Source organism: Campylobacter lanienae NCTC 13004 (genome assembly GCF_002139935.1).
Classification (GTDB): Bacteria; Campylobacterota; Campylobacteria; order Campylobacterales; family Campylobacteraceae; genus Campylobacter; species Campylobacter lanienae.
This window is the reverse complement of the sequence record NZ_CP015578.1, coordinates 692056-807398: the sequence shown is the minus strand read 5'-3', so window position 1 is coordinate 807398 and position 115343 is coordinate 692056. Positions and strand designations below refer to the sequence as shown.

Below are 115343 nucleotides of genomic sequence, written 5' to 3'. Positions count from 1 at the left end.
AATTTATCCGGTGGTATGCTTTTAGCTACACAAAAAGGGCTAGATATAGTAAAACCATGAACGATAAAGCAAAACGAGTCAAATATCTGCGTGGGCTTGAGAAATTTGCTATATTAGCTATAAAAAGCTTAAAAAGAGATGATTATGATCCTATTAAATTCAGATCTCTTATAGATAAAAATGCTCAAATTTTATCCAAAATTGAGCCTGTTTATCTAGACCAACCATACTCAAAATCGCTTTGCGAATTCGTCAATTTAGTAATTAATAGTGATGATAAAACAACGCTTTTAAAAGCTGCAAATTCACTTGAGAAGCTTAAAAATTCCAAAACTTATAAAAAAGACAAACACAAAGGCCAAATTTATGAATAGAGTTATCATCTTTGATATGGATGGGACGCTCATTGATAGCGCAAAAGCTATTTGTAACACCATAAATTATATGCGAGAAGGGCTAAATATGCCTAAGCTACTTGATGAAGATATCATAGAAGTTATCAATAATCCAGATAAAAACTTTATGATTGAATTTTATGGTGTTGAGAAGATTAGCAAAAATCTAGCTAAAATCTTTGAAGAAGAGTATCAAAAAAACTATTTTATTCATGCTACAATCTATCAAGATGCTTTGAATTTAATAGAGTATTTAGAGCAAATAGGCTATAAAATCGCCGTTGCTTCTAATGCTCCAAATTCTAGCCTAGAGCTAATACTATCAAATCTTAAAATATTAGACAAATTTGAGATAGTTGTGGGTGCTAGTGATACAATGCCGCCTAAACCAGCCCCAGATATGCTAAATTTTATAAAAGACAAACTCAAAAAAGAGGCTATATTTGTAGGTGATAGCTATAAAGATTTTTTAGCAGCACAAAATGCCAATATACCATATATTAATGTCAATTGGGGGAGAAAAACTCAAATTCCAAATAGCATAAATTGCCAAAACGCCCAAGAGGTGATAGAAAATATAAATTCAATGTGTAAATTTGATACATTTATAATTTAATTTGATTTAATTTCATATTTTTAAACTTTTTGAATAAAATTAATGCTATAATCAAAGAATTTGAAAATCAAAGTTAATTAAAGGTAAAAATATGAAAAAGCTAAATGGCTCGCAAATGATAAGCGAAGCGCTAAAACACGAAGGTGTTAGCGTTGTTTTTGGTTATCCTGGTGGCGCAGCATTAAATATCTATGATGAGACATATAAACAAGAGTATTTCACACATATTTTAACTCGCCACGAACAAGCAGCCCTACATGCAGCCGATGGTTACGCAAGAGTTAGTGGCGAAGTTGGCGTGGCATTTGTAACTAGTGGCCCAGGATTTACAAACGCTATAACCGGTCTAGCTACGGCGTATGCTGATTCCATCCCATTAGTTTTAATTAGCGGTCAAGTTGGCCTACCATTAATCGGCACAGACGCATTTCAAGAGATTGACGCCGTAGGTATATCAAGGCCTTGTGTGAAGCATAATTTTTTAGTCAAAAGCATCGAAGAGTTGCCACTTATCTTAAAACAAGCTTTCTATATCGCAAGAAGTGGCCGCCCAGGCCCAGTCCATGTAGATATACCTAAGGATGTAACGGCTGCTATTGGCGATTTTGAGTATCCTAGCGAGATAAAGATGAAAACATATAAGCCAACCACAAAAGGCCATCCAAATCAGATTAAAAAGGCCTGTGAAGCCATCATGGCATCCAAAAAACCAATAGCCTATATAGGCGGTGGCGCTGTAAGTAGCGGGGCTAGTGATGAGATTAGAGAATTTATCCAAAAGACTCAAATTCCAGCAGTAGAGACTCTAATGGCGCTTGGAGTTTTAACCCCTGTTAATCCTTTAAATTTAGCTATGGTTGGTATGCATGGTAGTTATGCTGCAAATATGGCATTAAGCGAGGCTGATCTGATCATCTGTCTTGGGGCTAGATTTGATGATAGAGTTACAGGCAAACTAAGCGAATTTGCCAAAAATGCCAAAATCATACATATAGATATAGACCCAAGTAGCATTGGTAAAATTGTTAAAGTAGATTATCCTATTGTTGGCGATTTGAAAAATGTAATGATAGAATTAAATGAGAAGATAAATTTAAATGGCGATGAATTTAGCGCTTGGAGAGATCAGATTGAAATTTACAAAAAGCTTCACCCGCTTAATTATAAAGATAGTGATGAAGTCTTAAAGCCTCAATGGGTAATAGAAAAAATGGGAGAAATTTTGCCAAAAGAGAGCATAATCACCACAGATGTCGGCCAACACCAAATGTGGGTTGCGCAATTTTTCCCATTTAATCGCCCTAGACAGCTACTTACAAGTGGTGGTTTAGGTACTATGGGGTATGGACTTCCAGCTGCGATGGGGGCTGCTTGGGCTAGTGATGCGCCTGTTATTGCTGTTAGCGGTGATGGTGGATTTTTGATGAATATCCAAGAGCTAATGACCTTAGTAGCGAATAAAAAACGAGTGATAAATATCATCTTAAATAATAATTTCTTAGGTATGGTGCGTCAGTGGCAAACATTTTTTTACGATGAGAGATACTCTAATACCGATCTTAGCATTCAGCCTGATTTTGTCAAAATTTGCGAAGGCTTTGGCGGTAAGGGATTTGTAGCTACTACAAAGAGCGAATTTGAATCTGCTTTAAATGCCGCTTTAGAGTGTGAGTGCGTGAGTGTGATTGAGGTTAAAATAGATAGATTTGAAAATGTCTTGCCTATGGTGCCAGCCGGTGCGGCTATTTATAATATGATATTGGAGTGAGAATGAGAAGGGTTATTTCTGCAATTGTATTAAATGAACACGGGGTTTTAAGCCGTATAGTTGGGCTATTTTCAGGGCGTGGGTACAATATAGACTCTTTGACTGTAGCTCCTGTGCCAGAGAGTGAATTTTCTAGGGTTACGATCACCACAAGTGGCGATGCTAGAGTATTTGAGCAGATCGTTAAGCAACTTCACAAACTCATACCAACTTATAAAGTTATAGATGATAGTGGCGAATATGTAGAAAAAGAGATGGCGCTTATCAAAATTTCGCTAAATGAGGATTTTAGCGGACTTGATGCGATATTAAAATCATATAACGCTATAGTAGCTAACGCAAATGAACAATACATAATAATAATGGGTTGTGATAACTCTGCTAGAATTGATTGTTTTATTAAAGTTATGAAAAAATATAACCCAATACAAATAGTCCGAAGTGGCTCAGTAATGATGGAAGTATGATGAAATTAAGTCAAATTTACTCTATTTTAGGATTAGAATTTAGCGGTGATGATATCGAGATTGTCTCTCTTAGCTCCTTGGCGTTAGCTCAAAGGGCTCAAATGAGCTATTGTGATTCACCTAAAAATACAAAATATCTAGCTGATTGTAAGGCTGGTGCCGTGCTAGTGAGTAAAGATATGGTTGATATGGTAAAGAGTAGGGCGGTTGTGGTAGAAAATCCCCATCTTGCCTTTGCTATCTTATCAAAATACTTCTCAAAGCCATTGATTAGAGAATTTAAACCATCAAATATAGATGAGAGCGTAACTATAATGCCAAATGCCTATATAGGAAGTGGCGTAACTATAGGCAAAAATAGCCTAATAATGCCCGGAGCATATATAGGTGATAATGTAACAATCGGCAGTGATTGTATAATCCACCCAAATGTTACAATCTACGCTGATAGCGTAATAGGCAATGAGTGTATAATTAACGCAAATTCAGTCATCGGTAGCGATGGTTTTGGCTACGCACATACCAAAACTGGCGAACACATTAAGATATATCACAATGGATGGGTGATCTTAGAAGATTGCGTAGAAATTGGCGCTTGTACCACGATAGATAGAGGAGTTTTTGAGCCGACAATTGTGCGTAAATACTCAAAAATTGATAACCTAGTCCAAATAGGCCACAATTGTGAAATCGGCTATGGCAGTATCTTGGTCTCTCAAGTTGGTTTAGCAGGTAGCACAAAGCTTGGTCGCAATGTAATAATGGGCGGTCAAAGCGGAACCGCAGGGCATCTAAGCATAGGTGATTTTGCTAAGATTGCTGGGCGTGGTGCTGTATCAAAGAGCATTGAAGGCTCTAAAGAGTATGGCGGATATCCACTTATGGAGCTTAAAGAGTGGTTTAAAACTCAAGCTAGATTTTTGCGTGAATTTGGTAATAAAAATAGTAAGAAGGATCAATAGATGGAAAATAAAGATATGTTTATCAATCGTGAGCTATCTTGGCTTAGATTTAATTCTAGAGTTTTAGCACAATGTAACAAAGATCTTCCGCTATTAGAAAAGCTGAAATTTATAGCGATATATTGTACAAATTTAGATGAATTTTATATGATTAGGATAGCTGGGCTTAAGCAGTTATTTGCTGCTGGTATAGTAGTGAGTGGTAGTGATGAGATGACGCCTTTGGATCAGTTAAGAGAGATTAGAAAATATCTAAAAGATGAACAAGAGATCTTAGAAGCATACTACAAAGATACAGTAAGCAAGCTTGCTGAACAAGGGCTACATATCCAAAATTATGAAGAGTTAAATGATGAAGTTAAGGCTAGGGCAGATGAGTATTTCTTCTCAAATATCTTACCTGTGATAGTCCCTATCGCTGTAGATCCTACTCATCCATTTCCGCATCTTAATAATCTTAGTTTTGCTCTGGCTGTGAAGCTTTGTGATGATGCGCATCCTGAGATTGTTAAATTTGGGATGATTAGGATTAGTAGGGTATTGCCTAGATTTTACTATGCTGGTGATGGGATTTATGTGCCTATTGAGAGTATAGTCCATAGGCACGCTGAAGAGATATTTCCGGGTTATAGATTGCTTAGTAGCTGTGCGTTTAGGGTTACTAGAAATGCTGATATGGTTATAGAAGAAGAAGAGGCTGATGATTTTATGCTTATTTTAGAACAGGGCTTGAAGCTCCGCCGTAAGGGTGCCTTTGTAAGATTACAGATAGCCTCTGGTTGTGATCCTGAAATTTTGGATTTTCTAAATTTACATATGAAAATTTTCTATAAAGATATATATGAGTATAGTATTCCTTTGACTCTTGGGTCGCTTTGGCAAATTATATCTGATAAGGAATTTTCACATCTTTTATTACCACCATATACGCCTAAAACTCTACCGCCATTTGGTCAGAATGTCTCTATGTTTGATGCTATTGATAAAGAAGATGTGTTGTTGTTTCACCCATATGAGAGCTTTGATCCGGTGACTCAATTTATCAAAGAAGCAGCCAAAGATCCAAAAGTTATATCTATTAGAATGACCCTTTATAGAGTTGAGAAAAACTCAGCTATAATTCAAGCATTAATAGATGCAGCAAATGAAGGCAAGCAAGTTACTGTAATGGTGGAGTTAAAAGCTAGATTTGATGAAGAAAATAACCTTCATTGGGCAAAAGCACTTGAAAATGCCGGCGCTCATGTGATTTATGGAATCACTGGGTTTAAAGTCCATGCTAAGGTTAGCCAAGTTATACGCCAAGTTGGGGATAAACTGAATTTCTATATCCATCTAGGCACTGGTAATTACAATGGAAGTAGCGCAAAAATTTACACAGATATTAGCTATTTTACTTCAAGAGATGATCTAGCTAAGGATACAACTACATTTTTCCATATTCTATCTGGATTTAGCAAAAATCGTAGATTAAATGAGCTATCTATGTCACCGATGCAGATTAAAGAGCGTGTAATAGCAATGATTAAAAACGAAGCCAAAATGGGTAGCGAGGGTAGAATCATAGCTAAGATGAATGCTCTAGTAGATAGCGATGTTATCAAGGCTTTATATGAAGCTAGCAATGCTGGAGTACAGATAAATTTAATAATCAGAGGTATATGCTGCCTTCGCCCAGGCGTGCTAGGAATGAGCGAAAATATCAAGGTTAGATCGATAATCGGTAAATATCTTGAACACGCTAGAATATTCTATTTTAAACACGCTAATCCTAAATTTTATATAAGTAGCGCTGATTGGATGCCTAGAAATTTAGAAAGAAGATTGGAGCTTATGACGCCTATTACAGACTCTGTATCTCAAGGCAAATTGGGCGAAATTTTACGCTTACAACTTCAAGATAATGAGTTGGCATTTGAGTTAGGTAGCGATGGAGAGTATAGTGCTGTGGTAAAATCTCCAAACGAAAAATCAATAAACAATCATGAATTTTTTGAAGGCTATCTAAATAAAATCTTTAAAACAATGAAAAAATCAAGCGATCAAGATAAGGTTCAAATCTTAGCTTCAAAACTCTTTAAAGAGAGCTAATAGTCCTTGCTTAAAGCAAGGCTATTTCAGCTAGTATTTATGAGATTTTTGCTAAAATTCCCGCCAAATTTTAAATTTTTTAAGGATATAAAGGCTATGAGCTGTCCCATGTGTGCTTGCTTATAATACTATTTCTAAAGCTTTATATAAAGATAAATTTATATTTTTGGTTAGTTTGCAGCTCTCATTTATAAATGCTATATCATATTTGGTCTTTATGGTTGCTTTCCCTACACATTGTAACTGTATATTTAGGCGTAAAACTCGTATAGCGCTACTGAAATTAAAAAAATTTTATTTTAGTGATTTTAGTCAATTTTATAGATTTCATGGATTGCGGCCTCCGCTTGTTTTTTTCGAAATGCGTGATTTTATTAATGGTAGAATTTAAATTTAATTTTTTAAAATAATTATATTAAGGATAATAATATGTCAAAAAGTTTTGTAACAGGATTTCCTAGAATCGGAGAACAAAGAGAGTTAAAATTCGCCCTTGAGAATTTCTGGGCTGGTAAAAGTAGCTTTGGTGAAGTCCAAAAGGTAGCTAGCGAGCTTAAAAAACGCCACTGGGGGTATCAGCTAGAGGCTAAAGTTGATTTAATCAGTGTTAATGACTTCTCATATTATGATTTAATGCTTGATAATATCATAACTTTTGGCGCTATTCCGCCACGCTTTAATGGATTAAATGGCTATGATCTATACTTCTCAATGGCTAGAGGAAATGCTAATAGCGTAGCTATGGAGATGACAAAATGGTTTAATACAAACTACCATTATATCGTCCCTGAGCTTAGCCGTGATACCAAATTTAAATTAGATAGTAGTAAGATTGTCGCAGAATACAAAGAGGCCAAAGAAGCTGGCGTAGATAACGCTAAGATAAATTTAATCGGCCCTATTACATTTTTAGCACTTAGTAAAACAACAGATGGGAGTAACGCATTTGATCATCTTGAGAGCTTGAAAGCTGAGTATATCAAACTAATTAATGAGCTTTCAAAACTTGATAATGAAGTTATAATCCAAATTGATGAGCCGATATTTGTAACTGATAAAGCTAGTGAGTTAGCTAGCAAAATAGTCCCAATTTATGACGCTTTAGCCGCTGCTGCAAATAATGTTAAAATCATATTTATGACCTATTTTGAGCATGCTAATGAAGCGGTTGAAGAGGTAGTTAAAAGCAAAATTTGGGCTATTGGTTTGGATTTTGTCCATGCCTCTTCACAAGATAAAGCTCTTAAAATACTATCTAAGAGTGATAAAGTGCTTTTTGCTGGCTTGATAGATGGTAGAAATGTATGGGTTAGCAACCTTGATGCTAAGGCTCAAATCGTAAATAACATAAAAGAATTTATCCCAGATGATCGCCTATATATTGGCACTTCGTGTTCGCTTTTACATGTTCCATATACTTTAAAGTATGAAGAGAATTTAGCTATAAAAGAGTGGCTAGCCTTTGGTGTTGAGAAGCTTACCGAGCTTAGACTTCTAAAAAAATTGGTAAATGGTGGTGATTTTTGTGAGATTGGTAGCTCGTTGATTGAGGCTAATCGCTCAGCAGTTGCTTCAAGAAAAACTTCAGAATTAATCAATGATATAAATGTCCAAAATAGGGTAAAATCATTAAATAAATTTGATAGAGATACAGCCTATGAAGAGCGTATTAAAATCCAAAAAGCCGCCTTTAATCTACCTGAACTTCCTACTACTACAATAGGTAGCTTCCCACAAACTCCAGAGCTTAGACAAGTCCGTAACGCATATAAAAAATCTCTAATCACAAAAGAGTCATATGAGAGTGAGATTAAAAAATATATTGATGACTGTATCAAATTCCAAGAAGAGTGCGGATTGGATGTATTAGTCCATGGTGAGCCTGAGAGAAATGATATGGTTGAGTATTTTGGCGAACAGCTAAAAGGCTACGCATTCAGTGCTAATGGTTGGGTTCAAAGCTATGGTAGTAGATGTGTTAAGCCACCACTTCTTTTTGGTGATGTGAGTCGCCCAGCACCTATGACTGTGGATTGGATCAAATACGCTCAAAGCAAAACTTCAAAGATTATGAAAGGTATGCTAACAGGCCCTGTAACTATCCTAAATTGGAGCTTTGTTAGAGATGATAAGCCAAGAAGCGAGATAGCTAAAGAGCTTGCGCTTTGTATCTATGATGAGATTGACGATTTACAAAAAGCTGGTATTAAGATCATTCAAGTTGATGAAGCAGCATTTAAAGAGGGATATCCACTTCGCAAAGAGAATATCGCAGCATATGAAAAATTCGCCGTTGATTGCTTTAAATTAAGCGTTAGCGTAGCAAAAGCATCTACACAGATTCACACACATATGTGCTATTCTGAATTTAACGATATTATCAAAACCATTGAAGCAATGGACGCTGATGTAATCAGCATAGAGACTGCTAGAAGTGGAAATGAGCTATTAAAAATATTTAAATCAGTTGGCTATAAGCAAGAAGTTGGTCCAGGCGTATATGATATTCATAGTCCTAGAATTCCTACGGTCGAAGAGATAGCAACTCAGATAAATGCGCTTTTAGAAGTTCTACCTAAGTCTCAACTATGGATAAATCCAGATTGCGGATTAAAAACACGCAAATGGCAAGAGGTAAAGCCAAGCCTAGAAAATATGGTAAAAGCGGTTAAAATAGTCCGTATGAGTTAATTTATTTACAGAGCTAACTTCGGTTAGCTCTACTAAGTAAATTTGGAGATATATGCTAAAAGATAAGATAAAACAAGGTAGATCGGGAATTATTTTATATGGTCTTACTCCGCCCAAAATTAGTCTAAGCGAAGATAAAGCTAAAGAGATAGCCTTAAAGCAACTTCAAAGGCTTGAAGGGATAAAGATAGATGGCTTAGTAATCTATGATTTACAAGATGAGAGTAGTCGTAACTCAGATAATAGGACATTTGAATTTGTCCGAACGATAAATCCTGAAATTTATGCTAAGGATTATTTACAAAATCGCTATGAATCTGTGATATATAAGGCTGTTGGCAACTATGATAAGAGCGAATTTAGAGATTTTTTGCTATCTCATAGTAATGCTATAAGCGTATTTGTAGGGGCTAGCTCAGCTAGTGATACTCCTAGACTTGCTCTAAATGAAGCCTATAAGATGAAAAAAGAGATCGCAAATACACTAACGCTTGGTGGCATCTGCATTCCAGAGCGCCATATGAAAAAAAATAATGAAGATCTACGAGTGGCCTCTAAGAGAGTGAAGGGGTGTGAGTTTTTCATCACTCAAGCGGTTTATGATATTGAGACTGCTAAGAAATTTTTAGATGATTTTGCTGTTTTAGGGATTAAGAATACTCCGATAATTTTTACATTTACACCATGTGGTAATGAAAAGACTTTTGAATTTATGCAGTGGCTAGGAATATCTATAAGCGAATTATCTAAGCGTAGAATCTTTGATAGTAATGATCCATTAGAAAACTCTGTGAAATTAAGCCTTGATATGTTTGAGTTTTTATACAAATATGGCCAGACAAAGGGCGTTAGCGTAGGGGCAAATGTAGAGAGCATATCCACTAGAAAAGTAGAGATAGAAGCGTCCATCAAACTTTTAAAAGGGATTATCTCAATTGTAGAAAATGACTCATTAGAAAATACCAAAAGCAAAATTCAAAGCGCTTCTAGATTTGATGAGTAGTGCTTAAAAATCTATTTTAAAATTCAAATTTAAATTTTAGCTATTATTAGATTAAATTATCTTATATATTTAAATTCATTATATAATTAAATCAAATATAATTGATCGCTTCTATACACATTTTTTATAATATAACAATATAATATTTATAAAAAATAAAAATAATAAACAGAAATATAGAATAAATTTATATATCCTTAATACTATTAATATAAATTTAAATTAATATTTTAATAAGATAAAATTATTGATTAATCCTTATAATTGAGATAGAATTAGAGTCAAATTTAATAAGGAGAGAAGATGAAAAATCACGATATTTTAAAGAGATATGCTAAATTTATCGCTTTTAGAAATATATTTTGTATTGTGATGAGTTGCGGAATTTTAGCTATATTTTTCGCTTTTATACTAGCTATTGGCTTTTATCCCGATATTTTAGGATACAAAATAGGGCCTAGCTCTATTACTCTTGGGATAATTTGCGGGATTTTTATCATTGCGATTGCGATATTATCCACTGGTATTTATACGCTTTTTGCAAATAAATATTTTGACAAAGAGCAGTCTGAGATCATCGAGATATTAGAAAGAAATAACAAATTAGATGAGGCTCAAAAATATGGTATAAAGGGGTTAGAATGAGAATATTTATAGCTTTGTTATCGTTTTTTGCCCTCTTAAATGGGGCGAGTTTGGATTTTGGTGGGGCTAAAAGTGAGTTAAATATTTTAGCGATTGTGATGTTTGCTATCTTTGTCTTAGCTACGCTTGGTATCACATATTACTCCAATAAACTCTCAAACTCCGCATCTGGATTTTACACCGCTGGTGGCAATATCACCGGGTTTCAAAATGGTATGGCTACGGCTGGGGATTATATGAGTGCGGCTAGCTTTTTGGGGATTGTGGGGCTTGTTTTTCATAGTGGTTTTGATGGGCTTGTATATTCGATAGGATTCCTTGTCGGTTGGCCTATTATGCTATTTTTGATTGCTGAGAAATTTAGAAATCTTGGTAAATTCACATTTTCAGATATTATCGCCTATAGATTAGAAGATAAACCAATAAGGATAATCTCAGCCGTTAGCGGTCTTAGTGTTATATTATTCTATCTTATAGCGCAGATGGTTGGTGCTGGGAGCTTGATACAAGTTCTTTTTGGGTTGCCTTATGAAGCAGCGGTGATTATCGTTGGAGTTATGATGATACTATATGTAACCTTTGGTGGAATGCATGCTACTACTTGGGTTCAGATTATTAAGGCTGGACTGCTTCTTGGTGGGGCTACATTTATGGCGATTATGATACTTTATCACTCTGGGTTTAATCTAAGTGTATATTTTGATTTAGCTATTTCTAATCATCCTAATGGCGAAGATATCATGAAGCCTGGTGGCTTGCTCGCTGATCCTATATCTGCTATATCTTTGGGGCTTGCTTTGATGTTTGGTACTGCTGGATTGCCTCATATTTTAATGAGATTTTTTACAGTAAAAGATGCCAAAGAGGCTAGAAAATCTGTATTTTACGCTACAGGATTTATAGGGTATTTTTATATTTTAACATTTATTATAGGCTTTGGAGCGATAGCATTTTTGCTAGGAAATCCTGAATTTATAGGTAGTGATGGCAAATTTAATGGCATAGCAAATATGGAGGCCATAGAGCTATCTAAAGTCTTAGGTGGGGATATATTTTATGGATTTATATCTGCTGTAAGCTTTGCTACTATTTTAGCTGTGGTGGCTGGACTTGCTATATCTGGAGCTGGAGCTATAAGCCATGATCTATATGTAAATGTGTGTAAAAATGGAAAATGCGACGCAGATACAGAGATGAAAGTTACAAAAAGAGCCACAATAGCCTTGGGATTGCTAGCAATTTTGCTTGGTATAATTTTTGAAGGGCAAAATGTCGCTTTCATGGTTGGACTCGCATTTAGCATAGCAGCTAGTGTGAATTTTCCTATAATTTTGCTTTGTATATACTGGCGTGGTCTTAGCACAAGGGGTGTATTTTATGGCGGATTGATTGGGCTATTTGGCGTGCTTGGATTGGTGATATTAAGCCCTAGTATATGGGTCGATATCTTGGGATTTGAGAGTGCTATTTTCCCTTATAGTTATCCTGCGATATTTAGTATGCCTATCACATTTATAGCGATCTATATCATATCTAAATTTGACAACTCCAAAAGAGCCAAAATAGATAGATCTGGTTTTGATGCGCAAGATTTCAGAGCTCAAACTGGCATTGGAGCTAGTCAAGCTATATCACATTAATAGAGTAGGGGAGTGCGTCAATCCCCTATTTATCGCATTTCTGATGATAATCTTTTGATCTATTCTTTAAATTCATATCAAATATATACTAAAATTTATCAAATTTAAGTTGTGCTAAGATAGAAATTTAGCTTTAAAATTTAGCCTAATCAAAGTTAAATTTAGGCTCTATAAATAAATAGATAGATTATGGTTTTAAATTCGTATTTACAAATAAAAATCAAAGGTATTGAATCAAATATTTTAATATCTTAATACATAAATTGTCAAATAATTATCATCATATTTATATATTTTATATTGAAAACTATTTGCCAAGATAGAGTATTTTGTAAATTAAAGATAGATAAATTTAGTTAAATTTAAGTTACCAAAGATTGAGATTGGTTAAAAACATAGATAAAGTATGATAAATTAATATGAATTTAGCCACAATATTGATTAATAATTTTAGTTTTGAAATATATATCTTTATATTGATAAATATCTATTAAAATTGATTGATTTTGTATAAATATCATAGATATCAAGCTAGATATAGATCTAGGCAAATTTGATTAAAAAAGGTAAAATTCAAACTATTTTATATATTTAGTATTGAAAACTATAATTTTCAAACTAAAATAAATTTGACTATTTTCACCTATTTTATTTTATTTTATATATCGATTTTACCATATTTTAATTGACTTTACCTTATGTGTGATAATAATTTATCCATAAAATTTATAGCAAAATATTTAACTTTTCAATATGTATAATTATGCGTATTATTATACTTAAAATTATATGATATAATTTGATTGAAATTAACTAAACTTTGGATGATTGAATTTAAATTTTACTTAAATATAAATAAATATATAAATAATTGAGCTAAGGCTCGGCAATAAAAGCTTAACAATAATAGATTGAAAATATTGATAATTTAAAAAGTATTTGGTGAATTTGCTTTTGAAAGTTAGCTATCTATCTTTGTCAAGATTACCCCACACTCAATGTGATTGGTATGAACAAATTGATCAAAAATCGCAAATTTACTTACCCTATGAGTTTTGGATAAAATCTCTAAGTTATCTCTAAGTGTCAATGGATTACATGAGATGTAGATTATATTTTTTATTTTACTCATAAACTCAAGCACTCCTATCTCGCACCCAGCACGAGGCGGATCGACCAAAATATGAGTAAAATCAAAACCATCTAAATCCACGCCCCTTAGCCTATTAAATTCCCTCTTTTTAGCCATAGCATCCATTAATTCACCAGCGCTAAGGCGGACAAATTTGATATTATCAACGCTATTTAGCTTACAATTTTTAAGCGCCATATCAATGGAGCTTTTGGAGATTTCAGTGGCTAGAATTCGGTTAAATTTCAAGCTAATTGGTATTGTGAAGTTACCATGACCACAATACAACTCTATCAAATCACCGCCATCATCAATCCCATTTATAGCCCATGAAATCATCTTTTCATTTATATTTTTATTTGGTTGGATGAAGGCCGTATCGCTCATAGTGTAGTAAAAATCACGCCCATTAATACGCAATATTTCATCTATATTCACCCTACCAAATTCCAACTTAACTCCCCTACTTCTAGCAATTAGGCCGATTTTTAAATTTGATTGTAGTTTTGATAGATTAGCACTAATTTGATTTACATCTTTATGGTATAAAAGTGTCGCCACAAGGCTCTTGGCTGAGCTGATAAACTCTATGCCAAAGAGCCTATTAACTAAAGCTTCATCATCTTTTATAGCATTTAGCAATCTTGGCATTAAATTTGAAATTTTCAAATCCACAATTTGACAACCATCAATCTCTATTTTTTTAGAGTTTCTCCCACGCATAGAGTAGCTAATATCGCCATTTTCGTGCCAAATTCCAAACTCCGCCCTACTCCTAAATCCAACCTCACTAGACTCAAAAAACTCAATCTCACCGCTATAAAACCTAGCAAAAAGCTCTTTAATCTTAGCTATTTTTAGCTCTTTTTGTTCATTATAACTAAGCTCTAAAACACAGCTACCACAGCTATTTAAATATTTACAATCCACACCCTACTCTTTTTCAAAGAAAAATCCAGCCCAACTCTGCGTTGTCGGCATAACTTCAAGGCTATTTATATTGACATGTTTTGGTAAATTTATACAATCAAGCACGATTTGAGCGATATCATCTGCCTTTAAATACTCAGTTCCATCATATACCGCATCGCTCTTTTGCTCATCGCCTTTATATCTTACTAGGCTAAATTCGGTCTTAGCAATACCAGGTGCGATCTCTGTAACTCGTATATTATCGCCTTTTAAGTCATTTCTAAGATTAAAGCTAAACTGCTTTACAAAGGCCTTAGTAGCACCATAGACATTTCCGCCAGGATATGGCCACTGACCAGCCACGGAGCCAAGATTAAAGATATATCCGCTTTTTCGCTTTGTCATAATCGGTAAAATAGCTTTAGTAGCGTATAAAAGCCCTTTGATATTAGTATCAATCATAGTCTCAAAATCATCCAAGCTCGCCTCATTAACTCTCTCAAGCCCAAGGGCAAGCCCTGCGTTATTGATTAAAATTTCAATATCTCTATACTCATTTGGTAGCTCATCAACTGCTTTAAATAGAGCGTTTTTGTCCCTAATATCACAAGCGATTATGTGAGAATTCAAAAGTTCATTAGCTAAATTCTCCAATCTATCTTTGCGACGACCAAGCAAAATTAATTTATATCCATCTTTAGATAAAGCCCTAGCCATCGCCTCCCCAAAACCAGATGTAGCACCTGTGATAAATGCTGTATTTTTCATATATAATCCTTTAAAGTTTATCGTGTTGTGGTATAAAAAGCTGATAATTATCATCTAATATATAATGTAAGCGATTTATATCCTTTGAAAAAATAGCCCCAAATTTACTATCTAAAATTTTATTATTAAAGCTTAAAAATTGTAAGATATCATCTGTATTTCGTAGTTTTAGAAGTGGGTTTATAGAGTCATTTATGATATTTACCTTTTTATTAAATATCTTAGATAAGCTCTCAAAATGCTCGATCAACTCCTTGCTAGAATTATCAAATTTAGAATCAAAATGATAAAAATCAATACTAAAATCAAGCTGCTTACAACAATCCATTATAACACTAGAGTTACTCTCAGCGTCCGTTTTACTGCCTAAAATTACACCTTTTTTTAACATTTTAAATCCATTTTTACCTATCTTTAAAACAGGCACTTTAAGCTCTTCTAAATTCCTTTTATAGAGATTAAATATTTTATTATTAGTAATTACCAATCCAATATCTAGCTCATTCATTTTGGATTTTTTGATTGAAATTTTAGTGCTAAAATAGTCGATATCAACTAATATTTTATTGGATCTAAGCCCCTTTATACGGCTAAAATTTTGGCATAGAGTAGGATTAATCAACTTTATAAATAGCTTTTTGCTATTGATTTTTTGATGAAGTTCTAAGGTATCATTAATCAGCAAATCTATCTCATCACCGCTCATAAGCTTCATATCTAGCTCTAAATATATATTATTTCCAAATGGATTTGGGAATTGGCCTGGCTCTTTTTTGATAGCACGAAATACATTTTCTAAAATTCTAGGCTCACCTACGATAAGCAAGGTATCATTAGGCATTATCAAGGCATCGGCCGTAGCGATCGTGTAACTACCATTTCTATATATCATAGCTATTTTCCATCGCTTTTTACGGATATTTCCTACATGTCTATATGCGTAGCTACTACCATGTGGGACTTGAACCTCCATAATCTCGCCTACTCCCATACCGATATTATCGGCAATTACAGGCACATCAGGTATAAAATCCATAAATCTAGAGCTTAGAATCTTTCTAGCATCAATTATAGATATTAGATTATCGCCCTTAAAATGCCTTCTCATACCCCATAAATCCAGCACATCCATCTCTAAATTTGGATAAATTTGACGCAGATTTTCACAAACGCATATTATGTCAAATTCATTTTGCATTATCACCATAGCTTGTTCAAATTCGGTTTTTAAATGTAGTTTAAGCTTGCCAAGGCTAGTTGGGTCAAAGTTATAAAATACAAAATTCTCAAAATTCACATCCCAGCTAGGGATCGTCTCTTCATTATAGGTGATTACTGTGTAGTTGTGTAAGGCGTTATTTTTGCTATTAAATAATCTTTCTAAGAAATTTTTAGCCAAAATCCCATCAGCAATAATCAAGATATTTTTCATCAATTCTCCATAAAAATATGGCCTTATATTATCATAATTGAAATTTAAAATAGATAAAATGTGGATTTTAAATATCTGTACCTAACTCATTATTATAAAGCTAAACAAAGTCAAATAAAATTAAAAATACGATAATAACTTAAAAGTATGAAATATTAAACTCTTAAACAGAGATATTATTGTTTTTGCCATTATCGTATAAAATATATTAATAATAAATAGTTGAGATATTATGATTTTTTGTAGTTAGTAAAATTCTTATAAATGTGTTATAATGTTTTTATAATTTTTTATTATTGAAAGAATAATTGTATGGCAACTCCCTATATATTAACAAAATCGGAAATGACAGAAGAAGATATTAAACTTCAATATATTACTCCAGCATTGTTGACAAAATGGGATATTAAAAAAATAACCATGGAGACAGCTCCTGTAAATAATTTCACGGATGGGAAGGTTCTCATTAAAGGAAATGTTCCAAGTCGTGATAAAGGGAAAAGATGTGACTATGTTCTTTGGTATAATAAAGGGACTCCACTTGCGATTGTAGAAGCTAAAGATAATAATCATTCAACATCATTTGGTATGCAACAAGCCATTTCCTATGGAATTATGATGAATGTTCCTTTTGTCTATACATCAAACGGAGATAGCTTTTTTGAACACGATTTTACAACTGGGCTTGAAAAAGAATTTCCCCTTTCGGAGTTTCCCACTGCAGATGAACTTTATGCCCGGTGGAAAGGTGTTGATGCAACAAAAATTCTAGAAGTTGAAAACCGAGAACGATATGCGATGGATGGAGAATCAAAAGTATATGATGTTCCACTTTGCTTTGAAGAAAATCTTTTGAATACACCTTTCTATTCTGGTTCAAATTGTTATCCCCCTAGATACTATCAGCGAAATGCGGTAAATAGAACCCTTGCGGCAATTTCACAACAACAAACCCGAATTCTGATTGTAATGGCAACTGGAACAGGAAAAACCTATACGGCTTTTCAGATTGTATGGAGACTCCTTGAGTCTGGAGTAAAGAAGAAAGTGCTCTATCTTGCTGATAGAAATAATCTCGTAGATCAGACTATTAACGGTGACTTTAAGCCTTTAGAAAAAGTAATCCACAAAATCAATTTCCAAAAAGAAGATAAATCAAAAATTTCAGCATATCAGGTCTATTTTGCCCTTTATCAACAGTTGGATTCCGCAAGGCATCAGGGAGAGGAAGTTGAAGAAACAGAAGTTGAAATAGAAGCAGAAATTGCCAAATATAAAGAGTTCTTCAAACCAGATTTCTTTGATCTTATTATTGTTGATGAGTGTCATCGTGGGTCTGCAAAGGCTGATTCTCGCTGGCGAAAGATTCTTGATTATTTTAGCAGTGCTACACAGATTGGTATGACAGCTACACCAAAGGAAACAAAATATGTTTCTAATATCGATTATTTTGGAGAACCTGTTTACAGCTACAGTCTTAAACAAGGAATTGAAGATGGATTTCTTGCTCCATTCAAGGTAATACATGTTCGGACTAGTATTGATGAGGGCTGGAGACCAAAACTAGGTCAAAAGGATATTAACGGAATTGAAATCGAAGACCAAGAATATAATCTTTCAGATTATGACTATAATATTGTCATCCAAGATAGAATTGATGAAGTTGCCCAGGAAATTACAAAATTCTTAAAAGAAACAGACCGTATGTCCAAGACAATTGTATTTTGTCCCACAGAAGATGCCGCAGAACGTATGCGAGTTGCACTGAACAATTTGAATACTGATATGATTCTGAAAGATAATCAAGGCAATGTAAAAGAGCAGTATGTTGTCCGTATCACTGGAAGTGATAAATATGGAAAAGAAAAGCTGGATTATTTCATTTCAGTTTCGCAGCCCTATCCCGTTATTGCAACTACATCAAAGCTTCTTTCTACTGGAAGCGACTGCAAGATGGTAAAACTCATTGTTTTAGATGAGCTAATCAATTCAATGACAGAGTTTAAGCAGATAATTGGCCGTGGAACTCGTCTGAGATATGATGAGGGAAAAACTCATTTTACAATAATGGATTTTCGCCGTGTAAGCCGTTTGTTTGCCGACCCAGAATGGGATGGAGAGATTGAACAAGATGACGATTATAATCCAAATCCACAGCCAGAAGGCGAATATGAGGGTGATTTTGAAAATGGCAGTGATGATAATGGGAGCCAAAATGGTAGGAAAGAAATTCAGTTTGTTGGAAAAGGCAGCGTTACTGTACAGGTTCTACAAAGACTAGTTTCTATCTACGATACAAATGGCAAACTTCTGAAGCAAGAAAGCATCGAAGATTACACAAAAGAAAGTATTCTTGGAACATATCAAACCCTTGAAAATTTTATCCAGACCTGGAATGAAGAGCAGAAGAAAGAAGTCATACGCAATATGCTTAAAGAGCGTGGTATAGATTTAGAACTCATTAAAAAAGATCAAAATATGATGGATGTGGATGACTTTGATTTTATCTGCCATATCGCATTTGACCAAAAGCCCTTGACTCGTCGTGAGCGTGCAGAAAAAGTAAAGAAACGAGATCTTTTTGGTAAATATGGAGAAGCTGCAAAAGAGGTGATCAATGCGCTGCTGGATAAATATGCCCAACTTGGCATTTACGACATTGAGTCAACCGAAATTCTCAAGCAGAGTCCATTTACAAAGTTTGGGAAACCTTCTCGGATTGCAGCCTTGTTTGGGGGAAATGATAAGTATAGAACAGCTCTTCGTGAATTGGAAAATGAATTATATAAAATAGCGTAAGGTGTGTCACACGGATTGGATTTTGCTAACACAAAATCTGAAAAAAGAAAATCAAAAATCCGTGTGACAAAATAAAAGGGATAAATAAATGAGCAACTTAAGTGGTTTTGTAAAAAGAGTCCGTGATGTAATGCGGAACGATGCCGGTATAAATGGTGATGCCCAGAGAATTGAACAGATAACCTGGATGCTTTTCTTAAAAGTTTATGACGCAAAAGAAGAAGACTGGGAATTTGATGATGAACAATTTGAATCTATAATTCCCCCAAAATTACGCTGGAGAAATTGGGCTCATGTAGAAAATCAAAATGATGGACTTACCGGAGACCAGCTTTTGAATTTTGTAAACAATGAACTTTTCCCAACATTAAGAAAACTTGAAATAAATTCAGATACCCCAATTCGCCAAAGTATTGTGCGCACAACTTTTGAAGATGCAAACAATTATATGAAAGATGGAGTGCTTCTCCGTCAGATTATCAATATTATTGATGAGCTTGATTTTGGAAGCTATGAAGAAACCCATGCCTTTGGCGAAATATATGAAACTATTTTGAAAGAACTTCAAAGTGCAGGTTCTGCGGGTGAGTTTTACACTCCGCGTGCCGTAACAGAGTTTATGGCAAAAATGATTAAACCACAAATTGGCGAAACAATGGCTGATTTTGCCTGTGGAACAGGAGGATTTCTTTCAAGTTGGATAAAAGAACTTGAAGCAATCAAAGACGCAAAAGGATCAATCAGCAATGAAGATTCTGAAAAACTTTACAATTCAATTTACGCAATCGAAAAAAAACAATTCCCTTATATGCTCTGTGTAACAAATATGTTGCTTCACGGAATTGACAATCCAAAAGTATTTCACGATAACTCACTTACAAAAAAACTTTTGGACTACACAAAAAAAGATGCATTTGATGTAATTCTTATGAATCCACCTTATGGCGGAAGCGAAAAAGAAGACATCAAGCAAAACTTTCCAGCTGATTTAAAATCAAGCGAAACAGCAGATCTTTTTATAGCTGTTATTTTGTATCGTCTAAAGAAAAACGGTCGTGCCGCTGTAATTATTCCTGATGGATTTTTGTTCGGCAATGATAACGCAAAGGTAAATCTCAAGAAAAAGCTACTGACAGAATATAATCTACATACCGTGGTGCGGTTGCCACAAAGTGTCTTTTCTCCTTATACAAGCATTACAACAAATATTCTCTTTTTCAATAATGAAGAACCAACCGGTAAAACATGGTTTTATCGTGTAGATATACCAGATGAAATTAAACACTTTTCTAAAACTAAACCGATGAAATTTTCTGATTTTGATGATTGTGTTGCATGGTGGAATAATCGTAAAGAAATAGCCGATGAAGAAGGAAATCCAAAGGCAAAATGCTTTACTTCTTACGAGCTTATAGAAGGTGGCTATAACCTTGACCTTTGCGGTTATCCTCACGAAGAAGAGGAAATCTTAAGCATAAAAGAGACAATCATAAATTATAAAAAGCATAGTGAAGCTGCAGAAGAAAAAATCAATGTAACACTAGCAAAAATTACTGAAATTCTTGGAATTGAATTATAGGAGAAAAATTGGCAAAGACTTATACTATTCCTAAATTACCACTTGGAATTGACCTTGAAACAAAAGAAATACTCAAACAAGTTAATCTTGCAAACAAAGCGTTGGCAGAATTAAAAGGAGTTGCTCATACAATTCCAAATGAAGGTGTTTTGATTAATTCTCTTGTTATACAAGAAGCAAAGGAAAGTTCCGAAGTAGAAAATATAGTAACAACCCATGATGAGATTTTTCAAGCAGATCTTTCTGTAAGTAATTATGCAGTTAGCAGTGCAGCAAAAGAGGTTATGAATTATAGAGAAGCTATGCTTGAAGGCTTTTCAAGAGTAAAAGAAAATATGCTTCTTACAAATAACATTATTAAAAATATTCAAGAAAAGCTTGAAAAAAATAAAGCTGGGTTTAGAACAAGTGCTGTAACATTACAAAATTCTAAGCAAGAAATTGTTTATGCTCCTCCAAAAACAGGAGATGAAGTTGAACATTATATGTCAAATCTTGAACACTTTATTAACAATTCTGAATTATCTGATTTAGATCCATTGATTAAACTAGCAATAATACATCACCAATTTGAAAGTATACATCCTTTTTATGATGGTAACGGAAGAACTGGGCGTATTATTTCTGTTTTATATTTAGTACAAAATAGACTTTTGGATTTACCAATTTTATATTTGAGTCGTTATATCACTCGTAATAAAGCCGATTATTACAAATTGATTCAAGCTGTCCGTGATAATGATGGAAATATAAAGGATTGGCAGAATTGGGTTATGTTTATTCTTAAAGGAATAGAAGTTACATCTAAAGAAACAATTATTTTAATAAATGGTATTGCGCAATTAATGGCACAATATAAAGCAATCTTAAAACCCGTATTTGGAAAAACATATAAACATGAACTTTTGAATAATTTATTTTTCCATCCGTATACAAAGATTGAATTTATTGAACGGGATATGAATGTTCAACGCAAAACGGCAGCAAAATATCTTGATATGATTGTAGATTTAAAACTTTTGACAAAAATGAAAAAAGGATCATCTAATTATTATATTAATAATGCTTTATTTGAATTATTTCTAAATCAAGGAAAAGTTGTATCAGAAGTTGAAACTATTGAATCTGTAAAATCGTAATATGTACCCAATTTAACGATTTTGGGTACATGCTCATTCGTATATGTACCCAAAATATTGTTTTTGGGTACATATTGATGACATTATGTACCCAATTTGATGAATTTGACAACATAAAAAAGGAAACTAAATTGGCAAAGATAAAAAAAGATACAAATTTAAGAAAAGCAATTCTCCAAGCGGCCATAACAGGCCAGTTGATTAGTAATGTAGAAGGGGAAACTAAAACCGGCAAAGAGCTTTTAGACAAAATTATAGAAGAACGCAACGCAAAACTTCTAGCCCAATGGGAAGAAGCAAAAAAGAAAAACCCAAAAGCCAAAAAGCCCGCTCCAATTGTCCCAAGTGAAATTACAAAAGATGAAATCCCGTTTGAGATTCCGGAGAACTGGTGCTGGTGTAGATTGGGGGAACTTGGTCTTTATAGGAAAGGTCCTTTCGGAAGTAGTTTAACAAAATCTATGTTTGTTCCAAGAAGTGAATTTTCAGTAAAAGTTTATGAACAAAAAAATGCAATACAAAAAGACTTTACACTTGGCGATTATTACATTCCAAAAGAAAAATTTGATTCAATGCAGAGTTTTATTGTTGAACCTGAAGATATAATTATAAGTTGTGCAGGAACAATTGGGGAAGTTTATAAATTACCCCAAAATGCTCCAATTGGAATTATCAACCAAGCATTAATGAGAGTAAAACTATATAATGATGAATTATCTGCTTTTTGGATGTTATATTTTGATTATGTTCTTAAAAAAGAAGCATCAAAACAAAGTTCTGGAACAGCTATAAAGAACATTCCTCCTTTTGAAATTTTAAAAGCATATCCGTTTCCACTCCCACCACTTGCCGTGCAAAATGCAATTGTTGTAAAACTTGAAGAAGTGCTGCCTTTGGTTGATGCTTACGAAAATGCGGTTCTCCAAAAAGAGGAATTAAAAACCGCTCTTCCAGACAAAGTAAAAAAAGCCATTTTACAAGAGGCAATACAAGGCAAACTCACAAAATCTTGGCGAAAAACTGCCACAATAGAAGAAAGTGGCAAACAGCTTTTAGACAAAATTATAGAAGAACGCAACGCAAAACTTCTAGCCCAATGGGAAGAAACAAAAAAGAAAAACCCAAAAGCCAAAAAGCCCGCTCCAATTGCCGCAAGTGAGATTACAGAAGATGAAATCCCCTTTGAAATTCCTAAAAGCTGGTGTTGGTGTAGATTGGGGGAGATTTGTAAATTAACTGATGGCGAAAAAATTCAAGATATAAAATTACCTTTACTTGACGCAAAATATCTTCGTGGGAAAAAAGAAGCCGAGTACCTATCTTCAGGAAAATTAGCAAAACCTAACGATTTATTAATTCTTGTTGATGGAGAAAATTCAGGAGAAGTATTCATTAATAAAGAAGAAGGTATAATGGGTAGTACTTTTAAAAAATTAAATATTGTTAATGAATTGTATTTACCTTATGTATTGCAATTTATAGCACTGAATAAGGATTTATTGCGAAATTCTAAAAAAGGAGCAGCTATTCCGCATTTGAACAAGGATATTTTCTTTGGATTACTCCTTCCACTCCCTCCGCTTGCTGAACAAGAAAAGATTGTAGAAATAATTGAACAGATGTTGCCTTTGTGTGAAAAGTTGGAAATAAAGGAGAATACAAATGATAAATAAAAATACTCGTGGTTCTGAATGGCATAAATGGGATTTACATATTCATACACCTTTTACAGGTAAAAATGATCAGTTTGAAGGTGCGAATAAGGAAGAAAAATGGGAAAAATATTTAAACAAAATTGAAAAAAATACTGATACAGTTGTTTTAGGAATTACTGATTACTTCTCTATTGAGAATTATTTATATATGGTTGAACAGCAAAAGAATGGAAGAATACCCAATGTTTACTTAATTCCTAATGTTGAATTAAGAATTTTGCCTGTTACTAGAACTGAAACACCTATAAATATACATGTTTTATTCGATCCAAATTTAAGCACAGATATAATCCGACGAGATTTTTTTAATCAACTTGAATTTGAATTTTCAGGTTCGAAATATCAGTGTAATAGAGATTCATTAATCCAATTAGGAAAAGCAATAAATACTAATTCTGTCTCAGATGAAGAAGCTTACAAAACTGGACTTAATCAATTTAATATTACATTTTCTGATTTAAGAAGTGTCTTAAAAGCAAAATCTTTAGAAGGACATTATATAGTTGGCGTTGCAAATAGTAGTGATGATGGTAATAGTGGTATACAAGATAGTTCATTAAGTGCTACAAGAAAAGAAATTTATCGTTTATCAGATTTTATTTTTTCGGCAAATACTAAAGATATAAAATTCTTTTTAGGGAATGGAGTTTTATCTAAAGATGATTTAATAAAGGATTATGGTTCTATAAAACCATGTATACGAGGTTGTGATGCACATGAACTAAATAAAATGTTTTGTTTTGAAGATAAACGCTATACTTGGATTAAAGCATTACCTACATTTAATGGATTAAAGCAAATCTTATATGAACCAGAAGATAGAGTTTATATAAGTGAAGAAAAACCAGAAGACAAATCCGATTATCAAATTATTGATTCTATAATTTTTAATAATTCAGAAATGAATCATCAAGAAATTATGTTTAATCAGAACTTGAATACTATAATAGGTGGTAGATCTTCAGGTAAATCGATTTTACTTGGTTGTTTAGCTTCAACTATTGATCCCAAAATTGAACCAAAAGATAACGAAGAATTCAAGAAATATAATAAACATATTAAAGAATTAAATGAAGGTGTATCAATTAAATGGCGTGATAATACGGATGAATATAGAAAGATTATTTATTATTCACAATCAGCAATAAGTGAAAAAGTACGTGAAGACGAATATGGTATTTCTGGTATAAGTGAGCTTGTTGAAGAAATTGTAAAAAAAGAACCTGATAAATTTGAATTATTAAAGAACTATGATAATTTTGTAACTGTAAACAAATCTGAAATTAATACTAAAATAAACGAATTTTGTCAGTATAAAAGTCAGATAGAAGAAATTAACAGTCAAATTGATAGTATTGGAAATAAAACAGGAATTGAGGCAGAAATTCTAAAAATTCAGAAAGAAATAGAAATAATAAAGAAAAGTTTATCAGTGTATTTAACACCAGAAGAAGATGAAATTTATTGTGAATATAAAGATCAACTTGAAAAACATAGTGTAAATAAAGAAATCTTTATTTCCGATAGTACTCAATTGAAACTATTAAAAGACTTTCCTCTATTTGCTCCTATAGATTCTGCACTTTCAAAATTTTCAAATGATTCATATAAAAAAATTCAAGAGTTTTATTTGAAATTACAAAATGATGCAAATAAACAATGGGATCAATTTATTACTAGTGAAATACAGGAACGTGAAAATTGCATAGAAGCTGAAAATGCATCAATAAAATATATTACTGATACTGAAATTTTTGTACGAGGAGAAAGACTTCAGGAAGATAACACAATAATAAAAAGCAAAACTCTGAAATTACAAGAAGAAAATATAAAAAAGAATAATATTGTTAAATTAGAAGAAGAAAGAAAAAAATTAATAACCGCTAAAGATGAATGTTCTAAAGATATTTGGAGTAAATTTCTAAAATTCAAACAAAAATCTGATGAATTATCTAAAAAACTTTTAACGGAACGAGACGAAGTTAAGATTCAAGCTATATCTACATACATATTTAAAGATTTCTTTGATAAAGCATTGAGTTTACTTAATAGAAGGAATCCTGAGATAAAAAAATACGATAACTATGATGATTTTAATACTTCTGATTTAGAAAAAGCTATGAAAGACTTCTTTGATGGAATTATTTCTGATAAATATGCTTTAGTAAAAACAAATTTCCAGCAAGCATTAATTGATTTATTCTCAAATAATTATTACAAAATATCATATGATGTAAATTATGATGGTGATAAATTTAGTAAAATGTCAGAAGGAAAAAAAGCATTTATTGCTTTACGACTTCTTTTAGATTTTGATGATAGTCTTTGTCCAATTATTATAGATCAACCTGAAGATGATTTAGATAATCGTGCTATTTATGATCAGTTAGTAACATATTTGCGTAAACAAAAAAAGCATAGACAAATTATTCTTGCAACACATAACCCAAATGTAGTTGTTGGAGCTGACGCAGAACTTGTAATTGTTGCAAATCAAAATGGTGATAGTTCTCCAAATCAGGCTGGTGTCAAATTTGAATACTATGCAAATGCTATAGAAGATTCCTTTGTAGATGAATCATGTACTACCACTTTATTATCAAAAGGAATAAGGGAACATATTTGTGAAATTTTAGAAGGTGGAAATATAGCCTTTGAAATCCGTGAAAAAAAATATGGATATAAGTAATAAAAATGTAGGAATATAACATAAAATGGAATTTCATCTTATTGAAACAAGAATAAATTATTCTCTTTTAAAAAAATCAAAACTTACTTTTAGAAGAGGTTCAAGAGAAAAATCTATTTTCCATTACACTTCTATTTATGGACTACAAGGTATTCTGAGTAAAAAGAGCCTTCATTTTACAAACATTAATTACATGAATGATAAAGACGAAATTATTGCAGGGTTGGAAAGTTTTAGTAAAGATAGTGATGTGTTTGAAAAACAACAATCGGAATTACGTTCTATTTTATCAGATAGCCAAGAAAATGTGTTCGTATGTTGTTTTTCGCTTGATAATGATTCTCTACCAATGTGGAATTACTATACAAAAGAAATCAATAATCAAGGATTTAACATATAATTTTATAATAAAAATATCACAGACAATTTTTGTGCTACATTAAAAAAGATTATTTTAAACAAGAACAGGAGTTGCTTGTTGCAATAACTATTCAAAAGTATTTATTACCCAAACCAAAAAAAGCCATATATAAATTTCAAATAAGTAATGAAGCCTTAATTCTTTATTTAGAATTAAAATTTTTAGAAGAAGAAAAAAATATAACTATTTCTCAACTGTACAAAGTAATTTAATATAATTAAGTATAAAAGATTTTTTTGAATATTATAATTTTAGCCAAAACTTATAAAAGTTTTTTACCATAGCTATAAAGACAGCTTGGAATTTAAAATTGCTTAAATCAAAATTTACGAAAGCTTGTTGAAGCAATGAACTGTAAAAATTTTACATATTCTAAATTTATTATATTAATAAAGCAATTTGATATTATATATATTAATACCTTGTGTTTTGCTTTTTAAATCAATTTAATTATTCTAAATTCTAAGCAAGATTTTGATAAAATTACGTCGATTTAATAAGGATTTATATGGAATTTAAGATAGATAAAATAAGCCAAAACGCAAGAGCTTGCACCATCAAAATGGCTCACGGCATAATCCAAACTCCAGTGTTTATGCCAGTTGGCACACTTGGAGCGATTAAGAGTCTTGATGCGGTAGATATGAGCGAAATTTTAGACGCTAAGATAATTTTAGCCAATACATATCATCTCTATTTACGCCCTACTAGCAAGGTTGTTAAGGGATTTGGCGGACTTCATGGATTTAGTGGATTTGATAGAAATTTTCTAACTGATAGCGGTGGATTTCAAGCTTTTTCTCTCTCTCATCGCTCTAAGGCTGATGAAAATGGGATTAAATTTAAAAGTCATATAGATGGTAGTTTGCACTATTTTACACCAAAAAGTGTGCTAGATACGCAGTATGATTTAGGCAGTGATATTATGATGATTTTAGATGATTTAGTGGCTCTTCCAGCGACAAAAGAACGCATAGAACTAAGCCTAAAACGCACGATAAAATGGGCTAAAGAGGCTGAAATGTATCACAAAGCTCAAAAAGCAAATGGAGTTGGCGCTCATCAAAATCTCTTTGGTATCATACAAGGCGGGACTGATTATAAAGCTAGAAAAGAGTGCGCTACGGCGCTATGTGATATGGATTTTGATGGATTAGCCATAGGTGGATTAAGTGTGGGTGAGTCAAATGAGCAGATGTATGATACAGTTCAAGGCGTTATGCCATATATCGACCCTAATCGCCCTAGGTATCTAATGGGCGTTGGTACCCCAGAGGATCTAGTAGAAAATGTAAGTCGTGGGGTGGATATGTTTGATTGCGTGATGCCTACAAGAAATGCTAGAAATGGGACTTTATTTACTAGTTTTGGTAAGCTCAATATCAAAGCGGCTGCTTTTATAAATGACCATGAGCCAATCGATAATGAGTGCCAGTGCTATACTTGTAAAAGATACTCTAGGGGCTATCTAAATCATCTATATAAGGCTAGAGAGCTTACATTTTTTAGACTAGCAAGTTTGCATAATCTACACTACTATCTAAATTTAATGAAGCAAATAAGAGAGGCGATAATGGCTGATAAATTTGCTGAGTTTAGGGCTAAATTTTACGCCAAAAGAGCTTAGGCTCTTAGGCAAATTTCTACTTCTTTTTAGGTCTAAATACCTTTATTTTGCTCTCATCGCACTCAATATATGAAGCGCCAATTAGATCCAAGCAGTATGGAATCGCTGGAAAAATAGGCTCCAAACACTCTTTTATAGCTTTTGGTTGGCCGGGTAAATTTACTATTAAACTCTTATCTCTTATACCGGCACTTTGGCGTGATAAAATCGCTGTTGGGACATATTTTAAACTCACACTACGCATCAATTCACCAAATCCTGGGAGCATCTTTTGGCATACTTTTTCAGTCGCTTCAGGCGTAACATCTCTTAAAGCTGGCCCCGTCCCACCGGTAGTAAAGATAATATCGCACCCTATTTCACACATCTGAATTAAATTAGCAGTGATTAGATCATACTCATCTGGTATCACTCTATAAGTAAAATTTATCTCTCCTATTATCCACTCTTTTAATATATTTTGTATAGCTATGCCACTCTCATCAGCATACACTCCAGCACTCGCTCTATCACTTAGGGTTAATACGCCTATTTTAATCACCATTTATCCTTTGTATTATCATCATCACATCGGCTTTACTAGCTGATTCATTATCTATCAAAAATTGAGCCAAAAGCTCTATCTCGCTTCGCATTTTAGCCACCAAATCATCAACTTCAATATAAATTTGATCTAAAAGTTTGCCAAGCTCATCATCACTTGGTATAATCTTTTCACCCATGAAATACTCATCTAGCATCTCTTTAGCGATATTTTTAGCGATTTTTAAATCATCTTTGGAGTTTGTATATAGCTCACCTTTTATTAAATTTAGTGCCGAAATACCAGCTAAATGAACTCTTATCAATCCCAAAAGATCGCTTTTAGAGCTTAAATATGAATCACTTAAACCAAATTTATCACTAAGTAGCGAAATTTGATTATAATTAATCCCATAAAATTCAGCCATAAGAGCTTTTGCTGATTGATAGATAGCTTGAATTTGTTTTTCGCTTTTAGTTAAGCTATGGAGATGCTTTTTGCCATCTATTACCCTATTTTCTACAGCTTTAAAATCTTCATTGCTTATAATATCCCTACTATTTCTTAGAGCATTTATAGCCGCTTCATTAACCAAAGTCGCAAGCGCCGCACCGCTAAACCCTGTTGTATTTCTAGCTATGAGATCTATATCGATATTATGCTTTTTGTCATTTAAATATATTTTAAGTATATCTTTTCTATCTGATATATCAGGCAGACCTACAAATACTCTTCTATCAAATCTACCACTTCTTAATAACGCTTCATCCATCATCTCAATCTTATTTGTAGCAGCAATCACCACCACGCCACTACTACTTAAAAATCCATCCATCTCTGTAAGCAATTGATTTAGCGTCGCCTCTCTCTCATCGCTTCTATTGCCACCCCTTGCCTTGCCTACAGCATCAATCTCATCTATAAATATTATGCTTGGAGCGTAGGTTTTAGCCATGCTAAATAATTCACGCACACGCTTTGCCCCCATCCCAGCATAAATTTGGACAAAATTAGCACCACTTTGGTAAAAAAACGGCACATTAGCCTCACCAGCTACAGCCTTAGCTATCAAGGTCTTACCAACGCCAGGTGGCCCTATCATCAAAAGCCCTTTTGGCATTTTGATGCCTAAATTTGTATATTTGGTTGGATTTTTTAAAAAATCAACTATCTCAATCAACTCACTCTTAACATCCTTTATGCCAGCAACATCATTAAATGAGATATTTGATACCACAGGCGTGATTTGATTTGCGATATCTTGGGCTAATTGAGTGTTTGTATTTTTAGATTCTAGTTTGGCTATTTTTGGTATAAACTTAAACACCGCAAATACCATCACGCCAAATATAATTAAAATCAAAATAACCCACAAAAATGAGCTATTACCACTCATCTCTACAACTACTTTTTGGCCTAATTCATTTAGGTTTATCATCTCTTTTGGGATGATAAAGCTCTTATTTTCTGTTTTTATTATCACTTCATTGCTATCAATTATAGCGCTTTTTATAGCACCAGCTTGAAGATAATTATCATACTCTAATAGCGTGATTTGGCTAGGCATTGAGCGAAATATCGCAATTACAAATAGCAATATTAAAATCACGCTAGCAATGACTATGGCTGATTTTTTATTGATTTTAGATAGTTTAATTTGATTAAATTTGAGCATAGTTAAAATCCTGTGTAATCTCATAATTTTTGATATTTATCCACTCTTTTGATATATTTTTATCACTTTTGATTTTTATCTTATTATAGTATTGATCCCAGCCCTCATATAGATTCTCATCACAGCTTTTTTCTACTAGCACCTCTAAAGGCTTATCGCAATTTTCTAGCCTAAATTTAAGATTATTTTTAGCTACTATATTTTGGAGGGTTTTTAATCTCTCTTTAGCGGTTTTAGGATCTACATCTATAGCCATTGTGGCTGATTTTGTCCCGCTTCTTGGACTAAATATAAAAGCGTGGATATGAGTAAGTGGGAATTTGATGAAATTTTCTAAGGCTTCATCCCATATTTTTGGCGTTTCACCAGGATGTCCAACGATAAAATCAGTCCCAAGCGCAAAGCCCATTGAGCTAAGCTCGCAAAATAGATCCAGATCTCTAAGCGCCCTATTTCGCCTATTCATTATAGTTAGCATATCTTGGCTAGTATGTTGAAGCGCAATATGCAAATGCCGCTCTAACCACGGCTCACGCAATATCTCTTTAAAGCTCTCATCAATCTGACTAGGCTCAATGCTACCAAGGCGAATTCGCTTAATTCCATTGATTTTACCAAGATTTGATAATAACTTGCCAAGAGTAGTAGAGCTACCTTTGCCATAGCTACCGATATTTGTCCCAGTTAAGACAATTTCGCTATATCCATTATTTGCTAAAATTCTAGCCTCATTTAATATCACGCTCTCATCGATACTTCTGCTAAGACCACGCACACTTGGGATAATACAATAACTACAAGAGAAATCACAGCCCTCTTGAATTTTGATAAAGGCTTTAGTGTGATTTTCATAGTTGCTTACTATATTTTTGTCAATGAAATTTAGATCACCAAGCTCATAAAATGGCTCATTTTTACTTAACATCTCATCAATTTTATCTTTATTACTCGCCCCCAAAACACCAAAAATAGCTGAATTTTTATATAACTCCAAACCCTTGCTAACTGCCCCACAACCTGTCAAAACAACCTTTTTACCACTATTTCGCATACTATTTATATAGTTTCTTACTCCGCTATCAGCGCCATTGGTAACTGTACATGAATTAACCACAATTATATCAGCTAAGCTCTCATCATTTATAATCTCATAATTTTTAATATAGCTTTTTAAAAGCTCGGTATCATAGATATTTGTGCGACATCCAAATGTTTTAAAATATACTCTCAATCTAAATTTTCCTTATTAAATTCTAATTGTCTATTTTCGATTTTACCAAAGTGCCTTCCCATAAATAGAGTTTGAGTAGGATATGCGATTTTGATATCATTTTCAGCATTTAAAGCCTCTATTATCTCGGCGCTAATCGTGCTTCTAAGAGCTAGTGTGCCATATGAGTTATTCATATACCAAACACTAATATTAATCCCATAAGGCTCAAAAAAGCTAAATATTCTAGGCTCTACATTTGTATTTTTGATATTGTATTGATCTCTAAGCTTATTCATCTGTTGTTTGGCTATATCTGTGTAGCCTTTTGAATACTTTCTTGCTATATTTTTGATTATATGCATCGCTTTTTTGTGATTGCTATCATAACTTAGCATTATATCAATCCCATCCCATACGGTTTTCATACCGCTGTGAGTGTAGTTGGCAATGAGTTCTGTAAATATATAGTTATTTGGTATAAATATAATCCTACCACTTCTGCGATTTATCTTATAAGTTGTAAGGGTGATATCTTCATATATCGTCATCCTAAGCAAACTAATATCTATAATATCTCCCACATAATCGCTATTTTGGTATCTTACACGAATTCTATCGCCCACATGAAATGTCCCACCAAAGATAATCACACTCCACCCAAGCAAACTCATAAACATATCTTTCATAGCAATAGCCAAACCAGCCGAAGCAAAACCTAAAATAGTAACTATATAGCTGACATTTTCTATATAGGCAAAGAGTAAAATAAATATTATGATAGTAAAGTTTATCACATTTATAAATTTATTTATGGTGTAAAATCTTTGATTATCACTTAGATATTTTTTCGCTGTAAATTTAAGCAAAAATCCGATCAAAATCACAATAAGAATTGTTAAAAATATAGTTAAAGTCTCTTTGATCTGTGAAGTTAGGCTATCAGTAGCACGGCTAATTGTCTCATCTAATCTAGTTTGATATACTCCAAATGTAGTAGTGGCAATCTCTTTGGCGATATTAAATTCACTTAAAGTTCTATTAATCTCAACTAAATTTGCGTAATTTGGCGTTGTTTTGTTAAGATCATAGATCTCTTGAAGTAAATTTTGCTTTTTACTAAGGATATCTATCGCCACCTCAAGTTGCGCTAAACGGCTATAATACTCAGCTTTTTGACCTTTTAAACGCTTAATATATGAAAATCCACCGATTATAGCAATCGGATTTGTGATCTTATACTCCTCTTCTACATCTGGCACGGCTAGCATATTTTGAAACGGGGATCTCTCATACTCTTTTAATAGCTCTATTTGCTCTTTTAAACTAGCTACTCTACTACTAGTTTCTTCATAATTTTGAGTAGATTTATCCATATTTTTTAGCTGATTTTGAGCCTGTTCTAACTCCAAAAGAAGATTTTGATATGTGTTGTAATTGGCATATTTTATCAGCCAGATATTGCCTTTTAGAGTTGCGTCTAATCTATTTATATTCTCATTTAGTATCGAAATTTGACTCTCCTCAGCCATTAAAGAGAGAGCTAAAAATAGCAAAATTTTTATAATTTTACTCATTTAAATAGCCCTAAAACTTCTAATACTCGCTCTTTAGAAATATCACTTTTTATAAGATTTTTGCCAATTCCATTAGGTAGGATGAATTTAATCACGCTATTTTCACTCTTCTTATCTAGACTAAATGCATTATAAAATGCGTTTTCATCTTTGATTTTATACTTTGTTGGTAGATCAAATTTGATTAATAAATTCTCTATCCTATCAAATTCCTTAACACTCAAAAGCCCTAAATTTACCGCTAATCTATTTGCCATATTTATCCCTATAGCCACCGCTTCGCCGTGTAAAAGCCCCTTGTAATTTAGCTCATTTTCTATCACATGAGCAAAGGTATGTCCATAATTTAACACCGCTCTAAGCCCCTTTTCACGCTCATCTTGGCTAACTACCATAGCTTTTAACTCAACGCATCGTTTGATAATTTTGGTTAAATCATCTTGATTATTTATATCACAACTCTCAAAAAATTCAAAAAACTCCCTATCAAACATAATAGCCATCTTAATCGCCTCAGCGATCCCAGCGGCAAACTCACGCTTAGGCAAACTCTTTAAAAATCTACTCTCGCAATATACCGCCTTAGGTTGATAAAAACTACCGATTAAATTTTTACCAAATTTATTATTTACCCCAGTTTTGCCACCCACACTAGCATCAACTTGAGCCAAAAGAGTAGTAGGGATAGCAATAAAGTCAATCCCACGCTCATAAATACTAGCCGTAAATCCGCCCATATCGCTAATCACCCCACCGCCAAGAGCAATTATAGTGCTAGAGCGATCCAGGCGACTTACAAAAAGCTGTTCTAAAATATCTTCGATTGTAGCTAAATTTTTATACTCTTCTCCATCTGCTATGGTGATTACATACTTCTCATCAGCTTCAATTATTGATAAGATATCATTTAGGTATAATCCACCGACTTTGGAATTTGTGATGATTGCGACTTTGCCTTTGAATTTAAGCTTAGAAAGCTCATCTATATATACTTTGTAGCTATTTTTGTCTAAATTTATATCAATTTGCATATTTTATCCTTTTTTTGATTTTATCCAACTCACCTTTAATTACTCTTTAATTATCCTTGAATTGCGTATAATTTTTTGCGTTCGCTTGAGCTAGCTATATTTAGCATTTTGCGATATTTGGTTATTGTTCTTCTAACTAGCTTGATATTAAATTCATCTTCAATCTTAGCCAAAATCGCCTCATCACTAAGTGGCTTAGCCCTATTTTCATTTTTAATTAAATTTAATAAAAATTCCTTAATAGCAGCATTTGAAACCTCTTGAGAAGCTGCAGCTGCAAAGAAGTTTTTAAGCGGGACGATTCCACGCTTTGAGCTTAGATATTTATTTTGGATAGCACGGCTAATTGTAGATGGATTTCTACCTAAATCCTCAGCAATATCTTTTAATTTCATCGGCTTTATATCGCCACCAAAAAAGTAGTCGTATTGATACTCTATTATCATTAAACCAATTTTATGAAGTGTGGATTTACGCATCTCTAAAGCATCAATTAGATCTTTCGCTTCTTTGATTTTGCTAGATACAAACTCGCTCTTTTCATCCACCCCTTCTGTATCTATATGGATATGCGGATAAAACTCATCATTAATCGCCACTTCTATACCATTATCACTATCATAAACAAAAATATCAGGGACAACCAACATCTCATTATCCATATACTCGATAGCTGGAGGGTTTTTGAATTTTTTGATTATATTCATAGCGATATCGTAGTTTTTGCGTTTTGTGAATTTACTAATATTTTCAAAATTTTCAATAATCTCAACACAAAGTTTATATATCTCATCATCATCACAAAGATCATTAAGCTGAAATATAAAGCTCTCTTTATAATCCACAGCTCCGACACCCACAGGCTCTAAATAGGCAAATCTAGCTCGGATTCTCTCCACTTCATCTTTAGCGAAATTCGCAAATTTCTCATCATCCCACTCAAAATACCCCTCATCGCTAATAGACTCAATGATTAAATTTGCTATCTCTTTTGATCTTTTAGATGGAAATAATCTATCATCAATTTGCTTATATAACTTCTCATAAAGACTCTCTTTATAGACAATGCTTGATTCTATAGTATCGCTTATGCTGGTTTTGTATAGGTCGTTATAGAAATTTAATGATCTGCTTTTTGGGTTTGGCTCGATTTGAGCAAATGGGTTTTTTTCTAAAAATGGCTCCAATGTCTCTTTAAGCTCATCACTAGAAGCCTGTAAAATCGGCAACCAACTTCGTAAAGTTTGATTTAATTTAGCTTTAGTAGTGAGTTTTTGAGATAGTTTCATTAGTCTAACAATCTAAACTCTTCACCAAGATAGTGAGTTCTAACAAGTTTATTATTTGCTACTTCATTTGCATTTCCACTAGCTAGCAAGACACCGCCCTTAATCACATAGGCTCTATCGCAAATAGCTAGAGTCTCACGCACATTGTGATCTGTGATTAGAATTCCGATATTTAACTTTTTAAGATCATTTATAATGCTTTGTATATCAGCCACAGCGATTGGATCAACCCCAGCAAAAGGCTCATCAAGTAGTAAAAATTTTGGCATTATCATCAAACTCCTAGCGATCTCACATCTGCGTCTTTCGCCACCGCTTAGACTAAGCCCCTTTCTAGATCTAATAGGCTCGATATTTAACAAATTTAGCATCTCTTCTACTTTTTGCTCGATAGTTTTGCTATCTTTATAGATGATTTGTGCGGCTAAAATAAGATTTTCTTCTACTGATAGATCTTTAAAAATGCTACTCTCTTGAGGCAGGTAGCCGATCCCTTGCCTAGCTCTTTTGTGTAGTGGATTAGCCGTGATATTCTCGCCATCAAGCAAAATTTCGCCACTACTAGGCGAAATAAGCCCACAAATCATATAAAAAGTCGTAGTCTTACCAGCTCCATTTGGGCCTAAAAGCCCAACCACTTCACCGCTTTTAATCTCAAGCGAAATTCCTTTTATAATATCAGTTTTTTTAATGCTTTTTTTTAAATTTCTAACCTCTAAGCTATGCATAACTCACCTCATAAATTCTCTTATCACCGCAAATTTCAATATCCACAATACATATATCAAGGCCATTTTTCTTAGCAAATTCAATCAACTCATCATCTGCCCACTCAACTATATGAAGCCCATCTTCATAAAAATTCTCATATAAACCATTTTGTTTAATCGCCTTAAATCCGCCTTGATAGATATCATAATGATAAATTCCATCATACTCTTGCATAATGCTAAAAGTCGGCGATGTAGCTTGAGTCTTGATAATTGCTTGACTAAGCGTAGTCTTACCACTAGCTAAATTCCCTCTAAGTGCGATAATACCGCTATTTGGTAACTCTATTATCAACTTATCAAGCTCATTTAACCCTAGCTCAAATCTCTTTGACATAGCTACTTTGCTCACTTTTTGGGATTGATTTAGTCATTGGGATAGCTAAAACTTCATAGCTCACTTCTTTAACTATAAATTTAATAGTAATCTTATCGCCTATTTTTACCTCTTTGCTAGGCTTGGCCACAACTCCATTTATGCTTACTACGCCACTTTTACACATATCTTCGCTAATAGCACGCCGTTTTGTGATATTGACTATATTTAAAAATTTATCCACTCTCATAGGAGTTATTTTAGCTAAATTTGGCTGAATTTTGATTTTAATTTGTAGATTTTATAATAGAAATGAGATAATCCCTCTTTACTTAAAGAGGGAAAAAAGATTATTTTTTCTTACAAGATTTGCAGTTAGCAACCGCATCTTTGAAATTTTTACCAACTTTAAATTTAACAACTTTTTTAGCTGGAACTTTAACCTCTTTACCAGTACTTGGGACTTTAGCTGTTCTAGCTGCTCTTTCAGTTACGCTAAAAGTACCAAAACCAACGAAAGTAACGCTATCACCTTTTGTTAGAACTTCGCTAATTGTCTCAAGGACACCATCAAGTGCAGCTTCTGCATCTTTTTTTGTTAAACCAGCTTTATTAGCTACAAGGCTTACAAATTCTGCTTTTGTCATAATCGATCCTTATTTGGAAAATTGTAATCTAATTCTACACTATTTTAATACCAAATTCAAGAGTTTTGGCCTATTTTACGCAAAAAACAGGCTATTTTATACCAAATTTATATCTTTTTTAACCAAAATTATAAATTTTAAGCTAAATAACCATAAATTCGCCATCATCTAGTAATCTTGTAAAATCCTATCAATTATCACTTTTGAGCCATTTTTATTTAGCAAATTTATCAATTTTTGTGAGATATCTTCTAAATTTAGATTATAAATTATATTAAGCAAATTTTTGTTATCTATCTCATTTTCTTTTAATACCATAGCCGCATTTTGATCGTTTAAAAACTTCGCATTGTAGAATTGATGGTTATTAGCAGCGTATGGAAATGGTATAAAAAGCGTAGGCAAACTAGCCGCACAAAGCTCCCAAATAGTGCTAGCCCCAGCCCTACTAATACAAAAATCCGCCCTACTCATAAATAGATCAATATCTTTGCTAAAAGCGAAAACTTCGGCTTTTATATTTAGCTCTTTATATTTTTCTACGATGGTTTCATAATCTTTTTGACCGCATTGATGGATGATTTTAATACCATTTTTATCTAAATCTTTAGCCAAATTCAAAGCTAAATTATTGATAAAATTCGCCCCTTGTGAACCACCAAGAAATAGTATTGTATTTAAATTTTTGCGAATTCTGCTTATTTTAAAAAATTTTTCATCAACAGGATAGTCAAATTTCGGCTCAAAATATGAGCTAAAAAACTCCCTAGCAAATGGTTTTAAAATCAAATTCAACCTACCAATTACAGCATTTTGCTCATGGATATATAGCTTTTTACCCCAAATAATAGCACCAAATGCCGCTGGAGCCGCACTATATCCACCTACACTAATAACTGAACTAACTTTATGAAATTTAAAAATTTTCTTACATTTAAAAGCTAAATTTAATATATTAATTAAAGATTTTAACCTACCAAAACCTCGTTTATTTACCACACCGCTGCTATTTAAGAAATATGTAGCTTCAAATATATCGCTATTTTCAAACCACATTTTATCTTGTCCGCTACTTGAGCCTATAAATATCGCTTTGATACCACGAGAATTTAACTCATTAGCAAACGCTTTGGCAATAGCCAAATGCCCGCCCGTGCCACCGCCAGTTATCGCTATCATGATAGATCTGCTTTTTTGCTAATCATAAGCACCATCCCAACTCCTACACAAAGTGCCAAAATAGAACTCCCTCCATAACTCAAAAATGGAACCGCAATCCCCTTAATCGGCGTAATTGATGTTATACCGTATGAGTTGATTAAAAACGCCATCGTGATAATAGTCCCAATGCCTAAGCTAAATAGATGATAGACTCTATTTTTGTTTCTTGATGAAATTTTAAGTATTCTATAAATCACAAAAATCATTATCAAAGTAATGAGAAAAATCCCTATAAATCCAAGCTCTTCAGCGATACCAGCCAATACAAAATCCGTATGAACTTCACTTAAAAATCCAAGCTTAAAAGTCCCATTACCAAGCCCCACACCAAAAAACCCGCCATGATAAATTGCATTTAGCGAGTGGCCTATTTGATATGGCTCTTCTGCTCCGCTAACTCTTAAAATATCAGCCATACTAGCAGGTAAAAATGACAATACAAAATCTTGATTTGTTACCCACCAAGACTGAAATCTCCTAATCCTATGCTCTTGGGTTATAATAGCGAAAAATACCAAAATCACCCCAGCCAGACCAAACAAACCAAAAAATCTTTTACTAGTCCCAGCAAATGTCGCCAAAACTATCAAAGTTAGTGCCAAAACCACCACTTGACCTAGATCTTTTTGTAAAATTGCGATCAAAAAAACAGCAATAGCAAAAATAATAAAATATGGAAAAAGAAGTAAAAATTCATCTTTTAAGCGTTTTTTATTGTGATCTAGCTTTCTTGAAAAACTCCACGCCAAGAAAAAGACAAAGCCAATCTTAAAAAACTCCACAGGCGATAAAGATATAGGCCCAACTCTTATCCATCTCTTAGCCCCACCAGTAACAGGCACAAGCGAAGATGGCAAAAACTGCATAATAACCATAGCCAAAAAAGAGCCAAAAAATAGAGTAAATCCTATCACTTCAAAAGCACTAAGCGAGCCTATCCATCTCTTATCAGGGTCGATCTGCGAGAGCTGATACATAATGAAAATTCCAACCACCCCAACAACAAACTGCCTAATAAAAAAGTGATAACTAGAATAATCGTAATAAAGCACGGTAAAAGCTGGTAATGAGAGTGAAAATACCATACCAATAGCAATCAAAATAGTACAACTATAAAATAGCTTAGCATCAACTCCATACATTAATCTTCACCCTTAATCATTTAACTCTTCAGCTACTTTGGCGGCTAATTTGAGCTTATCACTATCAAAATGTGTGTAAATTCTAGATGTATCTAGACTAGCGTGACCTAGCGCTTCTTGGACTAAGACTAGGTCTTTTTGCTTTTTATATAGCATTGTAGCAAATGTGTGTCTAAGCATGTGAGCGCCATTTTTGCCTTTTCTAATACCAGCTTGAAACAAAATTTGCTCCACTATTCTACTCACATAAGCTTGGGTTAATTTCCCACCATTGCGATTGACAAATATATATCCATCTTGATTTATATAGTTGATAGCTATAGAGTCCAAAAGCGTATCTATGAGATGCTTTTTGACCATCACAACTCTATATTTATTGCCCTTGCCTCGTATCCTAATGATATATAAATCACCCTCTTGGCTAATATCTTTTCGTTTTAAATTTATAGCTTCGCTCACACGAATTCCAGTAAAAATAATAATCTTTATAATTAGCCTATTTCTATGCGTATTGCTCTTAAATTCAGCCGTATCAATAGCCGCTATAAATCTCTTTACTTCATCCTCACCCATAAATTCAGGTAGCTTAGCGCCACGCCTTCCGCTGATTCCACCCCAATTTTTAAGCTCAATATCAAATATATGAGATTTGCCATTTTCTTCATTTTGCTTGCTTAAATAGCTAAAAAAATTTATAGCCGCTATCCTATAATTTTTCTTACTCGCATCGCTTAATGAGCCAGTGGCACTAGCCAAAACCTCGCTTAATAGATCTTCATCAATCTGCGTTAAACTCTCAAGATCATAATAGCTTAGAGTTTCATAGATCTTTTTAAGCGGATTAAAATATGTATTTATACCGGTTAAACCGGCATTTCTAGCGACCTTAGCTAGGCCATCTAACTCATCAATATCTTTTACACCTTTTGTCAAAGCGAAATTCACACTAGCTAGGGCTTTTGGATCTTTTAGCTCCTTATTTGAGAGTGAATTTAGCTTATATTTCACAAATCTACCAAGCCAAAATAGCATAGAGCTTTTGAAATTATCTTTACAATCTAACTTATACTTCATAGCTTGGTTAAATTCTATTAATCAATTTTTCTACCATTTTTACCAGCGATGATAAAACGAAGAGCATTTAGTTTGATAAATCCATTTGCATCTTTTTGGTCATATACACTATCTTCTTCAAAGGTACAATAAGCCTCGTTAAATAGATTATCGCTCTTGCTATCTCTACCGATTATTATAACATTGCCTTTATATAATTCTACTCTTACTACGCCATTTACATGCTTTTGACTCTCATCGATAGCGGCTTGAAGCATCTTTCTTTCCGGAGAAAACCAATATCCATTGTAGATTAATTTAGCATATCTTGGCATTAATTCATCTTTTAAATGAGCTGCTTCTCTATCTAAGGTTATACTCTCAATTGCCCTATGAGCTTTTAGCATTATAGTCCCACCTGGGGTTTCATAGCAACCACGGCTTTTCATCCCTACATAGCGATTTTCGACTATATCAAGTCTGCCGATACCATGCTTAGCACCAAGTCTATTTAGCTCTTGAAGCATTTGGCTAGGATTTAACTCTTTGCCATTTAGTGCTACTGGATCGCCATTTTTATATGTGATTTCTATGATTTCGCTCTCATTTGGAGCATCTTTTGGGCTTGTAGTCCAACGCCACATATCATCTTCAGGTGCGTTATTTGGATCTTCTAAAATCAACCCTTCATAAGATATATGAAGCAAATTCGCATCCATTGAGTATGGAGATTTACCCTTTTTCTTGCTAATATCTATTCCATGTTTTGAAGCGTAGGCTAAGAGCTTTTCACGACTATCTAGATCCCACTCTCTCCAAGGGGCAATAACTTTGATATTTGGATTTAAAGCATAAGCACCAATCTCAAATCTAACTTGATCATTTCCCTTACCCGTAGCGCCATGGCTGATACAATCAGCCCCGGTTTGTGCTGCTATCTCTACAAGTCTTTTAGCTATTAATGGTCTAGCAATCGATGTGCCTAAAAGATACTCACCTTCATATATAGCATTTGCCCTAAACATAGGAAATACAAAGTCACGCACAAATTCTTCTTTAAGATCTTCAATAAATATATTTTCAGGTTTTATACCAAGGCTAATTGCTTTGGCTCTTGCTGGTTCTACCTCTTCGCCTTGACCGATATCAGCTGTAAATGTAACAACCTCGCATTTATACTCATCTTGTAGCCACTTTAAAATTATACTAGTATCAAGTCCGCCACTATAGGCCAAAACTACCTTTTTGACATCTTTTGCTTTCATCTTTGCTCCCTTAAATAAAATGGGGTATTGTAGCCAAAATATGCTTAAAATTTGATATTTTATATGATTTGGTTATTTTGAATTTAAGTTATTATGAAGCTTGGTTAAATTTGGAGCTAGAGTTGCTCCAAATTTATAAAATTATTTGAGTATTGTATTCTCTTTACGGATTAATGAGCCATCTATATCACGCAAAAATTTACCATTTTCATCACATTTAAATATATCTTTATTGGTAAATGAATCTACAATTTCCCAAAACTCATCATCGCTAAATCCGCTATACTCAAGATATTTTTTAATAGCCTTTTTAGGTGGTTTGCCATCATATTTATTTACTAATCTTACGCCCTCTTCTCTATCTATATAACCTAATCTAATATCGAGACACGCATTATCAGTAGCTCTACCAAAGCCATATTTACAATATTTTAAATAGTCATGTAGATGATTAGAATAGCAATCCAAATTCTCAAAATTTTCATATGTAGTCTCTACTGGGCGATCAGAACAGCTAAAGCCATGCTCTTTGGCAATTCTTAAATTCTCTTTATAATTCCATTTTACATAATATCCTAAGAATACACCAGTTACATTTACCCTTTTTAACTCTTCGTCACTTGGGTAAGTGTAAAAATATAGATCTTTTTGCGTAAGGCCATCTACGCCTATCATATCTTCTATACTACTTCCTAAAAGCCCGCCAAATCTATCTAGCCAAGCCTTATCTAAGATATTATTATCCTTTGATGAAGCTGGGCCACCATACTCTAATTGCGGACTTTCGCCCCAAATTATTAATGGAATTCCAAAACTCACAGCAATGCGTGGCACACAAGAGAATATCCCAAGATGGTTTTGCCACTCATTATCTCCAGTTTTTTTAAAAGCTGCTTTGGCAAGTTTTTTATAGACATTTGGATCTCTTTTTATATGGATGATATCTACACCTATGCTATTTAAATTATTTAAATTTTTGCGACCTACTTTTGTTGGAATAGTCGGCTCAAAGCATACACAAAGTGGTTTAAGACCTAAATTTAGCATTGTTAAAACTTGAAAAGTAGAATCCTTGCCACCACTTACTCCAATCACACAATCATAAATTGGGTGCTTTTTATACTTTTTGACAATCTCTAATAATTCAGTCTTTCTACTTTGCCAATCAATATTACTATTTTTTGTCTCTTGAGATCTACAAGCATCGCAAATTCCATCTTCATCGAAATTTAAATTTGGCTTGGTATCTGGCATGACACATTTTTTACAGAATTTCATCAAAACTCCTAAATTTAAAATTTTTCCAAATTATACCCTAATTGAAAAAAAAAAAAAAAAAAAAAAATAAAAAATTAAAATTTATAATCATACATATAGATATATTTAAAATAAATATAAATATAGTATATAATTTTAATATCCTTTTTTACCGATAAAAATTAAATAAATTTAATAAAATATAGATATATTATTGATTTACTTGACATTATTAAATTTTTTTGCTACAATTTGCTTATTAACTTGAGTAAAAAGGAGATAAAATGCAAAAGGAAACTTTAGCAACGCATTATGGTTATGATACAAAGGTTGGCACAGGTGCTATGTCAGTGCCTATCTATCAAAGCACAGCTTATGATTTTGGTACAGCTGAGACTGCGGCAAATAGATTTGCTCTAAAAGAGCTTGGGCCTATATATTCTCGTCTTACAAACCCAACTCTTGATATATTTGAAGCTCGCATTGCAGCCCTTGAAGGTGGCAAAGCGGCTATTAGCACTTCAAGTGGTCAAGCGGCGATATTCTTTGCAATTGCGAATTTAGCTGAAGCTGGCGACAATATAATAGTAGCTAAGAAAATTTATGGTGGTGCCACTACACTTCTAACTCACACTATTAAAAGATTTGGTATAAAAGCTAAAATTTTTGATTCTGATAGTGCTGATGATTTAGAAGGCTTGATAGATGATAAAACCAAGGCTATATTCTTTGAAACTCTATCAAATCCGCAAATAGCCATCGCAAATGTAGAAAAAATCGTTGAAATAGCCAACAAATATGGTGTAGTGACAGTAGCTGATAATACAGTTGCGACTCCAATTTTATTTAACCCAATCAAAAAAGGCGTAGATGTCGTAGTTCATAGTGCTAGCAAATATATCAGCGGACAAGGCATTAGCGTAGCTGGTGCTATAGTTTCTAGTGAAAAACTAAATCAAAAATTACTCAAAAACAAAAGATATGATCACTTCAATGTAGCAGAAGATAGCTATCATGGCCTAGTATATGCTGATTTGGTGGGGGCTTTTGATATCTATACTTTAAGAATTCGCCTAAGTCTATTAAGAGATATTGGCGCTACACTTTCAGCATTTAACGCTTGGCAATTAATACAAGGCTTAGAAACTCTAAGCATCAGAGTCAAAGAGCACTCTAAAAACGCGCTAAAAGTAGCTGAGTTCTTAGAGTCTCATCCAAAAGTCAAATATGTAAATTACCCAGGCTTAAAAAGCTCAAATTTAAACGCCTATGTCAAAGCTAATTTCACAGATGGCCTAGCTAGTGGGCTTTTGAGCTTTGAAGTAGCTGATTATGAAACAGCTAAAAAAGTACTAGATAGCGTCAAAATATTTAGCGTAGTAGTAAATATCGGTGATAGCAAATCTATAATCACTCACCCAGCTAGCACAACTCATCAGCAAATTCCAGTCGATGAATTAGCAGCTACTGGCATTAGCCAAGGCTTAATACGCTTAAGCATAGGTCTAGAAAACGCTGATGATTTAATAAGCGATCTTCAAGAAGCATTAAAATGAGCCTACTTACAACCAAAGGCGTGTATGGCTTGATGGCTATTCTTGAGATATCAAAAGGAGATAGAAGCAATCCTATCTCCTTAAAAGATATCTCATTAGCTATAAATGTTTCAAAAAACTATTTAGAACAACTTCTAAATAGTCTTCGCAAAGATGGTATAGTAGGTAGTATTAAAGGAATTAAGGGTGGGTATTATCTTAGCAAACCTATAGATGAGATCACCCTTTATGATCTATTTAGCAGCTTAGAAAATGAATTTAATCTAATAAATATAGAGTTAGAAAATACTCTATATAACCTATTTTTCAAAGAGTATAATGATAAGTTAAAAGAGCTTTTTATGCAACCTTTAAGCAGTATTAAAATAGATCAAGCTCAAGCTGGTAAATATCTGAACTATATAATTTAAGGAATAAAGATGAAAATTGCAAATAGCGTAAGCGAATTAATCGGCAACACTCCGCTTATCAAAATAAATAAATTCGGCGTTGAAGCTAATATTTTAGCTAAATGCGAATTTCTAAATCCTAGCCACTCGGTTAAAGATAGAATCGCTTTAAATATGATTGAGAGTGCCATCGCAACCAATAAAATTGATAAAAACACTACAATCATAGAACCAACAAGTGGCAACACAGGTGTAGGCCTAGCTATGATAGCAGCTGAGCGTGGGCTTAAAATTATTTTAACAATGCCAAGCTCAATGAGTATTGAGCGCCAAAAATTACTTAAAGCATTTGGTGCTGAATTGGTATTGACAGATCCAAAATATGGTATGCAAGGCGCTGTAGATGAAGCATTAAGGCTATCAAAAGAGATACCAAATAGCTTTATCCCAAGTCAATTTGATAACCCTGCAAACCCTGAAATGCATAAAAAGACAACCGCACTTGAAATTTGGAATGATACAGATGGTAAAGTCGATATATTAGTCGCTGGATTTGGTACTGGCGGGACGGTAAGCGGTGTTGGTGAGATACTAAAATCTAAAAATCCAAATATCAAAGTAATCGCAGTTGAACCAGCTAAATCACCACTTCTAAGCAAAGGCGAAGCCGGCCCACATATGATCCAAGGTATAGGTGCTAACTTCATACCAAAAAATTTAAATAGAGATGTTGTAGATGAGTTTTTAACTGTCTCAAATGAAGATGCGATCGCAACTGCTAAAGCATTAGCTCAAAAAGAAGGATTATTAGTCGGAATATCAAGTGGAGCAAATATATACGCTGCTAGCCAAGTAGCAAAGGCAAATCCAGGCAAAACAATCGTAACAATCTTATGCGATACTGGCGAGAGATATCTATCAACTGTGCTTTATGATTAAAAATTTTTGGAGTGATTTCACTCCAAAACTCACTATACAAATGTTAAAATCTTTTTAAGCATATTATCTTCTATGCTTTTTGTATTAACTTCATTGCTATTTTCTTGTAGCTCTTTTTTGTATCTATTTAGAGTCTCTTCTATACTTGCTAAGGCTGCGGCCTTATCTTCTGGTGACATATTTTGTGTATCAAGAGATTTTAAAAGCTCAGCTCTTTTGCGCTCTATCTCTTCTTGAATTTTCTCATTATTCATCATTGTCACAGTAGCCATAATGCCATATTGCATGATATTGTCTTTGAAGTTTTGAGTGATATCTACACTATCTTTGGTATCAGTAGAGATCATCTCATTTAAAATATCACTAAAATCATCATTTGATTTAGAAATAGTAGCCTTATAATCACTATTATAAATACTTAGATTATTTGTAACTTGCATATCTTAATCCTTAAAATTTAGATACACAAAGCAAATTTTATTCCGATTTTTGGCTTTTTTTGCCTTTAAATTTAGATATAAGCTCAAGTAATTTTAGGCTAATAATCTTTAAAAATCCCCATTTTTTACTCTTGCTTAGTAGGTATTTGGCGATATCGGCTCTATTAAACATTACAGCAAAACTATATGGAGTAAGCCCCATTCCATTATTAGCGTCTATATCGGCGCCATTTTCGACTAAAAGTTTTGTAATTTCTAGATTGCCTTTAAAGCACACACCAGCAAGTGGAGTTTGACCTCTATCGTTTCTCTCATCTACTCTAGCGCCCTTTTGGATTAGCATTTTTGTAGTTTCAAATGAGCCATTATAAGCTGCTAACATAAGTAAGCTATCGCCCTTATGATTTTTTAAATTTGGATTAAGCCCTGCGTTTATCATCTTTTCAAGCTCATTACACTCATTATGCCTAGCAAAATCAAAGGCATATCCGCAAAGCTCTTCATAGCGTTTTTCTTCTTCTGGGGTTATCATTTTCTATCCTTATTGTAAATTTAAATTCCATTTTTATGATACTTAAATTTACAATATCTCCCCCCCCCAAAAAATATGGGGGATGGTTTATCATTTAGCCAAAGCTGCTTTAACGCCTTTTGCGTATTCTGGGTCTATCTGTTCGAAGTGAGAAATCGCTCTTTGGATTATCTCATCTTTGACCCCTTCCATACTCGCTGCGATATTAGAGTATAATCTATCTTTTTCATCAGCCGGAAGTATCTTGTATAAGGCTCTTGCATCTGTGTAGTAATCAGCATAATACTCTCTATGGCTAAATCTTTGCGCTATATCACCAATAGCTAGATCTGGCTCAGCAAATTTAGCACTCTCTACTGGCCCACCAAAGCTATTTGGCTCATAATAAGCGTGTGGCTCTTGTTTGTAGCTGCCATTATTCATAGCACCACCAACATAGTAGTTATTGACTTCTACGATTGGTTTATTGACTGCTAATTGTTGATAATGCACACCTATTCTATATCTTTGAGCATCTGGATAGCTAAAAATTCTAGCTTGTAGCATTCTATCTGGACTATATCCGATACCTGGGACTATATTGCTTGGGCTAAATGCTGCTTGCTCTACTTCGTTAAAGTAATTTTCAGGATTTTTATTTAAGGTCATCACGCCAACTGGTATTAGCGGATAATCAGCGTGTGGCCAAATTTTGGTTAGGTCAAATGGGTTGAATTTAGCATTATTTGCTTGTTCTTCGCTCATAATTTGAATTTTAAAATCCCATTTAGGAAAATCGCCTTTATCAATCGCTTCATATAGATCTCTTTGGTGGCTCTCACGGCATTTACCGATAAGCTCAGTAGCTTCTTTGTTTGTTAGATTTTTGATACCTTGGCGAGTTTTGAAGTGAAATTTAACCCAAAATCTCTCACCTTTATCATTTATAAGACTATAAGTATGAGAGCCAAATCCATGCATATGGCGGTAGCTAGCTGGAATTCCACGATCACTCATAAGGATCATTACTTGATGCATTGTCTCAGGATTTAAACTCCAAAAATCCCACGCTGCGTTATTTGATCTTAGATGAGTTTTTGGATCTCTTTTTTGTGAGTGGATAAAATCTGGAAATTTCATACCATCTTTTATAAAAAATGTCGGTGTGTTGTTTCCTACTAGATCCCAGTTGCCCTCTTTTGTATAAAATTTGATAGCAAATCCACGCACATCTCTTTCAGCATCAGCAGCACCGGCCTCACCTGCAACGGTTGAAAATCTTATAAATAGCTTAGTTTTATTGCCTTTTTGTAAGACATTTGCCTTTGTATATTTACTGATATCTTCTGTTATCTCTAATTCGCCATAAGCACCACTACCTTTGGCATGGACGGTTCTTTCTGGGATTCTCTCTCTATTTTGAAAAGCAAGTTTTTCAATCAATTGATAATCTTGAAGTAAAACAGGCCCCCTAGCACCAGCTGTTATGCTAAATTGATTTGAGCTAATCGGATTTCCACTAGCTGTATTTAACTCTTTTGACATATTATCTCCTTAAATAAAAAATTTATCTGCGAATGAAATTCTATTTAAATTTAAATAATATTTTTTAAATAAGAAAAATTATTATTTAAATTTATACCACAAAGCTGGGTATAAATTTAATTTTCATTACTTTACTAAAGCTATTTTTAGCACATCCAAGATAGTATCAACTGGTATAATCTCCATATTTTCTACCACTTGCTCTGGGATATCTTTTAGATCTCTATCATAGTTTTTGCGTGGTATTATCGCCTTTTTAACCCCGGCTTTATAGGCTGCGATTAGCTTCTCTTTTAATCCACCTATTGGCAAAACCTTTCCGCTTAGAGTTATCTCACCAGTCATCGCTACATCGCTATATATCGGCGTATCGCTTAATATAGAGGCAATTACTGTTGTCATAGTGATACCCGCACTTGGGCCATCTTTTGGTGTGGCGCCTTCTGGCACATGGATATGTAAATCATAGCTATCATATACGGCTTTTTCTTTGCCTTCATCATCTTTTTGGATCAAATTTGATGGAATTTTAATCTCGCCTCTATCAATCAAGCTCTTAACCAAGCTAAAAGCAATTGTCGCTGACTCCTTCATCACATCACCTAATTGACCGGTGATTTGCATCACGCCTTTGCCTTTAATCTTTATAGCTTCTATCTTTAAGACATCGCCACCTACGGCAGTCCAAGCTAGACCATTTGCTATGCCAATCTCATTTTTATTGCTTACAATCTCTATTTCAAAGACCTTTTTATCTAGGTAATTTTCTAGATTTTTTGTTGTTATTGAGATTTTTTCTCTGTCGTTATTTAAAATCTCTAAAGCAGATTTTCGCATTATATCAGCTATTTTATGCCTTAAATTTCTTACACCACTCTCTCTAGTATAGTCGCTAATTAGCAAATTTAAAGCATCTTTTTTAATGGATATTTCGCTATTTTTAAGCCCATGTTTTTTAAGCTCACTTGGCCATAGGTATCGCTTTGCGATCTCGAATTTCTCTTGAGGTGTGTAGCTATTTAACCAAATAAATTCCATCCTATCACGAAGTGGTGCTGGTATCATACTAGCGTCATTTGCCGTAGCGATAAATATTATTTTACTTAAATCTATATGAAAATTTAGATAGTAATCACGAAATTTGCTATTTTGCTCTGGATCTAAAATCTCTAATAATACAGCAGTCGGATCGCCTTTATAAGATCTAGCAACCTTATCAATCTCATCTAAAACCACAACCGGATTCATACTCTTAGCCTCGATCAATCCTTGGACAATCCGCCCTGGCATAGCTCCTATGTATGTACGACGATGCCCCCTTAGCTCATTCACATCTTCTAATCCACCAAGTGCTATACGCACAAGCTCACGCTTTAAGGCATTAGAGATTGAGTTTGCTAAGCTAGTTTTGCCAATTCCTGGAGGCCCTACAAAACACAAAATCGCACCGCTATTATCCTCAACACCTCGATGGTGTAAAAGCTCTTTAAGCCCAAAATACTCTACTATTCTGCTCTTTGGCTTTTCTAATCCAAAGTGATCTTTATCAAGCTCTTTTTGGACATCTTTGACTGTTAAATTTTTCGTACTAAAACTACCAAATGGCAAATCAAGCGCCCAATCTAAATAGCTACTAGTCATACTAGACTCTGCGCTATCTGTGTGCATTTTGCTAAGTTTAGATATATTTTTATCTATCTCTTTATAGGCATCTTCGCTCATAAATTTTCGTTTGCTTTGAAGTCTATCTCTATACTGCGTGATCTGTGCTTCTTTATCTAAATCCACGCCTAATTCACGCTGGATCTCCTTTAATTGCTCTTTTAAAAAATACTCTTTATTGGCTCTATCAATTTTAGAGCTTACTTTGGTTTTTATCTCTTTTTGAAGTTTGTTTGTCTCTATCTGTCTATTTAAATACTCTATAATATCTAAAATCTTTTTTTCTAAATTTGTCTCTATAAAAAACTTATACGCAACATCTTTTTTGAGATGCAAAGCACTACAAACAAGATCGCACACTCTATTTGCTTCATTACTATCATCAATAGTTCGAAGTAGATCTGGCGGGAAAAAGTGGTTTAATAGGCTCAAATTTTTAACGCTCTCTTTTAATACACTTAGACTAGCCTTAATTCTATCTGGATCATACTCATCTAAATTTAGACTCTCTACCTCAGCAAACAATGGATCAGCTTCTATCGGCGTTATCAATCTTCCTCTATCTAAGCCTTGAAATAGTATCTTAACTCTTCCATCTGGCATAGCCACTCTTCTCATCACATTACCTATAACTCCATACTCATATATAGAGTTAAAATCTCTCTCGCCCTCTCTTGATGGTTTGGAGCAGACTATCATTACTGGGGTTGAATTTTTTATAGCTAGATCAAGTGCTTTGATATTTTGCTCATCGCTTAAAAATATCGGCGTTATCATAAATGGGTATAAAAACAGCTCATCTTCAACTATAATAGGTAAATTTACTAAACTCATACTCTCTCCTACTCAAATGGAGTCATATACCAAGGCAATTTCGCCTTAGTAGAGTTAATATCATTTAATGGCGAATTATCTATCTTATCTTGATATATCGCAGCTGAATCTGTTCTATCAAGCTTATTATAAAGCTCATAAATATCACTATCTAGATAATACTCGGCTAATTTAAATTTAACTAACATAGTCTCTATAAGCGGTCTATATTGCGTATTTGGATAATTTTTTAAAAATTCATCTATCTGTAAAATACTATCTTTAACCAATTTTTGATTGCGATTTGGTTTAGAAAATGAGTCGAAATTGGCTTTAATTTTAAGATATTGGATATACTCTATACTCTCTTTTGTGCCATATTTTTTGATATATTCATCTAAATAAAAATTCGCCATTTTATACTCCTCTTCATCTACATGAGCATTAGCCAAGATTATCAAAACTTGTTCTAAATATGGACTAGCCACATGCTCACTAGCAAATGATATATAGTGAGAATTCGCTGTTTCTAAATCAGCATCTTTAATATCATTTAAAATTTGTTGATACCATTGATCTGGTGTGAGATTATATAGTTCATCATCTTTTTTAGCACCACAACCTACTAATATACTCAAAGATAGAATAAAAATAGCAGATTTAAGATTTATCCTCATAATTTTTCCCTTGATATAAAATTTAGTGATTATAGCAATATTTTGGTAAATTTATATATTTATAGCCAAAATTTATATATTTTTACCCTAAACTCTATGAATTTGGAATAAAAAATGCTACAATAACGGCAAAGCTAAATTTTAAGGAGAGTAAAGTGAAATATTCTGTGAAAAATCCTATTCCTGGTTTTGAAAATATCAAAGAAGTTGAGATAACTAAAATTGATGATTTTTTTGTTAAAATGCAAGATGTAGATAGTAAAACATCTTTTACTATGATTAATCCATATGCGCTTCGCCCTGATTATGAGTTTGATATCCCAACTCCATACAAAAATCTACTTCAAATAGATGATAACTCTAAATTAGAGCTTTATGCGATTGTCGCTATCAGCAGTCCTATCGAAGAATCTACTGTGAATTTCTTAGCACCAGTACTTTGCAACACAACTGCTGCTACGCTAGCGCAAATTGTCTTAGACAATCGCTACTATCCAAATTTCGGTCAAGCAGAAAAAATCAGCGCTTATGTCCAAAAACAATAAATCCTTGTAGTGGCTCACACGAGCCACGATATCTATGCGTTACGCCTTTTCATCTATTGAGCTAATCTTATCGATAATTATCATATCAATCGCCCTCTCATCCATACCATCGATAATTCAAATTTCATATAGGAGCATAAATAATATATTGCTATCTGAAGCGATAACCGCAAGCTATACAAAGATATCAAATATCATCTCTCATCCATGGAATAACGCTATAAATCCAGCCTTAGCACAGCCAATATATCATAGTGATGAGTTGCCCTTAAATTCACTTACACAAAGGCATATATCACAAATTAAGCCAAATAGTATAAATAGTGATAAAAGTAGCATAAACGGCTTTAGCGGTGATAGCGGAGAATTGATAGCAAACGCAATGAATTTACTAAATTTAAATTACGAAATTGATCTTAAATTTATAGATGGTTTTGAGCTAAATGATATCATAGCCACTAGACCAAGCGACTCTATACAAATCACCATAACCACAAAAGCCAATAATCAGCCAATCATTCTAAAATCATATAGCTACAATATCGGCGAACCACTAATTGAAAGCCTTGTAATCCCACCGCCACAACCATGAAAAGAGCATTTAGCCTAATCGAGATGATAATCGCTATCATAGTTGGAGCGATTATAATAAGCGTAATAATACAGATTTATAGCGCCCTACATAATAACTATCTCAAAACTTCATCCATAGCAAGATTAGAATCGATCTCTATAAACACAATGCTAATTATAGAAAACTACCTTCACCAAAGCATCAAAGAGTCAATATCTATAAGGGATAATAACCAAATTCTACCACTCCAATCTAGCCTAAACCAAAATGAGTTTATATGGCTTAATCAAAGTATAGAGAGTCGCCAAAATAGCAATAGCAAATTTAATTGGAGTGGCTTTGTAGATATAAATAGCATAAATATCAGCCAAGATACCATCACCCTACTCTCGCCACTTAGTAATTATAACGCCAAATCAAAAGATGCTATTTTAAATAATCTTAAATTTAGCAATGAAGATATGAGAGTTATATTTAAAGGAGATGATAGTATATACCAAAATTTATATCAAATTTCAAATTCCAATGGCGAAAATTTGGTTATCAAAAGAGAGAATAAACCAATTTTCATAAGCGAAATTTACTATCTAAGCCACAATCTAATATCGCTAAAATTAGAAAATAACACCCTAAGATTAAATGAATTTAGCCCAAATAATCTAAATTCGCCCATCAGAAGCAATATCTTAGCTCAAAATGTCAGCTCATTTAATATCAGACAAAATGGATCAAATATCATATTTAGACTATGTATATTTGATGATATAAGCACATTTTGTAAAAGTAGTAGCCTATGAAAAGTGGATTTAGCCTAATATTTGCTATAATTTTTATAATCGCTATCTCTAGCATAGCATTAAGCACCATCACACTAAGCTCCACTTCTATCTCAATGACAAATCAACTCTACCTTCACTCACAAGCAAAGCTAATAGCCATTTCAGCTACTCAAAATGCCATTGCGCAAATCCAGCGAAATGACTTTGATAAAAGCTGTCCAAGCCAATTTACGCTATACTATCCAAATATAGATAATTATATTTTAAAATCTATAGTTAAAATTCAATATATCGGCGGTAAAATGCCTAAATCATGCGATTCTAAAATTTGGATAACAAGCGATCCAAACACCAAAAATATAAAATCAGCTATATTTAACACAATAGTCCAAAGCAACCCAATCCTAAGCCTAACCCCAATCAAAATAAGCAAAATCACCACCCAAAAGCCTTAAATAAGAATATTTATGTTACAATAAAAGCCAATTTTTTAAAGGAGAATGCGATGAATACAAGTATCGTAGGCAGACAATTTGAGCTAACTGAATCTATCAAAAACTATTGCGATAGCGCTTTTGAAGCACTTAGCAAATATGGCTTAGATATCATATCTATTAAAGCTATAATTTCAGCAGATGAAAGGCATGGCAAAAAGGGTTTTGATGTGGAATTTGCTATAAATTTAGCCAAAAAAGACACAATAGTAATCCGCCAAAAAGACAAAGATCTATACGCTGCGATTGATCTAGCGCTTGATAGAGCTAGCAAAGTTCTTCGCAGACATCATGATAAGCTAGTCACACACAAAAATAGCGATGATATAAAAGATAGCATAAATACAATAGATAAAGAGATCATAGAAGGAGCTGATGAGATCGTCCCTACTGAGCTTGAGCTATATAAACCTATGGAAGTTGAAGAGGCTCTAAATAAGCTTAAAGATAGCGGAGCGCAATTTTATGTATTTAACGATATGGATGCTAAAATGCGTGTGATATATAAAAGAAATGATGGAAAATTTGGATTATATTAATCCTTATAAATATTCTTAAAGGGGGTTATACCCCCCCCAATTTATTCTAAATTTAAATATAAAGGTAAATTTATGAAGTATTGCAAAAATTGTTTGCAGCCAGATACTCGTCCGGGGGTAGTTTTTATAGATGGAATTTGTGGTGCTTGCAGATGGGACAAAGAGTCTAAAATAATTGATTGGAAGCAAAGAGAAAATGAGTTAAAGGATATAGCTCAAAATGCCAAATCCAAAGCCAAGGGCGCTTATGATTGCGTAGTTGGTGTAAGTGGTGGCAAGGACTCTACATTTCAAGCTTTTTATGCTAGGGATGTGCTTGGACTTCGTGTTTTGTTAGTTAATCACGAACCAATGGAGATAACGCCTATTGGTAGGGCTAATTTTGAAAATTTAAAAAATCATGGATTTGAGACAATATCTATAAATCCAAATCGCCATATAGCCAAAAAATTGATGAAAAAGGCCTTTTGGGAGTATCTAAATCCCACAAAACCGATTGAATACACCCTATACGCATCAGCTTATATAATTGCTGATATGTTTAATATCCCTATGATTTTACAAGGCGAAAATGCCGCCTTAACCTTAGGAGCCAATAAAGGCCTTCAAGATAATAGCGGAAATGCCTTAAATATCGTCCAATCCAACACCTTAAAAGATGACCCACTATCTATATATATGGATGAAGAGATAGAGTTAAAAGATCTATTTTTATACAAAGTTCCAGTAAAAGAGCTAATGCAAAAAGATATAACCGCAGTGTGGCTAAACTACTACACAGACAAATGGAGCACCGGCCACAACGCTAAATTCTCAATGGCAAGAGGCCTTAGAATATATCCAAAAGATATAAATCCATATGATCTAGGCACATATAGAAGATGCTCTCAACTTGATGCTTATACAACTATTGTAAATCAATATTTCAAATATGTTAAATTTGGCTTTGGTCAATGCGCTGACCATGTAGGATATGATCTAAGAAAAGGCAATATCACTAAAGATGAAGCTAAATTTTTACTTCGTGAATTAGATGGGAAATATGGTGATTTTTATATGGATAAGATGAGCTCATATCTAGACCTTAGCAAAGATGAGATTTTAGCTCACGCTAATAAATTTAGGGGCGATATGTTTGAGCTTGATGAAAATGGAGATTATACGCTAAAAGACCCTATCTGGGAGATAGAGCCTATAAAGGGCTTATAACTGCTAAGTAAATTATAAAAAAATCTATAAAATTATATAAATATTTTATAGATTTTACTTGACTTATTTTTTAAAATTTGCTAAAATAGTCCTATGAATAAATTATTATCAATCGGTCAAGCTAGTAAAGCTCTTGGTGTTACTATCCAAACTCTTAGAAATTGGGATAAAAAAGGCTTATTAAAACCTGATGATATGACTAAGGGTGGAGAGCGTAGGTATAAGCTAGAAACATTAAAAGCTATAAATAAAAACCTAGTTTTTAATAAAGATAGCTTAAAAACTATTGCTTATGCTCGTGTTTCTAGCCACGACCAAAAAGATGATTTAATAAGGCAAGTTCAAGTCTTAGAGCTATATTGTTCTAAACAAGGCTTTAATTATGAAGTTATACAAGATTTAGGCTCTGGTATGAATTATTATAAAAAAGGCTTAACTAAATTGCTAAATCAAATTCTAGATGGCAAAGTAAAAAGATTAGTTTTAACTCACAAAGACAGACTTTTACGCTTTGGTGCTGAGCTAGTATTTGCTATATGTGAAGCCAAAGAAGTAGAAGTAATAATAATAAATAAAGGCGAAGAAAGCGTAAAATTTGAAGAAGAATTAGCCAAAGATGTGTTGGAAATAATCACAGTATTTTCAGCTAGACTTTATGGCTCACGCTCAAAGAAAAATAAAAAACTTTTAGATGAAATGCAAGAAGTGGTGGTAGAAAATGTCAGCAAATAATAATGAGCTTATTAGCATTTCTCATAAGATAGAGTTAAAGCCAAATAATAAAGCTAAAACTCATTTTAAAAAAGCCTTTGGTTGTGCTAGACTTGCTTATAATTGGGGACTTGCAAAATGGCAAGAATACTACAAGCAAGGCATTAAAGTAACACATTTAGATTTAAAAAAGGAATTTAATGCCATTAAAAAAGAACAATTCCCCTTTGTGTATGAAGTAAGTAAATATGCTACGCAACAGCCTTTTTTAAATCTAAATCTAGCATTTCAAAAATTTTTTAGAGATTTAAAACAAGGTAAAGTAAGCTATCCAAAATTTAAGAAAAAGAAAGATAATTTCGGCTCTTATTACATAGGTGGAGACCAAGCAATAATCAAAGATGAAAAATATCTAAAAGTGCCAAATTTAGGACTTGTAAAAATGAAAGAGAAATTGAGATTTAATGGTAAAATCAATTCTTTTACTATTTCTCAAAGTGCTGATAAATTCTTTGTTTCTTTTAGTATGCAAATTAGTAAAGATGAGTATCTAAAAACTCATAATAAAGCTAAAAATAATAATCTAGCACTTAGCATAGATGTAGGCTTAAAATCGTTTTTAAGTTTATCTAATGGCTTAGAGATAAAAGCACCTAAACCATTAGCTAAGTTTAATCGTTTAATGATAAAAAGAGCTAGACAGCTAAGCAAAAAGCAACACGCAAAAACCAAGCAAGAAGCATTACAAGGCATTAAAAAATCTAGCAATTATCTAAAAGCAAGTATTAAGCTAAATAAATTGCATCGTAAAATAGCAAATATAAGAAGTGATTTTTTACACAAGCTTACTTCTAGCTTGGTAGCAAATGCTAAATATTTTTGCTTAGAGGATTTAAATGTAAAAGGGATGATGAGTAATCATAGACTTGCTAAATCTATAAGCGATGTAAGTTTTTATGAGTTTAAAAGGCAACTAGAATATAAATCTAGCTACAACGATAAAGAAATCTATCAAGTAGATAGATTTTATCCTAGTTCTAAATTATGCTCTAATTGTGGAACTATAAAAGAAAATTTAGCTCTAAAAGATAGAGTTTATATTTGCGATGAATGTGGAATTAGCATTGATAGAGACTACAATGCTAGTCTTAATTTGCTTTCACAATTAAAGCAAAAAATAGGCAAAGTTCTTGCCGAATTTACGCCTGCGGACTTGACAGCTCTGCTAGATGATTTAGCAATAAATCAAATAGCAACTAGCAAGGTTGAAACAGGAATACAACAAAAATCCTATTTATAGAGTTTTATATCTTTTTATAGGATTTTATAGGTTTGTAAGAACGGTGATTATAGTGTAAAAGGCATTATGTCAAAGCTTGATTATTAATCTTGCTTAATCTTGATAATAAGCGACTATATCGCTTATTGCTTTTGCTATTTTATCTAAGGATTTTAGCTCTAAATGCTCATTTATGCTGTGTGGTGAGTGGATATTTGGGCCAATCGATGCGGCTTGTAAGCCCTTTTGCTTAGCTACAAATACTCCACACTCAAGCCCAGCATGAACAGCTTGAAATTTAACTTTTGGGTTATATTTTTGCATAAAATTTAATACCAAATTCGCAAACTCACCTATATCAGGCGTCCAAGCATCACTTCTTTCAAAAAAGCTCACACCAAACCCAGCAAGCCTAGCTAATGTTGAAGTCTCAAATTTCAATCTCTCTAGCCCATGTTGGCTCATTGAGCGTGCGAAAAACTCAATCTCAATGCTATCTTCATTATCGTTTATTATGGATAAATTTATACTATCATTTACAATATTAAGGCTCTCATTATAGCTCCTAACACCTTGAGAAAAGCTATTTATAAAATCTAGTATATTTTGACTCTCACTAATCACCTCACAATCGCAATTTCCAAGATATTTTACGCTAACTCTCTCATCACTATAAACTATATTATCACAAGTGATTAACGCTTTGGCATTTACAGGGATAGAGTTGTTTCTCTCGCCACCGCTGAAATTGACTATTTTACCACCATTTTTGGCTATAAACTCAGCCATAATTTTTATGGAATTTGGAAGATCTTTGATAATCTCTATCCCACTATGTCCGCCAGGCAGACCGCTGATATTAAGCTCATATAAATTTGATTTTACTGATTTTTTGGTTTTTGATATCTTAGCTTTGATTAACTCACCGGCAGCACAACCTATAAATACTCCATCTTCATCTTCGCTATCTAAATTCAAAAGCTGATTACTTATAATCTTTTTATTAAAGCCATTAGCACCGATTAGGCCTACTTCTTCATTAGCGCTAAATATCACTTCAAGATTATTAAATTTACTCATCATCTCCATCATAATTGCGACACCAATCCCATTATCAGCGCCCAAGCTAGAGTTTTTCGCACGCAAGATATCGCCATCATATATTAGCTCGATTTTAGGTGCTTGACCCACGCATACCATATCATAGTGCGATTGAAGGCAAATTTGTGGCTTGCCTTTAAAGGCATAGACATTATCAAATTCATCAATTTCAACGCTATATCCATAGCTTTTTGCAAACTCAACCAAATAATCTCTAAGCTTCAAAGCATCAAAACTACAATGCTCAATTGCGCAAATTTTTTCAAATTTATCTAATATCCTCATATTTTCTCCCAAATTTTCTTAAATTATATCTAATTTAAACAAAATAATGGTAACATTATCGCTATGAAAAATTTAATCATTTTTGCTCTTTTGGTGCTATTTTTACAAGGTTGCTTATGGGTAAATAAGCGTGGAATTTCAGATAAATACTACAATAGCTGTAAAGAGTATTATGACGCATCTGGAGTCTATCACAAAAAGTGCGATGAAAATCTAATAGATTGGAAAGATATCTATGAATAATAGAGCTTTTAATGAGCTTTTAGCTAGGATTAAAAAGCTAGATAATAATAACTCAAAATTAATCTTAGATGATAGCGTAAGGCTAGAAATTTCAAATTTTACCAAAGAGATTGAAGATATCGCCCTAGCCTTAAAGCCGTGGCGAAAGGGGCCATTTGGTCTAAATGAGCTTTTTATAGATAGCGAGTGGCGAAGTTTTGTTAAGTTTAATATCTTAAAACCGCATTTAAGCTTAAAAGATAAAGTAATAGCTGATGTAGGATGTAATAACGGCTATTATATGTTTAAGATGCTTGAGTATGAGCCAAGAAGTATAATAGGATTTGACCCAAGTGAGTTAGCATTTTTACAATTTAGCTTTATAAATCACTTTGCTAAAAGTGATATTAAATTTGAGATAGCAGGCGTGGAGAGTCTGCCTAGTTATGGGGTGAAATTTGATACGATTTTTTGTCTTGGGGTTTTATATCATAGAAGTGACCCTATAAAGTGCTTAAAAGAGCTAAAATCCGCTCTAAATCCAAATGGTGAAGTATTTATAGATACTATGTATATTGATCGTGATGATGAGATGGTATTAAGCCCAGATACAAGCTACTCTAAAATCCCAAATATCAGCTTTATCCCTAGTATTAAGGCGTTGCGAAATTGGGCTAAACGGGCTAAATTTAAGAGTTTTGAGATTCTAGCTACCAAAGATACAGATAGCTTTGAACAACGCAAAACTAAGTGGATAGATAGCCAGAGTTTAGAAGATTTTTTAGACCCAAATGATAGCTCAAAAACAATTGAAGGCTATCCAGCACCAAAGAGAATTTATATAAGATTAACTTAAAGGTAGATTATGAGCGAATATGATGAGAGCTTACAAGATGTCGGATTGATAGATAGTTCAGAGCGTTTCCAAGGAATTTTAAATATCCCAATTTCTATAAACTCAACCCTATGCGGTGGGATAATTAACATGAAACCAAACTATGCCAAAACCGCCCTGATGACTAGCAATGAGATGGTATTTGATGATGAAAAGCTAATTCATGGTGGATTTATATTTGGGGCTGCTGAGTGGGCGGCACATGTAGCTATAAATACACAATACTCAGTAACTATAAGCGCTAAAGTAAATTTATATGCTCCAGCTAAGGTTGGGGATTTGGTTGAATTCGAAGCTCACGCATATTTCGAAGAGTCTAAAAAGCGTGAAATCAAGGTTATAGGCACCATAAAAGATATAAAAGTCTTTGAGGGCACCTATCAAGTAGTTGTCTTAGAAGAGCATATATTTAAACTTCAACAAAAGAAAAAAGTAAATGGCGAAGAGGAGCAATAGCCACTATATAGCCTGAGCCCATCTAGATAGAGAATTTCTCTCACTATCTAGGCTTGTTGGCTCTCCATGCCCTGGGTAAATTCTATAATCTTTAAATCCCAAAACTCTATTTAAACTCTCTTTCATAAGAGCCCCATCACTAAAAGGAAAATCATATCTACCAATTGAATTTTTAAATATAAAATCCCCGCTAAACATCACATTTTCAGCTGTTATCACGCTACATCCTGGCGTATGCCCAGCAAAGTGATGAAAGCAAAATTTCACCCCACCAAGCTCAATCTCATCTTTATCATCTACCATAATATCTGGTTTGAATTTCGCCTTTAAAAGCCCAAATGGATCATTCTCGCACATAAAAGCGTCATCTTTGGGGATGTAAATTTTGGTATTAAATTTACTCCTTATCTCCTCACAATCATATATATGATCAAAATGCCCATGAGTACATAAGATAGCCAAAGGATTTTTACACACCTTTTCAATCCACTCCAAAGCCCCATCACCTGGGTCTATTATCACCTCACCACTATCTAAAATCACCACATAACAATTCGTCCCATAAATCCCAAAAGCTCTTGAAATAATCTGCATTTTTCACCTTTTTAAATTAAATTCAAATATTATAAGATATATTTTACCTTAAAATAGATATAATTTGCCAATTTTTTTATGGATGATATTAGTGGAAAATTTTAAATTATTAGAAAATAAACTTATAAATTTTCTTAATTCTTATCTCAAAAGCTCAAAAGCTAGTGGCTTTGTAGTTGGATTAAGCGGTGGATTAGATTCTGCTGTTGTAGCCACTTTATGCGCTAAAGTCGCACCTACAAAGGCTCTTATAATGCCAACTTCTAACTCAAATAAACAAAATTTAGCCGATGCTATAGAGCTATCTAAAAGCTTAAAGATAAGCTATGAAATAATCGATATCAGCGATATTTTAGCCGCATTTTTGCCTTTTAGCGATAAATTTGATAGATTAAGAGTTGGCAATATCACAGCTAGAATTCGTATGATTATCTTATATGATCACTCTAGTCAGCTAAACTCCCTAGTCGTAGGCACGAGCAATAAAAGCGAAAGAATCCTAGGCTATGGGACAATCTATGGCGATATGGCGTGTGCTTTAAATCCAATTGCCAATATCTATAAAAGCGATCTTTTTAAATTTGCTTCATATCTTAGCATAAATCCAAATATAATAAACAAAGCCCCAAGCGCAGATCTATGGCAAAATCAAAGCGATGAGAGTGAGCTAGGATATAGTTATAAAGAGATTGATGAGCTATTAAAAGCGATAGAAAATAACGAAGATCTATCTAAATTTGATAGCGAATTTAAAAACCAAATTATAAATAGAATATCTAAAAATAGCTTTAAACTCAAACCACCAGCTATACCAATAAATTAGGAGATTTGATGAGAGATATACCATTTTTTCGCCCATTAATTACCGATAGAGAGCATGAACTTATCAAAGAGACCTTAGAAAAAAATGCAAACTATATGGTTGAGAATTTAGAAAATAAGATAAAAAATTTCTTCGGTGCCAAACACGCTATCACCACAAATAACGGCACCGCCGCTATACACCTAAGCTTATGTGCGATGGATTTAAAGCGTGGAGATAAGATCATCTGCTCTGTTAATGCCTTTCCTAGTATCGCTCAAGTCATTAGGCATTTTGATGCTGAGCCGATCTTTGTCGATATAAATGAAGATGATTTTAATATAGACCCAAATGAGCTAGAAAAGATCCTAAAAACTCAAAAACACAAAAAATTAAAAGCCGCATTTATAACCCATGTAGCTGGTCAAAGTGCTGATATGGACGCTATATACGCCCTTGCTAATGAGTATGATATAAAGATTATTGATGATGCTAGTAGAGCGATGGGCGCTACATATAAAGGCAAATTAATAGGCAATATGAGCTCATATATGTCTTGTTTTCAGATCAATCCCCAAGTCCAACACGCAGTAGCAACAACTGGTATTATAGTTACAAATGATGATGAGATGGCTAGTCGTGCTAGACTAATTCGCAACCACGCTATAATCAACGATAGCTTTGATAAAGATGGAAATTTAGGCTATATGTATGATGTTATCGATATCGGTCAAAAATATGATTTAAACTCACTTTGCGCTGCATATAGTATAGCTCAATTTGAAAAGCTAGATATGTTTATTGAGCGTAGAAAAGCCATAGCTGCTATGTATAATGAAGAGTTAAAAGATTGCCCACATATCACCACTCCAGTAATTAAGCGAGATCATATATATAATCAATATATAATCAAAATTGATAAAAATCGTGATAGCTTTGCTAGAGAGTTAAAAGATATTGGCATTCACACTAGCCTTCACTATCGCCCAATGCACCTACTCAGCTACTATAAAAACAAATACCACCTAAGGGTAAATGACTTCCCAAAAGCGCTTAAAACCTATCAGCAAATTCTCTCACTACCTATATATGCGGCTTTAAGCGATGAAGAGGTGCTATATATCACTAGCGCAGTAAAATCAATAGCGCAAAATCGTGTTTAACTCTAAATTACACGCTTGGCTAGAGAAGTATTTTTATCAGCCAGGCTATTTTGAGCTAGCTATTAGCGCCTTGCTCTTGCCATTTTCATTTATATATTACTGCTTGGTTTGGATAAAATTTAAACTAGCTAAGCCGGTCAAATTTAAAATCCCGATAATTAGCGTTGGCAATCTAATCTTAGGTGGTAGCGGCAAAACCCCGCTTACAAAAGCGATATTTAATGAATTTAGCCCTAAATTTAAAACTTTCATAATTTTAAGAGGATATAAAAGAGAGTCTAAAGGCATGCAAATAGTAGCTTTAAATGGTGATATAAAATGCGATACCAAAACCAGCGGAGATGAGGCGATGGAGTATGCCATAAGCCTTAAAAATGCCAATATAATTGTCTGTAATGATCGCAAAATAGCTATAAATGAAGCTATAAATCTAGGTGCTAAGCTTGTGATTTTAGATGATGGGTTTGGCAAGGCTGATATATTTAAACTCAATATCTTAATCAAACCACAAAATACACCAAAGCTAAATTTCACCATCCCAAGCGGATTTTATCGCTATCCAAAGAGCTTTTATAACCTAGCTGATATCATCCCAAATAGCGATGATATAATCAAAGAGATTAACATTATAAACCCTACTGATAAAATGGTCTTAATAAGCGGTATAGCTAATCCTTCAAGACTTAGCTTTATCTATGATAGGTGCGTTGGATATGAGCATTTTGGCGATCACTATAAATTTAATAAATTTGAGTGTGAAAATATACTAAAAAAATATAACGGCACTTCGCTTTTAGTCACGCAAAAAGATTATGTAAAGATAAAAGATTTTGGCTTAAATCTCTCTATTTTGGAGCTAAAAACAATTATTTCGCCAAATTTATCAAATAAAATTGCGTTATTTATCAAAAGCTACCAAAATTCAGATAAAATATATCAAACAAATCAAGAAGGAAAGATATGTTAAAAAGCAGTAGAACGGCTGAAGTCATCCTTAGTGCTTTGCCATATATCCAAAAATTTAGAGATAAAATTTTTGTTATCAAATATGGCGGAGCAGCTCAAATAGATGAGAAGTTAAAAAACAACTTCGCTAGGGATATTGTACTTTTACAGATTGTTGGTATTAAGGTTGTTTTGGTTCATGGTGGTGGCAAAACTATTAACTCATTTTTAGATCGGCTTGATATTAAGAGCGAATTTATTGATGGGCTTAGGGTTACAGATGCAAACACTATGGAAGTTGTAGAGATGGCACTTAGCGGCCTAGTAAATAAAGAGATCACTAGTATGCTAAATAAACATGGCGCAAGAGCCATAGGCGTTAGCGGCAAAGATGATAATATGCTAAGAGCTAAGGTAATGGATAATGGCAAATACGGCTTTGTAGGCGATATCACTAGCGTAGATGATAGACTTATTAACTCTCTTTTAGATGATGGGTTGATACCAGTTATTGCACCAATTGCTATTGGTGAAAATTACGAATCATACAATATCAACGCTGATTTGTGTGCTAGTGCGATAGCTAGTAAATTAAAAGCTAGTAAGGTTATATTTTTAAGCGATATTAAAGGTGTTTTGGATAAAAACTCAAATTTAATTAGCAAACTCGATGAAAATAGCATTGATGAGCTTAAAAAAGATGGGACGATAAGCGGCGGAATGATACCTAAAATTGACGCTTGTTTAGAGTGTATAAGAAGTGGAGTTGGCACGGCTCATATAATTGATGGTAAAATTCCACACTCATTACTATTAGAAATTTTCACAGATGAAGGTATAGGGAGCATAATACAATGAAATTTATAACAATCAAATTAGACGCAAATGAAGCCTTAGGGCTATCAAAAGAGCTTAAAAAACACAAATCTGTCTTTGAAATCTACAACCTAAGCCCAAATAACGCAAAAGAGCTATTAAATATAGATATAAATAGCGATAAAGCCATAATCGCAATTATAGGTAAATTTAAAAAGATTAAATCTATCTTAGAAAAAGATTTTAATCATCTTAATTTAGATATTGACGCCAAAAGCCTAGAAGAGCTAAATCCAAAAGCGATAAAATCACTAAAAGATATAAATTTACCAAAATTAGTTTCTACTAGACTAAGCTTAGAAAATGAGGTAAATGAGCCTGTAAATTTAGATTACGCACTTCTTAATCCAGCTGCGAAATATGGCGGTTTATACGCACCAATTAATCTACCATTGATTAGCAAAAAAGAGTTTAAAAAGCTATCAAATTTGGATTATTCTAAATTTGCTTTAGAGATTATTAAGAAATTTAAATTTAATATAAGCTTAAATAAATTTAAAAAAGCCCTAGATAGATATAATAAATTTGATAAAAGCGCTGTCGAGATCAAAAAAATAGATAAAAATTTATATATTAATGAGCTTTGGCACGGCCCTACAAGAGCCTTTAAAGATATGGCACTTCAGCCTTTTGGAGAGCTTTTAAGCTCTATTTCTCATGTTCAAAAACAGCTAATAATGTGCGCTACTAGCGGCGATACAGGTCCAGCTACTCTAAGCTCATTTGAAAATGCTAAAAATATAAAAGTAGTCTGCCTATACCCAAAAAACGGCACAAGTGAAGTCCAAAGACTACAAATGGTAAATCAAAAAGCACCAAATTTAAAAGTTATAGGCATTGAAGGCAACTTCGATGATGCGCAACAAGCTCTTAAAACTCTACTAAATGATGATGAGTTTAAAACCGCTCTAAAATCCTCAGGATACAATCTAAGTGCGGCAAATTCAGTAAATTTCGGTAGAATTTTATTTCAAATCATATATCATATCTATGTTTGTGTGAGCATCAATAAAAATAAAGAGCCAATTGATATTATAGTCCCAAGTGGCAACTTCGGTAATGCTCTTGGGGCGTATTACGCTAAAAAAATGGGTGCAAATATCGCTAAAATCAAGATCGCATCAAACAAAAATAATATCCTTACAGAGCTATTTAATAGTGGAATTTATGATCTAAATGGCAAAGAGCTTATCCATACGATCAGCCCGGCGATGGATATTTTGATTAGCTCAAATGTAGAGAGACTACTATTTGATAAATTTGGCCCAGTTAGAACAAAAGAGCTTATGGATAGCCTAGCAAATAATAAAAGATATGAGCTAAGTAGCGCTGAGTTAGAGGCGCTAAAAGCTGAATTTGAAGCTGCGTATTGCGATGATGATGAGTGTATGAAAAATATCTCTAAAGTAGCCAAAACAGGTATCTTGATAGACCCACACACAGCCACATGCCTAAATCTAGCCCAACCAAGCCACCTAAGCGTGATAACCTCCACTGCTCAATGGGTGAAATTTACTCCAAGTATGATAAAATCACTAGAAAACAGAGATAGCAAAGATGAGCTAGCTGATATGAAACTACTAGCTGATAAATATCACACCAAAATTCCAAAAAGCATAATTAAGCTATTTAAAGAAGATGAAATTCATACTGAAGTTGTCAATAAAGATAAGATAAAATCAAATATAATAGAGTGGATAAAACAATGATAATAATACCAACTCGCCTAGCATCAACTAGATTTGCTAATAAAATCCTAGCCGATATAGGCGGGATTCCTATGTTTGTAAAAACAGCTCAATTAGCTAGTAAATGCGATGATGTAGTTGTCGCTTGTGATGATGAAAATGTAGCTAATATCGCAGATAAATTCAAGATAAAAGCGATTCTTACTAGTCAAGATCACGATAGTGGTACCGATAGAATCAACGAAGCAGCCAAAAAGCTAAATTTAAATAGTGATGAAATTGTGATAAATTTACAAGCTGATGAGCCATTTTTTGAAGAGAAAAATCTAGTTAAATTTAGAGATTTCACCGCCCAAAGAATAAAAGATGGCGCATTTATGACTAGTTGCTTGAAATTTAGCGATCATCAATCAGCTCAAAATCCAAATTTGGTAAAAGTAATCACAGATAAAGATGATTACGCTATATATTTCTCACGCTCACTAATCCCATACCCAAGAAGTCGCTGTGATCTATATAAAGCGCATATCGGGATCTATGGTTATAGCGTAGATACTCTATCTAAGTTTTGCTCTCTTACTACCAAAGAGCTAGAAAATATAGAGAAATTAGAGCAATTAAGAGCAATTTCAAGTGGCAAAAAGATCGCAATGTTAGAGATTAGTAGCGATAGTATCGGCATTGATACAATTGAAGATCTACAAAATGCGGCTAATAAATTTGGATTTAAATCTACTTTATTACAATGAACAAAGTCGCTAAAAATATAAAATCCCACCCAAAGGTCTATCATAAACTGCTACTATTATATATCGTTATTTTAGCAGTTTATGGATCGCTATATGCCTATTCTGGGTTGCTATTTTTATTTACTAATTTTGCTATATCGTTTTTTATCTCAGTGGCTCTTTATATAGATTTTAATGAGCCTAAATATGAAAAAATTATAAATTTATGGATACAAATCAGCGCTACATATACAATGGTTTTGTCTATTATAACCTTAGGTTGGGGGTATGGATTTGAGCTATTTTTACTTGAATTGATAGCGATTTATCCTGTGTTGCCTATTAAGAATTCTATCTTAAAGTTTTTTATTCCGATTTTTCAGCTAATTTTATTTATTGTTTTGTATTTTGCATTTAATGGTCAAGATATCAATTACGGCTCACAAACTCTAAAACATATTAGCTTTCTATTTTGTTTTTCTATGATAGCTGTCAAATTCATAGCCTTACAAGATAACAACAACACAACCTACGCTATGGATATCATAAACACACAAAAAGAGAATATAAGCTACAAAAATATCGCCGAAATCGACTATCTCACAGGATTATACAATAGAGCACCAATGAATGAGATAATAGCTCAAAATTTCAAAATGCTATCAAACAGACAGATAAAATCACTAGCTGTAATCTTATGCGATATAGATAATTTTAAAAGTATCAATGATACATATGGGCATATCTTTGGTGATATAGTCTTATCTAAGGTTGCTGAAATTTTAAATAACAAAATATCCAAATTTGGCAAGGTTAGTCGCTGGGGCGGAGAGGAATTCCTAGCTATAATCCCAGCTCAAAATCTCAAAAAATGTATCCAAATCACAGAGACTGCAAGAGTAACTATCCATAGTGCTAATCCCGATAAAGTGCCTATCAGTGCTACATTTGGGCTATTATATATTGAAGACCCGATAGAGATAGACCAAGCCATTAGCATAGCTGATAACCTACTCTATCGTGGTAAAAATCAAGGTAAAAATCAAGTAGTATCGGAAAAATATGAACCTAATAACAGATAAAATATCATTTAATTTCAAATTTGTATTATCCCTATTTTTAATCGCAACAATTATATACTCTTTTATATTTTATATGATGGATTCTTATATTCTATCCATTATAGCTTTTGCGGGGCTTTTTGTCTATATCATCTGTATTAAGGCTATAGATGAAAATGACTATGATAGGGTATTTTTGCTCTCTCATCTACATATCGTGATATCTGCGGCCTGCGCTACTATGATACTCGGGTGGGATTATGGATTTTATCTAGTGATTATAGCTATTGCTTCAACTGCTCATCTAAATATCTTTAAAAATAGATTGATTACTTATCTTTTGACTGGGTTTGAGTTTATCATTTTTATTATTGTCTATATTGTATCAAATGTCTATTTTCCTAAGATTGCGGGGGATTTTGTAGAGCTATTTTACCTAAGCAATCTAGCCTTTTTGCTATTTTTATTTGTTGCGATATTTAAAATTTATAATATTGTAAATCAGACAAATATAAAAGATCTACACAAATACAAACATGAATTAAAAGCCGCTTCTCAAACTGACCATCTCACAGGCCTTATCAATAAAAGAGCACTGAATTTAATCCTATCTAAAAAATCTAACAAAACAATCACAATCGCTATGTGCGATATAGATAATTTCAAAAGCATAAATGACAAATTCGGCCATAATATCGGTGATGAAGTGCTAAAAACTCTAGCCAAAATTTTCACAGATAATACCAATAAATCTGATATAGTCTGTCGCTGGGGTGGGGAGGAGTTTGTAATTGTAGCTACTAATACTAGTAGAGCAAACTTTATAAACCAAATTCAAAATATAAGATTTATAATCAACCAAACCCCAATCAAAGTATCAAATACCCTATCAATCCATTTTACCGTAACATTTGGAATTTCAGATAGCGGTACAGACTCGCATAAATTAACAGATCAAGCCGATAAAAGATTATATAAAGGCAAACGAAGTGTCAAAAATTGTATAATCACAAAATAAAAGCAAATTTATAAAAGCTTTTATAATTTAAATCAAATACCTAAAGAGCAAAAATATTAAATTTGACTAAATTTATCTGGCGTCGCTGCTTTGAGCTTAGCAGCGACAAATATAAATTTATTTTTTCATGCTACCTGTTTTATTGTATCTATCATGCCAACTTAAAGCTTCGCTTAATATATGTGGCGTGTGGCCTGGTTTTGGCTGAGCGCACGCTCTATCGAAGTAGTCTTGTAGCATATCTCTATAATCTGGATGCGCTATAGCTATCATTTTTTGTGCCCTTTCTCTTGGACTACAACCTCTTAAATCAGCATATCCATACTCGGTTACTACCACCATAGTATCATGCTCAGTGTGATCTACATGGCTCACAAAAGGCACAATAGCTGATATCGCCCCACCCTTTGCTACTGAAGGAGTTAAAAACAGAGATAGATAGCCATTTCTAGCAAAATCCCCGCTACCGCCGATTCCGTTCATCATCTGCGTACCCATAACATTAGTTGAGTTTATATTGCCATAGATATCGGCTTCTAACATACCATTCATAGCTACAACCCCAAGGCGTCTTACTAATTCTGGGCTATTTGATATCTCTTGTGGGCGAAGAATTATATGCTCTTTATAGAAATCAACATTTTTTCTAAATTCCTCCACAGCAGTTGGACTAAGTGAGAGAGCTGAAGCTGAAGCTAGATCGACGGTGCCATCTTTGACAAGGTCTAGCATACCATCTTGGATAACTTCTGAGTAGCACTCAAGTCCTTTATATCCAGCCTTACTAAGAGCGGCTAAAACAGCGTTAGCCACATTACCGATACCACTTTGAAGTGGTAGTAATTTACCCTTTGGTAACCTACCAGCAGCCTCTTCAGCAGCGAAAAATTTAGCCACATTATCACCAATGGCTATTGAAACCTCATCAAGTGGAGTAAAGCTATTTAGCCTATCTTCAGTAGAGCTTAATACCACACCTACAACCTTATCAAAATCCACGCTCATATATGGAGTTCCTATACGATCTCTAGCAATTTTAAGTGGGATTGGCTCACGAAATGGCGGTTTGGCTTGGACATAGATATCATGAAATCCCTCTAGCTCTTTTGGTTGATGGATATTTAACTCCAAAATCACCTTTTTAGCAGCATTTAACCAAGCTTGGTTATTGCCTACTGAGGTGGTAGGGATTAATTTGCCATCTTCTGTGATACCTGAAATTTCAATCACAGCAAAATCCATATCACCAAAATATCCACACTCTACTTGCCACGCAAGAGATGATAGATGGACATCTAAATATCTAGTTTCACCAGCATTAATACGGCCTCTCATATTTGGGTCTGTATTAAATGGAGTTCTAAACTCAACACAATTAGCCTTAGCCAAAACACCATCTAAATCCACATCAGTACTAGCACCAGAATATATACTAATCTTATATTCTTGACCAGCTTCATGTAGCTTTTGAGCTCTATTGGCAATTGCGATTGGGACATATAGAGGGCTTCCAGCGCCGACAAATCCACTAAATCCTATTTGAGCCTTATGTGGGATGAGAGCCGCTGCTTCATCTGCTTTGATAACCTTAGATAGATATCTAGCGTCTTTGATACGACTAGTATCATTTATAGTATTGTCAATCATTTTTATCCTTTAATTAAAATTTAGCTTGATTATAAGCAAAATTTCTATAATTTCTCTTATAATATTAATAGTAGAAATTTATTTTAAGAAAAATTTAAAATTTAAATTAAAGGCTTCACCATACCAGCCTCGGCTAAAAAACAGCTTGGATTGTATTCGACTTTTCTTATCTTGTCATATTTAGCATAGCTTAGCACCAATTCATCCTTTGCCCTTGTTACAGCGACATAAAATAGCCTTCTTTCTTCTTCTATATCACTCATTAATCTTGAATTTGGAAATCTACCTTGAGCTAGATCTACTACAAAAACAAGGCTAAACTCAAGCCCCTTGCTAGCATGGATTGTGAGCAAATTCACCCCTTCGCCCTCGCTCATTTCGCTTTTACCAAGGGTTAAAAAGTTATAAAAATTATCAATATTATTGTGTCTTTTACTAATCTCTAAAAGCACTTTAGCCTTAGATATTATCCGCTCTGTTACGCTGCTTTTAAGCTCGTTATCTATATTGCCATTTTTTAGGGTTGCTCTTTTAGTTGCTAAGATATCAACTATAATATTATAAATTTGAGATTTTATCACCTTATCTATAATTTGATATGGTGAGCTATTTTTATCTAAATTCACTATCAAATTCCTAAGCTCATACAAAAATATCGCACCATTTTGATTTAAATTTGAGTAGTTTAAAACAGGAGATTTCATAAACTCATCATCAAATCCAAGCTCACAAAATCTATTTGATGGCATAAATTCGCTAAAATCATCAAATAAGCCAAGCTGATGATTATGCCTTTTTGGGGCTAATTTAGCGCTATTTTTATCTGGATTTATAAGGCCTTTTATGATGCTACCATTCCCAGATGAGATTAAAATTTCAAAAATCTCCTTAGCGTGAGCGTTGCCAACTCCTTTAGCATACTCTAAAATATGTATAAATGACATAATATCTTTAGGATTTACCAAAATCGATATCAAATCTATAAGTGCCTTAATCTCACGAGACTCAAAAAAGCTCACTCCGCCTTTTCTTTTACAGCTTATGCCATACTCTTTTAAGGCTATCTCTAGTCCATCGGCGCTTGAGTTATTACGAAAGATTATAGCGATATCATTTTTATTATATCTGCTATTTGAGATTAACTCTGCTACTGCATTATACTGGATAAAAAGCTCATCATAAACAAGTAAAATAGGCGATTTAAACTCCCCCTCACGGCTTACTTCAAGCGATTTTGGATATAATCTAGGATTATTAGATATAACTTTATTTGCCAAAGCCAGGATTTTAGCACTTGAGCGGTAATTTGTATTTAATGAAAATATATTAGCATCCAAATATCTATCTTTAAAGCTCCCAATTATCTCTATATTTGCCCCATTAAAGGCATAAATACTCTGGTCAAAATCCCCCACGCAAAATAGACTTTTGGTATTAAAAGCATCTATGAGTGAGCCTTGAAGTGAATTTGTATCTTGATACTCATCAACCAAAATTTCATCAAAATAAATTCTAGCACCCTTTTTAAGCTCATTTCTCATCTTAATCAATAGATCATTAAAATCAGCATAGTTAAAATTGCTCTTAGTCTCTTCAAACTCACGCAAAATATCATCATAAATTTCAGCAAATTCCACCTGATCTGGATAATTAACACTAAACCAATCTACAAAGCTCTCTCCACCTACACAGCTATTACAAAATAAAGAGTATATATCATACAAATACGCCCCGCTATATCCCTTAATATCGCTAATTCTATGAAATTGCCTTCTATCTGTGATACTCTTTAATAGTGTTTTTAATTCGCTAGGTTGCTTTAAAATCACCCCTTTATCAAGGGATTTTAGAAGTGAATTTGATACAGAGTGAAATGTCCCGGCTGTGATTTGAGATACTATATCATTATCAAAGTAACGCCCTAATCTCTCTATCATCTCACTAGCGGCTTTATTGGTAAATGTTAATAACAAAATTTTATTAGCCTTTATCCCTGAGTTTAGAAGATGAGCTATCCTAGCTACAATTGTGCTTGTTTTACCTGTTCCTGCACTAGCTATGATGAGATTATGCCCCATAGGTGCTGTGGCTGCTCTATACTGCTCTTTATTTAGCTTTGAAAGTGGCATTATTTAGCCTTATTAGAGCGATCAATTGCTTTTATATGCGCTTCATAAGTAGAGCTAAATATATGAGCACCTGTGCTTTTATCTCTTACAAAATATAGATAGTTTGTCTTTTTAGGGAAAATTGCTGCTTTTATCGCATCAAAACTAACATTACAAACGGCATTTGGTGGTAGGCCTGCGTATTTATATGTGTTATACCTAGTGTTGTCTTTGGCTATTCTTTGTGGGGTGATCTTTTCATGAGAGTATAGATCATAATTTAGCGTTCCATCCATTTGTAGCTTCATACCGATTTTTAATCTATTATATATAACTGATGATACTATAGGCATTTCACTTGTATTTGCGGCCTCTTTTTGGATTACTGATGCTACTATGATAAACTCATACCAACGCCTCTCATCCCATTGACCAAATATCTTTTGGCTTAGGCTCTCATGCTGTTTTTTAGATACATTTATGAGATAATAGACCAAATGAGCCTCGCTTATCCCAACTGGAATTTTATATGTCTCAGGGACTAAAAATCCCTCTTTTATAGGTGAATTTGCTAGATAATTTCTCATAAGCTCATTGTAATCTAAACCCAATTTCTTAGCTATATCATAGAAAAAATACGCCGTAGTCTCTCCAGGGATTAAAGTGATATCTCTCATAGCAGCCTTAGCCGTAGTAAGCTTATATAAAAAATCAAATTTACTAAGAGTAGTCGTGCCTATATCTATCCAGCCAGATTGTGGATATCCCATCAAAACCAAAATATATTTATCAAATCCATCAACCTTAAAATTTAGTTTAGCTAAATAAGATATAATTTCACCCACGCTTCCTTGTGGCAGATATACAACTTTGCTTGTAGTCATTGTCTGAGATAGTGATGCGAAAATCGTTAGGAAAATTATGAATACAATCTCAAAAATTATATTCAAAAATCGCTTTTTGGTGATATTTTTAACACTATTTATAGCCATCTTTCTTGCCCTTTTTATATGGTTAAAAATCGGAATTAAAATAGAATCGCTAGATTTTGACCGATTTAAAATTTCGCAATTATATATAAAATTAGATAACAAAATTACACTAAAAGCAAAAAATATAGATATTTTACCATCTGATAATAATCAAACTAACTCCAAAGAGTCGCTAAAATCCATACACTTTGCCAAATGGATCGATATGCTATTTAATACAATAGAGTTAGAAAACATCTCAATAGGCCAAAGAAAATCCTACTTCATCTACACAGATAATAAATTTAATCTAGATAGCAAAAATCTATATATCAACGCTCATCTAACTAGACAAAATCACAATTTAAATTTATCCATAAATGAGATGAGATTTAAAGATCTCAATACCACAATTAATGGATATTTGAATTTAAATTTCTACGATGATAAGCATAGTTTTAGGGGCAAATTTAGCTCATATGAGCTAAATGGGGATTTGAGCTTAAATATCGATAATGATATCTTAAATTATGAAATATCCAATGTCAGCGCACCTAGCATAGCTCAATTTATGGAGGCTTTAGCTAGCAAGATAAGCTTAGATAATGAGATAAAAAATTGGATATATGGATATATAATTGCCAAAGATTATAGGCTTGAAATTTTGCGTGGGAAGTTTAATTTTAGTGATAATAATCCATTTATACCACAGATATATGCCAAAGCAAGTGCCAATATGCCAATTGTCAAATTCCACCCTAATCTCCCAGCTGCGACTGCTAGTTCGGTTATAATCACCTTTGAAAACTCAAATTTGATATTTGATATCAAAGATCCGATTTATCAAGACCAAAAAGCCGATGTGGGACTAAGCATAAATAACCTAGATAGCGATTCAAATTTGATATTAGATATCAAGACCAAATCCCTATATAGCCAAAGTATAAATGATATACTAAAAGCCTATGATATATCAATCCCAATCACGCAAGATAGCGGGGCTTTGGATACGAAACTGCGTCTTGATATCTATCTTAACAATGCCAAAGTCAGTGCTGATGGCGAGTTTGTCTTAGATGAGAGCGTGATAGATATATCTGGGGCTAAATTTAACTCCAAACACGCTCAAATAAGCTTAAAAAATGATAAAATCACAATCCAAAACGGCCATATCCAAAATAGCATTTTTGATGCGAATTTTAGTGCTTTTATAGACGCAAATAGCAAAATTGCCAACTTCGATACCAAATTCAACTCATTTATAATCCCAAATTTAATTAATATCAAAAATTTAGATGACAATATCACCTTAAATTTTACAAATGACGCTGTAATCAGCTCTAAAAGCTTAGGCTATGATGTAAATTTAAGCCAACCAATAAGTATAAATATCCCAAAAATTGATAATATCAAGCCCTATTCTAAGCTCATAAACGACCTAAATATCACAAAAGCTAATATCAAGGTTACCACAGATGACTTTGATAAATTTAGCGCTAGAGCAACTAATGTGAATTTCAATCTACCAATCATAAATAGAAAAAATGATAGCTACACTGATGATAATTTCACTATAAAAATAGATGATATAATAGATATAAAAAGTGATAGCGGAGTGATAAACGCTACCATTATAAATGATGAGATAAATATATTTTTAAACTCAGCCAAAATCTCTATTGATACAAATTCAGCCAAAAGTAACCTAGAAACAAATATAAATTTCATTGCCACTGATACGATCATAAACGCCACAGATATCAATAAAACAATATTCTTTGAGCATTTCAGCGGTAGCAAAAACCAAAATGAGCTTAAATTTGATGGTGAGTTTGATGGTGGATATATATCTATAATTGAAGGCAAAAATATCTTAAAAGTCAAAGGAAATGGTATCTCGGCTACTGTAATCAATGATATTATGGATTTTAATAGCTTTAGCGAAGGTATTTTTGGTATTAAGTTAATAGGTCAAAATAGTAGGAATTTTAAAGCCGATTTAGAGCTTAAAGATACATATTTAAATGATTATATAATCTACCAACAACTCTTAGTATTTTTAGACTCTATACCATCTTTATTGATATTTAAAGTCCCAGATTTTAACACCAAAGGTTTTAGCGTTAAAGATGGGATTATAAGAATCCAAAGAGTTGATGATAATCTTACTATCCACGCTATAGATATCAAAGGCGCAAGCGCTGATATAATAGGTAGTGGAAATATAAATTTAAAAGACAATAGCCTAGATATAATCCTAGAGCTAAAGCTACTAAAAGACGCTAGTACTATAATAGACAAAATTCCATTAGTCAATCACATATTATTAGGCAAAGATAAAAGCATATCCACCATAATCACCATAAATGGCACGATAGATAAGCCAGATATCAAAACACAAGTTATAAAAGATGTCTTAAAAACCCCATTTAGTATAATCAAAAATACACTAACCTTACCATTTGTGATTTTTGAATGATGGTTAAATTTAGTCAGTTATAATTATTTACAAAACAAAAGGAGAAAATATGCAAAAACATCAATTTCAAACACAAGTGAGCGATCTTTTAAATTTAATGATCCACTCACTCTACTCTAATAAAGAGATATTCTTAAGAGAGTTAATCTCAAACGCAAGCGACGCACTAGATAAGCTAAATTATCTATGCTTAACTAATGATGATTATAAATCACTTCAATACACCCCTAGAATTGATATCAAACTAGATAAAGAGGCCAAAACATTAGTAATCACAGATAATGGCATAGGCATGGATGAAGATGATCTAATCAACAATCTAGGCACCATCGCAAGAAGCGGAACAAAAGGCTTTATAGAATCCATGAGCGGAGATGCGAAGAAAGATAGCTCATTAATAGGTCAATTTGGGGTTGGATTTTACTCAGCATTTATGGTAGCTAACAAAATAGAAGTTATCAGTCGCAAAGCCCTAAGTAGCGATGCATATAAATGGAGTAGCGATACAAATGGATATGAAATTTCAAAATCCACGCTAGATAGCCACGGCACACAGATCACTCTATACCTTAATGATGATGAATTTACAGATAGTTTTAGAATAGAAAATATCATCACAAAATACTCAAATCACATTCCATATCCTATTTATATGGATAGAGATGAGTGGGTAGCCCCACAAGATAATGAAAAAGAGGGCCATTATGAGAGCAAAAATTCTCAAATCAACAAAGCAAGCGCCCTATGGAGAATGAGTAAATCTACTTTAAAAGATAGCGATTACAATGACTTTTATAAGCAAATAAGCCACGATAGTAGCGATCCACTATTGCATATCCATACAAAAGCAGAGGGCAAAATAGAGTATTCTACCCTATTTTATATCCCATCAACTCAACCATTTGATCTATTTAGAGTAGATTATCAAAGTGGTGTAAAACTCTATGTTAAGCGTGTATTTATCACTGATGACGCTAAAGAGCTTCTACCGCCATATCTTAGATTTGTGCGTGGGGTTATGGATGTAGAAGATATCCCATTAAATGTAAGCCGTGAAATCTTACAAGAGAATAAAATTCTAACCGCAGTCAAAGACCAAAGCGTCAAAAAAATCCTAAGCGAATTAGAAAAACTACTAAATAACGATAAAGAAAAATACTCTAAGCTCTACTCTCTTTTTGGTAATGTTATCAAAGAGGGCCTATATGGATTTAATGCTAATAAAGATAATATCTTAAATTTATGCCTATTTAAATCCACTCTAAACGACAAGCCAATCACGCTAAAAGAGTATAAAGCCGCAATGAAAGAAGATCAAAAATCGATATATTATATCAGCGGCCAAAATGAGAGTATGCTACGAAACTCACCACTTTTAGAAGGGTTTAAATCCAAAGGGATAAATGTCCTAATCTGTGATGAAGAGATAGATACAATAGTCTTGCCTATGGTAAATGAGTATGACTCCACACCATTTAAGAGTATAAATAGCTCTGATATAGATAGCGAGATAACTAGCAGTGAAATTTCAACTAGTGATGAGACAAACGCCCTAATAAGCAAAATCAAAGAGATCTTAAAAGATGAAGTCAAAGATGTCAAAATATCAAATCGCCTAAGCGACTCCGTAGCGTGCCTAATCTATGACAAAAATGACCCAGACTACGCTATGCAAACTTTATTAAAACAGATGGGTCAAGAAGCACCAAAAATCAAGCCAATCTTAGAGATCAATCCAAATCACGAAATCATCGCCAAATTAGCTAATAACGAATTAATGATAAACGATGTTGCTATACTAATCCTAAATATGGCTAAAATCAGCGAAGGTATGAGTATAGAAAATCCAAGCGAATTTAGCTCTAAACTCGCTAAAATTATATCCAAAGCTCTATAAATTTACTCTGCCCTACTCTGGGCGGAGATACTCTATCAAACTGAAATTTATAAATAAATTTAATTATAATGTTACGATTATACACACTCAAACAATTTTTTTAAACAATTTTTATAATTTATTTTAAATTTAATAATAATTTACGCTAAAATAAAATTTCACAAAATTTTTATCGATAGGAGTCTATATGCAATGGACACAGATATATGATCCACTTGGCAATATATGGCTAAGTGCGTTGGTGGCGTTTTTGCCAATTTTATGTTTTTTGGTTTCGCTTTTAGTTTTTAAGCTAAAAGGCTATATGGCTGCTTTTTTAACAGTTATTTTGGCTTCTGTTTTGGCGTTATTTGTATATGATATGCCTTTTTCTCTCATCGGTGCTAGCTTCGTTCAAGGCTTCGCACAAGGTATGTGGCCGATCGCTTGGATCATCATCGCTGCGATATTCTTATACAAACTTTCAGTTAAATCTGGCTCATTTGAAGTTATCAAACAAAGCGTTATTAGCATCACTCCAGACCACAGAATTCAAGTTATCTTAATTGGATTTTGTTTTGGTTCATTCTTAGAAGGTGCTATCGGTTTTGGTGGCCCAGTTGCTATCACTGCTGCGCTTTTAGTTGGTCTTGGACTTAAGCCTTTATATGCTGCTGGATTGTGTCTGATAGCTAATACTGCTCCTGTTGCCTTTGGTGCTGTGGGTATTCCTATTATTGCGATGGCAAATTTAGTTGGTGTAGAACAATATGAAGTCTCAGCAATGGTTGGTAGAATGCTAGTTCCACTTAGCCTTACTGTTCCATTTTTCATTGTATTTTTAATGGATGGATTTAAAGGTGTTAAAGAGACATTTCCAGCAATTTTAGTAGCTGCAATTAGCTTTACTGCTACACAATTTATCAGCTCAAACTACCTTGGTGCCGAGCTTCCTGATATTGTTTCTGCTGTTGTATCTCTTATTTGTACTACTGCATTTTTGAAAATTTGGAAACCATCTAATATATTTAGACTTGATGACCAAACAGACTTTACAAGCAAAACCGAACTTAGTAACGGCCAAATATTCAAAGCTTGGCTACCATTTATCCTATTAATCGCTTGTATAATTCTATGGACTCAACCATGGTTTAAAGCGCTATTTGCTAAAGGCGGGGTATTTGATTACACAGTTGTAACTCTAGCTGCTAACAATGTAGGCACAAGCATAGTTGATGCTACTGGTAAGGCTATTGGGTTAAATTTAAATATCAGCTTTGTAGGCCTTCAAGCTGGCACCGCTATATTACTAGCTGCTTTCTTATCAATTTGGTTTTTAAAAATCAAAGCCAACGACGCCGCAGATTGCTTCTGGGATACGCTAAAAGAGATGGCGATTCCTTGTATTACAATCGGTCTTGTTGTATCATTTGCCTTTATCGCTAAAAACGCTGCTATGAGTACAACTCTAGGTCTTGCTTTTGCTCAAACTGGCGATGCTTTTGCCTTCTTTAGCCCTGTGATTGGTTGGATAGGCGTATTCTTAACAGGTTCAGATACAAGCTCAAATCTTCTATTTGGCCCACTTCAACAAGTTAGCGCTAGAGAGCTTGGTGTTGGTGAAGCACTATTTTTGGCAGCTAACTCTGTTGGTGGTGTCGTAGGTAAGATGATAAGCCCACAAAGTATCGCTATAGCGTGCGCTGCTGTTGGTTTAGTAGGTCGTGAGAGTGAGCTATTTAAATTCACACTTAAATACTCAGTTGCTTTCATTATCTTAATTGGTATTTGGACTTTAATCATCGCATTCTTTATGCAAGGAATTATCCCAGATATCGTACTTAAGGGTTAATATCTATGAGAAAAGTATATTTTTTCGCTACTTGCCTTGGTAGTGCTGCTATGCAAGATAGCGTTTTAAATGCTATTAAACTTCTACGCCGTGGGGGCGTGGAGGTGATTTTCAAAAAAAATCAAACCTGTTGCTCTCAACCATCTTTTAATAGCGGATATTTTGATGAGAGTAGAGCTGTAGCTATGCATAATATAAATTTATTTGATGAAGATATCCCGATTATCGTCCCTAGTGGCTCTTGCGCTGGTATGATGGGGCATGATTATTTAGAGCTTTTTGAAGGAAGTAGCGAATTTGACAAGGTTCAAAAATTCGCCGCTAGAGTATATGATCTAAGTCAATACTTAGATGAAATTCTAAAAGTAGATTACCAAGATAAAGGCGATAAAATCAAAGTCGCATGGCACTCTAATTGCCACGCTTTAAGAGTAGCTAAAAGCGTAGAATCTAGCAAAAATTTAATCCGCAAACTATCAAATGTAGAGTTAATCGAGCTTGAACATGAAGAGGAGTGCTGCGGTTTTGGTGGGACATTTTCAATCAAAGAGAGCGATATCTCAAACGCAATGGCACTAGCTAAAATAGAAGATATCAAAAATACAGGCGCTAGCTACTTAATAAGTGGCGATGGTGGTTGCTTATTAAACATTGCAGGCACAATGAAACGAAATGGCGTAGATATCAAATGTCTTCATCTATATGATTTTTTGATTAAACGCTTAGAAGGAGTATCCCTATGAGTAAAAAAATGCCACACGAACAAATCGTAAAAATCAAACTTGGCGATACTCAATTAAGACAAAATCTCACAGTCGCTATGCACACCTTACAAAAAAACCGCCTAAATGTGATAAATGCGAAATTTAGTAATTGGCAAGGATTAAGAGATAAGGCTAAAAAAGCTAAAAATAACGCCCTAATGTCTCTTAGCGATAGATTAATTGAATTCGAAAAAAACGCCACAAAAAACGGCATTAAAGTCCATTGGGCTAGCTCAGCTACTGATGCTTGTGAGATAATATATGAGTTAATGCGCCAAAACAATATCAAAAAGATATTAAAAGGCAAATCTATGGCTAGTGAAGAGATAGGATTAAATCACTATCTAGCTAATAAGGGATTAAATGCTATTGAGACTGACCTTGGTGAGCTAATAATACAATTAAATGATGAAGCACCAGTCCATATAGTCGTTCCAGCAATCCATAAAAATCGCAATGAAATAGGCAAAATTTTTCAAGAAAAATTAGGCTCAAATTTAGAAAGCGAACCAGAAAAACTAAATCAAATAGCTAGAAAACATTTAAGAGATCAGTTTGAAGGCTTAGAAATGGGACTTAGTGGTGTAAATTTCGCTATGTCTAAAGAGGGCGCATTTTGGCTCATTGAAAATGAAGGAAATGGTAGAATGTGCACTACCGCTCCTAAAATCCATGTTGCACTTTGTGGGATTGAGAAGGTTATGGAGAGCTTTGAAGATGCTGCTACTATGGTTCATCTACTCACACCATCAGCCACGGGACAATTCATCCCTACATATAACAACATAATCACAGCCCCAAGAAATGATGAATTTGATGGGCCAAAAGAGGTTCATTTGATACTATTTGATCATCACAGAAGTGATATGCTAGCTCATCATGACTACTATGAGGCTCTTAGATGTATTAGATGTGGGGCGTGTATGAATTTCTGCCCTGTATATGACAAAATCGGCGGCCATAGTTATCAAACTGTCTATCCTGGGCCTATTGGCGAGGTTATTAGTCCAAATATATTTGGTATGGAAGCAACCGGTGATATACTTACATTTTGTTCGCTTTGTGGTAGATGTAGTGAGGTTTGCCCTGTTAGAATCCCGCTAGCTGATCTAATTAGAAAGCTAAGAGCAAATAAAGTTGGCCAAGGCAAAAATCCACCACTTAGCACGCAAAATAGCCATAAAAATAGAGCCGAAGCCTTTGCGATGAAGCAGTTTGCTAAGATCGCTACAAATGGTGCTTTATGGAGATTTAGCCTTAGTAAAACTCATCTATTTAACTCAGTTTTACATAAATTCCAAAACTCAATCCCAGTTATAAAAAGCTGGAGCCAATACAAAGAGCTACCACAGATTAAAAAAAATCTATATAAAGAGCTTGAAAATATGGAAGGAGTTCGCTATGAATAGAATAGATGAAATTTCAGCTAAATCAAAAAATTTAATTCTTTCTCGCTTAAAAGATAGCTACAAAATCACAGGCCATGAATCCACTCCTAGCATAGATCCAGTAGAGCATATCCAAACTACAGATAATACTCTTGCTGAAATGAAGCAAAAAATGAGCGATAACAAATATATCGTCCATGAATGCGAGCCATCAGCTCTAGAAGATACGATAAATGAGATTGTAGCTAGCTATGGATACAAAAAAATGATCTATGGAAGTGGGTTGAATTTAAATTTAGATAAGATTAAAGCTGATCAAAAAATCTGTTTCGATAAGCCTATAGAAGAGCTAAGAAGCGATGTATTTCATAGTGAGTTCTCTATAGTTCATGCCGAATATGGCGTCAGCTCTCATGGCGTAGCATTGCTAAAATCTAGCCAAGCTCAACCTAGAATGCTAAGCCTAGCGCCAAATCTTTGTATAGTTTTACTTAAAAAAGATAGAGTCAAAAACTCACTAGTAAGCGCTCTAAACGCCCTAAAAGTCGATCAAAACGGCAAATTACCAAGTAATATTTTATTTATCGCTGGGCCATCTAGGACAGCTGATATAGAGCTTATAACTGTTTTTGGCGTTCATGGCTCACAAAAAGCACATTTAATTTTATATTAAAATCGCATGGAGACTCTCTCCATGCCAATTATCTATCTTTAAAATCTCTTAAAATCACTCTAAATTTAGTTTGATTATCGCCACTTTCACACTCGATACTAAGCCCAAGCTCATCACAATATCGCTTAACCAAGCTAAGCCCAATCCCAAAGCCGCCATTTTGCGTATCAAAACGGCTGAATTTATCATAAATTTTATCTATATTCTCCTTAGAGATAGTAGCTCCAAAATTGATTATCTCAAAGCTATTTTGGTCTAAATTGATAATAATTTTGGAATTTTTACTACTATATTTTATCGCATTTGATATGAGATTATCCAATATTTTACCAACTTTTTGTATATCGCTAGATAGCTCAAAAGAACTAGTTTTAATCTCAAATTTAAGCCCCTTTGAATTAGCTGAAAGCTCAAATAACTTAATGCGACTCTCAAGCAGAGTTTGGATATTAAATTTACTAATAACATTTGGATTATTCTTTAAATTCAAAGCCAAATCATTATAAATTCCACTCAGAGTTTTGGCTGCTATTTTGATATTTTCTAAATATTTTGGCGGATTTTTATCAAACATCTCACTACTCATAAGTATCACGCTCAAAGGGGTATTAATCTCATGCGTAGTATCTGTAATAAAATTATTAAGCGCTTTTATTTGTGCCAAAAGTGGCAAATACGCAAGCTTAACCAAAACAAAAGCAATAAGCCCAACCAAAACAAAAACCGCCCCAGCAATAAGCCACACACGCCAAAAAAGCTGATTTATATCCTTAATAGTATCTTCGCTTTTTAACTCTACAAATAGCTCTATTGTTCGTCTTTTAGCGTGGATATTCTCTCTCATATACAAAGCATCTAAACCTTCATAAAATTTGCCTTTAAATTTAGGTGTATCAAAGCTTTTATAGATATATTTACCTGTTTTGATATTATAAAAATTAATTGGATAAAAAGATTTTAATTTCATTATATTATCTATATTATTATTTAAGCGAAGTATATACTCAAGCTCTTTAGCAAAGGCCTCTAAGCGGATCTTATCTCGTTTGATTATATCAAATTTCGCCTCTTTATAATACATAGTAGCAAATCCAATTAAAAATATCATACTAGAAAGAGTATATAGCAAAAATATTGGCAAAATATACTTTTTGCTATACATATTCATAGCCTATTTTTGGATGTGAGATTATCTTTTCTTCGCCAATTATTTTACGCAAATTTCTGATATATACTCTTAGACTTAGCTCACTTGGTACCTGGCCATAATCCCATAAATTCATATATATCTCATCTCTGCTTAAAATTTTGCCACGATTTTTTAAAAATAAAACCAACAAATCAGCCTCTTTTTTGGCTATTTGGACTATAGCATTATCTTTGATTAATCTCTTTTGTATTATATCAAACTTTATATTTGGAGAGATTTCTACATAGTTATCACTACTTGAGTGGCTAAATTTGCGTTTTAGGATATTATCTACTCTTAGATGTAATTCAGCTAACTCAAAAGGCTTTTTGATATAGTCATCGCAACCACTCTTAAAGCCCTTAACTAGATCATTTATATCATTTAATGAAGTGATATAGATACAAGGAGTATTGATCCCAGAGCTTCTAAGCTCATTAAGTAGATCAAAGCCATTACCTCCTATAATCTTGACATCAAAGATAAAAATATCAAATTTACCCTCATACGCTAAACTCAAGCCATCTTCATAGTTATCACTACTTACAACTTCAAAGCCCTGCTCCACAAGATAATCACTAATCATCTCACAAAGCATAGGCTCATCTTCTATTAGAAGTATTTTGCTACTCATCTCATTGGACAATCTGAATTTATACCATTTGGGCAATTAGGCGCAAATTTACCTGGGCGATCAAAGCGATTATTTACTTTTGAACCTCTTATATGCGGACCACAAATTCCATTATAAAACTGCTCATCTTTGCCTAGTTTGGCCATATTTTGACGCATTTGATATCTAAATTCTTTATAAAATTCCTCTTTTTGTTTAGAATCCATATTTTGAGTTGCTTTAGCTATTTTATCATGAATTTGCTCGCAACCTTTTTGAATTTTATAATACTCCTTACTAGCTTCTTTTTTAAACTCGAACATCTCTTTGCTTAAACTAGTCGCACTATCAGCACCAAATGCCACGCTGCTACTTACCATAGCCGCTAAAGCTATACTTAAAATCTTTTTCATTTTAAATCCTTTCTATATAAAATATAGTGAAATTATATATAGCTCTTGTTTAAAAAATGTGAATTTAAAAAATTGAGTTGAATTTTTCTATAAAAATTAATGGATCAACTTGAGTATTTCGCACTATAATCCCAAAGTGCAAATGTGGCCCACTCACCCTACCACTCGCACCGCTTAAGCCGATTTTCTCACCTTTAGTAACCTTTTGACCGACTTTGACATCTATCCTATCTAAGTGATAATATTGTGTATAAATACCACCACCATGGTCAATTACAACGCTCTTTCCAGCATAATATCTATCTTTAGCGATTCTTACTATCCCATCATTAGCACTCGCCACCTTTTGCCCTATCGCCGCCCTATAATCAACGCCACCATGATAGCTTTTAATACTACCATTAAATACTCTAGCGTTTCCATATTCACTAGTGATAAAGCTACTCATAGGCGATATAAATTCGCTATTAACTAACAAATTTGGGCTAAAAGTCTTATATATCTCAGTTGCCTCTTTTCTCTCTTTTTCTATGCGATTCATCACACTTTTTGGCGGATTAGCCTTTGCGGGGGCTACTGTGATACTCTCTTTTTTATAGTTTTTTTGCTTAACTTTTAATATTGTTAAATTGCTTTGGTTATTTAGGCTATTTGTAATATTAATATCATTTTTAGCATAGTATCCAATAGGGATAATAGCTATCTTTACTCCATCTTGTGTAGGATGATCTAGCCAAGCCGTGGTTTTATCATTGATTTTTAGCTCGCCAGCGTAATTAGAATCAATGCTAAAAATCTCCACACTACCATTAAAGGCATCCTCAGCCCAGCTAAAAATAGCAAATATCAAAAGAGCTAAAACTACTCGCATAATCAAACAGAGTATAGAGATAAGAATCTTTTTCTACTAATTGGCGAATATCCATTTAGCTGCTCATAAGCCTCTTCGGTATCGCCATCTGTTAATTCTTTGATCTTTTCAATAAGCTCATAAAGCTCCTCATCATCTAAATTCTCAAACTCTCCACACTCTTCTAAAACCTCTTGTATAATAGCTTCTAACTCTAATTCATCAAAACTCACTATATCTCCTTAAAAAATTTTTCGCAATAATACCTAAAATTCCTTAATTTAACTTTGAAATTTATATTTTGATAATGAAATTTATGCTAAAATCCCGCAATAAATTTTTGGAGATATGATGAGAATTTTACAATTAATCTTACCTTGCTTAATCTGCCTTAGTGGCTGCGCACAAAAAAATCAAGAACCTAGTGATCTAACCTCGCACTCATACAATATAGAAGTTGATTTTATGGGTATTGATGAGCATAATAAAAGAGATATTATGCTTGGATATAATGATATCTTACACGATGTCAAAATAGACTCAAATAGCGATAATTTAAAGCTTATAATAAGCGGTAAAGAGTCTATAAATAGAGTTAAATTTGATGAAATTTCAAACAAAATAGCCAATTATTTGAAAAATTATAGAGGCGAACATAAGATAGCAATCGAGTATCAACTAGACTCCAAAAGAGTCTTTGATGGCGTATTTTAGCCTTTTAATCATTAAAGTGCTTTAAAGCACTCTAATGATTATATAGTTATCTCTTTTATATCAGCGACTTTTAAAAATGCTTGATAAATTTGCCCGATTATGGATATGCGATTAGATTTAATCTTTGGATCATCGCTATTTATCATTACATTATCAAAATAGCTATCAATATAAGGTTTTAGATCAAATAACGATAGTAAATATCCCTTTGTATCATTGATATCTAATTTTAATGAGTTAAATTTATTATACAATGCTCTTTCGCTCTCATGTTCCATTAAGCCCTCATCTACACTCTCAATCTTGCTATCTTTGATTATATTTGCTAGGCGCTTAAATGTGGAGAAATTCTCTTTAAATTCGCTATCTTTGCTTATCTCATCTAAGGCAATTATAGCTAGATTTAGCCTTTTGATATCCCTTACACCACTATCTAGACACGCTTTTATCACAGATGGATTGGCATTATACATAGTATATAATCTATCAGTTATAAATAGCTCCAAACTACCCAAATCGAATTTAGCATAATTTTGAGCTATTAGAGATAGAATTTTTTTGATATCAAACTCTATATTTAAATTCAAAACAATCCGTATAACCCCAGCTGCAGCTCGCCTTAGAGCGTATGGGTCTTTATTGCCTGTTGGGATTTTATTTATACTAAATAACCCCATTAGCGTATCAAGCTTAGATGATAGTGCCACCACGCTAGAAAAGTAGCTTTTCGGACACTCGCTACCCTCTTTATTAGGCAGGTATTGCTCTTTGATCGCTTCAATTACAAAGTGATTTTCTTTTCTATGTTTAGCGTAATAACTCCCCATAACCCCTTGTAAATCTGTAAATTCATATACCATTGAGGTAGCAAGATCAGCCTTGCTAAGCATAACAGCCCTATCAAGCTCATCTATAAACTCACCGCCAAATTCATCTTTTAGCTCTTTTTCATAGATTTTAGCTAGCTCCCTAGCAATTTGGCGCTCTCTAATCTCTTTATCATACATTGAGCCAAGACCGGCTAAATAGGTGATGTTTTTTAATTTCGCTGAGCTAAACTCACTAGCTAGATCACTCTCCCAAAAGAACTTAGCATCACTTAGCCTAGCTCTTAGCACCTTTTCATTACCTTTGATTATCAAATTCGAATCACTACTAATAGCATTGCTAACTACCACAAAATGATTGCTTAATTTGCCATTTTGATCTCTCAATGGGAAGTATCGTTGATTTTCTTTCATTGAAGTTACTATAACCTCACTAGGCACTTCTAAAAACTCTTTTTCAAAGCCACCCATAAGCGCAGTAGGCATCTCAGTAATAGCCACAACTTCATCTAATAAATCCTCATCTAACTCGATTTTCAAACCGCTATTTTGCTCAATTTGCCTGAATTCATTTAGGATTTTTTCTCGCCTTTTATTAGCACTAAGGATAATCCCATTACGCTCTAAAGCACTATAATACTTATCTATAGTAGCGAATTTTACCATCTCATAGCCGTAATTTCTATGTGGATAAAAGGCCATTTGCGACTTCACACCATAAATCTCCATATCCACCAACTCATCATCCAAAACCGCTACAATAGATCTAATCGGACGGATAAACTCATACTTGCCATCTCCCCATCTCATAGATTTACCGAAATTTAAAGATGATATAAATTTATTTATAACCTTAGCAAGCAGATTTTTACTCAAATCCCCCTTAATCACACTCTTATGATACAAAACCTCTTTGCCATTAATATTTTCAAATTTCAGCTCATCTAAGCTTATGCCACACTTTTTAGCAAATCCTATCGCTGCTGCGGACCAATTTTGATCGATACTTAATGCCACATGCTTTGGTGCGCCGATACTCTCAACCACCTTATCACCAGCGAATTCATCCATATCACCATGCAATACAACTCTTCTAGGGGTATAATCAAGCCTAAAATCACACTTAATATTATACTCATCTAACGCAGATTTAAATTTTGGCTCAATATTATTAAGCTCTTTTAAAAAAGGTATCGCAGGAAGCTCTTCTACTCCAATCTCAATTAACATTTTCATTACTATCTCCATCTATATCTATTTTTTGCTTTTTATCCTTAGCGGCTTTTCTAGCAGCTGTTATCTCATCTCTAATTCTATTTTTCTCCATCATTTGACGATTAAACCCAACGACAAGAACAAAAATAATAAACACAACAACAACCCAACCCATAAAAGTCAAAAATTCACTCAATTATCAACTCCTTTTGTCCCTTATAACTCCACACAATAGCCTTTTTAATCGAGATTTTACCATCTTTTATCGCCCTATTTGGTGAGTAAATTTTAAATTTAGTATTAGAAATATTAGCAAATCCGCCCTTAATATCTAAGACAATATCCCCAATCACATCGCCGCTTGTAGCCATATCTATATCATTTATATCCATCATATAGCTACTCTCATCGCCCTTAAAATCGCTATCTAAGCTTACATAAGAGATACTACTAATTTGCATATTGCCCTTATAATCTTCAATCTTATTTGCCACCGCATCAACTCTCATACCAATACCAAGAGATGGATTTTTCTCATAGATATAAATTCCACGCCGACTCTCATCAGTTAATATATATCCATTTTTATCCTTATATATCACCACACCTGATATTTTGGCTCTTTGATTAGATGATTTAAGCTCATTAATCGATAGAGTTGGCAACTCTTTAGAGTTATTTTGCGTAGTTATTGTAGCATATATAGGGTAGTGATCAGAGTAACTATCATCCATAAAATTTGCTTTGAAAATACCAAAACTCCCATCTTTATAACTCAAATTCCCACTCATCAAATCCCTACTTAATATTATATGATCAATTGCGCTTTTACCATTTTTATAGCTACTTCTTTGACTAGTAGGGATAAACTCCCACAAATTCGTCCATCCATCAAGATCATTAAGCAAAAATTTATATCCATAATTGCTATTTAAATCGCCTAAAATCACCCCATTTTGGCTATTTTTAATAGCTTTTTTCATTGTATCAGCGGCGGCGATTCTGCTTTTAAGTGGATTTTTAGCCGCTGGGAAGTGAGCTACAAAAAACTCAATATCATAACCATTAAACTCCACCCTACTCATCAAAATCGGCCTAGTTTTGACATTTGGCACAAGATAAACTCTACTATCACTAATCCTATATCTACTAAGCAGCCCAAGCCCAACTGGCGCACCCTTTGTAGTAGCAAATTTATAATATCTATATCCGCTCAAATCAGCTAGCGCCTTCATTACATTTTGATTTTCAATCTCATTTAATGCCACCACATCAGCATCTAAATGTTTTAAAACTCTAGCGATTTTTTGTAGTTTTTGCTGATATTTTGCCTCGTTCCATCTATTAGATTTAAACTCACTATATTCACTACCACTAATCCTATCATCAAAGAGATTTTCGACATTATATGTAGCGATCTTTAATTCTGATGAAAAAAGCACCCCAAAAAACAAAATAATAGAGATTAAAATTCGCATACCATATCCCTAAAATCAAATTTATCTATATTTTGGCGGATAGCTTCAAAAGTAATAATCCCAACACTAGTGGCTAAATTCAAGCTCCTACCTTGACTAGTCATAGGTATAGTGATACAATTATCCCTATTTAATCGCATTAAATCAAGTGGCAATCCACAATCCTCACCACCAAAAAATAGATAATCCCACGGCTTAAACTCAGCTTCAAAATATAGCTTATTACACTTAGTAGTCGCAAAGAAAAATCTATCTTTAAATTCCAAATTTGCTTCTAAAAAGCTATCCAAATTCTCCCAAATCACAGGATTTAAGCTCGCCCAATAATCTAGCCCCGCACGCCTTAAATGCTTATCATCAATCTCAAATCCCAAAGGCTTAACTAAGTGTAATTTAGCTCCACAATTAACACACATTCTACCGATACTTCCAGTATTTGTGTGAATTTTGGGATTTACAAGCACGATATTAAACATTAAAATATCACCGTTTTATTATCATAAACAAAAACTCTCTCATCAAAAACTAACTCTAAAGCATTGCTAAGCACCACTTTTTCGACATCTCTACCAGCTTTTTGCATATCTTTCCAATTCATCTCGTGATTTACCCTTATTACATCTTGAGTGATTATCGGCCCTTCATCCAAATCATCAGTAACAAAATGCGCTGTGGCTCCGATAATCTTCACACCACGCTCATAAGCTTGTTTATACGGATTTGCCCCTATAAAAGCTGGTAAAAATGAGTGATGGATATTGATAATCTTTTTTGGATATCGCTTGACAAAATCAGGGCTTAAAATTCTCATATATTTTGCCAAAACCATATAATCAAATTTATATTTTTCTAACTCTTTTAAGACCAATTTTTCATGCTCAACCCTATCTAATCCATCAGCACTAATACAGGTAAATGGAATATCAAATTTATCACTCAATGGACGCAAGGTATCGTGATTGGCTATGATAGCTAAGATATTTGCGTTTAGATCCTTGCTACTATGTTTAATAAGCAGATCACCTAAGCAGTGATTCTCTTTTGTCGCTAGGATCACTATATCTTTTTTCTTAATAGCTTCAAAAAATATTACACTATCACTTGGCAAATAGGCACTTAGAGTGTTTTGAAACTCAATTGTATTTACCTGCCCTACAACCACCGCACGCATATAGAATCTACTATTTTCATGATCTACAAACTCACTAGTGCTAACATAGTTTAATCCATGCTTAAATACAATCTCGCTAACTCTTAATATAAGCCCTTTTTCATCATTACAATCAATCTTTAAAATATAATCCACTCTATCTCCAAAAATTTTAGAAAAATTCTGCCAATTATACAATTTTGTTGCTAAAAATTAGCCAAATTCGCTACTTTGGTTATATTAAAAAATTTAATTATTTTTCACAATTTTAGCTAAGAAAAATGCGTCCATATCACAATCTGGCAAAATCCTAAGCCCAAATTCGCTCACAATCTCGCTTTTTAAACCAAAGCTAATAGGCTGGATACTAATATCAAATTTAGATCCCAAGGCATTTTGAATCACCTCTTCATTCTCACACTCAAAAAATGTACAAGTGCTATAAACCACGCACCCGCCTGGCTTTAAAGCACTTAACGCTGAGTTTAAAAGCTGTTTTTGTAGCTTTGAGAGAGATTTTATCTCTTTGGCTGATTTTTCTACAAATCCATCACCAAAATGAGAGTAGCTAGAGCATGGCGCATCAAGCAAAATCTTATCAAATCTGCCCACACAGCTCCTTGAAATACTCCTTGCGTCTTTATTGTAGGTTCTCACCCACTCACAACCATATTTATTTAAATTTGCTTTTAAGGTATAAAATCTCTTGCTATCACTCTCCATCACCGCCAAATCCGCCCCATATCCCATCATATTTGCTAGTGCAATGCTCTTTCCACCTGGGCTAGCACACATATCTAAAACGATATCATTTTTAGCTGGATTTAGAGCTAAAACTGCTAGATAGCTACTTGGATTTTGAATATATATCGCTCCTTTATTAAATAACTCAGAGTGAGTCAAAATCTCTTTAAATTCAGCCTTACATAGATAAAAATTTGGCAAAATCTCCCTAAATTCAACCCCCAAATCATCTAAATTTGAAATAATATAATCCCTATCAAATTTCAGCAAATTTAGATAAAATCCAACGCTTTTAGGCTCAAAAAAGCTATCCCAAACCCTTTGAAAATCAGCCTTATTTAAACTAGATTTTAGATAATCTTTAAAATTCATCTTTTTAAAAATCTCTCCAAAATTATCATCGCCGCTACGCTATCGAATTTACCATCTCGCCTATCTCCTACTAGCTCGCTAGCTTCAACGCTACTATAAGATTCATCTTGATAATGCACTTCTCCATCGAAATTTAAAAGAGAGATAAAGTGAGTAATCCTACGCTCCATCTCATCTTGGCAGCTGCCACCCTTTGGCAAGCCTACAACCAAGATTTTGGCTCCATTATCCCTTAGCATACTATCAAGATCTCTTGCGGCTTGATTGCGATTTTTACGCAAGATTGGTGTGGTTGGGATAGCGATTTTACCATCTGGGCTTATAGCTATGCCAATTCTTTTAAGTCCTATATCAACCCCAACTATCATAAAATTCTCACATAAATTCCATCAATAGCGATTTTGCCATCTAGCTCATAATCATAGATAATATCTCCAAATTTAGAATAACACTCATCAAAATTTGAATTTTGTTTGATAAACTCAATGATCTCATCGCTATTTTGATCATAATTTCTCAGCCCAAATTTCATAGCAAATTTATCAAAATCAGTAATAATCTGCGCTTTGCCACTTGCTAATAACTCATTAGTTCCACTACTCTCACCAAGTCTTTGAGGTAATACATAGAGCGGAATTCCAAATTTAATAGCCGCCTTAGCACTACTCATAGAGCCACTTTTAATATCAGCTTGAGCTACTACAACTGCGTCGCTTAGGGCTACTGTGATTAAATTTCGCTCCAAAAATTGCCACCCCTTTGCTACGATGCCTGGCTCATATGCGCTTAATGCTAATGAGTTTTGATAGATATCTTTTATCATTTTGGCATTTTGTAATGGATAAATTTGATCTAATCCATTGCCGAAAACCGCAATTGTATGCGGATACGCACCAGTGTGAGCATGGATATCTACGCCAATTGCCGCACCGCTAACTACACAAACTCCATATTTTTTGAGCGTTGAAGCGAGATTTAGGGTCATATTTTTGGTATAAGATGAGCATTTTCGTGAGCCGACAATTGCTACTTTTGGCGAATTTAATAACTCTAAATTTCCTTTATAATATAGCTTTTGTGGTGGGTTTTTGAAATTTGAGTTTAGATTAAAGTCAGTTATAAATTTCATATAAATCTCTTAAAAATATTATATCAACTTGGCTCTCTAACTCACTTTTAAAGCCCTTCAAAGCCTTAAAAGTCTGCTCATATGGATGCCCAATCGCTATAGCAAAGCCACTTTTTTGAGCTATTTTTATAGCCTCTTTTAGCTTATTTATTATAGCTTTTTCATCTTTGGTATTATCTATAAAAACATCTCTTTTTAAATATTTATTCCCAAACTCACTGCTTAAAATCTTAGCCTTAGAATCTTTAGTCGTGTAGCTATCTATAAATATCATATTGTGTTTTTTAAAGGCTATGAAGAGCTTTTTTAAAGAGTCATAATCGCTTGTAAATTTGCTTCCTGTGTGGTTATTTATATATATTGCCTTTGGAAAATTTGATCTAATTTTGCTAATTTCAGACTCTATTTTATCGCTGCTATCACCTACTTTTAGAGTATTTTTCTCTTGCGCTTGATAATTCATAGCTTCAAGTGGTAAATGAATCATATAAAACTCAAATTCATTAGCTACTCTTGCGCTATTTGGATAGTTGGCACTCGGTGGGAAAATTGATGGTGTGATATTTAAATTTAGTGATTTAATCTTTTTAGCTTGATGAAAAGTAGATATATCATCTATAATTATTGCTAATTTTGGTCTATCTACAATAGGCTTTTTAGGTGGATTGTATTGTGATTTTATACTTTGATTACTATTGATTTCATCTTTTAATCTATCTATTTGTGTGATATTTTCATCTATTTGGATAATATTTTTAGTGGCGTTTTGCTCTATTTGCGTGGCATTTTGAGCGGTATCTAAAATGCTATAATCCCTTGTTTTATCGGCAAAATACCTATCAATTTTCTCTATAGCCTTAGGCTCAAAAACCTGCTTTTGACTACTTTTGCTATTTAGCACTAGATATACTACGACAATAATAATCCCAATAGATAAAAATATACCTAAATATACTAGCACCTCGTTATTTGAGGTGCTATTTTTGCTACGCTTTGCCAATTAGTTTTTATCTTTATTTACTAATTTACCTTTATTGATCCAAGGCATCATAGCTCTTAATTTTTCGCCAGTTTTATTTAGTAAGCTTTCATCGCTTAATTTGCGTTCAGCATTCATCTTAGTATAACCAGCTTTTCTTTCTAAGATAAAGTTTTTAGCGAATGTACCATCTTGGATCTCTTTTAAGATCTCTTTCATAGCTGCTTTTGATCTCTCATCTACTACTCGTCTGCCACTTACATAATCCCCAAATTCAGCAGTATTAGAGATAGAATATCTCATATCAGCCATACCACCTTGGTAGATTAGATCTACGATTAATTTCATCTCATGTAAGCACTCAAAATATGCCATTTCAGGCTCATATCCAGCCTCTACTAAGGTCTCAAATCCAGCATTTATAAGCGCACAAAGTCCGCCACACAATACAGCTTGTTCACCAAATAGATCGGTTTCAGTCTCGGCTTTAAAAGTAGTTTCTATAATACCAGTTCTACCACCACCAATGGCACTAGCATAACTTAATGCTATATCCTTAGCCTTGCCTGATGCGTCTTGTGCTACTGCTATTAGATCTGGGATACCGCCGCCATTTACAAATTCATTTCTCACAGTGTGGCCTGGTGCTTTTGGTGCTATCATGATACAATCAATTCCCTTTGGTGGGACGATTTGACCATAATGGATATTAAATCCATGGCCAAAAGCGATTGCGCTACCGCTTTTTAAATTCGGCTCAATCTCAGCTTTAAATATATCAGCTTGTAATTCATCAGGAGTCAGTATCATCACAACATCAGCTGCTTTTGTCGCTTCACTTACGCTCATAACTTTAAAGCCCTTAGCCTCGGCTTTTGCCCAACTTTTGCCATTTGGATTTAATCCTATGATAACCTCTACGCCACTATCTCTTAAATTTTCAGCATGGGCGTGACCTTGAGAACCAAAGCCTATCATTGCGACTTTTTTAGATCTAATTAGGCTTAAATCACAATCTTTATCGTAATAAACTGTTATTGCCATAATCTTCTTCCTTTTAGTAAAAAATAAAGGGCAATTATACATTATTAAAATTTAAATTTGACAAAATTTCAAAAAAATTATCAAAAATTTAACTTCAATGTAGTAAAATTCCCAAAATAAATCAAAAATTCGCACGAGAAATTACCATGAATGAAGCAATATACAAAAGTATAAAATCCCTACCACCACTTGATGATACCATTATCCAAATTCAACAAATTTGTAGTAGTGATGATAGCGATATAGCAGAGCTAATCAGCGTAATCCAACGAGACCCGATGCTAACAGCAAATATTTTACGCTCAGCCAATAGTCCATTATATGGATTTAGCAGAGAGATAACTGATATTAATAGAGCTGTGGCGTTATTTGGGATGGCGACCATTAGGGGATTTGCCCTTGCTGGTACAATCAATAAAAACTTCAAAATCGATCTATCACCATATAAAATTAACGAAACCAACTTTATGGATATAGCAACCAAGCAAAATGCTCTAGCATTTAACTGGTGTAATCAAATCGATCGTGAGCTTTTAAATATCATATCTCCGGCTAGTTTTATGATGGATATAGGCAAGATTATAATCGCCAAAGAGCTGATAGAATCTAATAAATCAGATAAATTCGCATCACAATTACAGAGCATTTCAACCCCAAAAGAGCTATCTCAATTAGAGATAAGTATGGTAGGAATCTCTAGTCAGCTAGTAACAGCGCAGATATTTAAAAATTGGAATTTAGAACCTGAGATTGCTAATGCTATTAGATATCTATTAGATCCTGATGATGCACCAGAATCAATAAAAAATCAGTGCCAAATACTAAATATCATAAGCAATAGCATAAATATCTTTGGTACTCTATCGCAAAAGCAAATAGATAGCTCAAAAGAGCTTTTGAAGTTATACGGACTTGATATACAACCATATCTAAACGCTGTAGAAAAAGTAAGCAATTGAGAACATTTCTAACATCATTAACTACGGGTATAGAAGCTAAATTTATCAAATCAAGCGAACTTGAAATTTTAAGAGTATTAGAACAGATAAAAGCCGTTACAAAATATAAAAATCGATATTATCTCAATGACGGCTTTGTCTGTGGGAAACTAGATATATCTAGTAATGGAACTGGATTTTTATATCCGTACGATAGCAAATTTAAGCAAGATTTAATGATAGAAAATCGTGATTTAGGTGGGGCTCACTTTGGCGATATCGTTCTTGCTAAACTAACTAAATTTAAAAAACCACGCCAAAAAGCAGCCGTGGTGGCTGTATTGCTTATGGCAAATGAAACAAGTGTAGTGTATACCAAAAAAATTGGCTCCGTTATAATGGGCGTAACTATCCCAAACTCCATCACAATCGCCCTAAAAGCTAGTCAAAAATCCCTAAAAGAGCTTCCATTAGGCACTGTTTTAAAGATCAATAATTTAGATAATGATATTATAGAAGTCTTAGGCGTATTAAGCGATGCTAATGTAGATCAAAAAATCTCAATGGCACTATATAATAAGCGTGAAATTTTCCCAAAAATAGCTATAAATGAAGCCATTAGCTTTGGTAATGAGGTAGATAAAAGTATGTATCCTAATAGAGTTGATCTAACTCATTTGCCATTTTGTACCATTGATCCTGTTGATGCTAAGGATTTTGATGATGCGATATATTTTGATAAGCATAAAAATGAAATCTACATAGCTATCGCCGATGTCAGCGAATATGTAAGCCCATATAGCGGTATTGATAAAGAGGCTAGACTTAGGGGTTTTTCTATATATTTTCCACACATTGCTGTGCCGATGCTACCTCGTGAACTTAGCGAAAATATCTGCTCTTTAAAGCCAAATTGCGATAGACTCGCTTATCTTTTTAAAATTACTTTAAACTCAAATTTAGAAGCCATTAAAGAGGATTTAATAAGCTGTGTAATCCACTCTAAAAAAAGATTTAATTATGATGAAGTTGATAGCTTGCTTAGAGGCGAGTTTGATTGTCAAGACGAGATAAAAGAGTGGCTAATACCGCTTTTTGATCTCACACAAAGATTAAAAGAAAAACGGCTTAAAAATGGCTTTGATTTTCATACATTAGAGCTTAGAATGAGTCTTGATGAAAATAATGAGATTAAATCAACTAAATTTGAAGGCTCAACTCCATCACACTCTTTGATAGAAGAGTGTATGCTCCTAGCCAACAAAGCCGCAGCAAAAAGATTAAGCAAAGGGATATTTCGCAATCACGAACCAGCAGATATAAAAAAGATCAACGCACTCTTAGATGATCTCGCTGCCCTTGGTATAGAAGCCGAAAATCACGGCGATTTGGTCTTTTTGATAGCGCAAATTCAAGCCAAAGCAAGTGAGCTAAATATCAGAGAAGATGTCGATAAGCTCATCATAAAAGCACAAAAAAGAGCCGAGTATTCTAGTAGCTCTAGGGGGCATTTTGGGCTTGGGTTTGAGTTTTATACGCATTTTACTAGCCCTATTCGCAGATACTCAGATCTCTTGCTTCATAGAATTTTAAAAGCTCAAAATGACCCTAAAATCAGCAACTACCTAATGCTAGGCATAGATGAGCTTTGCGCTAATTTAAATATATTAGAAAGAGAAGCCGATAAGGTCGCTTGGGATTTTATGGATCGCAAATTTGCTCGTTGGGCAGCTAAAAATATAGGCCAAACATTTAAATGCTTTATAGAAGAGAGCACCAATCAATCAATAGCTAGATTAGATGATGAGTTAAAAGGCGCTAGAATATTTTTAAGTGATTTTTGTGAAATTCTAACCCCAGTTATGGTCAAAATCACAGATGTCGATATCCCAACAGCTAAGATAATTGGCAAAATAGTAGAGATTTTAGATGTATAAAAGAGATTTTATAACGCTTTTAAATTCTGCTAATATCCCAAATTTTTTCTTGCTTTATGGCGCTGAGAGCTATCAAGTTGAGTTTTACGCTAAAGAAATTTTAAATAAATTTAATAAAGATAATATGCTTAGCTTATACTATGATGATTATGATTTTAATCTTGCTATTTCGCATCTTAGCGAGCCTTCGCTATTTGCAAATTCAAATTTGTTACATATCAAAAATGACAAAAAAATCCCCACTAAAGATACAAAAGAGCTAATAACCCAATGCCAAAATAATCCAAATAATATATTTATCTTTGAACTACACGAAGGCGATGAAAAATCCATAAGCGATTTAAAAAAGCATTTTGGATCAAATTTTGTTAGATTCTTCCCGCCTAGCACTGCTTCAGAAGTCAATCAAATCCTATCTAATCACGCCAAAATCTTAGGCCTAAATATAGATAGTCAATCTCTTTTATACATTTATAACTTGCAAAATGAGAATCTATATCTTAGCGCTAGTGAGCTAAATAAACTCGCTAATATCGCAAATAAATTTAATCTTGAAGAGATAAAAGAGCGAGTTTATGCCTTAAACGGTATTGGATTTGATGCGCTTTTTGATAAAATCATTAGCAAAAAGAGTATTAATAGTGATTATTTTGAGTTTATAAATGATAGCTCATTTAATGAAATTTCGCTTTTAAATATGCTATTTAGGGCGTTTCATAGACTTTATCTGATACATAGTTATATAAAAACTAATGGCAAATTTGATCCAAAAATTGTCTTAGGATACACGCCTCCACCACAAATTTTAAATAAACTTGAATCCCAAGCAATATCTATAAAAATTGATCAATACACTAAAATATTTAAATTTTTAAATGAGATTGAATTTGATCTAAAGTGCAAAAACAACATAGACAAAGAGTGCTACCTACTCTCAGCCCTTTTAAATTTACAAGAAATTTTAAGTCAAAACAGCAAATTTTAAGCATATTTTTAGTAGAATACCAACCGCATTTTGTGCGAATTTCCTTGCTCTTTTGTAGAAAAAGAGCGAAATCCATAAGGAGAATATATGAGACATTATGAGCTTTTATTCATCTTAAAACCAACACTTACAGAAGATGAAGTTAAAGTTAAGGCTGATTTCATTAAAGAGATCATTACAAAAAATGGTGGCGAAATTGCTAGTGTAGTTGAAATGGGAACACGCAAATTAGCTTATAAAATTGACAAATATGAGCGTGGAACATACTTCGTAATCTACTTCAAAGCACCAACTCAACTAATCGCTGAATTAGTAAGAAATTTAAGAATAACTGAAGAAGTTATTAGATTCTTACCTGTAAAATATGAAAACAAAAAAGAGATCGCAGCTTGGGACAAACTAAGCAAAGGTCAAAAATTAACCCAACCTAAAAAAGAGTCAAAAACAGAAGAAAAAGCAGCTCCTCAAGAGTAATTTATAAAGGCTAGATTATGTTTAATAAAGTAGTTTTGGTAGGAAATTTAACTAGAGATATAGAGCTTAGATATATCCAAAGTGGCACCGCCGTAGGTAGCGCTGGTATAGCTGTTAATCGCAAATTTAGCGTTAATGGTGAAAAGAGAGATGAAACTTGCTTTATTGACATAACTTTTTTTGGTCGCCAAGCCGAAATAGCAAATCAATATCTAAATAAAGGTAGCAAAGTCTTAATAGAAGGAAGGCTAAAATTTGATACTTGGCAAGACCAAAACGGCCAAAATCGCTCTAAACACTCAGTAGTAGTAGAAAATATGGAGATGCTAGGCGGACAACAAAATCAAGGTGGATTTAACAAAGATAGTGAGCCAAACTACAATAGTGGATATCCTAATAACAGATCAAACTCATACCAAAGAGAAGATAATAGTGGATATGGGAGAGAATTTAACCAAAATAACAGATATCAACAAAATAGCAATTACAATCAAAAACAGCAAGTAGAAGAGCCTTATCAAGAAAAAGTCCCAGAGATAGATCTCGATGCTGATATAAAATATGATAGCAAACCAAGCAAATCAAATTTTAATGATAGTAGCGAAGATGAAATTCCATTTTAAAGGATAAACAATGGCAGAAAAAAGAAAATATAGTAAAAAATATTGCAAATTCACAGAGGCAAAAATTGATTTTATAGATTATAAAGATACGGCACTTTTAAAACAATGCCTATCTGAAAGATTCAAAATTATGCCAAGACGCTTAACAGGTACAAGCAAAAAACATCAAGAAATGGTAGAAAAAGCGATAAAAAGGGCTAGACATGTTGCTCTTATACCATACATTGTAGATAGAAAAAATGTAGTTACAAACCCATTTGAAGGTCTATAATTTAATGCCCCATTATGGGGTATTAAATTTACTCACACTCTTTTACTATGATCTTTTTTTATCTTAATAACTTCAAATATAAATTTAACATATCCACCTTTATACCAATTTTTATTAGCTTCTATTAAAGCTTTACCTAAATTATAGCTTAAATGATTTTTTAATCTTAAGGCATCTTCATAATCACTATATGATTTAAGCTCTGGCACTTTTAAATTTGGATTATGTTTTATATTTTCTTTATATATTTTTTGTTCCTTTTTATATTTTAATAATACATCTATCAATCTAAATGGTAATTTAAAAATACCTATTGTACTTTTAAAACTCTCTACCATAGTATAGCCTAGTCTATATTCAAGTCCATTTAATATTTGCAATTTTGCACTACCGTAGGTAAGCTTCGAGCTTGGCTTTTTTACTATATTAGATGGCTCAGATATATTGCAATTTAAAAATTGCTCTTTAAATTTAATATTATTAAATCTTTTTTTATACTGTGTTAAAGAGATATCATAAGGATAATTTTCAAAATAAGCAAATCTATTTTTACTCTTATTATTATAGATTACATCATATAAAAATTCCAATTTATCTTTTGCATTAATTAGGCTATTTAGCATATTTTCAATAGCTTTTGGTGATATAAACTTATCTTTATCATAAATATATTTAAAATTTTCATTTGACATATTTAAATTTTTTAGTGTCTCTTCTTTACTCCATTTTTGTTCAAATATATCATCTCTTAGCCAAAATATATCATTTTTTATCTGTTTTGCTGGATTTCCTGCATTTATAGTATTTGAATAGCACTGCTTAACAACCATACTTTTAGCACCAATTACTGATCCAGATGCTATAAATACGCCTTTTGAAATACCAGCTTCTTGTCCGCACCAAACATGATCGCCAATATAAATACTTTTTGAAAAATTTAATCTATTATTGCTATTAATATCCATTATAGGATGATAATCACAAGTACCAGCCCATATACTCCATGAAAACATACAATCCCTACCGATAATAATATTTGTAGCTTCATAAATACGCAGACTAACTCCGCCAAAACTACTATCATCGTCTATATAACAACAGCAATCCTTTGTAAGAGAGATTGAGCCATTTACCCTAACACAATTACCAATAAAAACCAAATTATTATCTGAGTGAAAAGTTATATTAATATTTTTGCTTCTTCCAGCAAAAAATACAATATTATTTTTACCTTTAAAATCACATTTGAAATTTAACTGTTTTGATAGATCGCCATATATAATATTGCCATTTTCACCAATATTTTCTAGCATAATTTCTCCAAATTTTATATCAATATAAAAATTGACAATATATTAAATAACTATAAAATCGCAAATTCAAATAAGCGATTTTATAGTTATAAATTTAGCCATAAAATTTTATGAAAACCAGCTTTTAATCTTATCCCAAATTCCCTTATCAGTAGCCATTTCGCCACTTTTGATACTAAAACTATTTTGAAGTTTTTTCAAAAGCTCTATTTGCTCATCGTTTAGCTTTTTAGGCGCCTGAATTGAAATTTGAACGATTAAATCGCCTAATTGCTTGGTTCTAGCGTTTCTAACTCCTTCTTTAGCGATAATAAATTGCTGTTTATCCTTAGCTCCTACTGGTAAATCCAAAGTCGCCTCTCCTCTAAGCGTCGGTATCTTGATACTATCACCTAAAATAGCTTGAGTGAAAAATACTGGAATCTCCACATATACATCATCTCCATTTCTATGGAAATGCTCATCATCTTTAACAGCTATACGGACATATAGATCTCCGGTTAAATTTTCATATCTATTTCCCTTTTGGCTAACCCTAATTCTAGTACCATTATCCACCCCTTCAGGGATATTGATTTTAATGCTATCGCTTATTTCATTATAGCCACTAGCATTACACTCAGGGCATCTGTCTTTGATAATTTGGCCTGTGCCTGAGCACTCTGGACAAGTTTGGACAAATTGCATAAAGCCTTGTTGAATTCCTATCTTACCATTTCCGCCGCATTTGCTACAAGTCTGCTTTTTGCCATCTTTTGAGCCTGTTGCGTTACAGCTTTTACATGGAATTTTATACTTATATTTTATCTCTTTTTCGCAACCAAAAACCGCTTCATTAAACTCTAACCCAATACCAACTTCTATATCTAAAGCATATTTATACTGACTTTTAGATCTGCTTTTAGTACCAAATCCACCACCAAAAAATGAGCTAAATATATCACCCAAATCATCAAAATCAAATCCACCGCCAAAGCCACCACCGGCCATGCCTTTTAGCCCATCTTTGCCATATCTATCATATATTTCTCTTTTTTCAGCGTTGCTTAAAACCTCATAAGCTTCATTAATCTGTTTGAATTTCTCCTCAGTCTCTTTATCGCCTTGATTTCTATCTGGATGGTATCTTAATGCTTGTTTTCTATATGCTTTTTTAATTGTATCACTATCAGCATCCCTTGAAATCTCTAATATCTCATAATAATCAAATTCCAAAATATCTTCCTTGCTTATAATTTTAACTGGCGATTTTATCCAAAAGTTACTAAATTTATCCATAAAAGCAAATTTTATTATTAATTTTTGGTATAATAGTGCCAAATTTTTAATACCAGGAGCCAAATATGATAAATGTATTAATGATAGAAGATGATCCGGAATTTGCTCAAATTTTATCTGAATATTTAATAAAATTTAATATCAAAGTTACAAATTACGAAGATCCATATTTGGGTCTTAGTGCCGGTATCAAAAATTATGATCTTTTGATATTGGATTTGACGCTGCCAGGTATGGATGGGTTAGAAGTTTGTAAAGAGATTAGAGAAAAATATGATATCCCTATCATCATTAGTTCAGCTAGAAGCGATGTAAATGATAGAGTTGTTGGACTTCAAATTGGGGCTGATGACTACTTGCCAAAGCCATACGATCCAAAGGAGATGCACGCTAGAATTACAAGCTTAATCCGCCGTTATAAAAAGAGCAATGAAACCCAAGAAGAGGTCACAGATACGCTATTTAAAGTAGATGATAAAAGGCATGAAATATCATATAATGGAGCGCCACTTACACTAACACCAGCCGAATATGAAATTTTAGAATACCTAATCAAACAGCATAGCTTTTCAGTATCAAGAGAGCAATTAGTATATCATTGCAAAAGCCTAAAAGATAAAGATTCTAAAAGTTTAGATGTTATAATAGGTCGCTTAAGAACCAAAATCGGCGATAACTCCAAATCACCTAAACATATATTTTCAGTTCGTGGTATAGGGTATAAATTAGTCGGATGAGATACTCTCTAACTACCAAAATCACGATAATTTTCGCTATTGGATTTATCGTGATTTGCACTCTATTTTTTATGTTTTTTAAACTACAAAATGAGAGATTGCTAGGAAAAATTAGCGAAAATCACTATAATTCTATTAGTTGGCTACTATCGCTATACCAAAAATCCAATATGCCAGAAGATTGGGAGCGATACTTTAAAAATTTTGACCTAGCCTATGTAAAAAACGCAAATTTACAAAAATCTATCTTTGATAATGGAACGATAGTCAATAGAGTAGATACTTTAATCGGAGTGGTAGATACCATCAGCTATAAAAGTAATCTCTATCTACGCATTAAAAACCAAAGCGTAACTATACTTCTAGAATCCACTTTACATAGTGGAAATGATAGTTTATTAGCTAGTTTTATAATCGTTATGGCATTATTTATCTCCTTGTATGTTTCGATTTTTAGAAGTTTAATCCCGCTTAAGAAGCTAAGGAGCGATATACGCAAATTCGCTGCTGGAAATATGGATAGCGTTTGCGTGGTTAATTTCACCAAAGGTAGTGATGAGATTAGCGAAGTGGCTTATGAATTTAACAATGCAGCTTGTAAGATTAAAGATCTTATAATGTCTAGACAACTATTCTTGCGCACAATTATGCATGAACTAAAAACCCCAATAGGCAAAGGTAGAATCGTCAGCGAAATGCTAGAAGATGAGACGCAAAAAGATCGCTTAATAGCTATATTTGAAAGGCTAAATATATTAATCAATGAATTTGCCAAAATAGAACAACTACTAAGCAAAAGCTATAGCCTAGACTATGCCAAATACCGCTTTAGCCTAATACTAGATCAAGCTAAAGATATGATGCTATTAGATGATTTTGATAGTAATGTCAAGGTAGAATTAAGCTATGATCCGCTACTTATGGTGGATTTTCAGCTATTTTCACTTGCGATCAAAAATTTAATTGACAACGCTTTAAAATATTCTGATGACAAAAAAGCATACATAAAATGCGATAACGAAGCAATCTATATAAGAAACCATGGCAAACCACTCGATCACTCTATCAATCATTATAAACAAGCATTTATAAGGGATAATAATACCAAAACAAGTGGTATGGGGCTTGGGCTTTATATCATAGAGCATATTTGTACTATGCATAAATTTGCTTTAGAGTATAATTATGTAGATGGTTTTCATGAGTTTTGTATCAAATTTGGATCTAAAAATAGTGAAAAATCTTGAGCAATTCAACAAACTAGTAGAAGCATTTGGCAAAATCCCCGGTGTAGGCAAAAAATCAGCTATAAAATACGCATATTATATAGCCTTACAAGATCCATTTTTTGGTCTAAATTTAGCACACACTATAGAAAGCTCAATCCACAGCTTAAAGCACTGCGAAATCTGTGGCGGAATTAGCCAAAATGAGATCTGCGATATATGTGCTGATAATAACAGAAATAGAGCCACTATATGCGTTGTAGAGAGCCCAAAAGATATTTTAACTATTGAGGATTCTAACTCATTTGATGGGTTGTATTTTGTATTTAGTGATGTTAATAGCATAGCTAATCTAAAAGATATGATAGCCAAATTTGATTCTAAAGAGATAATTTTTGCTTTTAGCCCTAGCATAAATAGCGATGGTGTGATACTATATATAGAAGATCAATTAAAAGATATTGGTATTAGCTTTACAAAGATCGCCCAAGGCATCCCAACTGGCGTAAGCTTAGAAAATGTAGATATGCTCTCGCTCACCAAGGCTATTAAAGACAGAAGAGAAATTTAAAGCTCAAATGCTCCACGCATTAGCTTTGTTATTTTACTCTCATCAAATTTATTATCATAAAATAGATTAAATGCTAAAACCGCTTGATAAAGCAACATATCTTTACCATCTTTGATTTTAAGCCCCGTATCATTAGCAATACGCAAAAATGGGGTTTGCCTATTATATATCACATCAAAAGCAAATTTAGAATTGGATAAAATCTCTCTTAAAACAATCTCATCACACGGAAGATCATCACCGCAAAGCCCTGCTGAAGTGGTGTTTATGACTAAATCATAATTTGAAACTTTAAAGTTAGAATAGGTATTGAAGTTGTAATTTATAAATTCAGCTCTTTTATCACTACGATTTAAAATTTCAATCTCAATACCATTAGTGTGTAAAATATATGAAAGTGCCTTAGCAGTTCCACCAGCGCCTAATATCAAAGCTCTATCAATCTTACCAAATTCAGCAATCGCCATCATAAATCCAGGTGCATCTGTGTTATATCCCTTGATTTTGCCCTTTTTGCTAACTAGTGTATTGATCGAGCCGATATCGGCTGCAATGCTATCTAGCTCATCACAATCAGCCAAAACAGACTCTTTAAAAGGGATAGTGATATTGGCTCCCGTTAGATTATATTTTTTAAACTTAGTGATAATATCACTACCTTGCTCTAATAAAATCCTACCATACACTCCTCTTTGACCTAATCCTTGAAGAGCAATATTGTGAAGTCTAGGCGATATAGAGTGAGATACTGGATTTCCAAATAGAGCAAAATACTTCACCATAAATCCTTATTTGACTCTATACACAAAGGCGCCATTTGATATATCTTGGCGAATTTTTTGCATATTAGATTCTAAATCAGCACCAAATGGGCCAATTAGAATTTTAATAACTTCATTGCCATTTACCACAACTTTGTGTGTTTTATATTTGTAACCACTTGCTACAATCTTTTTAATCAAAGCACTATTTGTGTCTAATTTAGATACCGAAGCGACTTGTATATATGAGCCTTTAGCCAAAGATGTGCTATTTGGAGTTGAAGCTTTTTTAGTGGCCTCTTTTTTGGCTTCTGGTTTTTTGGCTTCAGCTTTTTTAACTTCTGGTTTTGTCGTCTCTGGTTTTTTGGCTTCTGGCTTTTTGCTCTCTACCTTTTTAGGCTCTAAATTTTTAGCAACTTCTTGTTTTGCTGGCTCTTTTTTAACCTCTTTTGGCTCAACTGGGCCAAATGGCTCTTCTACTTTCGGCGGCAATACTGGCGCTATCGTTGTATCCATAGCAGCTTGAGCGTTTTTATACTCATTTACTATATTCTCAAAACTATCTTTAGAATTTGTTGTATCGCTCACTATAGGCACTTGCTCAAAAAGCTCATTTGAAGTATTGTTAGTTGGAGTACTTGTAGTAGGCAACTCAGTAGGCAATAAAAGAGCATCAGCTATATCGTTATTATTCTTCTTGTCATCTGAATTTAAAAACTTCATAACAATCAAAACAAGAACGAAAATTATAACTAGCAACGCCACGCCAATTAAAATTTTACGCATACCACCTGATTTTTCTTCTTCGTTTTTATCTAGCAATATATCTTGTAAATTATTATTCTCTTCCATAATTTATCCTTTACATATGTTTTGACCAACTAGCACCACGCTCTTTTTGATACAAAGCGTATGGTAAAGCCAAAATATTATACTCTAATGGCATATCCATAGTAGGAAACATTCTCCACTCTTGAGGTAGCTTTTGAGATAGCATTACTGAGAGCTTATTGGCTATTTGACATCCTTCCATAAAGGTTGTGTGGCCTTTATGTATATATAGATGTAGATGACCCGGAGTTTTACTCTCATAAGCGGTGAAATTTATAAACCCTTCATCTCTTAGCATAAGTTGAGCTCTATGCCAAAAGCGTTCAGGCATTCTGCCATTATAGTCAAAAACAATATTTTCAACTTTATTTAGTCTATTTACCAAAGAGTGTGCTACGATTATCTTTTTCTCTTCGTGCTCTCTTTGTATAGACAAACTAAGCGGCTCATCTACTCTTTCAAATTTATCGAAGTAGTATCTACCCTTGTACTCAATCTTTTTCACAGTTAGATCACGCTTGATATAGTAATGATCTGTAATCATCTTAATAAGTGATAAATCCATACGCTGCATTAGAATGTCGCCTTATCATATATAATAAATTGATTAGCCAACTCTTTTAATTCAGCTGCAATTTTGCGTTGTTTATCAAGATTATTTATATCATCTAATACATCGGCAATGCGATTTGCTATCAACTCAAATTCGCCCTCTTTCATACCCCTTGCTGTAAGTGCTGGGCTACCTACCCTAATACCGCTTGTTATAAATGGACTTCTAATTTCGCCTGGGACTGTGTTTTTATTGACTGTGATTCCGGCATTGCCAAGAGCGATATCAGCATCTTTACCGCTAAAATCTTTATCTAAAAAGCTAACCAAAACAAGATGATTATCTGTCCCACCACTAACTAGATTATATCCACGGCTAATTAAAACTTCACCAAGTTTTTTGGCATTTGCTTTGACTTGTTTGGCATATACTTTCCACTCATCGCTTAAATTATGCTTAAAGCCTACAGCCTTGCCAGCTATAACATGCATTAATGGCCCACCTTGAATTCCTGGGAATATAGAGCTATTGATCTTTTTAGCAAATTCCTCATCGTTTGTCATGATGATACCACCTCTTGGGCCTCTTAGAGTTTTGTGTGTTGTGGAGCTTACTACATGGCAATGTGGAAATGGATGAGCATGCTCGCCAGCTACAACTAACCCAGCTATGTGCGCCACATCAGCAAATAGATACGCACCTACACTATCAGCAATCTCTCTAAATCGCTTAAAATCTATCTCTCTAGTATAGGCGCTCGCACCGCAAACTATCATCCTTGGTTTAACAATATTTGCAATATCGGCTACCTTATCATAGTTGATTCTACCATCTAGCTCAACACCATAAAAGAAACTCTCATAATACTTACCAGAGCTTGAAACCTTAGCACCATGAGTTAAGTGGCCACCATGGCTTAAATCCATACCTAAAATTTTATCACCTGGCTTTAGAAAGGCACCATAAACACCTTGATTTGCTTGGCTACCGCTATTTGGCTGAACATTAGCAAATTCACAACCAAAGAGCTTTTTGCATCTATCAATAGCAATCTGCTCTATCTCATCTACAAATTCACAACCACCATAATATCTCTTACCAGGATACCCTTCGGCATATTTATTAGTCAAAATAGAACCCATAACTTCCATAACTTCAGGATATGTGAAATTCTCACTAGCAATCATCTCCAAATGATCGCATTGACGCTTAAGCTCACTATTTAAAAGATCATAAATATCTTTATCAAAATTTTCTAAATTCATACCTTAACTCCTTAATTTTTTGGTTTCATAGCTGGAAATAATATAACATCACGAATTGATTTTTTGTTTAATAATAGCATTACTAATCTATCAACACCAAGACCCCAACCAACAGTTGGTGGCATACCATAACCAAGAGCCACGCAATAATCCTCATCCATCTCGTGTGCCTCATCATTGCCGGCATCTTTACTCTGTATTTGAGCCTCAAATCTCTTATATTGATCTATTGGATCATTTAGCTCATTAAAGGCATTTGCAAGCTCACGGCCGGCTATAAATAGCTCAAATCTCTGTGCTATTTCTGGATCTTCATCACTTCTTCTTGAAAGTGGTGAGATAGAGATAGGAAAATCTGTAATAAATGTAGGATTTATAAGCTTGCTCTCAACATAATTATCAAAAAGCTCAGCCTGTAAATGACCTAAATCAAGCTTATCATTAGCTTCAAATTTATCCTCTTTTAATTTGGCTAAAATTCTATCTTTACTATTTATAATATCCCTATCGATACCCCCTATTTCAACTATCGCATCAAGATATTTAATCCTTCTAAAAGGCTTAGAAAAGTCTATATTTTGACCATCAAATTCAATAACTTTATCTAAATTCAATCTATCTAACAATGTAGCAAAAAGCTCTTCTGTTAGATCCATAGCCTCAAAATAGTCATGCCACGCCCAATAAAACTCAATACTAGTAAATTCAGGATTATGAGTAAGATCCATCCCTTCATTTCTAAAGCAACGATTCATCTCAAATACCGCTTCCATACCACCTACGATAAGTCTTTTGAGATAAAGCTCTGGGGCGATTTTAAGATATCTATCTACGCCTAATGCATTATGATGAGTGATAAATGGCTTGGCATTAGCCCCGCCTGCTATTGGATGCATCATAGGAGTCTCAACTTCTAAAAATCCACGCTCTTCAAAAAACCTTCTAATAGTGCTAATGATGATTGAACGCTTAAGAAAATCATCCCTAACATCTCTATTCATAATCATATCTAGATATCTCTGTCTATACCTAATCTCAATATCAGTTAGTCCGTGAAATTTCTCAGGTAGTGGCGATATGGCCTTAGTAGCAAGAGTGATATGGCTTGCATGTAGGCTAAATTCGCCCGTTTGGGTGATAAAAGCATAGCCTTTAACAAGAATTATATCACCAACTTCAAGATTTTTTTTGAATTTAGCATAATCCTCCTCGCCTATACTAGCTAATGAGTAATAAATTTGGATATTATCGCTCTCATCTTCTATATTGGCAAATGTTGATTTCCCAGCTACTCTTTTTAGTTTTATTCTACCAGCCATCGTAACTTCTTTGGTAGCTTTTCTCTCGCTTTGGGGCAGATCTTTTATATAGCCAAATTCACTCTTAAATTCAGATATTTTTAACTCTCGTTTCAAAAAATGCGGATATGGACTCACGCCCATCTGTCTTAACTCATCAGCCTTAGCTAAACGAGTTTGCTCTAATTCATTATCAAAAATCAACTAAATTCCTTTTATTTTTTGTTTATTACACTCACTACAAACTCCATAAAGCTGCATTATGTGGCCTGTGAGCTTAAAGCCATTATCTTTAGCTATGGTTAATTGGCGTTTTTCTATCACTTGATCTTCAAATTCGACTATCACCCCACACTGCCTACAGATTATATGATCGTGGTGAGGTTTGTTAGCTAGTTCAAATTTTTTGCCTTGAGCCCCAAAGCTAATAGATGTTACCATACCTGATTCTTCAAGCAAATTTAAGCTTCTATAAACAGTTGCTATACCTACATTTAAACCTGGATGACGCTCTTTGATATATAGATATAACTGCTCGGGAGTAAAATGCTCGCTATTATTATATAGTGTTTGTAGAAGCACTTCACGCTGCTTGGTATATTTCAACCCATTATCTCGCAATACACGCTTAAAACGCTCTAGCAAAGCATCGTATTCAATATTTTCTATCATTCTTCCACCTTGGTTAAATTTTGTTCAATAGTTTGATTATCATCTAAAATTTCAGGCACAATCTCTTGCGTGTTATCCACGCTTTTTTGAATTCCACTCATATCCATAGCCATTATGAATTCCCCAGCAGCTAAAAGGATCGGATAGACCTTACTGCCTTGAAAATATGGTGATATTTTTTGATTTAATACTGAAATTTTAGAGACAATAGCAAACAAAATCGCAAGAACTAAAAATATCTTAGCAGCTCCTACAAAAAATCCTAGCAATCTATCTACAAATCCAAGCCCACTCATTTTTAACATTTTAGACAAAAGATTACCAAGAAGCAAACATACAAACCAAAATATAATTAATGTAAGTAAAAATCCAAAGAAAAACTCCGCTGAATCGCTAAGCTGATATAGATAAAGGCTGATTTGCTCTCCTACTAAATTCGCATTTCTACTAGCTACAATCACCCCGCCGATGATACCAATCAATCCAAATATCTCTTTGATAAGTCCATTGATAACACCCTTAATACCTAAAATAACCACAACAGCTATCACAATAATATCAAACCAAGTAATAAAATCCATTAATTTTGCTCCATTAAATTTAAATTTTGGGCACCAAATTGCATCGCAATCTCTTTTGTGATGATATTTTCATTTAGTGCTTTTTGAATTTCATTTGCCATCACTCTCATACCACTTTGAGAGCTACCAATTTGCATTTGAGAGATGATTTGATGAGTTTTGCCCTCTCTTATCAAATTTGATATTGCTATATTATTTAACATAATTTCATAAAGAGCCACCCTACCGCCACCAATTTTTGGTAATAAATTTTGCGATATCACCGCTATGAGCGATGAAGATAAAGAGCTTCTAATATATGATTGATCACCCTCTCCAAAGCTATCTATAATCCTATCTATAGAGCTTATAGCCGAATTTGTGTGCAAGGTCGCAAGCACCAAATGGCCAGTTTGAGCCGCTTCAATCGTCATAGACATAGTCTCTTTGTCTCTCATTTCACCAACTAAAATAACATCGGGATCTTGCCTTAGGGCGTATTTTAACGCTCTTGAAAATGAGTTTGTATCGCTTCCAACATTTCTATGTGAAAATAGAGATTTTTTGCTTGTGTGGATAAATTCCACCGGATCTTCAATAGTTATGATATGTCTATTTTGATTTTGATTTATCTCATTTAAGATAGCTGCTAAAGTCGTGCTTTTACCACTTCCAGTAGCACCTGTTACTAATATCAACCCTTTTTGTTTTTTAGCAAGATCAAAAAATATATCTGGAGCACATATATCATCTAGCGTAGGCGTCTCAAGCGGTATCATACGAAAAGCAGCCGAAAGCTCGCCATTCATAGTGAGATAATAGTTAGCACGAAATCTTCCATTTTTAGGAGTATCTACTATAAAATCCAGCTCTTTAGCAGATTTTAGCTCAATCTTTTGTTCTTCATCAAGCAAAGGCAAGCAGATCTCTTCTATATCATTTGAGGTTAAAATAGCACTACCTGTAGATATCAGCTCGCCATCGACTCTAATCTTAGGTGTGCTCCTAGCCACTAAATGTAGATCGCTAGCCTTTTTATCTAAGACTAAATCCAATAAAGCTCTAATGCCCATAATCTACTCAATTATCTTTGGCACTTCAAAGCTTCTACCCTGTTTTTGTGGGGCATTTTCTAAAATTATATCTATAACATCGCTTTTTACAGGTTCATCATCACGAAGCAAGGTTCCACCGCTCACAGGACTTATAGTTGCTTCTAAATTATCCAAATTTAACTCATTTAAAACCTCGACAAAATCTACAATTTTGCTAAGTTGCTCTTTAAACTCTTCTCGCTTATCATCAGGGATTTTTAATGCGCTTAATTTCTCTAATTTTTCAAGCATTTTATCATCAATATACATAACTCTACTCTTCTACTTCTCAAATTTAAATTTTGGCGATGATTATAACATAAGTTTTCTTAGATATAGATTATCAATATTTATCAGTTTTTAATAATTGGCATTTATTTGTTATATTTAAGAAAGTTTATGATAAAATTATCGCATTTTTTATTTTAAGGATTTTACTTTGGCAGTTAAAGATAACATTAATTATATAAAAAGCGAGATAAGCTCTCAAGAGCAGTTTTTAGAAAGTGCTATAAAAGGCGAAAGATTTTTTAGAAAAAATAAGAAATTTTTTATCATTATATCTATTGTATTGATAATTGCTATCATAGGATATGGTGTTTCAAATGCTGTAGAGCAATCGGCAAAAGCAGAGCTAAATAGAGCCTATAATAGCTTAATAAACAACCCAAATGATAGTAAATCCAAAGAGCTTTTAATAACTAAAAACCCATCTTTATTTGCGCTTTTTGCGATAAAAACAGCAAATGACTCTAACTCAACTACCCTTATAGATGAGGCTATGGCTTTGGATATTGATCCGCTTTTAAAAGAGATTTTACAAAATTTAAAAGGCAATAAATCAGCTAAAATTTTATCAAATTACAACTATTTATTGGATGGCTATGCCTTATTAAAAGATAATAAAATTGATGAAGCAAAGAGCGAATTTGCCAAAATTCCACTAAATTCGCCACTACAATCAATAGCTAAAAATTTAGAACACTATCAAGGGAAATAATATGAATTTTAAAATATCTATTTTATCAATTTTAACTATATTTATACTTGCTGGTTGCTCTACTAAAAGGGAGTATTATGAACCTGAGTTTATATCTAAAAATATGAGTTTTGATAGCTCTTTAAGCTCTTCTATAGACCAATCTAGCAAATATGGTGCCGTATTAAAAGATGGTAGCATACTGCTTAAAAATGGTAAAATTGTAGAGTTGGATTTAAGCAAAAATGATAATTTTCTTGGTGAGTATCAAAATAAATTATTAATATCTAGCATAGATGGCAAATTTAGAGTTTTAGTAGATCAAGATGAGTATTACACAACCAAATTTGATGCTCGCATAGTCTCAGCCTCTATCAGCGATAACTATCTTGCAACACTTAGCGCTAATAACACTATATATCTAATCGATATGATAAGCGATGAATTGCTCTTAGAGTATAATATCTCACCAGCTTATGCTATAGATGTTAAGATGGCAAATCCAGTATTTTTAAACTCCATTATAGTATATCCAACAC

At 33.5% G+C, this 115343-nt stretch carries 111 protein-coding genes and 1 pseudogene (2 of these 112 only partly in view); 58 read left to right on the top strand and 54 right to left on the bottom strand.

Annotated features, from left to right (window positions below):
• The 11 genes from CLAN_RS04095 to CLAN_RS04040 all read left to right on the top strand — a co-directional run.
• Positions 1–60: the 3' portion of a rhodanese-like domain-containing protein gene (locus CLAN_RS04095; RefSeq protein ID WP_232045863.1), read on the top strand. 327 nt of this gene lie to the left of the window's left edge; only the last 60 of its 387 coding nucleotides appear in the window; the start codon falls outside the window, past its left edge; it ends in the stop codon at positions 58–60.
• Positions 57–374: a hypothetical protein gene (locus CLAN_RS04090; RefSeq protein WP_096015992.1), complete on the top strand. Its 318-nt coding sequence runs from the start codon at positions 57–59 to the stop codon at positions 372–374. The genes CLAN_RS04095 and CLAN_RS04090 overlap by 4 nt, the downstream gene beginning before the upstream one ends.
• On the top strand, positions 367–1011 hold the full coding sequence (locus tag CLAN_RS04085; RefSeq protein WP_096017210.1) for an HAD family hydrolase: 645 nt from the start codon (positions 367–369) through the stop codon (positions 1009–1011). The genes CLAN_RS04090 and CLAN_RS04085 overlap by 8 nt, the downstream gene beginning before the upstream one ends.
• Before the next feature lie 91 nt (positions 1012–1102).
• Positions 1103–2779, top strand: a complete 1677-nt coding sequence (locus tag CLAN_RS04080; RefSeq protein WP_100590658.1) for an acetolactate synthase large subunit — start codon at positions 1103–1105, stop codon at positions 2777–2779.
• A gap of 2 nt (positions 2780–2781) precedes the next feature.
• Positions 2782–3246 (top strand): acetolactate synthase small subunit, encoded by a 465-nt coding sequence (gene ilvN / locus CLAN_RS04075; RefSeq protein ID WP_086243691.1) that lies wholly within the window; start codon positions 2782–2784, stop codon positions 3244–3246.
• Complete coding sequence (gene lpxD / locus CLAN_RS04070; RefSeq protein WP_096015995.1) at positions 3246–4208, top strand: UDP-3-O-(3-hydroxymyristoyl)glucosamine N-acyltransferase; 963 nt, start codon at positions 3246–3248, stop codon at positions 4206–4208. Before ilvN ends, lpxD begins: the two co-directional genes overlap by 1 nt.
• The gene (locus CLAN_RS04065) at positions 4209–6299 is read left to right on the top strand and encodes an RNA degradosome polyphosphate kinase (RefSeq protein ID WP_100590657.1); all 2091 of its coding nucleotides are present in this window, start codon (positions 4209–4211) and stop codon (positions 6297–6299) included. It begins immediately after the preceding gene.
• A 429-nt stretch (positions 6300–6728) separates the two neighbouring features.
• A complete protein-coding gene (gene metE / locus CLAN_RS04055; protein ID WP_100590656.1) occupies positions 6729–8990 on the top strand; it encodes a 5-methyltetrahydropteroyltriglutamate--homocysteine S-methyltransferase in 2262 nt (753 codons plus the stop codon).
• A 52-nt stretch (positions 8991–9042) separates the two neighbouring features.
• The gene (locus CLAN_RS04050) at positions 9043–9993 is read left to right on the top strand and encodes a methylenetetrahydrofolate reductase (protein WP_100590655.1); all 951 of its coding nucleotides are present in this window, start codon (positions 9043–9045) and stop codon (positions 9991–9993) included.
• Positions 9994–10296: 303 nt separating this feature from the next.
• Positions 10297–10638 (top strand): DUF485 domain-containing protein, encoded by a 342-nt coding sequence (locus tag CLAN_RS04045; RefSeq protein WP_096013238.1) that lies wholly within the window; start codon positions 10297–10299, stop codon positions 10636–10638.
• Complete coding sequence (locus tag CLAN_RS04040) at positions 10635–12278, top strand: cation acetate symporter (protein ID WP_096016000.1); 1644 nt, start codon at positions 10635–10637, stop codon at positions 12276–12278. Before CLAN_RS04045 ends, CLAN_RS04040 begins: the two co-directional genes overlap by 4 nt.
• A gap of 961 nt (positions 12279–13239) precedes the next feature.
• Here CLAN_RS04040 and trmA read toward each other — a convergent pair.
• Genes trmA through CLAN_RS04025 form a run of 3 tightly spaced genes read right to left on the bottom strand, consistent with a single transcriptional unit; the run spans position 13240 to position 16522 of the window.
• Complete coding sequence (gene trmA, locus CLAN_RS04035; protein WP_100590654.1) at positions 13240–14340, bottom strand: tRNA (uridine(54)-C5)-methyltransferase TrmA; 1101 nt, start codon at positions 14338–14340, stop codon at positions 13240–13242.
• Positions 14341–14343: 3 nt separating this feature from the next.
• Positions 14344–15090 (bottom strand): SDR family NAD(P)-dependent oxidoreductase, encoded by a 747-nt coding sequence (locus CLAN_RS04030; protein WP_096013241.1) that lies wholly within the window; start codon positions 15088–15090, stop codon positions 14344–14346.
• 10 nt (positions 15091–15100) lie between these two features.
• Positions 15101–16522, bottom strand: a complete 1422-nt coding sequence (locus CLAN_RS04025) for a COG3400 family protein (RefSeq protein WP_096016002.1) — start codon at positions 16520–16522, stop codon at positions 15101–15103.
• Positions 16523–16867: 345 nt separating this feature from the next.
• Between CLAN_RS04025 and hsdR the strand changes: the two genes are divergently transcribed.
• The 7 genes from hsdR to tgt all read left to right on the top strand — a co-directional run bounded on the left by hsdR (position 16868) and on the right by tgt (position 28491).
• Entirely contained in the window at positions 16868–19321 is a 2454-nt protein-coding gene (gene hsdR, locus CLAN_RS04020) for an EcoAI/FtnUII family type I restriction enzme subunit R (protein ID WP_197736422.1), read from the top strand.
• 88 nt (positions 19322–19409) lie between these two features.
• A complete protein-coding gene (locus CLAN_RS04015; RefSeq protein ID WP_100590652.1) occupies positions 19410–20900 on the top strand; it encodes a type I restriction-modification system subunit M in 1491 nt (496 codons plus the stop codon).
• 8 nt (positions 20901–20908) lie between these two features.
• A complete protein-coding gene (locus CLAN_RS04010; RefSeq protein WP_100590651.1) occupies positions 20909–22039 on the top strand; it encodes a Fic family protein in 1131 nt (376 codons plus the stop codon).
• Between the two features lie 131 nt (positions 22040–22170).
• Positions 22171–23712, top strand: a complete 1542-nt coding sequence (locus CLAN_RS04005; RefSeq protein ID WP_167368932.1) for a restriction endonuclease subunit S — start codon at positions 22171–22173, stop codon at positions 23710–23712.
• Positions 23702–26443 (top strand): TrlF family AAA-like ATPase, encoded by a 2742-nt coding sequence (locus tag CLAN_RS04000; protein WP_100590649.1) that lies wholly within the window; start codon positions 23702–23704, stop codon positions 26441–26443. Before CLAN_RS04005 ends, CLAN_RS04000 begins: the two co-directional genes overlap by 11 nt.
• Before the next feature lie 25 nt (positions 26444–26468).
• Positions 26469–26843, top strand: a complete 375-nt coding sequence (locus tag CLAN_RS03995; protein ID WP_100590648.1) for a hypothetical protein — start codon at positions 26469–26471, stop codon at positions 26841–26843.
• A 529-nt stretch (positions 26844–27372) separates the two neighbouring features.
• A complete protein-coding gene (gene tgt / locus CLAN_RS03985) occupies positions 27373–28491 on the top strand; it encodes a tRNA guanosine(34) transglycosylase Tgt (RefSeq protein WP_100590646.1) in 1119 nt (372 codons plus the stop codon).
• 16 nt (positions 28492–28507) lie between these two features.
• Here tgt and mog read toward each other — a convergent pair whose 3' ends face one another.
• From mog to pseA, 15 genes are all read right to left on the bottom strand, one after another.
• Complete coding sequence (gene mog, locus CLAN_RS03980; RefSeq protein WP_096013247.1) at positions 28508–29035, bottom strand: molybdopterin adenylyltransferase; 528 nt, start codon at positions 29033–29035, stop codon at positions 28508–28510.
• Positions 29025–30689, bottom strand: coding sequence for an AAA family ATPase (locus CLAN_RS03975; RefSeq protein ID WP_100590645.1), 1665 nt, complete (start codon positions 30687–30689; stop codon positions 29025–29027). Before CLAN_RS03975 ends, mog begins: the two co-directional genes overlap by 11 nt.
• The gene (gene mtaB, locus CLAN_RS03970; RefSeq protein WP_096013249.1) at positions 30676–31920 is read right to left on the bottom strand and encodes a tRNA (N(6)-L-threonylcarbamoyladenosine(37)-C(2))-methylthiotransferase MtaB; all 1245 of its coding nucleotides are present in this window, start codon (positions 31918–31920) and stop codon (positions 30676–30678) included. The genes CLAN_RS03975 and mtaB overlap by 14 nt, the downstream gene beginning before the upstream one ends.
• The gene (locus CLAN_RS03965) at positions 31917–33476 is read right to left on the bottom strand and encodes a mechanosensitive ion channel domain-containing protein (protein WP_100590644.1); all 1560 of its coding nucleotides are present in this window, start codon (positions 33474–33476) and stop codon (positions 31917–31919) included. The genes mtaB and CLAN_RS03965 overlap by 4 nt, the downstream gene beginning before the upstream one ends.
• On the bottom strand, positions 33473–34507 hold the full coding sequence (aroB, locus tag CLAN_RS03960; protein ID WP_100590643.1) for a 3-dehydroquinate synthase: 1035 nt from the start codon (positions 34505–34507) through the stop codon (positions 33473–33475). Before aroB ends, CLAN_RS03965 begins: the two co-directional genes overlap by 4 nt.
• A gap of 50 nt (positions 34508–34557) precedes the next feature.
• Positions 34558–35796, bottom strand: coding sequence for an RNA polymerase factor sigma-54 (locus CLAN_RS03955; protein ID WP_100590642.1), 1239 nt, complete (start codon positions 35794–35796; stop codon positions 34558–34560).
• Positions 35796–36524, bottom strand: a complete 729-nt coding sequence (lptB, locus tag CLAN_RS03950) for an LPS export ABC transporter ATP-binding protein (RefSeq protein WP_096013253.1) — start codon at positions 36522–36524, stop codon at positions 35796–35798. Before lptB ends, CLAN_RS03955 begins: the two co-directional genes overlap by 1 nt.
• Positions 36517–36903: a tRNA (adenosine(37)-N6)-threonylcarbamoyltransferase complex ATPase subunit type 1 TsaE gene (gene tsaE, locus CLAN_RS03945; RefSeq protein ID WP_096013254.1), complete on the bottom strand. Its 387-nt coding sequence runs from the start codon at positions 36901–36903 to the stop codon at positions 36517–36519. Before tsaE ends, lptB begins: the two co-directional genes overlap by 8 nt.
• Positions 36887–37132: an RNA-binding S4 domain-containing protein gene (locus CLAN_RS03940; RefSeq protein ID WP_096017986.1), complete on the bottom strand. Its 246-nt coding sequence runs from the start codon at positions 37130–37132 to the stop codon at positions 36887–36889. The genes tsaE and CLAN_RS03940 overlap by 17 nt, the downstream gene beginning before the upstream one ends.
• Positions 37133–37232: 100 nt before the next feature.
• The gene (locus tag CLAN_RS03935; protein WP_096013256.1) at positions 37233–37529 is read right to left on the bottom strand and encodes an HU family DNA-binding protein; all 297 of its coding nucleotides are present in this window, start codon (positions 37527–37529) and stop codon (positions 37233–37235) included.
• Between the two features lie 168 nt (positions 37530–37697).
• Positions 37698–38708, bottom strand: coding sequence for an undecaprenyldiphospho-muramoylpentapeptide beta-N-acetylglucosaminyltransferase (gene murG / locus CLAN_RS03930; RefSeq protein WP_100590641.1), 1011 nt, complete (start codon positions 38706–38708; stop codon positions 37698–37700).
• Positions 38705–39892, bottom strand: a complete 1188-nt coding sequence (locus CLAN_RS03925) for an FtsW/RodA/SpoVE family cell cycle protein (protein ID WP_100590640.1) — start codon at positions 39890–39892, stop codon at positions 38705–38707. Before CLAN_RS03925 ends, murG begins: the two co-directional genes overlap by 4 nt.
• A gap of 12 nt (positions 39893–39904) precedes the next feature.
• Positions 39905–40966: a tyrosine-type recombinase/integrase gene (locus CLAN_RS03920; RefSeq protein ID WP_096014613.1), complete on the bottom strand. Its 1062-nt coding sequence runs from the start codon at positions 40964–40966 to the stop codon at positions 39905–39907.
• Between the two features lie 17 nt (positions 40967–40983).
• A complete protein-coding gene (locus tag CLAN_RS03915) occupies positions 40984–42210 on the bottom strand; it encodes an argininosuccinate synthase (RefSeq protein WP_096013260.1) in 1227 nt (408 codons plus the stop codon).
• A 141-nt stretch (positions 42211–42351) separates the two neighbouring features.
• Complete coding sequence (pseA, locus tag CLAN_RS03910) at positions 42352–43488, bottom strand: pseudaminic acid biosynthesis protein PseA (RefSeq protein ID WP_100590639.1); 1137 nt, start codon at positions 43486–43488, stop codon at positions 42352–42354.
• Positions 43489–43751: 263 nt separating this feature from the next.
• On the opposite strand from pseA, the gene CLAN_RS03905 reads away from it, so the two are divergent.
• The 3 genes from CLAN_RS03905 to cysK are packed head-to-tail and all read left to right on the top strand — an operon-like array spanning position 43752 to position 46351.
• Positions 43752–45023: an O-acetylhomoserine aminocarboxypropyltransferase/cysteine synthase family protein gene (locus CLAN_RS03905; protein ID WP_100590638.1), complete on the top strand. Its 1272-nt coding sequence runs from the start codon at positions 43752–43754 to the stop codon at positions 45021–45023.
• A complete protein-coding gene (locus tag CLAN_RS03900; protein WP_086228974.1) occupies positions 45020–45433 on the top strand; it encodes an RrF2 family transcriptional regulator in 414 nt (137 codons plus the stop codon). The genes CLAN_RS03905 and CLAN_RS03900 overlap by 4 nt, the downstream gene beginning before the upstream one ends.
• A gap of 9 nt (positions 45434–45442) precedes the next feature.
• On the top strand, positions 45443–46351 hold the full coding sequence (gene cysK, locus CLAN_RS03895; RefSeq protein WP_086226982.1) for a cysteine synthase A: 909 nt from the start codon (positions 45443–45445) through the stop codon (positions 46349–46351).
• Positions 46352–46383: 32 nt separating this feature from the next.
• Here the strand turns inward: cysK and CLAN_RS03890 are convergent, their stop codons facing one another.
• The 5 genes from CLAN_RS03890 to CLAN_RS03870 form a co-directional block, all read right to left on the bottom strand.
• Entirely contained in the window at positions 46384–46791 is a 408-nt protein-coding gene (locus CLAN_RS03890) for a hypothetical protein (protein WP_100590637.1), read from the bottom strand.
• Between the two features lie 37 nt (positions 46792–46828).
• Complete coding sequence (locus CLAN_RS03885; protein ID WP_100590636.1) at positions 46829–47323, bottom strand: ankyrin repeat domain-containing protein; 495 nt, start codon at positions 47321–47323, stop codon at positions 46829–46831.
• 90 nt (positions 47324–47413) lie between these two features.
• Positions 47414–48847 (bottom strand): catalase, encoded by a 1434-nt coding sequence (locus CLAN_RS03880; RefSeq protein ID WP_100590635.1) that lies wholly within the window; start codon positions 48845–48847, stop codon positions 47414–47416.
• 126 nt (positions 48848–48973) lie between these two features.
• On the bottom strand, positions 48974–51343 hold the full coding sequence (gene lon, locus CLAN_RS03875) for an endopeptidase La (RefSeq protein ID WP_100590634.1): 2370 nt from the start codon (positions 51341–51343) through the stop codon (positions 48974–48976).
• Positions 51344–51351: 8 nt separating this feature from the next.
• Positions 51352–51999, bottom strand: coding sequence for an outer membrane protein assembly factor BamD (locus CLAN_RS03870; protein ID WP_096017184.1), 648 nt, complete (start codon positions 51997–51999; stop codon positions 51352–51354).
• A gap of 155 nt (positions 52000–52154) precedes the next feature.
• Here CLAN_RS03870 and fliW point away from each other — a divergent pair, with 155 nt between their 5' ends.
• From fliW to CLAN_RS03830, 8 genes are all read left to right on the top strand, one after another.
• Positions 52155–52544, top strand: a complete 390-nt coding sequence (gene fliW / locus CLAN_RS03865; protein ID WP_100590633.1) for a flagellar assembly protein FliW — start codon at positions 52155–52157, stop codon at positions 52542–52544.
• Positions 52545–52578: 34 nt separating this feature from the next.
• The gene (locus CLAN_RS03860; RefSeq protein WP_147525231.1) at positions 52579–53136 is read left to right on the top strand and encodes a hypothetical protein; all 558 of its coding nucleotides are present in this window, start codon (positions 52579–52581) and stop codon (positions 53134–53136) included.
• A complete protein-coding gene (locus CLAN_RS03855; RefSeq protein WP_100590631.1) occupies positions 53133–53915 on the top strand; it encodes a prepilin-type N-terminal cleavage/methylation domain-containing protein in 783 nt (260 codons plus the stop codon). The genes CLAN_RS03860 and CLAN_RS03855 overlap by 4 nt, the downstream gene beginning before the upstream one ends.
• Positions 53912–54352, top strand: a complete 441-nt coding sequence (locus tag CLAN_RS03850; RefSeq protein ID WP_100590630.1) for a hypothetical protein — start codon at positions 53912–53914, stop codon at positions 54350–54352. Before CLAN_RS03855 ends, CLAN_RS03850 begins: the two co-directional genes overlap by 4 nt.
• 50 nt (positions 54353–54402) lie before the next feature.
• On the top strand, positions 54403–54930 hold the full coding sequence (gene hpf, locus CLAN_RS03845; protein WP_096013272.1) for a ribosome hibernation-promoting factor, HPF/YfiA family: 528 nt from the start codon (positions 54403–54405) through the stop codon (positions 54928–54930).
• Positions 54931–55002: 72 nt separating this feature from the next.
• Positions 55003–56139: an N-acetyl sugar amidotransferase gene (locus CLAN_RS03840; RefSeq protein ID WP_100590629.1), complete on the top strand. Its 1137-nt coding sequence runs from the start codon at positions 55003–55005 to the stop codon at positions 56137–56139.
• 93 nt (positions 56140–56232) lie between these two features.
• Positions 56233–56871: an IS607-like element ISChh1 family transposase gene (locus CLAN_RS03835; protein ID WP_002782963.1), complete on the top strand. Its 639-nt coding sequence runs from the start codon at positions 56233–56235 to the stop codon at positions 56869–56871.
• Complete coding sequence (locus CLAN_RS03830; protein ID WP_172618492.1) at positions 56858–58150, top strand: RNA-guided endonuclease InsQ/TnpB family protein; 1293 nt, start codon at positions 56858–56860, stop codon at positions 58148–58150. Before CLAN_RS03835 ends, CLAN_RS03830 begins: the two co-directional genes overlap by 14 nt.
• 93 nt (positions 58151–58243) lie before the next feature.
• On the opposite strand, the gene CLAN_RS03825 is transcribed toward CLAN_RS03830, so the two are convergent.
• Positions 58244–59515 (bottom strand): M20/M25/M40 family metallo-hydrolase, encoded by a 1272-nt coding sequence (locus CLAN_RS03825; RefSeq protein WP_100590628.1) that lies wholly within the window; start codon positions 59513–59515, stop codon positions 58244–58246.
• Between the two features lie 63 nt (positions 59516–59578).
• Between CLAN_RS03825 and CLAN_RS03820 the strand changes: the two genes are divergently transcribed.
• Genes CLAN_RS03820 through CLAN_RS03810 form a run of 3 tightly spaced genes read left to right on the top strand, consistent with a single transcriptional unit; the run spans position 59579 to position 61088 of the window.
• The gene (locus tag CLAN_RS03820) at positions 59579–59758 is read left to right on the top strand and encodes a hypothetical protein (RefSeq protein ID WP_096017178.1); all 180 of its coding nucleotides are present in this window, start codon (positions 59579–59581) and stop codon (positions 59756–59758) included.
• Complete coding sequence (cmoB, locus tag CLAN_RS03815) at positions 59751–60593, top strand: tRNA 5-methoxyuridine(34)/uridine 5-oxyacetic acid(34) synthase CmoB (protein ID WP_100590627.1); 843 nt, start codon at positions 59751–59753, stop codon at positions 60591–60593. The genes CLAN_RS03820 and cmoB overlap by 8 nt, the downstream gene beginning before the upstream one ends.
• Before the next feature lie 9 nt (positions 60594–60602).
• Positions 60603–61088: a hotdog domain-containing protein gene (locus CLAN_RS03810; RefSeq protein ID WP_100590626.1), complete on the top strand. Its 486-nt coding sequence runs from the start codon at positions 60603–60605 to the stop codon at positions 61086–61088.
• 3 nt (positions 61089–61091) lie between these two features.
• Here the strand turns inward: CLAN_RS03810 and CLAN_RS03805 are convergent, their stop codons facing one another.
• Positions 61092–61682: an MBL fold metallo-hydrolase gene (locus CLAN_RS03805; RefSeq protein ID WP_100590625.1), complete on the bottom strand. Its 591-nt coding sequence runs from the start codon at positions 61680–61682 to the stop codon at positions 61092–61094.
• An 82-nt stretch (positions 61683–61764) separates the two neighbouring features.
• Here CLAN_RS03805 and CLAN_RS03800 point away from each other — a divergent pair, with 82 nt between their 5' ends.
• From CLAN_RS03800 to CLAN_RS03765, 8 genes are read left to right on the top strand one after another with little or no spacing between them, the layout of a single operon-like run.
• Positions 61765–62505: an NAD+ synthase gene (locus CLAN_RS03800; protein WP_415270428.1), complete on the top strand. Its 741-nt coding sequence runs from the start codon at positions 61765–61767 to the stop codon at positions 62503–62505.
• An 8-nt stretch (positions 62506–62513) separates the two neighbouring features.
• Entirely contained in the window at positions 62514–63647 is a 1134-nt protein-coding gene (locus CLAN_RS03795) for a DegT/DnrJ/EryC1/StrS family aminotransferase (protein ID WP_096019751.1), read from the top strand.
• Positions 63640–64614, top strand: coding sequence for a tetraacyldisaccharide 4'-kinase (locus CLAN_RS03790; protein WP_100590623.1), 975 nt, complete (start codon positions 63640–63642; stop codon positions 64612–64614). Before CLAN_RS03795 ends, CLAN_RS03790 begins: the two co-directional genes overlap by 8 nt.
• Complete coding sequence (gene argB, locus CLAN_RS03785; protein WP_100590622.1) at positions 64608–65450, top strand: acetylglutamate kinase; 843 nt, start codon at positions 64608–64610, stop codon at positions 65448–65450. Before CLAN_RS03790 ends, argB begins: the two co-directional genes overlap by 7 nt.
• Positions 65447–67177, top strand: a complete 1731-nt coding sequence (gene thrC, locus CLAN_RS03780; RefSeq protein ID WP_100590621.1) for a threonine synthase — start codon at positions 65447–65449, stop codon at positions 67175–67177. Before argB ends, thrC begins: the two co-directional genes overlap by 4 nt.
• Positions 67174–67905, top strand: a complete 732-nt coding sequence (kdsB, locus tag CLAN_RS03775) for a 3-deoxy-manno-octulosonate cytidylyltransferase (RefSeq protein WP_096018847.1) — start codon at positions 67174–67176, stop codon at positions 67903–67905. The genes thrC and kdsB overlap by 4 nt, the downstream gene beginning before the upstream one ends.
• Positions 67902–68966, top strand: a complete 1065-nt coding sequence (locus CLAN_RS03770) for a GGDEF domain-containing protein (RefSeq protein ID WP_167368931.1) — start codon at positions 67902–67904, stop codon at positions 68964–68966. The genes kdsB and CLAN_RS03770 overlap by 4 nt, the downstream gene beginning before the upstream one ends.
• Entirely contained in the window at positions 68947–69963 is a 1017-nt protein-coding gene (locus CLAN_RS03765; protein ID WP_096013285.1) for a GGDEF domain-containing protein, read from the top strand. The genes CLAN_RS03770 and CLAN_RS03765 overlap by 20 nt, the downstream gene beginning before the upstream one ends.
• A 117-nt stretch (positions 69964–70080) precedes the next feature.
• Here CLAN_RS03765 and CLAN_RS03760 read toward each other — a convergent pair whose 3' ends face one another.
• From CLAN_RS03760 to mltG, 3 genes are all read right to left on the bottom strand, one after another.
• A complete protein-coding gene (locus tag CLAN_RS03760) occupies positions 70081–71610 on the bottom strand; it encodes a succinate CoA transferase (RefSeq protein ID WP_100590620.1) in 1530 nt (509 codons plus the stop codon).
• Positions 71611–71711: 101 nt separating this feature from the next.
• On the bottom strand, positions 71712–73739 hold the full coding sequence (locus CLAN_RS03755) for an ATP-dependent helicase (RefSeq protein ID WP_100590619.1): 2028 nt from the start codon (positions 73737–73739) through the stop codon (positions 71712–71714).
• A complete protein-coding gene (mltG, locus tag CLAN_RS03750; protein ID WP_390885732.1) occupies positions 73739–74752 on the bottom strand; it encodes an endolytic transglycosylase MltG in 1014 nt (337 codons plus the stop codon). Before mltG ends, CLAN_RS03755 begins: the two co-directional genes overlap by 1 nt.
• Between mltG and CLAN_RS03745 the strand changes: the two genes are divergently transcribed.
• The 6 genes from CLAN_RS03745 (at position 74640) to CLAN_RS03720 (ending at position 83721) form a co-directional block, all read left to right on the top strand.
• Complete coding sequence (locus CLAN_RS03745) at positions 74640–77168, top strand: YhdP family protein (protein ID WP_147525230.1); 2529 nt, start codon at positions 74640–74642, stop codon at positions 77166–77168. The genes mltG and CLAN_RS03745 overlap by 113 nt on opposite strands.
• 49 nt (positions 77169–77217) lie before the next feature.
• On the top strand, positions 77218–79065 hold the full coding sequence (gene htpG / locus CLAN_RS03740) for a molecular chaperone HtpG (protein ID WP_100590617.1): 1848 nt from the start codon (positions 77218–77220) through the stop codon (positions 79063–79065).
• A 187-nt stretch (positions 79066–79252) separates the two neighbouring features.
• The gene (locus tag CLAN_RS03735; protein ID WP_390885730.1) at positions 79253–80896 is read left to right on the top strand and encodes a lactate permease LctP family transporter; all 1644 of its coding nucleotides are present in this window, start codon (positions 79253–79255) and stop codon (positions 80894–80896) included.
• Positions 80897–80901: 5 nt separating this feature from the next.
• A complete protein-coding gene (locus CLAN_RS03730) occupies positions 80902–81639 on the top strand; it encodes a (Fe-S)-binding protein (protein WP_086234443.1) in 738 nt (245 codons plus the stop codon).
• Positions 81636–83069, top strand: a complete 1434-nt coding sequence (locus tag CLAN_RS03725; protein ID WP_100590616.1) for a LutB/LldF family L-lactate oxidation iron-sulfur protein — start codon at positions 81636–81638, stop codon at positions 83067–83069. The genes CLAN_RS03730 and CLAN_RS03725 overlap by 4 nt, the downstream gene beginning before the upstream one ends.
• Positions 83062–83721, top strand: coding sequence for a LutC/YkgG family protein (locus CLAN_RS03720; RefSeq protein ID WP_100590615.1), 660 nt, complete (start codon positions 83062–83064; stop codon positions 83719–83721). Before CLAN_RS03725 ends, CLAN_RS03720 begins: the two co-directional genes overlap by 8 nt.
• A gap of 28 nt (positions 83722–83749) precedes the next feature.
• Here CLAN_RS03720 and CLAN_RS03715 read toward each other — a convergent pair whose 3' ends face one another.
• The 5 genes from CLAN_RS03715 to CLAN_RS03695 all read right to left on the bottom strand — a co-directional run bounded on the left by CLAN_RS03715 (position 83750) and on the right by CLAN_RS03695 (position 87019).
• Positions 83750–84883 carry a sensor histidine kinase gene (locus CLAN_RS03715; RefSeq protein ID WP_100590614.1) on the bottom strand — a complete coding sequence of 378 codons (1134 nt, stop codon included), beginning with the start codon at positions 84881–84883 and terminating at the stop codon, positions 83750–83752.
• Positions 84876–85544 (bottom strand): response regulator transcription factor, encoded by a 669-nt coding sequence (locus tag CLAN_RS03710; RefSeq protein ID WP_086234439.1) that lies wholly within the window; start codon positions 85542–85544, stop codon positions 84876–84878. The genes CLAN_RS03715 and CLAN_RS03710 overlap by 8 nt, the downstream gene beginning before the upstream one ends.
• Positions 85541–85936, bottom strand: a complete 396-nt coding sequence (locus CLAN_RS03705) for a hypothetical protein (RefSeq protein ID WP_100590613.1) — start codon at positions 85934–85936, stop codon at positions 85541–85543. The genes CLAN_RS03710 and CLAN_RS03705 overlap by 4 nt, the downstream gene beginning before the upstream one ends.
• Positions 85937–86000: 64 nt before the next feature.
• Positions 86001–86807 carry a peptidoglycan metallopeptidase Pgp3 gene (gene pgp3 / locus CLAN_RS03700; protein ID WP_100590612.1) on the bottom strand — a complete coding sequence of 269 codons (807 nt, stop codon included), beginning with the start codon at positions 86805–86807 and terminating at the stop codon, positions 86001–86003.
• 2 nt (positions 86808–86809) lie between these two features.
• The gene (locus tag CLAN_RS03695) at positions 86810–87019 is read right to left on the bottom strand and encodes a hypothetical protein (protein WP_086224406.1); all 210 of its coding nucleotides are present in this window, start codon (positions 87017–87019) and stop codon (positions 86810–86812) included.
• Between the two features lie 118 nt (positions 87020–87137).
• On the opposite strand from CLAN_RS03695, the gene CLAN_RS03690 reads away from it, so the two are divergent.
• Positions 87138–87500 carry a hypothetical protein gene (locus CLAN_RS03690; protein WP_096018012.1) on the top strand — a complete coding sequence of 121 codons (363 nt, stop codon included), beginning with the start codon at positions 87138–87140 and terminating at the stop codon, positions 87498–87500.
• Between the two features lie 38 nt (positions 87501–87538).
• Here CLAN_RS03690 and glyS read toward each other — a convergent pair whose 3' ends face one another.
• The 10 genes and pseudogenes from glyS to ilvC all read right to left on the bottom strand — a co-directional run bounded on the left by glyS (position 87539) and on the right by ilvC (position 96438).
• On the bottom strand, positions 87539–89563 hold the full coding sequence (gene glyS / locus CLAN_RS03685; RefSeq protein WP_100590611.1) for a glycine--tRNA ligase subunit beta: 2025 nt from the start codon (positions 89561–89563) through the stop codon (positions 87539–87541).
• 64 nt (positions 89564–89627) lie between these two features.
• Positions 89628–89717 (bottom strand): annotated as a pseudogene (locus CLAN_RS08485) (hypothetical protein); the annotation flags it as partial.
• 13 nt (positions 89718–89730) lie between these two features.
• A complete protein-coding gene (locus CLAN_RS03675) occupies positions 89731–91020 on the bottom strand; it encodes an endonuclease/exonuclease/phosphatase family protein (RefSeq protein WP_100590610.1) in 1290 nt (429 codons plus the stop codon).
• Entirely contained in the window at positions 91008–91496 is a 489-nt protein-coding gene (locus CLAN_RS03670) for a tRNA (cytidine(34)-2'-O)-methyltransferase (RefSeq protein ID WP_100590609.1), read from the bottom strand. The genes CLAN_RS03675 and CLAN_RS03670 overlap by 13 nt, the downstream gene beginning before the upstream one ends.
• Positions 91496–92326 (bottom strand): formyltetrahydrofolate deformylase, encoded by an 831-nt coding sequence (gene purU, locus CLAN_RS03665; protein ID WP_086232031.1) that lies wholly within the window; start codon positions 92324–92326, stop codon positions 91496–91498. Before purU ends, CLAN_RS03670 begins: the two co-directional genes overlap by 1 nt.
• A 93-nt stretch (positions 92327–92419) precedes the next feature.
• On the bottom strand, positions 92420–93286 hold the full coding sequence (locus CLAN_RS03660; RefSeq protein WP_086295899.1) for an RsmB/NOP family class I SAM-dependent RNA methyltransferase: 867 nt from the start codon (positions 93284–93286) through the stop codon (positions 92420–92422).
• Positions 93283–93654: a Holliday junction resolvase RuvX gene (gene ruvX / locus CLAN_RS03655; protein ID WP_096018016.1), complete on the bottom strand. Its 372-nt coding sequence runs from the start codon at positions 93652–93654 to the stop codon at positions 93283–93285. The genes CLAN_RS03660 and ruvX overlap by 4 nt, the downstream gene beginning before the upstream one ends.
• Positions 93651–94415 carry a DNA-processing protein DprA gene (locus tag CLAN_RS03650; protein WP_096018017.1) on the bottom strand — a complete coding sequence of 255 codons (765 nt, stop codon included), beginning with the start codon at positions 94413–94415 and terminating at the stop codon, positions 93651–93653. The genes ruvX and CLAN_RS03650 overlap by 4 nt, the downstream gene beginning before the upstream one ends.
• Positions 94399–95415, bottom strand: a complete 1017-nt coding sequence (locus tag CLAN_RS03645) for a divergent polysaccharide deacetylase family protein (protein WP_096029597.1) — start codon at positions 95413–95415, stop codon at positions 94399–94401. Before CLAN_RS03645 ends, CLAN_RS03650 begins: the two co-directional genes overlap by 17 nt.
• On the bottom strand, positions 95416–96438 hold the full coding sequence (gene ilvC / locus CLAN_RS03640) for a ketol-acid reductoisomerase (RefSeq protein ID WP_086224387.1): 1023 nt from the start codon (positions 96436–96438) through the stop codon (positions 95416–95418).
• A gap of 146 nt (positions 96439–96584) precedes the next feature.
• On the opposite strand from ilvC, the gene CLAN_RS03635 reads away from it, so the two are divergent.
• The 6 genes from CLAN_RS03635 (at position 96585) to rpsR (ending at position 101666) form a co-directional block, all read left to right on the top strand.
• Positions 96585–97397 carry an HDOD domain-containing protein gene (locus CLAN_RS03635; protein WP_096018866.1) on the top strand — a complete coding sequence of 271 codons (813 nt, stop codon included), beginning with the start codon at positions 96585–96587 and terminating at the stop codon, positions 97395–97397.
• Positions 97394–99313 (top strand): RNB domain-containing ribonuclease, encoded by a 1920-nt coding sequence (locus tag CLAN_RS03630; protein ID WP_100590608.1) that lies wholly within the window; start codon positions 97394–97396, stop codon positions 99311–99313. The genes CLAN_RS03635 and CLAN_RS03630 overlap by 4 nt, the downstream gene beginning before the upstream one ends.
• The gene (holA, locus tag CLAN_RS03625) at positions 99306–100298 is read left to right on the top strand and encodes a DNA polymerase III subunit delta (RefSeq protein ID WP_232045862.1); all 993 of its coding nucleotides are present in this window, start codon (positions 99306–99308) and stop codon (positions 100296–100298) included. The genes CLAN_RS03630 and holA overlap by 8 nt, the downstream gene beginning before the upstream one ends.
• Positions 100299–100385: 87 nt before the next feature.
• Positions 100386–100772 (top strand): 30S ribosomal protein S6, encoded by a 387-nt coding sequence (gene rpsF, locus CLAN_RS03620; RefSeq protein ID WP_086224384.1) that lies wholly within the window; start codon positions 100386–100388, stop codon positions 100770–100772.
• Between the two features lie 17 nt (positions 100773–100789).
• Positions 100790–101395, top strand: a complete 606-nt coding sequence (locus CLAN_RS03615) for a single-stranded DNA-binding protein (RefSeq protein WP_086286904.1) — start codon at positions 100790–100792, stop codon at positions 101393–101395.
• A gap of 10 nt (positions 101396–101405) precedes the next feature.
• The gene (rpsR, locus tag CLAN_RS03610; RefSeq protein WP_086224380.1) at positions 101406–101666 is read left to right on the top strand and encodes a 30S ribosomal protein S18; all 261 of its coding nucleotides are present in this window, start codon (positions 101406–101408) and stop codon (positions 101664–101666) included.
• Positions 101667–101698: 32 nt separating this feature from the next.
• Here rpsR and CLAN_RS03605 read toward each other — a convergent pair whose 3' ends face one another.
• Positions 101699–102979 carry an acyltransferase gene (locus CLAN_RS03605; RefSeq protein WP_100590607.1) on the bottom strand — a complete coding sequence of 427 codons (1281 nt, stop codon included), beginning with the start codon at positions 102977–102979 and terminating at the stop codon, positions 101699–101701.
• Positions 102980–103087: 108 nt separating this feature from the next.
• The gene (dnaJ, locus tag CLAN_RS03600; protein WP_100591047.1) at positions 103088–104194 is read right to left on the bottom strand and encodes a molecular chaperone DnaJ; all 1107 of its coding nucleotides are present in this window, start codon (positions 104192–104194) and stop codon (positions 103088–103090) included.
• A 128-nt stretch (positions 104195–104322) separates the two neighbouring features.
• On the opposite strand from dnaJ, the gene CLAN_RS03595 reads away from it, so the two are divergent.
• Genes CLAN_RS03595 through recR form a run of 3 tightly spaced genes read left to right on the top strand, consistent with a single transcriptional unit; the run spans position 104323 to position 106791 of the window.
• Positions 104323–104994 (top strand): response regulator transcription factor, encoded by a 672-nt coding sequence (locus tag CLAN_RS03595; RefSeq protein WP_086224376.1) that lies wholly within the window; start codon positions 104323–104325, stop codon positions 104992–104994.
• Positions 104991–106241, top strand: coding sequence for an ArsS family sensor histidine kinase (locus CLAN_RS03590; RefSeq protein WP_096016329.1), 1251 nt, complete (start codon positions 104991–104993; stop codon positions 106239–106241). Before CLAN_RS03595 ends, CLAN_RS03590 begins: the two co-directional genes overlap by 4 nt.
• Entirely contained in the window at positions 106225–106791 is a 567-nt protein-coding gene (recR, locus tag CLAN_RS03585) for a recombination mediator RecR (RefSeq protein ID WP_232045885.1), read from the top strand. The genes CLAN_RS03590 and recR overlap by 17 nt, the downstream gene beginning before the upstream one ends.
• Here the strand turns inward: recR and CLAN_RS03580 are convergent.
• The 9 genes from CLAN_RS03580 to gatC are packed head-to-tail and all read right to left on the bottom strand — an operon-like array spanning position 106788 to position 114095.
• The gene (locus CLAN_RS03580) at positions 106788–107570 is read right to left on the bottom strand and encodes a shikimate dehydrogenase (RefSeq protein ID WP_100590606.1); all 783 of its coding nucleotides are present in this window, start codon (positions 107568–107570) and stop codon (positions 106788–106790) included. The genes recR and CLAN_RS03580 overlap by 4 nt on opposite strands.
• Before the next feature lie 9 nt (positions 107571–107579).
• Positions 107580–108404, bottom strand: a complete 825-nt coding sequence (locus CLAN_RS03575) for an SPOR domain-containing protein (protein ID WP_100590605.1) — start codon at positions 108402–108404, stop codon at positions 107580–107582.
• 10 nt (positions 108405–108414) lie between these two features.
• Positions 108415–108957, bottom strand: a complete 543-nt coding sequence (locus CLAN_RS03570; protein WP_096013310.1) for a DUF1882 domain-containing protein — start codon at positions 108955–108957, stop codon at positions 108415–108417.
• Positions 108957–110201, bottom strand: a complete 1245-nt coding sequence (locus tag CLAN_RS03565; protein ID WP_096013311.1) for a serine hydroxymethyltransferase — start codon at positions 110199–110201, stop codon at positions 108957–108959. The genes CLAN_RS03570 and CLAN_RS03565 overlap by 1 nt, the downstream gene beginning before the upstream one ends.
• Positions 110202–110212: 11 nt before the next feature.
• A complete protein-coding gene (gene lysS / locus CLAN_RS03560; RefSeq protein WP_232045884.1) occupies positions 110213–111700 on the bottom strand; it encodes a lysine--tRNA ligase in 1488 nt (495 codons plus the stop codon).
• Positions 111701–111703: 3 nt separating this feature from the next.
• Entirely contained in the window at positions 111704–112171 is a 468-nt protein-coding gene (locus CLAN_RS03555) for a Fur family transcriptional regulator (protein WP_096013313.1), read from the bottom strand.
• On the bottom strand, positions 112168–112752 hold the full coding sequence (locus tag CLAN_RS03550; RefSeq protein WP_096013314.1) for a CvpA family protein: 585 nt from the start codon (positions 112750–112752) through the stop codon (positions 112168–112170). Before CLAN_RS03550 ends, CLAN_RS03555 begins: the two co-directional genes overlap by 4 nt.
• Positions 112752–113804, bottom strand: coding sequence for a type IV pilus twitching motility protein PilT (locus CLAN_RS03545; RefSeq protein WP_100590603.1), 1053 nt, complete (start codon positions 113802–113804; stop codon positions 112752–112754). The genes CLAN_RS03550 and CLAN_RS03545 overlap by 1 nt, the downstream gene beginning before the upstream one ends.
• 3 nt (positions 113805–113807) lie before the next feature.
• On the bottom strand, positions 113808–114095 hold the full coding sequence (gatC, locus tag CLAN_RS03540; protein ID WP_096017142.1) for an Asp-tRNA(Asn)/Glu-tRNA(Gln) amidotransferase subunit GatC: 288 nt from the start codon (positions 114093–114095) through the stop codon (positions 113808–113810).
• Between the two features lie 169 nt (positions 114096–114264).
• Between gatC and CLAN_RS03535 the strand changes: the two genes are divergently transcribed.
• Both CLAN_RS03535 and CLAN_RS03530 read left to right on the top strand, forming a co-directional pair.
• Positions 114265–114825, top strand: coding sequence for a hypothetical protein (locus CLAN_RS03535; RefSeq protein ID WP_096016335.1), 561 nt, complete (start codon positions 114265–114267; stop codon positions 114823–114825).
• Between the two features lies 1 nt (position 114826).
• A protein-coding gene (locus CLAN_RS03530; protein WP_096016336.1) for an L-seryl-tRNA selenium transferase crosses the window boundary here: on the top strand, positions 114827–115343 show its 5' portion. Its footprint extends 485 nt past the window's final position; only the first 517 of its 1002 coding nucleotides appear in the window; it begins with the start codon at positions 114827–114829; the stop codon falls past the right edge of the window.

What these genes read in the sequence shown, in the direction of transcription:
- CLAN_RS04090 (WP_096015992.1), top strand. Translation starts at nt 57, where the DNA reads ATGAACGATAAAGCAAAACGAGTCAAATATCTGCGTGGGCTTGAGAAA.
- CLAN_RS04085 (WP_096017210.1), top strand. Translation starts at nt 367, where the DNA reads ATGAATAGAGTTATCATCTTTGATATGGATGGGACGCTCATTGATAGC.
- CLAN_RS04080 (WP_100590658.1), top strand. Translation starts at nt 1,103, where the DNA reads ATGAAAAAGCTAAATGGCTCGCAAATGATAAGCGAAGCGCTAAAACAC.
- ilvN (WP_086243691.1), top strand. Translation starts at nt 2,782, where the DNA reads ATGAGAAGGGTTATTTCTGCAATTGTATTAAATGAACACGGGGTTTTA.
- lpxD (WP_096015995.1), top strand. Translation starts at nt 3,246, where the DNA reads ATGAAATTAAGTCAAATTTACTCTATTTTAGGATTAGAATTTAGCGGT.
- CLAN_RS04065 (WP_100590657.1), top strand. Translation starts at nt 4,209, where the DNA reads ATGGAAAATAAAGATATGTTTATCAATCGTGAGCTATCTTGGCTTAGA.
- metE (WP_100590656.1), top strand. Translation starts at nt 6,729, where the DNA reads ATGTCAAAAAGTTTTGTAACAGGATTTCCTAGAATCGGAGAACAAAGA.
- CLAN_RS04050 (WP_100590655.1), top strand. Translation starts at nt 9,043, where the DNA reads ATGCTAAAAGATAAGATAAAACAAGGTAGATCGGGAATTATTTTATAT.
- CLAN_RS04045 (WP_096013238.1), top strand. Translation starts at nt 10,297, where the DNA reads ATGAAAAATCACGATATTTTAAAGAGATATGCTAAATTTATCGCTTTT.
- CLAN_RS04040 (WP_096016000.1), top strand. Translation starts at nt 10,635, where the DNA reads ATGAGAATATTTATAGCTTTGTTATCGTTTTTTGCCCTCTTAAATGGG.
- CLAN_RS04030 (WP_096013241.1), bottom strand. Translation starts at nt 15,090, where the DNA reads ATGAAAAATACAGCATTTATCACAGGTGCTACATCTGGTTTTGGGGAG.
- CLAN_RS04025 (WP_096016002.1), bottom strand. Translation starts at nt 16,522, where the DNA reads ATGAAAAATATCTTGATTATTGCTGATGGGATTTTGGCTAAAAATTTC.
- hsdR (WP_197736422.1), top strand. Translation starts at nt 16,868, where the DNA reads ATGACAGAAGAAGATATTAAACTTCAATATATTACTCCAGCATTGTTG.
- CLAN_RS04015 (WP_100590652.1), top strand. Translation starts at nt 19,410, where the DNA reads ATGAGCAACTTAAGTGGTTTTGTAAAAAGAGTCCGTGATGTAATGCGG.
- CLAN_RS04000 (WP_100590649.1), top strand. Translation starts at nt 23,702, where the DNA reads ATGATAAATAAAAATACTCGTGGTTCTGAATGGCATAAATGGGATTTA.
- CLAN_RS03995 (WP_100590648.1), top strand. Translation starts at nt 26,469, where the DNA reads ATGGAATTTCATCTTATTGAAACAAGAATAAATTATTCTCTTTTAAAA.
- tgt (WP_100590646.1), top strand. Translation starts at nt 27,373, where the DNA reads ATGGAATTTAAGATAGATAAAATAAGCCAAAACGCAAGAGCTTGCACC.
- mog (WP_096013247.1), bottom strand. Translation starts at nt 29,035, where the DNA reads ATGGTGATTAAAATAGGCGTATTAACCCTAAGTGATAGAGCGAGTGCT.
- CLAN_RS03975 (WP_100590645.1), bottom strand. Translation starts at nt 30,689, where the DNA reads ATGCTCAAATTTAATCAAATTAAACTATCTAAAATCAATAAAAAATCA.
- CLAN_RS03965 (WP_100590644.1), bottom strand. Translation starts at nt 33,476, where the DNA reads ATGAGTAAAATTATAAAAATTTTGCTATTTTTAGCTCTCTCTTTAATG.
- aroB (WP_100590643.1), bottom strand. Translation starts at nt 34,507, where the DNA reads ATGCAAATTGATATAAATTTAGACAAAAATAGCTACAAAGTATATATA.
- CLAN_RS03955 (WP_100590642.1), bottom strand. Translation starts at nt 35,796, where the DNA reads ATGAAACTATCTCAAAAACTCACTACTAAAGCTAAATTAAATCAAACT.
- lptB (WP_096013253.1), bottom strand. Translation starts at nt 36,524, where the DNA reads ATGCATAGCTTAGAGGTTAGAAATTTAAAAAAAAGCATTAAAAAAACT.
- tsaE (WP_096013254.1), bottom strand. Translation starts at nt 36,903, where the DNA reads ATGTCAAAGAGATTTGAGCTAGGGTTAAATGAGCTTGATAAGTTGATA.
- CLAN_RS03940 (WP_096017986.1), bottom strand. Translation starts at nt 37,132, where the DNA reads ATGAGAGTGGATAAATTTTTAAATATAGTCAATATCACAAAACGGCGT.
- CLAN_RS03935 (WP_096013256.1), bottom strand. Translation starts at nt 37,529, where the DNA reads ATGACAAAAGCAGAATTTGTAAGCCTTGTAGCTAATAAAGCTGGTTTA.
- murG (WP_100590641.1), bottom strand. Translation starts at nt 38,708, where the DNA reads ATGATAGCGATAACTGGCGGTGGCACGGGCGGGCATTTGGCTATTGCC.
- CLAN_RS03925 (WP_100590640.1), bottom strand. Translation starts at nt 39,892, where the DNA reads ATGTATGGAGTTGATGCTAAGCTATTTTATAGTTGTACTATTTTGATT.
- CLAN_RS03920 (WP_096014613.1), bottom strand. Translation starts at nt 40,966, where the DNA reads ATGAAGTATAAGTTAGATTGTAAAGATAATTTCAAAAGCTCTATGCTA.
- CLAN_RS03915 (WP_096013260.1), bottom strand. Translation starts at nt 42,210, where the DNA reads ATGAAAGCAAAAGATGTCAAAAAGGTAGTTTTGGCCTATAGTGGCGGA.
- pseA (WP_100590639.1), bottom strand. Translation starts at nt 43,488, where the DNA reads ATGAAATTCTGTAAAAAATGTGTCATGCCAGATACCAAGCCAAATTTA.
- CLAN_RS03905 (WP_100590638.1), top strand. Translation starts at nt 43,752, where the DNA reads ATGCAAAAGGAAACTTTAGCAACGCATTATGGTTATGATACAAAGGTT.
- CLAN_RS03900 (WP_086228974.1), top strand. Translation starts at nt 45,020, where the DNA reads ATGAGCCTACTTACAACCAAAGGCGTGTATGGCTTGATGGCTATTCTT.
- cysK (WP_086226982.1), top strand. Translation starts at nt 45,443, where the DNA reads ATGAAAATTGCAAATAGCGTAAGCGAATTAATCGGCAACACTCCGCTT.
- CLAN_RS03890 (WP_100590637.1), bottom strand. Translation starts at nt 46,791, where the DNA reads ATGCAAGTTACAAATAATCTAAGTATTTATAATAGTGATTATAAGGCT.
- CLAN_RS03885 (WP_100590636.1), bottom strand. Translation starts at nt 47,323, where the DNA reads ATGATAACCCCAGAAGAAGAAAAACGCTATGAAGAGCTTTGCGGATAT.
- CLAN_RS03880 (WP_100590635.1), bottom strand. Translation starts at nt 48,847, where the DNA reads ATGTCAAAAGAGTTAAATACAGCTAGTGGAAATCCGATTAGCTCAAAT.
- lon (WP_100590634.1), bottom strand. Translation starts at nt 51,343, where the DNA reads ATGAGTTTAGTAAATTTACCTATTATAGTTGAAGATGAGCTGTTTTTA.
- CLAN_RS03870 (WP_096017184.1), bottom strand. Translation starts at nt 51,999, where the DNA reads ATGAGGATAAATCTTAAATCTGCTATTTTTATTCTATCTTTGAGTATA.
- CLAN_RS03860 (WP_147525231.1), top strand. Translation starts at nt 52,579, where the DNA reads ATGCGTTACGCCTTTTCATCTATTGAGCTAATCTTATCGATAATTATC.
- CLAN_RS03855 (WP_100590631.1), top strand. Translation starts at nt 53,133, where the DNA reads ATGAAAAGAGCATTTAGCCTAATCGAGATGATAATCGCTATCATAGTT.
- CLAN_RS03850 (WP_100590630.1), top strand. Translation starts at nt 53,912, where the DNA reads ATGAAAAGTGGATTTAGCCTAATATTTGCTATAATTTTTATAATCGCT.
- hpf (WP_096013272.1), top strand. Translation starts at nt 54,403, where the DNA reads ATGAATACAAGTATCGTAGGCAGACAATTTGAGCTAACTGAATCTATC.
- CLAN_RS03840 (WP_100590629.1), top strand. Translation starts at nt 55,003, where the DNA reads ATGAAGTATTGCAAAAATTGTTTGCAGCCAGATACTCGTCCGGGGGTA.
- CLAN_RS03835 (WP_002782963.1), top strand. Translation starts at nt 56,233, where the DNA reads ATGAATAAATTATTATCAATCGGTCAAGCTAGTAAAGCTCTTGGTGTT.
- CLAN_RS03830 (WP_172618492.1), top strand. Translation starts at nt 56,858, where the DNA reads ATGTCAGCAAATAATAATGAGCTTATTAGCATTTCTCATAAGATAGAG.
- CLAN_RS03825 (WP_100590628.1), bottom strand. Translation starts at nt 59,515, where the DNA reads ATGAGGATATTAGATAAATTTGAAAAAATTTGCGCAATTGAGCATTGT.
- CLAN_RS03820 (WP_096017178.1), top strand. Translation starts at nt 59,579, where the DNA reads ATGAAAAATTTAATCATTTTTGCTCTTTTGGTGCTATTTTTACAAGGT.
- cmoB (WP_100590627.1), top strand. Translation starts at nt 59,751, where the DNA reads ATGAATAATAGAGCTTTTAATGAGCTTTTAGCTAGGATTAAAAAGCTA.
- CLAN_RS03810 (WP_100590626.1), top strand. Translation starts at nt 60,603, where the DNA reads ATGAGCGAATATGATGAGAGCTTACAAGATGTCGGATTGATAGATAGT.
- CLAN_RS03805 (WP_100590625.1), bottom strand. Translation starts at nt 61,682, where the DNA reads ATGCAGATTATTTCAAGAGCTTTTGGGATTTATGGGACGAATTGTTAT.
- CLAN_RS03800 (WP_415270428.1), top strand. Translation starts at nt 61,765, where the DNA reads ATGATATTAGTGGAAAATTTTAAATTATTAGAAAATAAACTTATAAAT.
- CLAN_RS03795 (WP_096019751.1), top strand. Translation starts at nt 62,514, where the DNA reads ATGAGAGATATACCATTTTTTCGCCCATTAATTACCGATAGAGAGCAT.
- argB (WP_100590622.1), top strand. Translation starts at nt 64,608, where the DNA reads ATGTTAAAAAGCAGTAGAACGGCTGAAGTCATCCTTAGTGCTTTGCCA.
- thrC (WP_100590621.1), top strand. Translation starts at nt 65,447, where the DNA reads ATGAAATTTATAACAATCAAATTAGACGCAAATGAAGCCTTAGGGCTA.
- kdsB (WP_096018847.1), top strand. Translation starts at nt 67,174, where the DNA reads ATGATAATAATACCAACTCGCCTAGCATCAACTAGATTTGCTAATAAA.
- CLAN_RS03770 (WP_167368931.1), top strand. Translation starts at nt 67,902, where the DNA reads ATGAACAAAGTCGCTAAAAATATAAAATCCCACCCAAAGGTCTATCAT.
- CLAN_RS03765 (WP_096013285.1), top strand. Translation starts at nt 68,947, where the DNA reads ATGAACCTAATAACAGATAAAATATCATTTAATTTCAAATTTGTATTA.
- CLAN_RS03760 (WP_100590620.1), bottom strand. Translation starts at nt 71,610, where the DNA reads ATGATTGACAATACTATAAATGATACTAGTCGTATCAAAGACGCTAGA.
- CLAN_RS03755 (WP_100590619.1), bottom strand. Translation starts at nt 73,739, where the DNA reads ATGCCACTTTCAAAGCTAAATAAAGAGCAGTATAGAGCAGCCACAGCA.
- CLAN_RS03745 (WP_147525230.1), top strand. Translation starts at nt 74,640, where the DNA reads ATGAATACAATCTCAAAAATTATATTCAAAAATCGCTTTTTGGTGATA.
- htpG (WP_100590617.1), top strand. Translation starts at nt 77,218, where the DNA reads ATGCAAAAACATCAATTTCAAACACAAGTGAGCGATCTTTTAAATTTA.
- CLAN_RS03735 (WP_390885730.1), top strand. Translation starts at nt 79,253, where the DNA reads ATGCAATGGACACAGATATATGATCCACTTGGCAATATATGGCTAAGT.
- CLAN_RS03730 (WP_086234443.1), top strand. Translation starts at nt 80,902, where the DNA reads ATGAGAAAAGTATATTTTTTCGCTACTTGCCTTGGTAGTGCTGCTATG.
- CLAN_RS03725 (WP_100590616.1), top strand. Translation starts at nt 81,636, where the DNA reads ATGAGTAAAAAAATGCCACACGAACAAATCGTAAAAATCAAACTTGGC.
- CLAN_RS03720 (WP_100590615.1), top strand. Translation starts at nt 83,062, where the DNA reads ATGAATAGAATAGATGAAATTTCAGCTAAATCAAAAAATTTAATTCTT.
- CLAN_RS03715 (WP_100590614.1), bottom strand. Translation starts at nt 84,883, where the DNA reads ATGTATAGCAAAAAGTATATTTTGCCAATATTTTTGCTATATACTCTT.
- CLAN_RS03710 (WP_086234439.1), bottom strand. Translation starts at nt 85,544, where the DNA reads ATGAGTAGCAAAATACTTCTAATAGAAGATGAGCCTATGCTTTGTGAG.
- CLAN_RS03705 (WP_100590613.1), bottom strand. Translation starts at nt 85,936, where the DNA reads ATGAAAAAGATTTTAAGTATAGCTTTAGCGGCTATGGTAAGTAGCAGC.
- pgp3 (WP_100590612.1), bottom strand. Translation starts at nt 86,807, where the DNA reads ATGCGAGTAGTTTTAGCTCTTTTGATATTTGCTATTTTTAGCTGGGCT.
- CLAN_RS03690 (WP_096018012.1), top strand. Translation starts at nt 87,138, where the DNA reads ATGAGAATTTTACAATTAATCTTACCTTGCTTAATCTGCCTTAGTGGC.
- glyS (WP_100590611.1), bottom strand. Translation starts at nt 89,563, where the DNA reads ATGAAAATGTTAATTGAGATTGGAGTAGAAGAGCTTCCTGCGATACCT.
- CLAN_RS03675 (WP_100590610.1), bottom strand. Translation starts at nt 91,020, where the DNA reads ATGCGAATTTTAATCTCTATTATTTTGTTTTTTGGGGTGCTTTTTTCA.
- CLAN_RS03670 (WP_100590609.1), bottom strand. Translation starts at nt 91,496, where the DNA reads ATGTTTAATATCGTGCTTGTAAATCCCAAAATTCACACAAATACTGGA.
- CLAN_RS03660 (WP_086295899.1), bottom strand. Translation starts at nt 93,286, where the DNA reads ATGAATTTTAAAGATTATCTAAAATCTAGTTTAAATAAGGCTGATTTT.
- ruvX (WP_096018016.1), bottom strand. Translation starts at nt 93,654, where the DNA reads ATGATAGTTGGGGTTGATATAGGACTTAAAAGAATTGGCATAGCTATA.
- CLAN_RS03650 (WP_096018017.1), bottom strand. Translation starts at nt 94,415, where the DNA reads ATGAAATTTATAACTGACTTTAATCTAAACTCAAATTTCAAAAACCCA.
- ilvC (WP_086224387.1), bottom strand. Translation starts at nt 96,438, where the DNA reads ATGGCAATAACAGTTTATTACGATAAAGATTGTGATTTAAGCCTAATT.
- CLAN_RS03635 (WP_096018866.1), top strand. Translation starts at nt 96,585, where the DNA reads ATGAATGAAGCAATATACAAAAGTATAAAATCCCTACCACCACTTGAT.
- holA (WP_232045862.1), top strand. Translation starts at nt 99,306, where the DNA reads ATGTATAAAAGAGATTTTATAACGCTTTTAAATTCTGCTAATATCCCA.
- rpsF (WP_086224384.1), top strand. Translation starts at nt 100,386, where the DNA reads ATGAGACATTATGAGCTTTTATTCATCTTAAAACCAACACTTACAGAA.
- CLAN_RS03615 (WP_086286904.1), top strand. Translation starts at nt 100,790, where the DNA reads ATGTTTAATAAAGTAGTTTTGGTAGGAAATTTAACTAGAGATATAGAG.
- rpsR (WP_086224380.1), top strand. Translation starts at nt 101,406, where the DNA reads ATGGCAGAAAAAAGAAAATATAGTAAAAAATATTGCAAATTCACAGAG.
- CLAN_RS03605 (WP_100590607.1), bottom strand. Translation starts at nt 102,979, where the DNA reads ATGCTAGAAAATATTGGTGAAAATGGCAATATTATATATGGCGATCTA.
- CLAN_RS03595 (WP_086224376.1), top strand. Translation starts at nt 104,323, where the DNA reads ATGATAAATGTATTAATGATAGAAGATGATCCGGAATTTGCTCAAATT.
- CLAN_RS03590 (WP_096016329.1), top strand. Translation starts at nt 104,991, where the DNA reads ATGAGATACTCTCTAACTACCAAAATCACGATAATTTTCGCTATTGGA.
- CLAN_RS03575 (WP_100590605.1), bottom strand. Translation starts at nt 108,404, where the DNA reads ATGGAAGAGAATAATAATTTACAAGATATATTGCTAGATAAAAACGAA.
- CLAN_RS03570 (WP_096013310.1), bottom strand. Translation starts at nt 108,957, where the DNA reads ATGCAGCGTATGGATTTATCACTTATTAAGATGATTACAGATCATTAC.
- CLAN_RS03565 (WP_096013311.1), bottom strand. Translation starts at nt 110,201, where the DNA reads ATGAATTTAGAAAATTTTGATAAAGATATTTATGATCTTTTAAATAGT.
- CLAN_RS03555 (WP_096013313.1), bottom strand. Translation starts at nt 112,171, where the DNA reads ATGATAGAAAATATTGAATACGATGCTTTGCTAGAGCGTTTTAAGCGT.
- CLAN_RS03550 (WP_096013314.1), bottom strand. Translation starts at nt 112,752, where the DNA reads ATGGATTTTATTACTTGGTTTGATATTATTGTGATAGCTGTTGTGGTT.
- CLAN_RS03545 (WP_100590603.1), bottom strand. Translation starts at nt 113,804, where the DNA reads ATGGGCATTAGAGCTTTATTGGATTTAGTCTTAGATAAAAAGGCTAGC.
- gatC (WP_096017142.1), bottom strand. Translation starts at nt 114,095, where the DNA reads ATGTATATTGATGATAAAATGCTTGAAAAATTAGAGAAATTAAGCGCA.